Annotated in this window: 114 protein-coding genes, 4 tRNA genes, 1 pseudogene and 1 riboswitch (2 of these 120 only partly in view); of the genes and pseudogenes, 74 read left to right on the plus strand and 45 right to left on the minus strand. The window is 57.7% G+C overall.

Features of this window, described 5'->3' with window-relative positions; genetic code table 11:
* On the minus strand, positions 1 to 1,229 hold the 5' portion of the coding sequence (locus L1065_RS10065) for a pyridoxal-dependent decarboxylase (protein WP_237095347.1). It extends 172 nt beyond the left edge of the window; the window shows 1,229 of its 1,401 coding nt (coding positions 1-1,229); its start codon is at positions 1,227 to 1,229; its stop codon lies beyond the left edge, outside the window.
* A gap of 72 nt (positions 1,230 to 1,301) precedes the next feature.
* On the opposite strand from L1065_RS10065, the gene L1065_RS10070 reads away from it, so the two are divergent.
* Positions 1,302 to 2,087, plus strand: coding sequence for an inositol monophosphatase family protein (locus L1065_RS10070; protein ID WP_237095348.1), 786 nt, complete (start codon positions 1,302 to 1,304; stop codon positions 2,085 to 2,087).
* An 18-nt stretch (positions 2,088 to 2,105) separates the two neighbouring features.
* Here the strand turns inward: L1065_RS10070 and L1065_RS10075 are convergent, their stop codons facing one another.
* The 3 genes from L1065_RS10075 to L1065_RS10085 are packed head-to-tail and all read right to left on the minus strand — an operon-like array spanning position 2,106 to position 6,625.
* Entirely contained in the window at positions 2,106 to 2,492 is a 387-nt protein-coding gene (locus tag L1065_RS10075; protein ID WP_237095349.1) for a GFA family protein, read from the minus strand.
* The gene (locus L1065_RS10080) at positions 2,489 to 3,232 is read right to left on the minus strand and encodes a rhomboid family intramembrane serine protease (protein ID WP_237095350.1); all 744 of its coding nucleotides are present in this window, start codon (positions 3,230 to 3,232) and stop codon (positions 2,489 to 2,491) included. The genes L1065_RS10075 and L1065_RS10080 overlap by 4 nt, the downstream gene beginning before the upstream one ends.
* A gap of 42 nt (positions 3,233 to 3,274) precedes the next feature.
* Positions 3,275 to 6,625, minus strand: a complete 3,351-nt coding sequence (locus L1065_RS10085; protein WP_370641170.1) for an L-glutamate gamma-semialdehyde dehydrogenase — start codon at positions 6,623 to 6,625, stop codon at positions 3,275 to 3,277.
* 108 nt (positions 6,626 to 6,733) lie between these two features.
* On the opposite strand from L1065_RS10085, the gene L1065_RS10090 reads away from it, so the two are divergent.
* The 4 genes from L1065_RS10090 (at position 6,734) to L1065_RS10105 (ending at position 9,279) form a co-directional block, all read left to right on the plus strand.
* Positions 6,734 to 7,204, plus strand: a complete 471-nt coding sequence (locus L1065_RS10090) for an Lrp/AsnC family transcriptional regulator (RefSeq protein WP_237095351.1) — start codon at positions 6,734 to 6,736, stop codon at positions 7,202 to 7,204.
* A 46-nt stretch (positions 7,205 to 7,250) separates the two neighbouring features.
* On the plus strand, positions 7,251 to 7,793 hold the full coding sequence (locus L1065_RS10095) for a hypothetical protein (RefSeq protein WP_237095352.1): 543 nt from the start codon (positions 7,251 to 7,253) through the stop codon (positions 7,791 to 7,793).
* Between the two features lie 55 nt (positions 7,794 to 7,848).
* Positions 7,849 to 7,935 (plus strand) — tRNA-Leu (locus L1065_RS10100).
* Between the two features lie 117 nt (positions 7,936 to 8,052).
* A complete protein-coding gene (locus L1065_RS10105) occupies positions 8,053 to 9,279 on the plus strand; it encodes a DUF2235 domain-containing protein (protein WP_237095353.1) in 1,227 nt (408 codons plus the stop codon).
* A 10-nt stretch (positions 9,280 to 9,289) separates the two neighbouring features.
* On the opposite strand, the gene L1065_RS10110 is transcribed toward L1065_RS10105, so the two are convergent.
* From L1065_RS10110 to L1065_RS10125, 4 genes are all read right to left on the minus strand, one after another.
* Positions 9,290 to 10,108 (minus strand): LysR family transcriptional regulator, encoded by an 819-nt coding sequence (locus tag L1065_RS10110; protein WP_237095354.1) that lies wholly within the window; start codon positions 10,106 to 10,108, stop codon positions 9,290 to 9,292.
* Between the two features lie 229 nt (positions 10,109 to 10,337).
* Positions 10,338 to 12,050 carry a methionine--tRNA ligase gene (metG, locus tag L1065_RS10115; protein ID WP_237095355.1) on the minus strand — a complete coding sequence of 571 codons (1,713 nt, stop codon included), beginning with the start codon at positions 12,048 to 12,050 and terminating at the stop codon, positions 10,338 to 10,340.
* Positions 12,051 to 12,122: 72 nt separating this feature from the next.
* Positions 12,123 to 13,130, minus strand: a complete 1,008-nt coding sequence (locus L1065_RS10120; RefSeq protein WP_237095356.1) for a serine hydrolase — start codon at positions 13,128 to 13,130, stop codon at positions 12,123 to 12,125.
* 35 nt (positions 13,131 to 13,165) lie between these two features.
* Positions 13,166 to 14,398 (minus strand): MFS transporter, encoded by a 1,233-nt coding sequence (locus L1065_RS10125; protein WP_237095357.1) that lies wholly within the window; start codon positions 14,396 to 14,398, stop codon positions 13,166 to 13,168.
* A 94-nt stretch (positions 14,399 to 14,492) separates the two neighbouring features.
* Here L1065_RS10125 and L1065_RS10130 point away from each other — a divergent pair, with 94 nt between their 5' ends.
* The 4 genes from L1065_RS10130 (at position 14,493) to L1065_RS10145 (ending at position 18,460) form a co-directional block, all read left to right on the plus strand.
* On the plus strand, positions 14,493 to 15,536 hold the full coding sequence (locus L1065_RS10130) for an aldo/keto reductase (protein ID WP_237095358.1): 1,044 nt from the start codon (positions 14,493 to 14,495) through the stop codon (positions 15,534 to 15,536).
* A gap of 62 nt (positions 15,537 to 15,598) precedes the next feature.
* Complete coding sequence (locus L1065_RS10135; protein WP_237095359.1) at positions 15,599 to 16,501, plus strand: 3-keto-5-aminohexanoate cleavage protein; 903 nt, start codon at positions 15,599 to 15,601, stop codon at positions 16,499 to 16,501.
* 4 nt (positions 16,502 to 16,505) lie between these two features.
* A complete protein-coding gene (locus tag L1065_RS10140; protein ID WP_237095360.1) occupies positions 16,506 to 16,997 on the plus strand; it encodes a lipocalin family protein in 492 nt (163 codons plus the stop codon).
* Positions 16,997 to 18,460 carry a carnitine 3-dehydrogenase gene (locus L1065_RS10145; protein ID WP_237095361.1) on the plus strand — a complete coding sequence of 488 codons (1,464 nt, stop codon included), beginning with the start codon at positions 16,997 to 16,999 and terminating at the stop codon, positions 18,458 to 18,460. The genes L1065_RS10140 and L1065_RS10145 overlap by 1 nt, the downstream gene beginning before the upstream one ends.
* Here the strand turns inward: L1065_RS10145 and L1065_RS10150 are convergent.
* Complete coding sequence (locus L1065_RS10150; protein WP_237095362.1) at positions 18,457 to 19,314, minus strand: helix-turn-helix domain-containing protein; 858 nt, start codon at positions 19,312 to 19,314, stop codon at positions 18,457 to 18,459. The genes L1065_RS10145 and L1065_RS10150 overlap by 4 nt on opposite strands.
* 236 nt (positions 19,315 to 19,550) lie before the next feature.
* Here L1065_RS10150 and L1065_RS10155 point away from each other — a divergent pair.
* Positions 19,551 to 20,147, plus strand: a pseudogene (locus L1065_RS10155) (fatty acid desaturase); the annotation flags it as partial.
* Between the two features lie 167 nt (positions 20,148 to 20,314).
* On the opposite strand, the gene L1065_RS10160 reads toward L1065_RS10155, so the two are convergent.
* On the minus strand, positions 20,315 to 21,001 hold the full coding sequence (locus L1065_RS10160; protein WP_237095363.1) for an NUDIX hydrolase: 687 nt from the start codon (positions 20,999 to 21,001) through the stop codon (positions 20,315 to 20,317).
* A gap of 9 nt (positions 21,002 to 21,010) precedes the next feature.
* Positions 21,011 to 21,397 carry a DUF983 domain-containing protein gene (locus L1065_RS10165; protein ID WP_237095364.1) on the minus strand — a complete coding sequence of 129 codons (387 nt, stop codon included), beginning with the start codon at positions 21,395 to 21,397 and terminating at the stop codon, positions 21,011 to 21,013.
* A 236-nt stretch (positions 21,398 to 21,633) separates the two neighbouring features.
* Here L1065_RS10165 and L1065_RS10170 point away from each other — a divergent pair, with 236 nt between their 5' ends.
* The 4 genes from L1065_RS10170 (at position 21,634) to L1065_RS10185 (ending at position 23,600) form a co-directional block, all read left to right on the plus strand.
* Positions 21,634 to 22,092: an EF-hand domain-containing protein gene (locus tag L1065_RS10170; RefSeq protein ID WP_237095365.1), complete on the plus strand. Its 459-nt coding sequence runs from the start codon at positions 21,634 to 21,636 to the stop codon at positions 22,090 to 22,092.
* Between the two features lie 63 nt (positions 22,093 to 22,155).
* Positions 22,156 to 22,746, plus strand: a complete 591-nt coding sequence (locus L1065_RS10175; protein ID WP_370641171.1) for an RNA polymerase sigma factor — start codon at positions 22,156 to 22,158, stop codon at positions 22,744 to 22,746.
* Complete coding sequence (locus L1065_RS10180) at positions 22,739 to 23,113, plus strand: hypothetical protein (RefSeq protein ID WP_237095367.1); 375 nt, start codon at positions 22,739 to 22,741, stop codon at positions 23,111 to 23,113. Before L1065_RS10175 ends, L1065_RS10180 begins: the two co-directional genes overlap by 8 nt.
* 1 nt (position 23,114) lies before the next feature.
* Positions 23,115 to 23,600, plus strand: a complete 486-nt coding sequence (locus L1065_RS10185; RefSeq protein WP_237095368.1) for a periplasmic heavy metal sensor — start codon at positions 23,115 to 23,117, stop codon at positions 23,598 to 23,600.
* A gap of 6 nt (positions 23,601 to 23,606) precedes the next feature.
* On the opposite strand, the gene L1065_RS10190 is transcribed toward L1065_RS10185, so the two are convergent.
* Entirely contained in the window at positions 23,607 to 25,007 is a 1,401-nt protein-coding gene (locus L1065_RS10190) for a diguanylate cyclase (RefSeq protein WP_237095369.1), read from the minus strand.
* A gap of 99 nt (positions 25,008 to 25,106) precedes the next feature.
* Here L1065_RS10190 and L1065_RS10195 point away from each other — a divergent pair, with 99 nt between their 5' ends.
* Together L1065_RS10195 and L1065_RS10200 are read left to right on the plus strand one after the other, a co-directional pair.
* The gene (locus L1065_RS10195) at positions 25,107 to 25,388 is read left to right on the plus strand and encodes a DUF3572 domain-containing protein (protein ID WP_237095370.1); all 282 of its coding nucleotides are present in this window, start codon (positions 25,107 to 25,109) and stop codon (positions 25,386 to 25,388) included.
* A complete protein-coding gene (locus tag L1065_RS10200; protein WP_370641172.1) occupies positions 25,379 to 26,077 on the plus strand; it encodes an HAD family hydrolase in 699 nt (232 codons plus the stop codon). Before L1065_RS10195 ends, L1065_RS10200 begins: the two co-directional genes overlap by 10 nt.
* On the opposite strand, the gene L1065_RS10205 is transcribed toward L1065_RS10200, so the two are convergent.
* Entirely contained in the window at positions 26,074 to 26,697 is a 624-nt protein-coding gene (locus L1065_RS10205; RefSeq protein WP_237095371.1) for a LysE family translocator, read from the minus strand. The genes L1065_RS10200 and L1065_RS10205 overlap by 4 nt on opposite strands.
* 179 nt (positions 26,698 to 26,876) lie before the next feature.
* Here L1065_RS10205 and L1065_RS10210 point away from each other — a divergent pair, with 179 nt between their 5' ends.
* From L1065_RS10210 to L1065_RS10225, 4 genes are all read left to right on the plus strand, one after another.
* Positions 26,877 to 28,436 carry a trimethylamine methyltransferase family protein gene (locus tag L1065_RS10210; RefSeq protein ID WP_237095372.1) on the plus strand — a complete coding sequence of 520 codons (1,560 nt, stop codon included), beginning with the start codon at positions 26,877 to 26,879 and terminating at the stop codon, positions 28,434 to 28,436.
* Between the two features lie 165 nt (positions 28,437 to 28,601).
* The gene (locus L1065_RS10215; protein ID WP_237095373.1) at positions 28,602 to 30,338 is read left to right on the plus strand and encodes a DUF4153 domain-containing protein; all 1,737 of its coding nucleotides are present in this window, start codon (positions 28,602 to 28,604) and stop codon (positions 30,336 to 30,338) included.
* A gap of 63 nt (positions 30,339 to 30,401) precedes the next feature.
* Positions 30,402 to 30,989, plus strand: coding sequence for a heme NO-binding domain-containing protein (locus tag L1065_RS10220; RefSeq protein WP_237095374.1), 588 nt, complete (start codon positions 30,402 to 30,404; stop codon positions 30,987 to 30,989).
* Positions 30,986 to 32,074, plus strand: coding sequence for a sensor domain-containing diguanylate cyclase (locus L1065_RS10225; RefSeq protein ID WP_237095375.1), 1,089 nt, complete (start codon positions 30,986 to 30,988; stop codon positions 32,072 to 32,074). Before L1065_RS10220 ends, L1065_RS10225 begins: the two co-directional genes overlap by 4 nt.
* Before the next feature lie 37 nt (positions 32,075 to 32,111).
* Here the strand turns inward: L1065_RS10225 and L1065_RS10230 are convergent.
* The 5 genes from L1065_RS10230 to L1065_RS10250 form a co-directional block, all read right to left on the minus strand.
* Positions 32,112 to 32,186, minus strand: a tRNA-Glu gene (locus L1065_RS10230).
* A gap of 100 nt (positions 32,187 to 32,286) precedes the next feature.
* Positions 32,287 to 34,026: a single-stranded-DNA-specific exonuclease RecJ gene (gene recJ / locus L1065_RS10235; protein ID WP_237095376.1), complete on the minus strand. Its 1,740-nt coding sequence runs from the start codon at positions 34,024 to 34,026 to the stop codon at positions 32,287 to 32,289.
* A complete protein-coding gene (gene glpX / locus L1065_RS10240; protein WP_237095377.1) occupies positions 34,026 to 34,991 on the minus strand; it encodes a class II fructose-bisphosphatase in 966 nt (321 codons plus the stop codon). The genes recJ and glpX overlap by 1 nt, the downstream gene beginning before the upstream one ends.
* Positions 34,992 to 35,009: 18 nt before the next feature.
* Positions 35,010 to 36,305 (minus strand): homoserine dehydrogenase, encoded by a 1,296-nt coding sequence (locus L1065_RS10245; RefSeq protein ID WP_237095378.1) that lies wholly within the window; start codon positions 36,303 to 36,305, stop codon positions 35,010 to 35,012.
* 89 nt (positions 36,306 to 36,394) lie between these two features.
* Positions 36,395 to 36,679, minus strand: a complete 285-nt coding sequence (locus L1065_RS10250; RefSeq protein ID WP_237095379.1) for a hypothetical protein — start codon at positions 36,677 to 36,679, stop codon at positions 36,395 to 36,397.
* 104 nt (positions 36,680 to 36,783) lie between these two features.
* Here L1065_RS10250 and L1065_RS10255 point away from each other — a divergent pair, with 104 nt between their 5' ends.
* Together L1065_RS10255 and L1065_RS10260 are read left to right on the plus strand one after the other, a co-directional pair.
* Positions 36,784 to 37,377 carry a TetR/AcrR family transcriptional regulator gene (locus L1065_RS10255; RefSeq protein WP_237095380.1) on the plus strand — a complete coding sequence of 198 codons (594 nt, stop codon included), beginning with the start codon at positions 36,784 to 36,786 and terminating at the stop codon, positions 37,375 to 37,377.
* A 265-nt stretch (positions 37,378 to 37,642) separates the two neighbouring features.
* Positions 37,643 to 38,587 (plus strand): hypothetical protein, encoded by a 945-nt coding sequence (locus tag L1065_RS10260; RefSeq protein ID WP_237095381.1) that lies wholly within the window; start codon positions 37,643 to 37,645, stop codon positions 38,585 to 38,587.
* 37 nt (positions 38,588 to 38,624) lie between these two features.
* On the opposite strand, the gene L1065_RS10265 is transcribed toward L1065_RS10260, so the two are convergent.
* Positions 38,625 to 39,536, minus strand: a complete 912-nt coding sequence (locus L1065_RS10265) for a pirin family protein (protein WP_237095382.1) — start codon at positions 39,534 to 39,536, stop codon at positions 38,625 to 38,627.
* Between the two features lie 196 nt (positions 39,537 to 39,732).
* Between L1065_RS10265 and L1065_RS10270 the strand changes: the two genes are divergently transcribed.
* Positions 39,733 to 40,230 (plus strand): hypothetical protein, encoded by a 498-nt coding sequence (locus L1065_RS10270; protein WP_237095383.1) that lies wholly within the window; start codon positions 39,733 to 39,735, stop codon positions 40,228 to 40,230.
* A 19-nt stretch (positions 40,231 to 40,249) separates the two neighbouring features.
* Here the strand turns inward: L1065_RS10270 and L1065_RS10275 are convergent, their stop codons facing one another.
* From L1065_RS10275 to L1065_RS10285, 3 genes are read right to left on the minus strand one after another with little or no spacing between them, the layout of a single operon-like run.
* A complete protein-coding gene (locus tag L1065_RS10275; protein ID WP_237095384.1) occupies positions 40,250 to 40,840 on the minus strand; it encodes a TadE/TadG family type IV pilus assembly protein in 591 nt (196 codons plus the stop codon).
* Complete coding sequence (locus L1065_RS10280; RefSeq protein ID WP_237095385.1) at positions 40,840 to 41,382, minus strand: TadE/TadG family type IV pilus assembly protein; 543 nt, start codon at positions 41,380 to 41,382, stop codon at positions 40,840 to 40,842. The genes L1065_RS10275 and L1065_RS10280 overlap by 1 nt, the downstream gene beginning before the upstream one ends.
* Complete coding sequence (locus L1065_RS10285) at positions 41,379 to 43,259, minus strand: Tad domain-containing protein (RefSeq protein ID WP_237095386.1); 1,881 nt, start codon at positions 43,257 to 43,259, stop codon at positions 41,379 to 41,381. Before L1065_RS10285 ends, L1065_RS10280 begins: the two co-directional genes overlap by 4 nt.
* Positions 43,260 to 43,619: 360 nt before the next feature.
* Between L1065_RS10285 and L1065_RS10290 the strand changes: the two genes are divergently transcribed.
* The 11 genes from L1065_RS10290 (at position 43,620) to ribD (ending at position 57,235) form a co-directional block, all read left to right on the plus strand.
* Positions 43,620 to 45,050 (plus strand): Glu/Leu/Phe/Val dehydrogenase, encoded by a 1,431-nt coding sequence (locus L1065_RS10290; RefSeq protein ID WP_237095387.1) that lies wholly within the window; start codon positions 43,620 to 43,622, stop codon positions 45,048 to 45,050.
* Positions 45,051 to 45,237: 187 nt separating this feature from the next.
* The gene (locus L1065_RS10295) at positions 45,238 to 46,491 is read left to right on the plus strand and encodes a sarcosine oxidase subunit beta family protein (protein WP_237095388.1); all 1,254 of its coding nucleotides are present in this window, start codon (positions 45,238 to 45,240) and stop codon (positions 46,489 to 46,491) included.
* Between the two features lie 10 nt (positions 46,492 to 46,501).
* Positions 46,502 to 46,765: a sarcosine oxidase subunit delta gene (locus tag L1065_RS10300; protein WP_237095389.1), complete on the plus strand. Its 264-nt coding sequence runs from the start codon at positions 46,502 to 46,504 to the stop codon at positions 46,763 to 46,765.
* Positions 46,762 to 49,707: a sarcosine oxidase subunit alpha family protein gene (locus L1065_RS10305; protein ID WP_237095390.1), complete on the plus strand. Its 2,946-nt coding sequence runs from the start codon at positions 46,762 to 46,764 to the stop codon at positions 49,705 to 49,707. The genes L1065_RS10300 and L1065_RS10305 overlap by 4 nt, the downstream gene beginning before the upstream one ends.
* Positions 49,700 to 50,254: a sarcosine oxidase subunit gamma gene (locus tag L1065_RS10310; protein WP_237095391.1), complete on the plus strand. Its 555-nt coding sequence runs from the start codon at positions 49,700 to 49,702 to the stop codon at positions 50,252 to 50,254. The genes L1065_RS10305 and L1065_RS10310 overlap by 8 nt, the downstream gene beginning before the upstream one ends.
* An 81-nt stretch (positions 50,255 to 50,335) precedes the next feature.
* A complete protein-coding gene (gene dnaG / locus L1065_RS10315) occupies positions 50,336 to 52,318 on the plus strand; it encodes a DNA primase (RefSeq protein WP_237095392.1) in 1,983 nt (660 codons plus the stop codon).
* A 166-nt stretch (positions 52,319 to 52,484) separates the two neighbouring features.
* Positions 52,485 to 54,461, plus strand: coding sequence for an RNA polymerase sigma factor RpoD (gene rpoD, locus L1065_RS10320; RefSeq protein ID WP_237095393.1), 1,977 nt, complete (start codon positions 52,485 to 52,487; stop codon positions 54,459 to 54,461).
* An 11-nt stretch (positions 54,462 to 54,472) separates the two neighbouring features.
* Complete coding sequence (locus L1065_RS10325) at positions 54,473 to 55,060, plus strand: hypothetical protein (protein WP_237095394.1); 588 nt, start codon at positions 54,473 to 54,475, stop codon at positions 55,058 to 55,060.
* Positions 55,061 to 55,090: 30 nt separating this feature from the next.
* Positions 55,091 to 55,504, plus strand: a complete 414-nt coding sequence (locus tag L1065_RS10330) for a secondary thiamine-phosphate synthase enzyme YjbQ (RefSeq protein ID WP_237095395.1) — start codon at positions 55,091 to 55,093, stop codon at positions 55,502 to 55,504.
* A gap of 196 nt (positions 55,505 to 55,700) precedes the next feature.
* On the plus strand, positions 55,701 to 56,171 hold the full coding sequence (nrdR, locus tag L1065_RS10335; protein ID WP_237095396.1) for a transcriptional regulator NrdR: 471 nt from the start codon (positions 55,701 to 55,703) through the stop codon (positions 56,169 to 56,171).
* A 23-nt stretch (positions 56,172 to 56,194) separates the two neighbouring features.
* A complete protein-coding gene (ribD, locus tag L1065_RS10340) occupies positions 56,195 to 57,235 on the plus strand; it encodes a bifunctional diaminohydroxyphosphoribosylaminopyrimidine deaminase/5-amino-6-(5-phosphoribosylamino)uracil reductase RibD (protein WP_237095700.1) in 1,041 nt (346 codons plus the stop codon).
* Here ribD and L1065_RS10345 read toward each other — a convergent pair.
* The 3 genes from L1065_RS10345 to L1065_RS10355 form a co-directional block, all read right to left on the minus strand.
* A complete protein-coding gene (locus tag L1065_RS10345; RefSeq protein ID WP_237095397.1) occupies positions 57,232 to 59,232 on the minus strand; it encodes a capsular polysaccharide biosynthesis protein in 2,001 nt (666 codons plus the stop codon). The genes ribD and L1065_RS10345 overlap by 4 nt on opposite strands.
* Positions 59,233 to 59,237: 5 nt before the next feature.
* Entirely contained in the window at positions 59,238 to 60,371 is a 1,134-nt protein-coding gene (locus L1065_RS10350) for a polysaccharide biosynthesis/export family protein (RefSeq protein ID WP_237095398.1), read from the minus strand.
* A 107-nt stretch (positions 60,372 to 60,478) separates the two neighbouring features.
* Entirely contained in the window at positions 60,479 to 61,771 is a 1,293-nt protein-coding gene (locus tag L1065_RS10355) for a capsule biosynthesis protein (protein ID WP_237095399.1), read from the minus strand.
* Positions 61,772 to 61,944: 173 nt separating this feature from the next.
* Between L1065_RS10355 and L1065_RS10360 the strand changes: the two genes are divergently transcribed.
* The 4 genes from L1065_RS10360 to nusB are packed head-to-tail and all read left to right on the plus strand — an operon-like array spanning position 61,945 to position 64,663.
* On the plus strand, positions 61,945 to 62,532 hold the full coding sequence (locus tag L1065_RS10360) for a riboflavin synthase (RefSeq protein WP_237095400.1): 588 nt from the start codon (positions 61,945 to 61,947) through the stop codon (positions 62,530 to 62,532).
* On the plus strand, positions 62,532 to 63,668 hold the full coding sequence (gene ribB / locus L1065_RS10365) for a 3,4-dihydroxy-2-butanone-4-phosphate synthase (protein WP_237095401.1): 1,137 nt from the start codon (positions 62,532 to 62,534) through the stop codon (positions 63,666 to 63,668). The genes L1065_RS10360 and ribB overlap by 1 nt, the downstream gene beginning before the upstream one ends.
* Positions 63,669 to 64,199, plus strand: a complete 531-nt coding sequence (locus L1065_RS10370) for a 6,7-dimethyl-8-ribityllumazine synthase (RefSeq protein WP_237095402.1) — start codon at positions 63,669 to 63,671, stop codon at positions 64,197 to 64,199.
* Entirely contained in the window at positions 64,196 to 64,663 is a 468-nt protein-coding gene (gene nusB, locus L1065_RS10375) for a transcription antitermination factor NusB (protein ID WP_237095403.1), read from the plus strand. The genes L1065_RS10370 and nusB overlap by 4 nt, the downstream gene beginning before the upstream one ends.
* Here nusB and L1065_RS10380 read toward each other — a convergent pair.
* A complete protein-coding gene (locus tag L1065_RS10380) occupies positions 64,660 to 65,154 on the minus strand; it encodes an aggregation factor core (protein ID WP_237095404.1) in 495 nt (164 codons plus the stop codon). The genes nusB and L1065_RS10380 overlap by 4 nt on opposite strands.
* Positions 65,155 to 65,266: 112 nt before the next feature.
* Between L1065_RS10380 and L1065_RS10385 the strand changes: the two genes are divergently transcribed.
* The gene (locus L1065_RS10385) at positions 65,267 to 65,587 is read left to right on the plus strand and encodes a hypothetical protein (RefSeq protein WP_237095405.1); all 321 of its coding nucleotides are present in this window, start codon (positions 65,267 to 65,269) and stop codon (positions 65,585 to 65,587) included.
* On the opposite strand, the gene L1065_RS10390 is transcribed toward L1065_RS10385, so the two are convergent.
* Together L1065_RS10390 and L1065_RS10395 are read right to left on the minus strand one after the other, a co-directional pair.
* Complete coding sequence (locus L1065_RS10390; protein WP_237095406.1) at positions 65,584 to 66,327, minus strand: hypothetical protein; 744 nt, start codon at positions 66,325 to 66,327, stop codon at positions 65,584 to 65,586. The two genes, L1065_RS10385 and L1065_RS10390, sit on opposite strands and share 4 nt — an antisense overlap.
* Complete coding sequence (locus L1065_RS10395; RefSeq protein WP_237095407.1) at positions 66,324 to 67,580, minus strand: hypothetical protein; 1,257 nt, start codon at positions 67,578 to 67,580, stop codon at positions 66,324 to 66,326. The genes L1065_RS10390 and L1065_RS10395 overlap by 4 nt, the downstream gene beginning before the upstream one ends.
* A 459-nt stretch (positions 67,581 to 68,039) precedes the next feature.
* Between L1065_RS10395 and L1065_RS10400 the strand changes: the two genes are divergently transcribed.
* From L1065_RS10400 to L1065_RS10410, 3 genes are all read left to right on the plus strand, one after another.
* The gene (locus L1065_RS10400; protein WP_237095408.1) at positions 68,040 to 68,372 is read left to right on the plus strand and encodes a hypothetical protein; all 333 of its coding nucleotides are present in this window, start codon (positions 68,040 to 68,042) and stop codon (positions 68,370 to 68,372) included.
* A 56-nt stretch (positions 68,373 to 68,428) separates the two neighbouring features.
* Positions 68,429 to 68,881, plus strand: coding sequence for an MmcB family DNA repair protein (locus L1065_RS10405; protein WP_237095409.1), 453 nt, complete (start codon positions 68,429 to 68,431; stop codon positions 68,879 to 68,881).
* 73 nt (positions 68,882 to 68,954) lie between these two features.
* Positions 68,955 to 69,101 carry a hypothetical protein gene (locus tag L1065_RS10410; RefSeq protein WP_237095410.1) on the plus strand — a complete coding sequence of 49 codons (147 nt, stop codon included), beginning with the start codon at positions 68,955 to 68,957 and terminating at the stop codon, positions 69,099 to 69,101.
* Here L1065_RS10410 and L1065_RS10415 read toward each other — a convergent pair whose 3' ends face one another.
* The gene (locus L1065_RS10415) at positions 69,102 to 69,287 is read right to left on the minus strand and encodes a DUF6324 family protein (protein ID WP_237095411.1); all 186 of its coding nucleotides are present in this window, start codon (positions 69,285 to 69,287) and stop codon (positions 69,102 to 69,104) included.
* A 118-nt stretch (positions 69,288 to 69,405) separates the two neighbouring features.
* Here L1065_RS10415 and L1065_RS10420 point away from each other — a divergent pair.
* Positions 69,406 to 69,482 (plus strand) — tRNA-His (locus L1065_RS10420).
* Positions 69,483 to 69,495: 13 nt separating this feature from the next.
* Here L1065_RS10420 and L1065_RS10425 read toward each other — a convergent pair.
* Entirely contained in the window at positions 69,496 to 69,792 is a 297-nt protein-coding gene (locus L1065_RS10425) for a DUF6476 family protein (RefSeq protein ID WP_237095412.1), read from the minus strand.
* On the opposite strand from L1065_RS10425, the gene L1065_RS10430 reads away from it, so the two are divergent.
* From L1065_RS10430 to L1065_RS10445, 4 genes are all read left to right on the plus strand, one after another.
* Positions 69,791 to 70,810: an RluA family pseudouridine synthase gene (locus L1065_RS10430; protein WP_370641173.1), complete on the plus strand. Its 1,020-nt coding sequence runs from the start codon at positions 69,791 to 69,793 to the stop codon at positions 70,808 to 70,810. The two genes, L1065_RS10425 and L1065_RS10430, sit on opposite strands and share 2 nt — an antisense overlap.
* A 203-nt stretch (positions 70,811 to 71,013) precedes the next feature.
* Positions 71,014 to 71,910 (plus strand): RNA polymerase sigma factor RpoH, encoded by an 897-nt coding sequence (gene rpoH / locus L1065_RS10435; protein ID WP_237095414.1) that lies wholly within the window; start codon positions 71,014 to 71,016, stop codon positions 71,908 to 71,910.
* Between the two features lie 133 nt (positions 71,911 to 72,043).
* Positions 72,044 to 73,015 carry a Gfo/Idh/MocA family protein gene (locus tag L1065_RS10440; RefSeq protein WP_237095415.1) on the plus strand — a complete coding sequence of 324 codons (972 nt, stop codon included), beginning with the start codon at positions 72,044 to 72,046 and terminating at the stop codon, positions 73,013 to 73,015.
* Positions 73,016 to 73,306, plus strand: coding sequence for a DUF4389 domain-containing protein (locus L1065_RS10445; protein ID WP_237095416.1), 291 nt, complete (start codon positions 73,016 to 73,018; stop codon positions 73,304 to 73,306).
* Positions 73,307 to 73,315: 9 nt separating this feature from the next.
* Here L1065_RS10445 and L1065_RS10450 read toward each other — a convergent pair whose 3' ends face one another.
* The 3 genes from L1065_RS10450 to L1065_RS10460 form a co-directional block, all read right to left on the minus strand.
* Positions 73,316 to 75,100: a M3 family oligoendopeptidase gene (locus L1065_RS10450; RefSeq protein ID WP_237095417.1), complete on the minus strand. Its 1,785-nt coding sequence runs from the start codon at positions 75,098 to 75,100 to the stop codon at positions 73,316 to 73,318.
* A 78-nt stretch (positions 75,101 to 75,178) separates the two neighbouring features.
* On the minus strand, positions 75,179 to 76,768 hold the full coding sequence (locus L1065_RS10455; protein WP_237095418.1) for an ATP-dependent DNA ligase: 1,590 nt from the start codon (positions 76,766 to 76,768) through the stop codon (positions 75,179 to 75,181).
* Entirely contained in the window at positions 76,765 to 77,781 is a 1,017-nt protein-coding gene (locus L1065_RS10460) for a ligase-associated DNA damage response exonuclease (RefSeq protein WP_237095419.1), read from the minus strand. Before L1065_RS10460 ends, L1065_RS10455 begins: the two co-directional genes overlap by 4 nt.
* Positions 77,782 to 77,862: 81 nt before the next feature.
* On the opposite strand from L1065_RS10460, the gene L1065_RS10465 reads away from it, so the two are divergent.
* Both L1065_RS10465 and L1065_RS10470 read left to right on the plus strand, forming a co-directional pair.
* A complete protein-coding gene (locus L1065_RS10465) occupies positions 77,863 to 78,633 on the plus strand; it encodes an HpcH/HpaI aldolase/citrate lyase family protein (protein WP_237095420.1) in 771 nt (256 codons plus the stop codon).
* On the plus strand, positions 78,630 to 79,445 hold the full coding sequence (locus tag L1065_RS10470; RefSeq protein ID WP_237095421.1) for a fumarylacetoacetate hydrolase family protein: 816 nt from the start codon (positions 78,630 to 78,632) through the stop codon (positions 79,443 to 79,445). The genes L1065_RS10465 and L1065_RS10470 overlap by 4 nt, the downstream gene beginning before the upstream one ends.
* On the opposite strand, the gene L1065_RS10475 is transcribed toward L1065_RS10470, so the two are convergent.
* Both L1065_RS10475 and L1065_RS10480 read right to left on the minus strand, forming a co-directional pair.
* Positions 79,442 to 80,374 carry an alpha/beta fold hydrolase gene (locus L1065_RS10475; RefSeq protein ID WP_237095422.1) on the minus strand — a complete coding sequence of 311 codons (933 nt, stop codon included), beginning with the start codon at positions 80,372 to 80,374 and terminating at the stop codon, positions 79,442 to 79,444. The two genes, L1065_RS10470 and L1065_RS10475, sit on opposite strands and share 4 nt — an antisense overlap.
* 5 nt (positions 80,375 to 80,379) lie before the next feature.
* Positions 80,380 to 80,670: an SCP2 sterol-binding domain-containing protein gene (locus L1065_RS10480; RefSeq protein WP_237095423.1), complete on the minus strand. Its 291-nt coding sequence runs from the start codon at positions 80,668 to 80,670 to the stop codon at positions 80,380 to 80,382.
* Positions 80,671 to 80,755: 85 nt separating this feature from the next.
* Here L1065_RS10480 and L1065_RS10485 point away from each other — a divergent pair, with 85 nt between their 5' ends.
* The 5 genes from L1065_RS10485 to L1065_RS10505 all read left to right on the plus strand — a co-directional run bounded on the left by L1065_RS10485 (position 80,756) and on the right by L1065_RS10505 (position 85,599).
* Positions 80,756 to 81,316 (plus strand): tetratricopeptide repeat protein, encoded by a 561-nt coding sequence (locus tag L1065_RS10485; protein WP_237095424.1) that lies wholly within the window; start codon positions 80,756 to 80,758, stop codon positions 81,314 to 81,316.
* Between the two features lie 90 nt (positions 81,317 to 81,406).
* Positions 81,407 to 84,052: a helicase-related protein gene (locus L1065_RS10490; RefSeq protein ID WP_237095701.1), complete on the plus strand. Its 2,646-nt coding sequence runs from the start codon at positions 81,407 to 81,409 to the stop codon at positions 84,050 to 84,052.
* Positions 84,049 to 84,432 carry an RNA-binding S4 domain-containing protein gene (locus L1065_RS10495; protein WP_237095425.1) on the plus strand — a complete coding sequence of 128 codons (384 nt, stop codon included), beginning with the start codon at positions 84,049 to 84,051 and terminating at the stop codon, positions 84,430 to 84,432. The genes L1065_RS10490 and L1065_RS10495 overlap by 4 nt, the downstream gene beginning before the upstream one ends.
* Before the next feature lie 51 nt (positions 84,433 to 84,483).
* Entirely contained in the window at positions 84,484 to 84,822 is a 339-nt protein-coding gene (gene fdxA / locus L1065_RS10500) for a ferredoxin FdxA (RefSeq protein ID WP_237095426.1), read from the plus strand.
* Between the two features lie 258 nt (positions 84,823 to 85,080).
* Positions 85,081 to 85,599, plus strand: coding sequence for a CarD family transcriptional regulator (locus L1065_RS10505; RefSeq protein ID WP_237095427.1), 519 nt, complete (start codon positions 85,081 to 85,083; stop codon positions 85,597 to 85,599).
* Positions 85,600 to 85,689: 90 nt separating this feature from the next.
* On the opposite strand, the gene L1065_RS10510 is transcribed toward L1065_RS10505, so the two are convergent.
* The gene (locus tag L1065_RS10510; RefSeq protein ID WP_237095428.1) at positions 85,690 to 86,442 is read right to left on the minus strand and encodes an adenosylcobinamide-GDP ribazoletransferase; all 753 of its coding nucleotides are present in this window, start codon (positions 86,440 to 86,442) and stop codon (positions 85,690 to 85,692) included.
* Between the two features lie 75 nt (positions 86,443 to 86,517).
* Here L1065_RS10510 and cobT point away from each other — a divergent pair, with 75 nt between their 5' ends.
* Complete coding sequence (gene cobT / locus L1065_RS10515; protein WP_237095429.1) at positions 86,518 to 87,525, plus strand: nicotinate-nucleotide--dimethylbenzimidazole phosphoribosyltransferase; 1,008 nt, start codon at positions 86,518 to 86,520, stop codon at positions 87,523 to 87,525.
* On the opposite strand, the gene L1065_RS10520 is transcribed toward cobT, so the two are convergent.
* Together L1065_RS10520 and L1065_RS10525 are read right to left on the minus strand one after the other, a co-directional pair.
* A complete protein-coding gene (locus tag L1065_RS10520; protein ID WP_237095430.1) occupies positions 87,522 to 89,420 on the minus strand; it encodes a monovalent cation:proton antiporter-2 (CPA2) family protein in 1,899 nt (632 codons plus the stop codon). The two genes, cobT and L1065_RS10520, sit on opposite strands and share 4 nt — an antisense overlap.
* Positions 89,421 to 89,543: 123 nt before the next feature.
* Positions 89,544 to 91,835, minus strand: coding sequence for a hypothetical protein (locus L1065_RS10525; RefSeq protein ID WP_237095431.1), 2,292 nt, complete (start codon positions 91,833 to 91,835; stop codon positions 89,544 to 89,546).
* Between the two features lie 131 nt (positions 91,836 to 91,966).
* Between L1065_RS10525 and L1065_RS10530 the strand changes: the two genes are divergently transcribed.
* Positions 91,967 to 92,653 carry an SIMPL domain-containing protein gene (locus L1065_RS10530; protein ID WP_237095432.1) on the plus strand — a complete coding sequence of 229 codons (687 nt, stop codon included), beginning with the start codon at positions 91,967 to 91,969 and terminating at the stop codon, positions 92,651 to 92,653.
* Position 92,654: 1 nt separating this feature from the next.
* Here the strand turns inward: L1065_RS10530 and L1065_RS10535 are convergent, their stop codons facing one another.
* Positions 92,655 to 93,953 (minus strand): O-acetylhomoserine aminocarboxypropyltransferase/cysteine synthase family protein, encoded by a 1,299-nt coding sequence (locus tag L1065_RS10535; RefSeq protein ID WP_237095433.1) that lies wholly within the window; start codon positions 93,951 to 93,953, stop codon positions 92,655 to 92,657.
* A gap of 68 nt (positions 93,954 to 94,021) precedes the next feature.
* Between L1065_RS10535 and L1065_RS10540 the strand changes: the two genes are divergently transcribed.
* Positions 94,022 to 94,435, plus strand: coding sequence for a VOC family protein (locus L1065_RS10540; protein ID WP_237095434.1), 414 nt, complete (start codon positions 94,022 to 94,024; stop codon positions 94,433 to 94,435).
* Here the strand turns inward: L1065_RS10540 and L1065_RS10545 are convergent.
* Both L1065_RS10545 and L1065_RS10550 read right to left on the minus strand, forming a co-directional pair.
* Entirely contained in the window at positions 94,432 to 96,006 is a 1,575-nt protein-coding gene (locus L1065_RS10545; protein ID WP_237095435.1) for a hypothetical protein, read from the minus strand. The two genes, L1065_RS10540 and L1065_RS10545, sit on opposite strands and share 4 nt — an antisense overlap.
* On the minus strand, positions 96,003 to 97,007 hold the full coding sequence (locus L1065_RS10550; protein WP_237095436.1) for a hypothetical protein: 1,005 nt from the start codon (positions 97,005 to 97,007) through the stop codon (positions 96,003 to 96,005). The genes L1065_RS10545 and L1065_RS10550 overlap by 4 nt, the downstream gene beginning before the upstream one ends.
* Before the next feature lie 115 nt (positions 97,008 to 97,122).
* Positions 97,123 to 97,343, plus strand: a riboswitch (cobalamin riboswitch).
* Between the two features lie 119 nt (positions 97,344 to 97,462).
* Here L1065_RS10550 and L1065_RS10555 point away from each other — a divergent pair.
* Genes L1065_RS10555 through L1065_RS10570 form a run of 4 tightly spaced genes read left to right on the plus strand, consistent with a single transcriptional unit; the run spans position 97,463 to position 100,643 of the window.
* On the plus strand, positions 97,463 to 97,870 hold the full coding sequence (locus tag L1065_RS10555) for a DUF1636 domain-containing protein (protein WP_237095437.1): 408 nt from the start codon (positions 97,463 to 97,465) through the stop codon (positions 97,868 to 97,870).
* On the plus strand, positions 97,867 to 98,667 hold the full coding sequence (locus L1065_RS10560) for an ABC transporter ATP-binding protein (RefSeq protein ID WP_237095438.1): 801 nt from the start codon (positions 97,867 to 97,869) through the stop codon (positions 98,665 to 98,667). The genes L1065_RS10555 and L1065_RS10560 overlap by 4 nt, the downstream gene beginning before the upstream one ends.
* Positions 98,664 to 99,599 carry an ABC transporter substrate-binding protein gene (locus L1065_RS10565; RefSeq protein ID WP_237095439.1) on the plus strand — a complete coding sequence of 312 codons (936 nt, stop codon included), beginning with the start codon at positions 98,664 to 98,666 and terminating at the stop codon, positions 99,597 to 99,599. Before L1065_RS10560 ends, L1065_RS10565 begins: the two co-directional genes overlap by 4 nt.
* A 9-nt stretch (positions 99,600 to 99,608) precedes the next feature.
* Entirely contained in the window at positions 99,609 to 100,643 is a 1,035-nt protein-coding gene (locus L1065_RS10570; RefSeq protein ID WP_237095440.1) for an iron ABC transporter permease, read from the plus strand.
* Positions 100,644 to 100,819: 176 nt separating this feature from the next.
* Here L1065_RS10570 and cueR read toward each other — a convergent pair whose 3' ends face one another.
* Positions 100,820 to 101,203 carry a Cu(I)-responsive transcriptional regulator gene (gene cueR / locus L1065_RS10575; protein WP_237095441.1) on the minus strand — a complete coding sequence of 128 codons (384 nt, stop codon included), beginning with the start codon at positions 101,201 to 101,203 and terminating at the stop codon, positions 100,820 to 100,822.
* Between the two features lie 144 nt (positions 101,204 to 101,347).
* Here cueR and L1065_RS10580 point away from each other — a divergent pair, with 144 nt between their 5' ends.
* The 8 genes from L1065_RS10580 to L1065_RS10615 all read left to right on the plus strand — a co-directional run bounded on the left by L1065_RS10580 (position 101,348) and on the right by L1065_RS10615 (position 106,401).
* A complete protein-coding gene (locus tag L1065_RS10580) occupies positions 101,348 to 101,815 on the plus strand; it encodes a DUF305 domain-containing protein (RefSeq protein WP_237095442.1) in 468 nt (155 codons plus the stop codon).
* Between the two features lie 20 nt (positions 101,816 to 101,835).
* On the plus strand, positions 101,836 to 102,585 hold the full coding sequence (locus L1065_RS10585; protein WP_237095443.1) for a glutaredoxin: 750 nt from the start codon (positions 101,836 to 101,838) through the stop codon (positions 102,583 to 102,585).
* 69 nt (positions 102,586 to 102,654) lie between these two features.
* A complete protein-coding gene (locus tag L1065_RS10590) occupies positions 102,655 to 103,089 on the plus strand; it encodes a cytochrome c (RefSeq protein WP_370641174.1) in 435 nt (144 codons plus the stop codon).
* A gap of 35 nt (positions 103,090 to 103,124) precedes the next feature.
* Complete coding sequence (locus L1065_RS10595; RefSeq protein ID WP_237095444.1) at positions 103,125 to 103,466, plus strand: copper resistance CopC family protein; 342 nt, start codon at positions 103,125 to 103,127, stop codon at positions 103,464 to 103,466.
* A 2-nt stretch (positions 103,467 to 103,468) separates the two neighbouring features.
* Positions 103,469 to 104,260: a copper resistance D family protein gene (locus L1065_RS10600; protein WP_237095445.1), complete on the plus strand. Its 792-nt coding sequence runs from the start codon at positions 103,469 to 103,471 to the stop codon at positions 104,258 to 104,260.
* A gap of 8 nt (positions 104,261 to 104,268) precedes the next feature.
* On the plus strand, positions 104,269 to 105,567 hold the full coding sequence (locus tag L1065_RS10605) for a multicopper oxidase family protein (protein ID WP_237095446.1): 1,299 nt from the start codon (positions 104,269 to 104,271) through the stop codon (positions 105,565 to 105,567).
* The gene (locus L1065_RS10610) at positions 105,564 to 105,989 is read left to right on the plus strand and encodes a c-type cytochrome (RefSeq protein WP_237095447.1); all 426 of its coding nucleotides are present in this window, start codon (positions 105,564 to 105,566) and stop codon (positions 105,987 to 105,989) included. Before L1065_RS10605 ends, L1065_RS10610 begins: the two co-directional genes overlap by 4 nt.
* 106 nt (positions 105,990 to 106,095) lie before the next feature.
* On the plus strand, positions 106,096 to 106,401 hold the full coding sequence (locus L1065_RS10615) for a hypothetical protein (RefSeq protein WP_237095448.1): 306 nt from the start codon (positions 106,096 to 106,098) through the stop codon (positions 106,399 to 106,401).
* Between the two features lie 68 nt (positions 106,402 to 106,469).
* Here the strand turns inward: L1065_RS10615 and L1065_RS10620 are convergent, their stop codons facing one another.
* Positions 106,470 to 107,024: a Crp/Fnr family transcriptional regulator gene (locus L1065_RS10620; RefSeq protein WP_237095449.1), complete on the minus strand. Its 555-nt coding sequence runs from the start codon at positions 107,022 to 107,024 to the stop codon at positions 106,470 to 106,472.
* Between the two features lie 118 nt (positions 107,025 to 107,142).
* Between L1065_RS10620 and L1065_RS10625 the strand changes: the two genes are divergently transcribed.
* Complete coding sequence (locus L1065_RS10625; RefSeq protein WP_237095450.1) at positions 107,143 to 107,664, plus strand: hypothetical protein; 522 nt, start codon at positions 107,143 to 107,145, stop codon at positions 107,662 to 107,664.
* 38 nt (positions 107,665 to 107,702) lie between these two features.
* Here L1065_RS10625 and L1065_RS10630 read toward each other — a convergent pair whose 3' ends face one another.
* Positions 107,703 to 108,119, minus strand: a complete 417-nt coding sequence (locus tag L1065_RS10630; protein ID WP_237095451.1) for a helix-turn-helix domain-containing protein — start codon at positions 108,117 to 108,119, stop codon at positions 107,703 to 107,705.
* 72 nt (positions 108,120 to 108,191) lie between these two features.
* Between L1065_RS10630 and L1065_RS10635 the strand changes: the two genes are divergently transcribed.
* From L1065_RS10635 to L1065_RS10645, 3 genes are read left to right on the plus strand one after another with little or no spacing between them, the layout of a single operon-like run.
* On the plus strand, positions 108,192 to 108,962 hold the full coding sequence (locus tag L1065_RS10635) for a transglutaminase family protein (protein WP_237095452.1): 771 nt from the start codon (positions 108,192 to 108,194) through the stop codon (positions 108,960 to 108,962).
* Positions 108,962 to 109,600: a cation transporter gene (locus L1065_RS10640; protein ID WP_237095453.1), complete on the plus strand. Its 639-nt coding sequence runs from the start codon at positions 108,962 to 108,964 to the stop codon at positions 109,598 to 109,600. The genes L1065_RS10635 and L1065_RS10640 overlap by 1 nt, the downstream gene beginning before the upstream one ends.
* Positions 109,597 to 110,145 carry an isoprenylcysteine carboxylmethyltransferase family protein gene (locus tag L1065_RS10645; protein ID WP_237095454.1) on the plus strand — a complete coding sequence of 183 codons (549 nt, stop codon included), beginning with the start codon at positions 109,597 to 109,599 and terminating at the stop codon, positions 110,143 to 110,145. Before L1065_RS10640 ends, L1065_RS10645 begins: the two co-directional genes overlap by 4 nt.
* 154 nt (positions 110,146 to 110,299) lie before the next feature.
* Here the strand turns inward: L1065_RS10645 and L1065_RS10650 are convergent.
* A tRNA-Tyr gene (locus L1065_RS10650) sits at positions 110,300 to 110,383 on the minus strand.
* A 156-nt stretch (positions 110,384 to 110,539) separates the two neighbouring features.
* Between L1065_RS10650 and rlmB the strand changes: the two genes are divergently transcribed.
* A protein-coding gene (rlmB, locus tag L1065_RS10655; RefSeq protein ID WP_237095455.1) for a 23S rRNA (guanosine(2251)-2'-O)-methyltransferase RlmB crosses the window boundary here: on the plus strand, positions 110,540 to 110,799 show its 5' end (the start). The gene runs 517 nt beyond the window's last position; the window shows 260 of its 777 coding nt (coding positions 1-260); the start codon lies at positions 110,540 to 110,542; its stop codon lies beyond the right edge, outside the window.

The raw sequence follows: 110,799 nt of genomic DNA on the forward strand, positions 1-110,799 counted from the left end.
TCCCCTTTTTTGGGCGTGAACACGCATAGGTTTGAGACCACGGGGGCGGCCAATGTCAGATGGGGCGAGGCGTCGACCAACGCCCCCATAAGGGCCGCTTGCTTGCAGTTGTCGGTGATGACCTGACCGATTTTGGCAGAGCCGTGGGTTTGCAAGGCGGTCCAGAGTTTGAGCGCACGAAATCCGCGGCTGAGCTCTGTGCCGTAGTCGGTGGGCCACCATGTGCCTGCGGCGAGCCCTTCGCGTTGTTGGGTCAGATATTCGGCGCGGTCGGCAAATGTTGCGCGGTGCACGGCGCTTGATCGCATCAGACAGGCCCCGCAATCATACTGCACGCCAAGCCATTTATGCGCATCAAGGGCGATGGAATTGGCCAGTTCCATCCCGTCCGACAGGTGCCGCCACGGGGCCTCGGCAAGGCGGCTCCAATACCCGAAGGCGGCATCGATGTGCAGCCATGTGCCGTGGGTTTGTGCCAGATCCGCAAGGGCGCGGAAGTCGTCATAGGTGCCTGTGTTGACGCTGCCGGCGGTGCCGACAATGGCCAGTGGGTGGATGCCGGCTGCGATGTCGCGGTCTATTTGGGCGGCGAGGGCTTGGGTGTCCATCGCCCCGTTTGTCAGGGCGACGGTTTGCACGCTATCGCTGCCGTGGCCCAGTACCTGCATGGCTTGGCGCATGCAGCTATGGGCGCCTTGGGCCACGTATACGCGCAAGGGGGGCAGCCCTGCGATGCCCGTTTCACGGATGCCCGCCCCAAAGGCCGCAACGCGCGCAGCACTCAGCGCATAGATGGTGGCCTGCGATGTGCCTGTGGTCAGAACGCCGCTTGCGTCCTGTGGCAGACCTGCGGTGGCGCAAAGCCAGCGGATGACCTCTTGTTCGATGCGGATGGCGCCGTGATCGCGCCCGCCGCAATTGCTGTTCATCGCGGCGGCGACCAGTTCAGCGGCCAGCCCCGTGGCCTGTCCTGTGCCGTGCACCCATCCAAAAAACGCAGGGTGCGTGTTGCCTGTGGAGGTTGGCAGGATCGTATCGGTCAAATCCGTTAGCACGTCGCGCGGGCTATCGGTGATCGCGATTGCACGGTCGAAATCATCTGGCACAGGCTGCCAGGGGCGGCTGCGCGCGTCTTGCACATGATCAATGCAGCGGTCCAACGTTGCGTGCAGGGATGCGCGAAATGCATCCCAATCTTCGGGGTCCATACGATGACCTTCGCTGCTCACCTGTCTGCCTCCTTGCGTGATGGCGCGCGGCGTTCTATAGCCGCGCCTTGAACATCCTATAGGAGTCGCGCCATGCAGGGCAGTGCAAATCTGAACGTCATGATCAAAACCGCCCGCAAAGCGGGACGTGGTCTGCTCAAGGACTTTGGAGAGGTCGAAAACCTGCAGGTGTCCACCAAAGGTGCGGGCGATTTTGTCAGCCGCGCGGATCTGCGGGCCGAAGAGGTGATCCGCGAAGAATTGCTGGACGCGCGTCCCACCTATGGGTTTCTTGGCGAAGAGGGTCAGGAGATCGAAGGCAAAGACCCGACGCGCCGCTGGATTGTTGATCCGCTGGATGGCACCACCAATTTTCTGCACGGCTTGCCCCATTGGGCGGTGTCGATTGCGCTGGAACACAAGGGCGAGATTGTTGCGGGTGTGGTCTATGACCCGTCCAAGGACGAATGTTTCTTTGCCGAGAAAGGCCAAGGGGCATGGGTCAATGAAAGCCGTTTGCGCGTGTCGGGGCGCAACCGGATGATCGAAAGCATCTTTGCGACGGGGCTGCCATTTGCGGGCCGCTCTGATCTGCCTGAAACACTTCAAGACCTTGCGCGTCTGCTGCCTGCATGTGCGGGTGTGCGTCGCTTCGGGGCTGCTGCGTTGGATTTGGCTTATGTGGCGGCGGGCCGTTATGACGGGTTCTGGGAACGCCGTTTGAATGCGTGGGATATGGCTGCGGGCCTGATCATCGTGCGCGAAGCAGGTGGCATGATCGAACCGATTGTCAAAGATGGTGATGTGCTGACCGACGGCGAAGTGATTGCTGCAAACTCTGACATCTTTGATCAATTCGCCAAGGTTGTGCGCGGCTAGCGCAGACCTTTGACGGTGTCAGCGATCTGACGGGTGATTGACGCCATCGTGCCACGGCACGGGGTCAATCTCTCGCGGGTTTACCCCTTCAAGCGCGCCGACGTTGACGCCGTATTCGTGGGGGTTCGAGCGGCGTTGGTGGTGCATGTAAATTCCGCAAGTCTTGCAAAAATAGTGTTTCGCGGTCTGGGTGTTGAAGCTGTAGCAGCTCAGGTTGTCGCGCCCTTTTACGACCTCAAGATCTGCCAAAAGGACCGATGCCACCATCGCCCCGCGCCGCCTGCAAAAAGAACAATCGCAGCGGCGTGCATCGCTGAGTGGTGTTGTCAGGGTGACACGCAAGGCGACAGCGCCGCAATGGCAGGTCAGCGTATGATCTTTCAGAACTTGGGATGTGATACTCATTTACGGCGCACCGTTGGCACATTGGTGCGGGCAAAGCGGTATGTTGCTTCGGGGTGGGGGGGGTGCATATCGGTCCGCTGCCAAAAAGCGATGCCGCCACGGCGCAAGAAGTGGGGGATGGTGAAGATCAGCCCGATCACAAAGCCGCCCGCGTGGGCCCAATAGGCCACGCCGCCTCCTGTGGTGGGCGTGGAAAACCCGCCCAAAAGCTGCATGCCAAACCAAAGACCCAACATGATCCAGGCGGGGATCGGGAAAATTTTGAAAATCACGACAAGGATCAGCAGAATGTCCACGCGCGCCTTGGGAAACAGCAAAAGATATCCGCCCATGACACCCGCAATCGCGCCCGAAGCCCCCACGGTGGGCACCCCGCTGCTTGGGTCTGAGATCAGATGGGCCGCCCCCGCAGCCAACCCGCTGGCCAGATAGAAGATGGTAAATCCCAGATGGCCGAATTCGTCTTCCATATTGTCGCCAAATATCCATAAAAACAGCATGTTGCCTGCCAGATGCATGATCCCGCCGTGCAGAAACATCGAGGTGACAAGGGTATAGCTTTGCTCGCCTGCGCTGACACGACCCGGGATCATCGCCCAGTCGCCAAAAAAGGACGAGATCGCGCGCGCATCCGACAGCAACGGCCAGTACATGATGAACACCCCGATGTTCAGGGCGATCAGCGTATAGGTCACATAAGGAATGCGCCCCGAGGGGTTATGGTCACGAATAGGAAACATGGGGGCGACTGTTGCGCCCCCATGCGGTGCCGTCAAGCGGCGTTATTCGGCGGCGATTGCTGCTTGGCCCACTTCGGCAAGCAAGGCCGCATTGCCGCCTGATGCGGTTGTGTCCACACAGATATGGGTTTCCCACATCACGCGCATCAGGTCGGGGGCGGTGGTGATGAGCGGAATGATCGCACCGTCACGCGCGGCCAGTGCCTTGGCATAGCTGCGGGCCTGCGCCGCATCGCCCCAAAAGATCACACCGGAAATGCCTGTCAGTGCACTGAGGGTTGCCGGGGCGATTGTGCCCGTTGCGGCCACGGCTGTGCCGCCAAGGGCCGCAACCGCGTTGACCTGCCGCGTGGTCACTTCGGCGGATGGGCCAAGGCACAAAAGGGGCGCTTTGGGTGCAAGGCTGATCTGATTGCTTTCACCTGTGGGGCCGGGCAAGCCAAAGCTGCGCGACATCGGGTGCGCGGGTTTGGCGGCGGCACTGGTGATGGCCGCGGCAAGTTCGTCAGCGTGCATCGGGCTGTCCCATTGCGCGTCAAACCGCACAGGCGCGCGGTAATGAAAACGGCTCAGGTAATGCGGCCCGCCTGCTTTGGGGCCCGTGCCAGACAGCCCGTGACCGCCAAACGGCTGGCTGCCGACAATCGCGCCGATCTGATTGCGGTTCACGTAGATATTGCCAGCCTTGATGCGGTCCGACACCTCTTGCACGCGGGTGTCGATGCGGGTGTGCAACCCGAACGTCAGCCCGTAGCCTGTCGCATTGATGGCATCGACCACCCTGTTGAGCTCGCGGGATTTGAATTTGGCGATATGCAAAACAGGGCCAAAGATTTCGCGTGTCATCTCGGCAATGCCTGCCACCTCGATCAGGGTAGGGGCGACGAAGGTATCCTCCAGCGGTGCAGGTGTCTGGTGCAGGATTTTGCCATCATTGCCAGCGGCGTTGATATAGGCCTGAATGCTGCTTTGGGCGTCGCGATCAATCACGGGGCCCACATCTGTGGCCGCATCCCATGGATCGCCCACAACCAGTGCATCCATCGCGCCTTTCAGCATCGTCAGGAACCGGTCATAGACGTCTTCTTGCACATAAAGGCACCTAAGGGCCGAACATCGCTGGCCTGCGGATTGGAAAGCAGATTGCACAATATCGCGGATGGCTTGTTCGGGCAGGGCGGTGCTGTCCACGATCATCGCGTTCAGCCCGCCTGTTTCTGCAATCAACGGCGCGCCGGGCGTCATATGATTGGCCATCGCGCGGTTGATACTTTGGGCTGTGGCGGTGGAGCCTGTAAAACACACCCCGTCGATACCTGCATGGCGTGTCAACGCAGCCCCGACCGTGCCACCACCGATGACCAGTTGCAACGCATCGTCGGGCACGCCTGCGCGGTGCATCAAGCTGACGGCAAGCTGCGCAATACGCGGCGTCTGGGGGGCGGGTTTGGCGATGACGGCGTTACCACAGGCCAAGGCCGCCGCGATCTGGCCCGAAAAAATAGCCAGCGGAAAGTTCCACGGCGAGATACAGGCAAACGTGCCAAGGGGGGCCTCTTGGGGGATATTTGCAGCGTAATACCGCAAGAAATCAACGGCTTCACGTAATTCTGCAATCGCGTCGAGTGGTGTCTTTTTGGCCTCTTTGGTCAAAAGGGCAAAAATCTCGCCGTAGTGATCTTCGTAAAGATCAGCCGCCTTGTTCAACACCTGCGCACGGTTTGTCGCGTGCCATGGCGCGGCGCGCGAGACGGCGGCATTGAGCTGTTGTTCATCCGCGTCGGACACGGGCGGCAGGGGCGTTGTGCGATGCGCGGTGCGTGCTGCATCAAGCGTTTTGAACATCGCGCGGTCCATCAGCGAAAACCCTTTGGAGTTCACGCGTTCAGGCTGGAACAGATCAGGCCCTTTGGTCAGATCCAGCGGTGCGTGCGCCTCAAACGGGTCGGCGGCCACCACGTCTGCGGGCACATCCTCATCAACGATCTGGTTTACAAAGCTGGAATTTGCGCCGTTTTCCAGCAAACGTCGCACCAGATATGCCAGCAAATCGCGGTGGGTGCCGACAGGGGCGTAGATGCGGCAGCGCGTCCCGTTGGCCTGAAGCACGCGGTCATGCAGCGCCTCGCCCATGCCATGAAGCCTTTGAAATTCGTAAAGCGCGGGATCAGCCGCCAGATGCAAAATCGCCGCGACCGTATGGGCGTTATGGGTGGCAAACTGCGGATAGATGCGATCGGTCATCGCCAGAAGTTTGCGGGCGTTGGCGATATAGCTGATGTCGGTCGCTGTTTTGGCTGTAAAGACAGGGAAGTGATCAAGCCCTTCGGCTTGGGCCAGCTTCACTTCGGTGTCCCAATAGGCGCCTTTGACCAGCCGCACCATAATGCGGCGATCCTGCGCCTCGGCCAGTGCATAAAGCCAGTCGATCACATGGCCAGCACGTGGGCCATAGGCCTGCACAACCACGCCAAAGCCATCCCATCCCGCAAGGCTTTGATCGGGCAGAACGGCTGCAATCACATCCAATGACAAGGCAAGGCGGTCTTGCTCTTCGGCATCGATATTCAGCCCGATCCCTGCGGCTTTGGCGGCTTGCGCCAGCTCCAACACGCGCGCTGGCAGTTCTGCCAGAACGCGGGTGCGTTGGGTTTCTTCATAGCGTGGGTGCAGCGCGCTGAGTTTGATCGAAATGCCAGGGTTGTCGCGCATGTCACCATGTTTGGCGGCGGCTGCAATCGCCTGAATGGCATCGCGGTAGGCGCGGAAATACGTATCCGCATCCGCCTGCGTCATCGCCGCTTCGCCAAGCATATCATAGGAACAGGTATATCCTTGGGCCTCGCGCTTTTGGGCGCGTTTCATGGCCGCTTTGATGTCTTGGCCCAAGACAAACTGCTGGCCCATCTCGCGCATTGCGCGGGCCACAGCGGTGCGAATGACAGGTTCGCCCAAGCGTTTGACCATACGACGCAGGGTGATCGCAACGCCGCCGCGATCATCCAGCACACGGCCCGTCAGCATAAGCCCCCACGTCGACGCATTCACCAAAGACGAGGCCGATTGCCCCAAATGCGCCCCCCAATCGGACGGGGCAATCTTGTCAGCGATCAACGCATCAATCGTGGCATCGTCAGGCACCCGCAGCAGGGCTTCTGCCAGGCACATCAGGGCCACGCCTTCGTCGGTTGAAAGGCCGTATTCGGCCAGAAAAACCTCCATCAATCCCGGCTCGTCCCCGTCGCGGATGCTTTGCACCAAGGCGGCACCCTTAGCCGCAATAATGCGTCTGTCGTCTTGGGTCAGCTGTGCTGCATGGCGCAGGGTTTCAACCATATGTGCCTCTTGGGGCATCTCGCTTGCAGATGGGATCGGGGGCAGATGTTGGGTCATGGCGCGGTCTCCTCTTTGCCCAGTATAGATCGCGCATGCAGGGAAAACGTCTTGCAATTATTGATATAGCAGTCAAATGTCGCGTAATGCGGCGTGTCGGAGGCTAAAATGCGTTATGATGATTTGGATGGTTTTGATCAGAAAATTCTAAAAACGGTCAGCATGATGGGGCGAATCTCGGTCACGGATCTGGCGGACCGGATTGGCCTGTCCAAATCGCCCACCCAGACCCGTTTGAAGCGACTGGAAGAGCAGGGCTACATCACAGGCTACCGCGCTTTGATTGATCCCATCAGGTTGGGCCTTGATCATGTGGCCTTCGTCGAGGTCAAATTATCCGACACCCGAGAGGGGGCGCTGGAGGCGTTTAACGCAGCGGTTCGTGACGTGCCCGAGATTGAGGAATGTCACCTGATTGCGGGGTCGTTCGACTATCTTCTTAAGGTGCGCACAGGAGATATGAATGCCTACCGCCGCGTGCTGGCCGAACAGATTTCGCCCTTGCCGAATGTGGCCCATACCTCAACCTATGTGGCGATGCAGTCGATCAAGGATGATGGCGTGAACACGGTTTTATAGGTCGTAACGCTTGACCTTTGGGGGATCGCAAACACCTTCAAAGGGCATGAAACATCTTGCCCTATCGCTTTGCCTGTTGGCGACACCCGTAATTGCCGAAACCTGTCCACCTGCACCTGACACATCCGATGTGCGGGCGTCGCTTATGGCGCAGTTGCGTCTGGCCCCTGATGAAGGCCGCGCCCGCGCGTTGAGCAATCAGTTGTGGGAACAATGGCTCAAAGCGCCAGATGCCAAGGCCCAAAGCCTGTTGGACCGTGCGATGGCCCGCCGCGAAAGTTTCGACTACGCCCAGGCCGAAGATGTTCTGGATGATCTGGTGGCCTATTGCCCCGCCTACTCCGAAGGGTGGAACCAACGCGCTTTTGTGCGGTTCTTGCGGCAAAACTTCGATGGCAGCGTCGCAGATATTGACCGCGCTTTGGCCATCACGCCCGAACATTTGGGCGCGATGACGGGCAAAGTGCTGGCGCTGATCCATCTGGGGCGTAACGACGAAGCACAGGTCGTTTTGCGACAGGCCCTTCGGCTTAATCCGTGGCTGTCTGAACGCGCCCTTTTGACCGAACCACTGGGCACCGAACTTTAGCTTTACCTCGCCGCCGCGCTGGCTATGGTGCGCGCACCGCACGAATTGTGCGCGAGCCTGCGTGGTGGAATGGTAGACACAGGGGACTTAAAATCCCTAGGCTTAATAGGCCGTGCCGGTTCGAGTCCGGCCGCAGGTACCATCAAACAATCCCCCTTATAGACGCCAAAAGACTTGGCGAATCCATCAAACACCGCGTTTACTGTGGGTCACTGGCATATTTCGGCCAGAGACCGTTTTTTGTATTTCAGGAATTTTTATGACCAAACAGACATCACATAAACGCATCGCTATTTTTTGCGATGGCACATGGAATTCAACCAGCCGCGACGAGGTCACGAATGTTGTGCTTCTCAGCCAATCGGTCGCGCGCACAGCGCCCGATGGGATCAAGCAGATACCGCTTTATGTTGAAGGCGTCGGGACGGGCCGCGGCTCAACTGGATTTGCGCAGGCGCTGGATAAACTGGGGGGCGGGGCATTTGGTTGGGGGCTGGAAAACAACCTGAAATCGGCTTTTTCGCAGCTGGCCCTGATTTATGAACCCGGTGATCAGATTTACATTTTCGGCTTTTCACGCGGGGCCTATACCGCCCGCTCCCTTGCCGGTCTGATCCGTTCTGTCGGCATACCGTCGGGGGCAAAATTGCGCGACATCGACAAGGCGATGGCGTTTTACCGTGATCGCACGGGACGCGGGCATCCCAAATCCGACGCCAGCCGCGCCTTTCGCGCTGATTTTTCCGAACACGTTGTGACGGGGCGGGAAGAAAACGAATGGCGTCGCAAAAACGGATTTGCCGAAGGCCATTTGCTCAAGATCGACTATCTGGGGGTTTGGGATACGGTCGGGGCGCTTGGCCTGCCATCGCATTATGGCGCAATCTCGAACCTGTTTAACAATAAATACGGTTTCCACGATATGGAGTTGTCGTCGATGATCGCGTCGGCCCGTCATGCGGTGGCGATTGACGAGCGGCGAAAAGCCTATCCGCCAAGCCTTTGGGACAACCTTGATCTGATGAACGACGAGGTCTCGTTCGAGGGGGCGGCTGACAACCGCCCCTACCAGCAAATCTGGTTTCCGGGCGTGCATGGTGCGGTTGGTGGCGGCGGGCCGGAAAAGCGACTGTCCAACATCACTTTGGAATGGGTGGCCGATGGCGCGATTGCCCAAGGCCTTGCGTTTATGGAAGGCGTGCTGGCCGATCTGGTGGCACACCAAGACCCGATGGCGCCGTTGGATAACGCAAAAGTGGGGTTTTTGACGCGTCTGATGCGCCGATCTTCGAAAGACCGCGAAATGGAAATCATCGCCAACCGCCGCGACGATGAGGGCAATGAGCTGCGTGTCACCTTACCACCCGCCCTTAAGGATGTGTCAGAGGCGGCCCGCGCAAGGTGGGTGGCCACGCGCCTTGCGGGCCCTGCTTATGCGCCCCAAACCCTGTCGCCGCTTCAGGCAGATCTGGACGGGTTGACCTAGCAACACTCGTTTATGCGCGCAGCACATCTGCAATTTGCGTGAGTGCGGCGCGAATGGGCGGGTCGTGGCGTGTGTCGCGGTGGCTGACCAGCCATTGCACATGGGTCAGCGCCTGAATGGGATCCGATAGCCGCAGAAGGCCGGCGGTGGCGTCGCCGATAAACATAGGCAAGACCACCCGCCCTTTGCCAGCCTGGGCCAGATCAACACAAAGACGCGCATCGCTTGTGGTGCAGGTTATCTCCGCACCATGTGTTTTGTGAAGCCAACGTTGTGACGGACCCGCGGTGTCGGGATCAGATGGGCCGATAAACCCTGCCACCTGGGCATCGCGTCCATAGATTGCATAGCGCACCGTCCCCATTTTTTGACGCGCCAGCCACGGGTGTTCTGGCGAGGCTGCGCGAATGCCGATGTCCGCTTCGCGTCGCGCCAGATCAAGCGATGCCGTGGTTGGCACGAACGCGGGGTGCCACGCGTCCGAGGGTGGCAGAGATCGTGCCAGATGTGCTGCGGTCCAATCGCCTGCCGTTATACGCACGACGGGCGTGCGTTGCGTGTTGGCGCACCACTGTAAAACGCGGTGGCGGATATCCTGCAGGCCGCGCAATTCGTGTTCAAGGGCGCGGCCCTCTTCGGTCAGGGTCATGCCTTGGGCACCCCTGACGAATAATGCGCGTTGCAACCGGCTTTCCAACTGTCGCATGCGGCGTGACACCGTCGGCACAGGGCTGCCGGCCCGCGTTGCCCCGCGTGTCAGGCTGCCCGTTTCTGCAACGGCCAGAAAAAGTGACAGATCATCAAGGCTGATTTCATTTTTGAAAGTCATGTTGCAAGGATCATGGCTGATGGCCGCGAAATCAATCCTTTATTTCATGGGGTGTTCCGCAAACAGCTTTCAGGATTGAAAACATGTATCACATTACACCCATGGCACTTCCCCGCACCAAACAGCTACCCCAAACCGAGGCGGACCACTTTGAGCGGCTTGTGCGCAGCCATCAAAAATGGGCGCGTCGCCGCGCTTGGCTGCGATTTCGGGCCAAAGTGTTGGGGCGTCAGTCGCGTGTTCCTGCGAACCGTTCGGACCATTCGGCAACTTGGTCATCTGTGATCTTGGCAAACAGCACCTCTGGCACGTTAAAGCCGTGACCTTCGGGCAGGGCCGTAAGGGCTGTGCGGATGTCGGTGGGCCATTGTGTGTCCAGCGTGTTCATATCCGACAAGATCCGCGCAGAGGCCGTGGGGATGAACGGGGCAGACAAGACCGCGTAAATGCGGATCAGGTTCAGGGCCAAACGGATTTGGGCAGCCGCCTGATCGGGGTCGGTCTTGAAGGTCGACCAAGGTGCGACTGTCTGCAAATACTCGTTGCCCGCCGCCCAGATCGCGCGCAGCTCGGCGGCGGATTTGCGCACCTCCATCGCCTCCATATGGGCGTTATAGGCCTCAAGACGCGTTTGCAATTCGGCGATCAACGCGTCCTCAGACGCGCCCCATGTGCCGCCCTTGGGGATGTCGGGGCTGAACTTGGAGTTACAGAATTTCGTCACACGGCTGATGAAATTGCCAAGCACATCGGCAAGGTCTTTGTTCACGCCTGCCTGAAATCCGTCCCACGTGAATTCGGCGTCACTGCTTTCGGGGCAGTTGGACAAAAGCCACCAGCGCCAATAATCGGCCGGCAGGATTTCAAGGGCCTGGTCCATGAACACACCGCGCCCGCGCGAGGTGCTGAACTGGCCGCCGTCATAATTGAGGTAGTTGAAGGATTTGATGTAATCGACCAGCTTCCACGGCTCGTTTGATCCCATGATTGTCGCAGGGAAAGACAGGGTGTGGAAGGGCACGTTGTCTTTGCCCATGAACTGGGTGTAGCGCACATCATCTGCGCCTTTGTCCATGCGCCACCAGCGTTCCCAATCGTCGCCTTTGCCCGCGTCAACCCATTCGCCCGCACAAGCGATATATTCGATGGGTGCATCGAACCAGACATAGAAAACCTTGCCCTCAAATCCGGGCCAGTCCGCATCGCCGCGTTTGACGGGCACGCCCCAATCCAGATCACGTGTGATGCCACGGTCTTGCAGCCCGTCGCCATCATGCAGCCACTTCTTGGCGATCGAGGTGGTCAGGATCGGCCAGTCGGATTTCGATTGAATCCAGTCGTCCAAACGGTCGCGCATCTGGCTTTGTTTAAGAAAAAGATGCCGTGTTTCGCGTACTTCCAGATCGGTGCTGCCGGAAATCGTAGACCGTGGGTTGATCAGTTCTGTGGGGTCCAGCTGGATCGTGCAGTTGTCACATTGATCACCGCGGGCATCTTCGTAGCCGCAGTTGGGGCAGGTGCCCTCAACATAGCGATCAGGCAAAAACCGCCCGTCCGCTTGCGAATAGATCTGTTCGGTCACCACCTCGTCAATCAGCCCTTCATCGGCCAAACGCCCCGCAAAATGCTGTGTCAGTTTTCGGTTTTGCTCGGAGGAGGACCGCCCGAAATGATCAAATGACAGGCCAAATCCTTTGGCGATTTCGTTCTGGATGGCCCACATCTCGGCGCAATATTCGTCGACGGGCTTGCCCGCTTTGGCCGCGGCCAACTCGGCCGGGGTGCCATGTTCGTCCGTGGCACATAAAAACAGCACCTCGTGGCCGCGCGCACGCTGGAACCGCGCAAACAGATCGGCGGGAAGCTGACTGCCCACAAGGTTGCCCAAGTGTTTGATCCCGTTGATATAAGGGATGGCCGAAGTGATAAGGTGACGCGCCATGGGAAGGGTTCCTTGGAAAGCAATGCAATAGGCAGTTTGGCCCCGTTTAACGCCAGTCTGGCGTTTGTTCAATCAGCGCAAATGGGCCTGCAACACTTGTATCAAATCAAGAACGGTGCGCACGGGCACATTGCCCTGCCACGTCACGGCCACGGCGGCCCCTGACGGCGCAACCACAAAGACCGATCCATGGCGCAAAGCGGGATCTGGATGGTTCCATTCACCGCCATGCGAAATCCAGCCAGCCTGAGGGCCAACACCACTAAAGACGCCCAAGCCGTAGCCTGTGCGCTTCTCAAACGGGTAGGCGTTTGGGTTTTTGACCCATGGGCGGTTGGGCCCGAACCAATGAGAGGCGAATTTGGCATAGTCAATCACCGACATCGACCATCCGCCAAAGCTTTGGGTGGCGGCGAAAGTGCCCGACACAGATGCGCCTGTCACACCGGCTGGCCGCAAAATGGTTGCGCCGCAGTGATTGGCATAGGGCTTGTTGGCGATGCCTTCAATCACCTCGCCCAAAACGGCGTAATTGGCGTTGGAGTACACAAACCCGCGGCGCTTGGTTTGGTTGTCCGCACGCTCAAGCGCGGCCTTTGCAAGCCGTTTCTGGGTGAATTGGTCCAGCGATACCACGCTTCCGTTGCCCTGATCCATCTTGGTTTTGAGGCCCGTTTGATGCGTTGCGAAATCCGCAAGGGTCAGGGCTTTTGTGTTCGGCGTCGGCGACAGGTTTCGCCGCGCCAACGGGGCCGACATCGACCCAAGCGTGCTGTTCCAGCTAAAGGGGCTATTGGCCAAGGTGCTGTTCAGGCACATGGCTGTAACGGCCTTGGACAGACTGGCGGTGGGGTAGGCCCGCGTGGCGGATCGTCCCTTGTCGATTTGGCGCAGGGTGCGGCCGTCTTTCACCATGCCAAGCGTGGCTTGTTTGATGCCCGACCGCGCCATCCAGGCGGTCAGATCAGCCTCAAGCGACTGGGTCGGCACAGATTGCGGTTGCGGCGCGCAGGCCGACAGAAGGGCAAAAAGCGCAACGGCTGCAAAGGCACGACGGGGGAAGCGGAATTTTAATATCATGCCTGACTGTGACCTTATTGGGCGGTCGGGCCAAGTCATTTCTGGCGTCTGTCGCGGTCTTTGCGAAGCAAACGACCGATGATGAAGGATGTGCGCGGCGCATAAACATAAGGTGTGCGGTCCTCCATCGTGGGGCGCGCGCGCATGCGGCTCAGCCCGTAGATAATCAGCAAAAGATGCCCGCCCGCGATAAACGCAAACATGGCAGGCGGGCCAAAGATTTCGATCAGATTGGCCGTAAGAAGTGGTGCGGCAATTGCCCCGCAGGCGTAAAAGAACATCAGCGCAGCAGACAGTTCCACGCGTTCGTCAGAGGTTGCAAAGTCATGGGCGTGGGCGGCTGAAATCGAATAGATCGGAAAGCTGGTAAACCCGAATAAAACCGCGCTGGCCATCACAGCCTGCGTGCCGCCCCCTGCGATCAAAACGGTCACCCCGCAACTGGCCATGGCCGCCAGTGAAAACCAGATCAACACCCAACGGCGGTCAAATTTATCGGCCAGCCAGCCTGCGGGCAGCTGCGAAATGGCGCCCCCCAAAACGAAAGCGGCCAGAAAGGTTCCGATTTGCGCGGCCGATAGTCCAACCTCGATCCCGTAGATCGGGCCCACCATCCGAAACGACGCGGCAGACAGGGCCGCCACAATCACCCCTGCGGCGGCCAAAGGGGATTTCCGCGCCGCCAAAATTGGGCGCAGGCGCGGGGCAGATGGCGTTTTCGGCGGGCTTGATTTGGTCAGTGTTAACGGAAGCAAGGATGCGCAACACAGCAGCGTCAGGATATTGTAGGCGACGTAAACCTCGACGCTGGCCAGCGCCCCGATCATAAATTGCGCGGCAAGCGAGGCGCTGATGTCGGCCATGCGGTAGGTTCCCATCGCACGGCCCCGTGTTTCATTGCTGACTTTTGCTTGTAGCCATGCCTCGATCACCGTGTAGCATCCGGCCACGCAAATGCCCGACCCAACCCGCAACATCGCCCAAGCGTAAGGCGTCTGGATCAACGTATGCCCGATCAGCCCAATCGCCCCCAGTGCCGTAAAACAGGCAAACGCACGGCTGTGTCCCACATTGCCCATCAGGCGTGGCGCCCACCAGCAGCCGATGAAAAACCCGATGAAATGGGCCGATCCAAGCAGGCCCACCTGGCCGCGGGTAAAGCCGCTTTCCAACCCCACCAAGGCATCCAGCGGGCCAACCCCGCCCGATGACAGCTGCAACAGGACAACTGACAGAAAAAGCGCCGCAAAGGAGATCATCATCCGCATAGCTCAGCCATGTTGGCCCAATGACACGACCGCTTGTGGTTTTCCGACAAAGCCTGTCGTAAAAGGGGCAAAAGACACAACAGGACAGACGATCATGCAATTCAAAACGCTCGGCTCCTCGGGGCTTTCCGTCAGCACTTTATGTTTGGGAACAATGACATATGGGGTGCAGACACCGCAAGACGATGCCTTTGCGCAAATGGACATGGCCGTTGCCGCGGGTATCAACTTTTTTGACACCGCCGAGATGTATCCCGTCAATCCGATCACGCCGGAAACCCAAGGAGACAGCGAACGCATCGTAGGTGCGTGGTTCAAACGTTCGGGCAAGCGCCGCGATGTGATCTTGGCCACCAAACACTCGGGCAACGGCGTGTCCCATGTCCGTGACGGGGCCGATATTTCCAGCGCCAGCGTGCGGTCTGCCGTCGAAGGATCACTCAAACGGTTGGGCACGGACTATATTGATCTTTACCAGCTGCATTGGCCCAATCGCGGAAGCTATATGTTCCGCCAAAACTGGACCTATGACCCGTCACACCAAGACAAGCAGGCCACCTTGCAGCATATGGCCGACACCCTTGGCGCGCTTCAGGCCGAGGTTGATCGCGGTACGATCCGCCACTTTGGCCTGTCCAATGAAAGCGCGTGGGGCACCACCAAATGGTGCGATGTGGCCACGGGCGTCGGCGGGCCGCGCGTTGTGTCAATCCAGAACGAATACTCCTTGCTCTGTCGTCTCTATGATACCGATCTGGCAGAGGTTTCGGTGAATGAAGTCGTCGCACTTATTCCGTTTTCACCGCTGGCGGCGGGGCTTTTGACGGGCAAATACCAAAACGGGGCAATCCCCAAGGGCAGCCGCATGGACATCAATGGCACCTTGGGCGGACGCAAGACCGACCGCGCCTTCCAAGCCGTCGCGGCCTATCAAAAGGTCGCACAGGACCACGGGCTGGATCTGGCCCATATGGCATTGGCATGGTCGGTGCAGCGCCCGTTTGTCGCCTCTTCGATCTTCGGGGCCACCACGGTCGAACAGCTTGCGCATCTGCTCAAATGCGCTGATCTGGTGCTGGACCAAGAGGTGCTGGACGCGATCGATGCCGCCCACCATGCGCATCCGATGCCATACTAAACGCTTGCACCACTGAGCAAAATCGCGTTCCCCTTCAATCGTTGTGATTTGGGAGGACCGCGATGCCACTGCAGATGAACCGCGAGGTGTTTATCACCTGCGCCGTCACCGGCTCGGGCGCCACCCAAGACCGCAGCCCCCATGTGCCGCGCTCTCCTCGCCAGATTGCCGATAGCGCCATTGCCGCCGCAAAGGCAGGTGCGGCGGTGGTGCATTGCCATGTGCGTGATCCCGAAACAGGCGCGCCAAGCCGTAAGCTGGAGTATTACAAACAGGTCACAGATCTGATCCGTGCCGCCGATGTCGATGTGGTCTTGAACCTGACCGCAGGCATGGGCGGCGATATTGTCTTTGGCGGGCCTGACCAACCGCTACCGATGGTCGGTGGCACCGATATGATCGGGGCGGCAGAACGGGTCGAACATATCGCCGCTTGCCTGCCCGAGATTTGCACGCTGGATTGCGGCACGATGAATTTTGCCGAAGCCGACTACGTCATGACCAACACCCCCGGCATGCTGCAAGCCATGGGCAAGCGCATCACCGAACTTGGGGTGAAGCCCGAGATCGAGGCCTTTGACACAGGCCATCTTTGGTATGCCAAACAACTGGTGTCGGATGGTATTTTGGAAGCTGACGCGCTTGTTCAGCTGTGCATGGGGGTGCCGTGGGGCGCGCCTGACGATCTCAATACGTTTATGGCGATGGTCAACAATGTGCCGTCCGAATGGACGTTTTCGGCGTTCAGTCTGGGACGCAATCAGATGGCCTATGTGGCCGCTGCCGTGCTGGCAGGCGGCAATGTGCGCGTCGGGTTGGAAGACAATCTTTGGCTTGGCAAAGGGGAACTTGCGACCAACGCGCAGCTCGTGGAACGTGCGGTGGGTATTATCGAGAATATGGGCGCTCGCGTCATTGGCCCCGACGAGGTGCGACGCAAATTGCGACTGACAAAGCAGGGGTGAGCAGGTGGCGGCATTGACAAGCTTCAAAGGATGGACCCTCGCGCTGGCCGTGGGGATGTTTGCGCAGGCCTGCACACCGCCGCCACAACGCCCCTTTGACCCAGTGGATGTGCCATTTCGCAACCCAACCGCCCAGATCGCCAGTCAGTCCGATGTGACGCTGGACCGTCTGACGGGGACATGGCGCGTCACTCAACGCTTTGACGGTGGGCTATCGCAAGGCTTGCAAACCGTGATTTTTGACGCGAACGGCATCGCAGTGGATGGCACGCGCATTCCGCTGCGCTATCTGGGCGAAGGGCGGTTCGAGGGCGAAGCATTCAGCCTGTGGGTCCACTGGATGGACATCGACAGCCGCACGGCCGTAATCGGATCGCCCGATGGCGATTTCGGCTGGATCATGGAACGCGGTGCAGCCTCTGCCGACCGCACTAGGGCGGCGCGCGAGATCCTGCAATGGTATGGGTATGATACCAGCCGCTTGAAAGGTGTATAATGCAACAAACAGCGGCGATTATCGGGGGCGGTGTGATCGGTGGCGGATGGGCTGCGCGGTTCTTACTGGCGGGCTGGCATGTTCGTGTGTTCGATCCCGATCCGGACGCCCAACGCAAGATTGGCGAGGTGCTTGAAAACGCCCGCCGCAGCTTGCCGGGGCTGTCCGATACGGCGCTGCCAGCCGAAGGGCGGTTGAGCTTTCATAGCACCATGTCTGATGCGGTTGACGGCGCGATCTGGATTCAGGAAAGCGTCCCCGAACGGTTGGATCTCAAACGCAAGGTCTATCAAACGCTGCAACACCATTGCGCGGCAGATGCAATCATCGGTTCCTCGACCAGCGGGTTCAAACCAAGCGATTTACAAGGCTGCGCCACGCGCCCCGAACAGATTGTGGTCTGTCATCCCTTCAATCCCGTCTATCTTTTGCCCTTGGTCGAGGTGGTGATGGGGCAGGCAGATGCGCTAGAGCCGCGTATTGACGCCATCCTGCGCCAGTTGGGGATGCGCCCGCTCTTTATCCGCCGCGAGATTGACGCCCATATCGCCGATCGCTTGCTGGAAGCGGTCTGGCGCGAGGCGCTTTGGCTGGTCAATGACGGCATCGCCACAACACAAGATATAGACGAGGCGATCCGCCTTGGCTTTGGTCTGCGTTGGGCGCAAATGGGCCTGTTTGAAACCTACCGCATCGCAGGGGGTGAAGCGGGGATGGTGCATTTTCTGGCGCAATTCGGCCCCGCTTTGGAATGGCCCTGGACCAAATTGATGGATGTGCCAGAGCTGACAGATGCGCTTGTTGCGCGCATCGCCAGCCAGTCAGATGCGCAATCGGGCACCCATTCCATTCGCGCATTGGAACGCATCCGTGACGACAATCTTGTGGGCATCCTACGTGTCCTCAAAGCCAATGATTGGGGCGCTGGTGCGGTCTTGAACAGGCATGATAACCACTTGGACGAAGGCGAAATCCCAAGCGATATGAAGGGGATAGCCGATCTTGCGCGCCCTGTGAAAACGCTGCGCCGCGCGGTCCCGCTGGATTGGACCGATTACAACGGCCATATGAACGAAGCGCGGTATTTGCAGGCTTTTGGCGATGCGACGGACCGTCTGATGCTGATCATCGGCTGTACGCCCGACTATATCCGCGCAGGCGGCAGCTACTTCACCGCCGAGACCCACATCCGTCATCTCAACGAGGTGCACGCCGGCACGCAAATCCATATCGAAACGCAGGTTCTGGCAGGTGCGGGCAAAAAGATGCACCTGTTTCACCGCATGTTTGACGGCACCCGCGTGCTGGCCACCGCAGAGCATATGTTGATCCACGTCAGTCTTGAAACACGCCGCGCCAGTGATCCCGCACCGCAGATTGCCGATGCCTTGGCCCGCCTTGTGCATGCGCATGGGCCGCTGCCGCGCCCCGAAGGGGCAGGCGCTGCCATCGGCCTGCGTTAAAGCGGCGATCGTAACTGGGTGATCAGCGCGGGAAAGTCGTGGCTTGAAAATTCAGCCCTGCGGATCAACCCGTCAAAATGCGTGGTAATCGCACTCACGCGGTCGGTGTCCCGAAACGCCAGATAGTTGGACCCCAGATAGATCACCGCCAACAGCGGGCCGAAGATCGTGATCGGCGCTGAATAGAGTTTTCGCGCATCAAACAGATAAACCCGCAGCGCAGGATAAAGCTGGTCATGCAGCGCAAGCAGGTGCTCCAACTGCGCACGGCGCAACGCAACGGGCACATCACGGTAATAGCCCTCGGCCTGCGCGAACGCCCTTATATCATGGATGGGCAAAGCTATTTCGTAGTCGGATTTCGCGCTGCGCATCCAGTTCAACCTATCCTTGGACGCACCGATGGCCTGTTTGGGCGAGCGGCCAAGCGATGCTTTGTATTCCCATTCCAAAAGCGCCTCGGTCTTTAACATATCGGGCAGGCCCGCAGGCACATGGCGGATTTTGTAGCCCGCGGCTTCCTGATGCCATGCGAATATCTGTTCATCGACCAAAGTGCGTGGTGCTGCCGTTATCTGCGTGGCGGCTGATAGCAAATCCGCAGCCCGTTCGGGGCGGTCCGACAACCCAAGCAACCAATCGGCAGACACGCCAAGCGCATTGGCACATTCGGCCACCACATGGGCGTTCGGCATGCGTGGACCGTCATCGCGCAGCAGCTGCGAAATGGTCGAACGATCCACCCCAATGGTGCGGGCCAATCCGCTTTGTGTGGCGCCTGCCAGCTGCATTGCCGCGGCCAGACGATCCCGAAGCAGCTGCGCACGATCCCGCTTGTCGTAAATATCCTGCATATAGTGACAAATATCACGCCTGTAGAAATTTGTGAACTATTTCCAAAATTCTCAACAGGCCGTCTTTATTCGATAATCGCGCTGACCCTCTCAGGCAGGCAGCACCCGTGCAAACCAGACACTTCACCAAAATCACCGTCGAATGGCCCACCGCCCTTTTGCTCTGTGCCACTTACGCAGTTTGGCTTACTGGCCTGTCTCTTGCCTCCAGCAGCCTTTGGCTTGCAGTCGCGCTTGTGGCCTTGGCGATTGTTCAACACGCGTCCTTGCAGCATGAGGTTATTCACGGCCATCCAACTTCCTGCCAAACCCTGAACGAAGCTCTTGTTTTGCCGTCCCTTATTCTCTTGGTGCCATATGGGCGTTTTCGTGACACGCATCTGGCGCACCACCTTGACGCAAATCTGACAGACCCCTTTGACGACCCCGAAAGCAACTATCTGGACCCCGGCGATTGGGCGCGTCTTGGCCCTCTGCATCAGATGATCTTGCGGCTGAACAACACGCTTGCAGGGCGCATGGTGCTTGGGCCAATCCTTGGAACGGCCGCATTTCTGAGGGCAGACTGGGGGCTGCGCAGCGCCCGGCCTGTGCAACGTGCGTGGCGGATACATCTGGTCTCCGCGTCGCTTGTGCTTGGGGCCGTGATGCTGTCACCAATGCCGCTTTGGGCCTATTTTTGTGCCATTTACACCGCCATGGCGATTTTACGTATTCGCACCTTTTTGGAACATCAAGCGCATGAAAAATCACGCGCCCGCACCGTCATCATCGAAGATCGCGGCCCCTTGGCGCTTTTGTTTCTCAACAACAATTACCATGTTGTTCACCACATGCACCCCAATGTGCCGTGGTATCATCTGCCAGCGGTCTTTCGCGCCAGAAAAGATCACTACCTTGCCTGCAATGAAGGCTATTGGTTTGCCAGCTACGTTTGCGTTTTCAAATCATTTTTCTGGCGCATCAAAGACCCTGTGGCGCATCCGCTGTGGCGGCGCCACTACGCCGATGGCGCGGTGCCGCCCAACCGTAGAAACAGGCTTTCTTCGTCGTTGTTTTTGAAAAACGGCACGGAGGCGGGCGGCGCAAAGGATCCGATATTGGCCGCAACTTCGGCCAGCACGACTTCGGTGATAAAGGGCAAATCCAACGCACGGGCCTCGGGCAGGGCAACCCAGTGAAGGTGCGAAAGCTCATCGCAGGCGGCCGAGAAATCATCAAGATCACCGACCACAGCCTGCGCGTTTACCAAAAAGAACCGCGCATCAAACCGCCGCGGACGACCGGGCGGCGTGATGGCCCGAAACACATAACTTAGGGGGCTGGCGTCGGGAACGCAGCCGCGTTCGGCAAAGCCCGCCCAATCCTTTGGCGCATCGGCCCAATGACCGCGCTGGCCCAAGATCAGGCCGGTTTCTTCCCAAAGCTCACGGATCGCGGCGGCCGCAAGCGCGTTTGGGTCAAGCGCACTTTGATCCATCAAACGGTTGTGCGTGAGCGTATCAATCGGGCGGGCCAGCGGAATACGTGCATCCTCTGCATCGACCGCGCCGCCGGGAAACACAAATTTCGAAGGCATAAAGGCTGCTTTCGCGCCCCTTTGCCCCATCAAGATACGCGGTGTGGTGTCCACATCGCGCACAAGGATCACAGTTGCCGCATCGCGGATGGGAACGTCTTGGGACATATGCGTTGATCAGGCCTGTTTGAAACCATGCATGTATTTGGCCCATTGTACCGCGATGACAACGCCTTTCAAGCGCGGCAAAAGATAGAGCGACAGGGCCACGCATCCTATCGAAAACGTGGTTGCCAGAACCAGCGGATCAGGCCGCCAATGGACAAAGGCCACATGCAGCAGCGGTGCCATCAGGTGCCCCACGATCAAAATGGTCAGATAGGCCGGCCCGTCATCGGCACGATGCCCCGACAGATCCTGACCGCAATTCATGCAGTTGGGTTCCACTTTCAAAAAACTCGCAAACAAACGCCCTGTGCCACAGCGTGGACAGCGGCAGCGCCATCCTCGCTTTAACGCAGGTTTCATCGCGCGCTCTTCGACAACGTCGAGCGTATCTTTCATGGTTTTGTCCTTCGCTTCCCTGCGTCCACCCTAGGGGGAAAACGCTTGATATCCCATTGCCCATCGGGTCACGCGGCGCGATGTCGCGGCGTGAAAACACATACAAAAAAGGGAATTCAACCTTTTTTGCCCCAATCGCGACGGAAACCGCAGCGCCTCGCGTTTGAAGATATGAACGGGCCGCAGAGGCACGAGAGCAAACGCCGCCCGTCACCAAAGAAAGTTGGAGAATGAAAATGATAAAGACCCCTATGATGATCCTGACCGCAGGCGTGATTGCTGTTGGTTTCTCGGTAACTGTAGCAGACGCAAAGGGCGGCCCCGACCGCGGACCGCGCGCCAGTTTTGAAACACTGGATGCCGATGGCAACGGCCAGATTACCCAAGCTGAACTGACAGCCCACCGCGCAGCGGCCTTCGCCGAACGTGATACAAACGGCGACGGGCAACTGACGGTCGAAGAGATCGTGAAAGCCGCCGATGATCGTCAGGCCAAACGCGCCGAACGGATGATCGACCGTCTGGACAGCAATGATGACGGCGCCGTGAGTGCCGAAGAAATGGCCGCATTCGAACCGCGCCGCGGCGGAATGATGCGCTTGGACGCAAATGACGACGGGCAAATCTCGAAGGCCGAGTTTGAGGATGCCAAGGGCAAAATGGGCAAGCGCGGCAAAAACCGCGACGCACAATAAAGCACCACGGGGTGGGGGCGGGCTTGCGTCTGTCTCCACCGCACTCTAGCCCTTTGGCCTAAGATGACCCACATGCCCCTTGATGCTTTGTCAGATATGACCGACGACGATGTGCTGGCGCTTTACAGCGCGGGGGATGCGCGTGCGGCACAGGTGTTGACGATGCGCTTTGCACCCAAAGCCTTGGGCCAAGCAACCCGGCTGTTGGGCGATGCATCCGAGGCCCAGGATGTGGCCCAGGACGCGATGATGCGGTTGTTTCGTCAGGCCCCCGATTGGCGGAGGGGCGAGGCAAAGGTGGGCACATGGCTTTACCGCGTGGTGGCCAATCTGTGCACCGACCGTTTGCGCAAGCGCGGGGGCGGCGTGGCATTGGACGAGATCGCCGAACCGCTTGATCCATCGGCAAGTGTGCCAGACCAGATGCAGGCCAGCGCCCGCGCCGCCGCGCTGCGTGCGGCCTTGGCAGAATTGCCTGAACGCCAACGCCTTGCCGTCAGCCTGCGCCATCTGGAAGGGCTGAGCAATCCGCAGATCGCGGATATCATGCAGGTCGGCGTGGAAGCCGTAGAAAGCCTTGTGGCACGGGGAAAACGTGCGCTTGCAAGTCGGTTATTGGACCGCAAAGATGCGTTAGGATTTGAAAATGACTAAGCCAGAAACATCACAACACGATCCGCTTGATCCGTTCTTCGACGCCGCCAAGCGCAGCCCGCAGATTGATCTGGCCGATGAAGCCGCCTTTTTGCAAAACGTGCTGGCGCAGGCCCAAGCGATGCAGCCCACATTGGGTGCCGCGGATGTCGCGCCGCCAAAGTGGTGGCAGCGTTTGGCCGCCCCGATGGGGGGCTTGGGTGCGCTGTCGGGTCTTGCAGCCGCCGCTGTCACGGGCGTGATGATCGGGATCACCAGCCCCGATTTGGCGGCAGGTCTGTCGGCTTCGGATTTGATGGCCTTCGATGCGCAAACCATTGATTTAGAATATGAAATGGGGCTGACCGCCTTGTTTGAGGAGAACTGATATGGCGCTTGATCCCATTCCCGACGCACGCGGCAAAAGCTGGCTCAAGGTGGTGCTGGTCGTCTCTTTGGCGTTGAACCTGTTGGTTGTCGGCGTGATCGCCGGTGGGGCCATCGCAGGCCGCAAAGGCGATGACCCGCGTGCCGATCGCCGCACAGAGGCGCCAAGCGGGTTCATGGCGATCACCCGCGCTTTGCCCAAACAAGACCGCCGTGCCATCGGTCAACAGCTGCGAAGCTTGCGCCAGCAAGACACCCGCGACCCGCAGACCCGCGCCAGACGCGACGCGCAGATTGCAGCATGGGTTGGCCTGTTAGAGGCCGATGTCTTTGATCTGGAAACGGCGCGTGGTCTTGCCTCTGATCAGGTGGCCGCGGCACAAACCCGTCGCGCGCGCGCACAAGATGTGGCGCTGGACTACATCGCCCAAATGCCGCCAGAGGCGCGTCAGGCTGTGGCAGATCGGTTGAAAGACCGGAGCCGCTAATGGCCCTCATGCCGCATCGCGCGACACCATGACCTGATTGCGGCCATCGGCCTTGGCGCGGATCAAGGCATTATCGGCCAGCTGCAACACATGGCTGATGTCATCCACCGCGCTTTGCGCACCACCCCCCATGGCCAGCCCCAGGCTGATGCTGACGTTGATGCGCAAATCAGGCTCGTGCGGGGTGGGGGATGGCACGCGGATCGGTGTGTTCCACACCACTTTGCGCAACCGTTGGGCGGCCGCCTTGGCTTGATGCAAACTGGTGGCAGGCATCGCAATCAAAAATTCTTCGCCCCCCATCCGTGCAATCAGATCGACACCGCGCAGATTATCTTGCAGCCGTTTGGCCACTTCAACCAACACCGCATCACCTGCGGGGTGTCCATAGGTGTCATTCACCAGTTTGAAGCGGTCCAGATCGATCATCATCACCGCATAGGCCCGTCCGCTTTTTTGGGCGGCGGCCGACATCTGATCCAGATGGGGCATCGCATAGCGGCGGTTGAACAGTCCTGTCAAAGGGTCGGTGACTGCGGCTTGCAACCCGTCGCGCACGCGGCTGCGCAGGCGTTCGGCCACATGTTTGCGTTCGGCCTGCCTTGTGATGCGCAGGGTCAATTCGCGCGGCGAGGTGTCGTGATAGACAAGCTCATCTGCCCCCAGATCAAGCGCCATGCTGATTTGCGCGGTGTTGTCACGGTCCAGCATGGCAACAATCGGGATGTGGCGTGTGGACCGTGCGCTGCGCAATTCGGTGATGATCGACAGGTCGGTGGCCGCGCCGCCCCGTTGGATGGGCACGACAAAGACATCGGCGTCCGATTTGATCAGATCGGTCCAGTCCGCTGCGTGAAAATCATGGCACTGCACCGCAAGGGATTTGGAGCTGCGCAGTGATGCGCACCAGTCATCGGTTGATGTGCTGCCTTCCATCACCACCCAGATGTTTGGACGGCTGACAAAGCCTGCGGTGTCTTCGGCAAAGCCAAGGGCGCGGTTGGTCGTCTCGCGCAGGCGCAATTCAAAATCGCTGGCACTGGCGCGCAGGGTGCGTCTGACATGGGCCAAAAGCTGATGTTCGGGCAGGCCGCGCGACAGCACATCTTGGGCACCCGCATGCAGGCAGGCCATGCGTTCGGCCTCTGTGATCGTGTCGCCAAGCACAAGAATGGGGGTGTCTTGCGTGTCTTGGCGCTGGCGCAACTGCACGCACAGATCGGGCGCTGAATCTTCGCCCACGCCAAGCGACATCAGGATCATATCAGGCCGCGTGGTTTTGAGCTTTTGCACGGCATCTTGCGCACAGCTTGCCAGATCAACATGAAAATGCGCCGCCGAAAGGCGCACTTTCATCACAATCCGATTGGTTGCAACTTGATCAATGATCAGAATGCGGCCACTCATGCCAGACAGAGTCCTTTTAGCGTTTCGTTAAGGACATCTTGCGCTGCTATTGGTTAAGAAACCTTTACCATAACCGATCCCATAGGAGGCTTTCCGCCGATGATCTCTGCTGATGCTGCCGAAACCCTTGGAATCAAGGCCCTTGCATGGGTGATTGGCGACGAAGAGCTGTTGCCCGTTTTTATGGGGGCCAGCGGTGTCAGTGCCGATGACCTGCGTGCTAATGCAGGTGATCCGCAGTTTCTGGGTTCGGTTCTTGAATTTATCTTGATGGATGATGCCTGGGTCATTCGATTTGCCGAAGAGGCAGCGATCAAGCCCGAGTTGGTGATGCAGGCACGCATGGCCCTACCGGGTGGGGAGCAAGTGCATTGGACCTGAGCCACATCAAAGGCATCGTCTTTGACAAAGACGGCACATTGTTTGACTTCAACGCAACATGGGCCACGTGGGCGCAGACCTTTTTGGTGGACCTCGCACAGGGCGATCGGGCGCAGGCGGCGGCCTTGGGCCAAGCGATTGGCTTTGATATGGCGTCAGGTGCGTTTGATGCGGCCAGTGTCGCCATCGCTGGCACGCCCACACAGATTGCCCGTGCCCTCGCGCCGCATATGGGCGGGCTGAGCGTGGCGGATCTGGCCACGCGGATGAACACCGCCGCGGCCAATGCACCCCAAGCCGAGGTCACACCGCTGATCCCGTTTTTGACGGGGCTTAAAGGGCGTGGGTTGAAACTGGGGGTTGCGACCAACGATGGCGACCGCCCCGCGCGGGCCCATCTGGACAAAGCGCGTATCCTGTCGGCCTTCGATTTCGTGGCAGGCAGTGACAGCGGCTATGGGGCCAAGCCCGACGCAGGGCAGTTGCAGGCCTTTTGCAAAGCGGTTGGGCTTGCGCCGGAGGATTGTTTGATGGTGGGCGACAGCACCCATGATCTGGCCGCAGGGCGCAGCGCGGGGATGACGACATGCGGTGTGCTGACAGGATTGGCCGCACGGGATGTGCTGGCCCCGATGGCGGATTTGGTCTTGGACAGTATCGCGGTTTTGCCGGGCGCTCTGGACGGTTAAGACGCTGCGATCCTCGCGGTCAGAATCTTGAGGCCCGCCGCACCGAAGCCCAGTGCAAACGCCCCTTCAAACCAGCAGCGCAAGCGCAGGTAAATGCGCGTCATCGGGGCGGATGAAAAGACAATGGCATAGGCGTGAAACACAATCAGACTTTGCACGGCCACAGCACCAATCACAATCACCAGCGTGGCAGGGCTTGTGTCAGATGGCATGCCGATTGAATACAGCGCGCCGAAAAAGAGGATCGCCTTGGGGTTTGTCAGATGCAGCGCCAACCCTTTTGCAAAAAGGGTGCGTGGTTTGCCCGAGACCGATTTTGGCGCGATGGTTTTGGGGTGCAGGGCGGACCGCGCCGGTTTGAACGCCAGCCACATCAGATAGGCCGCCCTGCAATACCGCAGGAATTCAAACAGCCACGCGTTTGCCAGCATCACCGCCCCCAAACCTAAAGCCGCCGAGACCGACCAGATCAACGACCCTGTTGTGATGCCCGAGGCCAAAGCCACTCCCGCGCGGCGTCCGTTGGTCATCGATGTGCCAGCAAGCGCCAATGTGGCGGGCCCGGGGCTGACAGATGCGACAAAGGCGGCCAGCAAGATAAGAGGCAGGTTGATGTCCAATGGTGCGGTGTCCGTGCGTTTGGTGTGATGGGGCGAGCGTGTGCGTGCGGTGGCGTCCTGTCAACGCTCTGCCCCATGCGGTGCGTTTGGCTAAAGCGACATCAAATGTCGGATATCGGCAATCGCAGCCTGCGCGGCCCGCGTTTCATAGGGATGACGCATCAGGAAAGGGCAAAGAGATGGCTGACGGAACTCCACGCAGAAAACGCGGTGGCGGGCGCGCAGGAAATGCAGCGCGGCGCGGTGGGGCTTTGATCGATCAGATGCCGTTCAAACAACCCTACATCAGCGATCCCGCCGTTGAGCCATTGGGCCAAGAGGGGATCGAGGCGATCCACAATGGTGCAATGACCATCCTTGAGGAGATCGGGATCGAAATCCTGAATGCCGAGGCGCTTGAGATCTACCGCCAAGCTGGCTGCATAATCGATGGCGAGAACGTGCGCATGGGCCGCGACTGGGTGATGGAGATGGTTGGCAAAGCGCCCGAAAGCTGGACGATTACGCCGCGCAATCCTGACCGCAAAATCACCATTGGCGGCAACTTCATGGCGTTCGGCAATGTGTCGTCGCCGCCCAGTTACTGGGATATGGAAATTGGCAAAAAGGTGACTGGCACGCGCGAACAATGCGCAAACCTGCTCAAGCTGACGCAATATTTCAACTGTATCCACTTTGCGGGCGGCTACCCCGTCGAGCCGCAAGACAGCCATGCCTCGGTGCGCCATCTGGATGTGCTTTTTGACAAGCTGACCCTGACCGACAAAGCGCCCCATGCCTATTCGCTTGGGGCCGAACGGGTTGAGGATGTCATGGAGATGGTGCGCATCGCCGCGGGCCTGACCCACGGCGAATTTGACGCGACCCCGCGGATGTATACCAACATTAACTCAACCTCGCCGCTGAAACACGACATCCCGATGCTGGACGGCTGGATGCGGCTTGCGCGGCGCGGCCAGGGCCTTGTGGTCACGCCCTTTACACTTGCAGGCGCCATGGCACCCGTGACGATGGCAGGGGCGGTGGCGCAGTCTTTGGCAGAAGGGTTAAGCGCCATTGCGCTGGCGCAATACATTAACCCCGGCGTGGCCTGTGCGATTGGCACATTTACCAGCAATGTCGATATGAAAACCGGCGCGCCTGCCTTTGGCACGCCAGAATATATGCGTGCCACCCAGATGACAGGCCAGCTTGCGCGGTTTTACAAATTGCCTATGCGTGCCAGCGGCGTGTGCGCGGCCAATGTGCCTGACGGTCAAGCGATGTGGGAAACTTCCAATAGCTTGTGGTCGGCGGTGCAGGCCAAGGCCAGCATGGTCTATCACGCGGCGGGCTGGCTGGAAGGCGGGCTGATCGCGAGCCCCGAAAAATTCATTATGGATTGCGAGGTTTTGCAGCATATCCAGCGATATCTTGAGCCTGTGATCACAGACACCAGCCCCGAAAGCATTGCGGTTGAAGCTGTGCGGGACGTGGGGCCGAACGGCCATTTCTTTGGAATTGAGCATACACAAAAACGGTATGAAACGGCCTTTTATTCTCCGTTCCTGTCTGATTGGACAAATTACGAGGGATGGGAGTTGAAAGGCGGCACATGGACGGCAGAACGCGCCCATAAGATGTTCAAGCAGATCATCCATGAATTCGAAGCTCCGCCGCTCGACCCTGCTATCCGCGAAGAATTGCAAAGCTTTGTGGAGCGCCGCAAATCCGAAGGGGGCGCGCCGACCGATTTCTGAGCGGTGCCAGATTTTTCAGGAAAAATCTGGGCCTGCGGCGCGGATATTTAGAAACAAAAGAAGATCAGGGTATCGCCTTCACAAACTGGGGGTATTCCTGACCTTTGGCTTGTCCCCAACCATGTTTACCTGTCAGCTATGCGTAGCGATTTAAAGGGTGGGGCCATGGCCGATAATCAGACAAGCACACGGATTTTCCTTTCTGTTTTTGGAGCAACCTCGGGCGCTGCGCTTTGGGGGTTGGGCGAATTGGCCGATAGAGTTGATCCCGGGCGGGTGTGGCTGGCACTGTTTACATTTGTGTTGGTCGGGGCTGCATCTGTTTTGTTGCTTGCAGGCCCGCTTGGCCGCCGTCAGGGGCTTTTCGGGGGGGCTGCGCTTGGACTTGCTGTGGCCGCTTTGATGAGTGCGGGCGCATTGCGGTTTGAAGGCATCGATGGCTTCTTGCGCGACGCGCATCCGTTCTTTGCAATTTTTGGCATCACGCTGATCGCTTTGCCGTTTGTGATTACCACGCTGCGCGAGGACGAGGTGTGGACCGACTATGACGCGCTTTTCACGCATGCGTGGCAATTGGTCGTGCGTGCCATTGTGGCCTTTGCGTTTTTGGGCGCGGTCTGGCTTTTGATGCTGTTGTCGAGTGCGGTGCTTGAGATTGTCGGTATCGAGATACTCAAAAGGCTGATGCGCCAGGATGCCTTTGGCTTTACGCTGTCGGGTGGGGTTTTGGGCCTAGGTGCAGCTATTCTTTACGAATTGCGTGACACCATCCGCCCTGCGCTGGTGTTGCGATTGCTGCGGGTCATGCTGCCGCCTGTTTTGGTGGTGGCTGTGCTTTTCCTGTTCGGGGTTGTGGCGCAGATGAACGGGCCGCTGAGGGGGCTGTTCGGGGCGCTGTCGCCTTCGGCCGTTTTGATGATGCTTGGCTTTGTCGCCGCGTCCTTGGTGACAACGGCGATTGATACCAAGGACGAACGCGGTGTGCAGGGCATGGGAATGCTGTGGATGGCCCGTGCCATGGCGCTGATCCTGCCTGTGCTGGCAGGGGTTGCCTTTTACGGCGTGACGGTGCGCGTGGGCGCCTTCGGCTGGACGCCTGACAGGCTGGTGGCGATCACCATTGCGGCGTTGCTTTTGGGTTATGGGCTTGTCTATGCCGCCGCTTTGCTGCGCGGAACGGGCTGGCGCGCGGGGGTGCGGCAGGGCAATGTGACAATGGCGTTGGTGGTTCTTGGGGTCACGGCATTGTGGTTTACCCCTGTTTTGAACCCGCAAAACATCAGCACAAAGAGCCAGATCGCACGGTTTGACGCCGGTAAGACCGAGATAACCGAGATGCCGTTTTTCGAGATGGCGCAACGATGGGGTAAGCCTGGTGTGCGCGGCTTGGCGCGGCTGGAAGCCAGCGGTGATGCTGCGGTGATCGAGCGGATCGCCTTGGCACGTCAGGCGCAAACGCGGTTCCAGGCCAAAGCAGCTGTCACCACGACGCAGCGCGCGGAATATGAAGGTGTGATTATGGAAAACGCCATTGTGCATGGCCTGGAGGGCGCGTTGCCCGATGGGTTTTTGGCGTCGATGAATGATCGGCGTCTGGAGCAATTTGCCAAGGGCTGCATCCCGTTGGCCACAGAAGGATGTGCCGTGATCGTTGCGCAAACAGAGCAAGCGGGGCAGGTGGTATTTATGTTCCTGCGCTACGGTGATAACGCGCGGTTTATCAGTGCGTTCACACGCTCTGACGGAGGTTGGCAACGCATCAGAACTCAGCAGCTTTCACGCCAGAATGCGGCGACCCTGGCCTTGGACTGGGCCCCGATCGCGCAAGGCACATTCCGCGTCGGCCCTGCGCGCGGCTCGGTTCTGGACGTAGACGGTTGGCAGTTTTTTCCCAACAATTAGAACTATCAGGGTTTTCTTAAGACTTGGGCGGCTACTGTCGCCGACAGGTTTTAGGGGATGCCGATGCACGGCTTGATCAACAGATCCATCGAATGTTTCTTGCGCGATACCTATGGGCAGGCCGCGTGGGATGATGTCGCGCGGCGTGCGGCGCTGCCCGTTCAGGGGTTTGAGGCGATGTTGGCCTATGAGGATGCGCTGACCTTTGACATGCTGGATGCAGCGTCAGGTCTTTTGGGGCGCGGCAGGGCTGATTTGCTGGAGGATTTTGGCACCTATCTGGTTGCGCACCCTCGGGTCGAAGCCCTGCGGCGGCTGTTGCGATTTGGCGGCGAAACCTTTCGCGATTTCCTGCATTCTCTGGATGATTTGCCCGATCGTGCGCGGCTGGCTGTGCCTGATCTTGGACTGCCGCATCTGGAACTGCGCGATATCTCAACGGACCGGTTTTCGCTCAGGGTGCGTGGGGATCACGCCAGTATGGGCGCTGTGTTTGTGGGGATTTTGCGGGCGATGGCCGATGACTATGGCGCTTTGGTTTTTCTGGAGGCCAGCGCGGTCAGCCAGACGGTCGAAGACATTGCGATTACACTTCTTGAAGATCGTTTTGCGCGTGGGCGTGATTTTGATCTGTCGCAGGCCGCGCCATGACGGTGCAGCGCCGGGTAGAGCAAAGGGGCGAGGCCAAGGCAGACCCCGGTTTGCAAGACCCCGATTGGACGCGCGCGGTTTTCGACCGTCTGATGCCGATGCATCTGCTGGTCTGTGCAACTGGCCATATTTTGCATACGGGTCCGACCTTGCAAAAGATCTTGCCTGAAGGCTCGCTGGTGGGGCAAAGGTTTCTTGAGGTTTTTCGCGTTTTGCGCCCCTCCAACGTCCAGGCGATCGCGCCGCTGATGATGGCCGATGGCATGAAGCTGCATCTGAGCCTACGCCGTGACGCCAAAACAGCCTTTAAGGGAGTGGCTGTCGCCGATCAGAACCGCGGCCTGATCACGATAAACCTGTCGTTCGGCATTGGAATCGTCGATGCGGTCAGGCGGTTTAATCTGACGGGGGCCGATTTTGCGCCCAACGATCTGACCATCGAAATGCTTTATTTGATTGAAGCAAAATCAGCCGCGATGGAGGAATCACGCCAGCTGAACACGCGCTTGCAGACGGCGATGATCGCCGCCGAGGAAAGAGCATTTACCGATGGGCTGACCGGATTGAAAAACCGCCGCGCGATGGACCATCTGTTGACGCAGGCCGCGGCCGATGATGCACCTTTTGCCGTGATGAACATCGATCTGGATTTTTTCAAATCGGTGAATGATACCTTGGGCCACGCCGCAGGGGATCATGTTTTGATCCGCGTGGCCGAGATTTTGAACGCGACCCTGCGCGAAGCCGATCACATCGCACGCGTCGGCGGGGATGAGTTTATGGTGATCCTGACGGATGCAACCAAGCCTTCGCATATGTTGCAGACCGCGAAAAAGCTGATCGCGCAAATCGAGACGCCCATTCCCTATGGTGATCAGATGTGTCGCATCTCGGCCAGTATCGGTATCGCGGTCAGCGGGGATTATGCGGATCCTGCGCCTGACACGATGAGCCATGATGCAGATGTCGCGCTCTATGCGTCCAAACGACGGGGGCGTGCGCAAGCCACGCTTTATACCGCAGAGCTTGGGGATATGACGGAAAACAGCGCCACAGTGCGCCCAACGCGTCGCGACGGCGATTGACCCAATGACATGTAATTTTCAAATCGGGGGGGGAAAGTGGCAGCCCGTAGGGGAATCGAACCCCTCTTTCCAGGTTGAAAACCTGGCGTCCTAACCGATAGACGAACGGGCCACTCGTGGTCGTGAGCCGCTAGATAGGCAAACTGCCCCATAAGGGCAAGACTCTTTTTTGCGGTTTTTGGAAAAATCGTCGGAAGTTTATGGCCTGTGCCTCAGGCCGGTGCAGCATCCTCTAGACGCAGCTGCACAGACTGCCGCCCGCCCCATGTGTTTAGCTCAAGGCGACCTGCCAAATGGAAGCGCGCGCCATCATGGTTTAGCAAGGCGTGGCCCATCGGTGTTTCCATCGCACCAAAGCAGATCGCATCGATTTTCTGGCCCAAACCGTCCCCGAAACTCAGCTTCAGATGGCTTTCGCCGACTTTTTTGGCAAAGCCGATCTGGCAATCACAAAAGGCAAATCGCGGGGCAGGGGCGCCTGCGCCGAACGGACCCGCCGCATCCAGCAGGGCAATCAATTCAAGTGTCGCGGCCCCTGGCATCAACATGCCTTCCAGCTTCAGATCCGCAGGTCCCAGTTTGGCCGCCCCCTGTTTGTCCAGCAATTCGGTCAGCCGGGCCATCGCGGGTTCAAGTTGGTCGCGTGTCAGCGACAACCCCGCTGCCATCTTGTGGCCGCCGCCTTTGGTCAGCAGCCCTTCGGCGGCCAGCTTTTGGATGGAGGCACCCAAATCCACGCCGCTCACGCTGCGCCCTGATCCTTTGCCGTCGTCCCCGTCCAGCCCGATCACAATGGCAGGGCGGTTGAACTGTTCTTTGAGACGGCTGGCCACAATGCCCACGACGCCTGCGTGCCACCCTTCGCCAGCGGCCCAGACCAGCGCGGCATCCGTGCCACGCGCTTGGGCTTGTTGCGTGGCCGCTTCACGCACCGCGGCTTCGACCTCGCGGCGTTCTGTGTTCAGCACATCTAGCCGTTCGGCAAGGGCGGCGGCTTCATTTGGATCATCGGTGGCCAAAAGACGCGCGCCCAGATCCGCCGCCCCGATCCGCCCGCCTGCGTTCACGCGCGGGCCAAGTACAAACCCCAGATGGTAGGACGCAGGTGCGGTGTCCAGTTTGGCCACATCCGACAGCGCCACAAGCCCTGCGCGACGGCGCTGGCCCATGACCTTGAGGCCCTGACGCACCAGCGCGCGATTTACCCCGATCAACGGGGCCACATCTGCAACCGTTGCCAGCGCAACAAGGTCCAAAAGGCCAAGCAGATCGGGGGTCGGCCCGCCTGCGGCACGGGACTGGCGGTTGGCTTCGACCAGCATCAAAAAGACGACCGCCGCGGCACAAAGATGGGCAAGATCGCCGCTTTCGTCCTGACGGTTTGGATTAACGACCGAATGGGCAGGGGGCAGCGTTTCGCCGCCCAAGTGGTGGTCCAGCACGATCACATCTGCGGCTTTGGCTGCGGCCAGCGCGTCATGGCTGAGCGTGCCGCAATCCACACAGATGATCAGATCATGGCCTGTCGCCAGATCGCGCATCGCAGGGGCGTTGGGGCCATAGCCTTCGTCGATGCGGTCTGGAATGTAGAGTGTGGCAGACAGGCCCACGGCGCGCAGCCAATGGATCAGCAGCGCAGACGAGGCCCCTCCATCCACATCGTAATCGCCAAAAATGGCGATGCGTTGGCGCGATGACACGGCCTGCAAAAAGCGTGTCGCGGCCTGTTCCATATCGCGCAGGCTGCGTGGGTCGGGCAGCAAGTCGCGCAGCTGCGGTTCAAGATAGGCAGCAGCCCCGTCCGGGGTGACCCCTTGGCGCACGAGCACATTGCACAGCACCTCGGGCAGATCGGTTTGTTGGGCCATGGCGGCGGCCAGACGCTCGGCTTCGGGTGCAGGCCCAACCCATTTGCGCCCGTTCAACGAGTGTTCGACCCCCAGAAATGCCATTACTTGGTGGGGTTGCGATAGCTCATGCGACGGACCGAGCCTGTCTTGGAGCGCATCAGGATCGTTTCGGTTGTCAGGTAGCCCACCTCGCGCTGGATGCCCGACACGACCGATCCATCGGTCACACCTGTCGCGGCAAAAATTACATCCTGAGTGACCATTTCGTCGCGGGTGTAGATGCGATCCAGATCGGTGATGCCTGCTTTGGCCGCGCGGCCTTTTTCATCATCGTTGCGGAACAACAGGCGGCCATACATTTGCCCGCCCATGCATTTCAACGCGGATGCGGCCAGCACACCTTCGGGCGCACCGCCTTGGCCCATATACATGTCGATGCCCGTTTTTGCGGCCTCGGCACAGTGGATCACGCCAGCCACATCACCGTCGGTGATCAGGCGCACGGCGGCCCCTGTGCTGCGGATATCTTCGATCATCTGTTCGTGGCGGGGGCGGGCCAGCACGCAAACGGTAATGTCGCGCGCGTCACCCCCCTTGGCCTTGGCCAGCGCCTGCACCCGTTCGGACGGGGACATCTCCATGGTGACCACGTCCTGCGCATAGCCCGGGCCAATGGCCAGCTTGTCCATATAGGTGTCAGGCGCGTGCAGCATCGAGCCGCGCGGCCCCATCGCAATGACGGTCAGCGCGTTTGGCATATCAAGGGCCGTGAGCGTTGTGCCTTCCAGCGGATCAAGGGCGATGTCCACGCCCGGGCCATTGCCGCTGCCCACTTCTTCGCCGATGTAGAGCATGGGGGCTTCGTCGCGTTCGCCCTCACCAATAACCACCACACCTGCGATATCCAGTTTGTTCAGCTCTTCGCGCATGGCGTTCACGGCCGCTTGGTCGGCGGCTTTTTCATCGCCGCGGCCAATCCAGTCGGCACTTGCGATGGCAGCTTGTTCAGACACACGGGCCAGACCAAGAGAAAGCATACGGTCATAAAAATCAGGGGTCTTGGTCATATCAGGGTCTTTTCTCAGTTAAATGTTTTCAATGCGAATGGCGACGGGGGCGCCATCCAGAACACCCGTTTTGTCAAAGGCCGCCATGGCCGCGTCCAGCGTGGTGCGTGTGGTTTTATGGGTCACAATAAGCACAGGGGCGCTGTTTTCGGAGTGATCATATTGGCGCATCCGATCAATGCTGATGCCTTCGTTGCCCAAAACCGTCGCAATTTTGGCCAGCGCGCCCGGTTTGTCAGCCAGATGCAGACGCAGGTAGTAGGGCGCAGGCGTGGCGGCTTGGGCAGGGGGGGCGGCTTGCAGGGTGGTGGCGGGCTGACCGAATGTTGACAACCGCGTGCCGCGTGCAATTTCGATCACGTCCGACATGACGGCAGAGGCGGTTGGTCCTTCGCCCGCACCCGGGCCGCGCAGCACGATCTGATCAACGCTATCGCCTTCCAGCACTACCATATTGGTGCCGCCTTCCAGCTGACCAAGCGGCGAGTCGGCAGGCACAAGGCAGGGCGTCATTCGTTGTTCAAGGCCGCGCCCTGTCATCTGGGCCACACCAAGAAGTTTGATGCGAAAGCCCATGTCTGCGGCGCGGTGGATATCATCGATGCTGATGCGCTGGATACCTTCAAGGGCGACACCGTCGAAATTGACCTGCGTGCCAAAAGCGATTGACGCCAGCAAGGCCAGCTTGTGGCCTGCATCAATACCGCCCACGTCCAAATTGGGATCGGCTTCCAGATACCCAAGCTTGTCGGCTTCTTCAAACAAGGCGTTATAGCCTTGGCCGGTGGCTTCCATGCGGGTCAGGATATAGTTGCAGGTGCCGTTCATGACGCCCATCACGCGGGTGATTTCATTGCCGGCCAGCCCTTCGGTCAGGGATTTGACAACGGGGATACCGCCGGCCACTGCGGCCTCAAACCGGATGACGCGCCCTGCGGTTTCTGCGGCCAGTGCAAGCGGTTGGCCGTGCAGGGCCAGCATCGCTTTGTTGGCGGTGACCACATCTTTGCCGCTGGCAATCGCGGCTTCGGTGGCGTCCTTGGCGGGGCCGTCGCTGCCGCCCATCAATTCGACGAAAATGTCGATGTCGTCACGTTTGGCAAGGGCGACAGGATCATCTTCCCACGCGTAGTCAGACAGGTTTACGCCGCGATCCTTGTCTTTTGATCTGGCCGAAACCGCGGTGATGACCAGCGGGCGGCCTGTGCGCGCTTGCAAAAGGGCTGCGTGCTTGCGGATGATCTTGACCACGCCGATGCCTACGGTCCCCAGACCAGCGATACCAAGACGAAGGGGGGCGGGGGATGAGGACATAAGCAGCAGGCTCCGTAAGGGATTTGGCCCCTGTTACCCTAGCGTTGCGGCACGTGCAACGCGCGGCAGTACGCGATTGCGCTAACGGATTAGCTGCGTTGCACACCGCGGGCCATGCGCGCGCGTGTTGCCCTATCTATGATCGGTCCGCGCAGCCCTGTAGCGCGTGCATTCAGGCGGGCCAGCCGTGCGTCCAGATTGGGAATGGTTTGCGGCGTGACAGAGCTGGTGTTTGCCGTTTCAAGCAACCCATCAAGGCTGACAATCGCTGGAAAATCGCCATCCTGCGCCGTTGCGCTGACCACATTGTCCAACTCGGGAAACTGGGTGCAGGCCAAAAGGGCGCAAAGGGGCAATGTCTGGATCAAACGCATTGGCCTTTGATGGAAGGGATCGCGACAGCGTGCAAGGGCAAAGAAGGGCAAAGAGATGTCATTTGCGGGATTGCGCTGAACGGCTGTTCAATTAAGCTGGCCAGATGGCACGAAAGCAAGGTTCCCATTCCGAGATCACAGGCCCCAAGGTGCGCCAAGCCGCTTTGCAGCTGTTTGCGCGGTTTGGCTATGCGGCTGTGTCGATGCGCCAGATCGCGGGAGAGGTCGGGGTGCAGGCGGGCGCGCTTTATAATTACACCGCAGACAAGCAAAGCCTGCTGTTTGACCTGATGCGCGAGCATATGGAGGCGCTTTTGGCGGCGCGCAAGGAGGCGGTGATCGCAGGGGATGCGCTTGCGCAGCTTGAGGCATTCACGCGGTTTCACATTGCGTATCACCTGGAACGGCCCGAGTTGGTATTCATCAGCTATATGGAATTGCGCAATCTGGAGCCCGAAAACTTTGCTGCGATTGAACGGCTGCGCAAAGCCTATGAGGACGAGTTGGAAACGATTTTGCAACGCGGTGCGCACGCGGGCGTGTTTGTTCTGGGCGACACCAAGATTGCGACGCTTGCGTTGATTGCGATGCTGACGGGGGTGAGCGGTTGGTACCGCAAAGACGGACGCCTGCCCGCAAGTGAGGTTGCGGATCAGTATTGGGATCTGGTGCGTAAATCCGTGGGCGTGGTGGGCTAAAGCGCCACCTTACCTATGATATGTGGGGGATGCTGATGCGTGATCTTTGGCAAAAAAGCGGGCCCGCTTGAAAAGGGTTGTGCAGGGGTGTCAGGCCTGCGGGGTTGGGTGGACGTCCAGAGATGAAAATAGGGACGTCCTGTTAACATTGTGTGAACGCACCGAACGCAGGCAAGCGACCGGCACAAAGATACCCTGATTTGGCCTAAAATCTTCGCGGTCGTTTTGCGATACCGTCGTCACCCATTTGGATTTCGAAGAGATCATGCGACTTTTTTTGAGCATCTTTTGCGGCCTGTTCCTTTTGCTCGCTGGCTATTTTCAGTTTGTTCACGTGCCCAAGGCGGAACGGATCGTCAACGCAATCCACAGATCTTTTGCACAGTCCAATCAGTTTACGGATCGAGCGGTTTTGAATGCGTTGGCGGCACTTGGGCCCCATGCAACCGTGGCCATTGCACATGGATTGATCGATGCGCAGTCCCCCGAGGAGCGGTTTGTTTTCACCGTACTCTTGCGTGAAAGTCTGCGTGTTAACTTTGATCCAATGCTTTCGGAGCAAACAGCCAACCGTGCGCTTCCGCGCGCTTTGGTGCGGGCCATGCAAGACGTCTATGCGCAAAGCCACGCGTGGCAGACTCAAAGGTTGATTTATGGGACTGCAGGCGTGTTCGGCGACCGCATTGCGCCGCTGATGCCAGGTATCGTTACTGGACTGGCAAAAACACAAGATGCCGAAAAGCGCCGCAAGATAACAAGGTCTTTTGGGTGGCTGAACGACACAGCAAAGGACGAACTGGGCCGGATGTTGTCGACCCAGTCGGATCCTGTGTTGATCGCGACAACGCTCGACATTCTGGGGGCGTCACGTGCCATTTCGGGCAAGGATATCGAGCGGATTGTACCGTTTCTAACGTGGCCTGATGAGGGGGTACGCCTTGCTGGCTTGAAGGCGCTTCGCCGCGCCGATGTCGGGTGGGATATGATTGGCCCAGGCGTGCTGGACACTGCGGCCTATGCAACCACGGATGCGCTGCGCACGGCTGCTGCGCAGGCGATGGCGGGGCCGCGTGATAAGCATATTGCGCAACTGGTGGATATTTGGATGCGTATGGACACCGACGAGGGGCGCATCAGTGTCGAGCAGGAGCTGGCGCAGTTTCATGTGCTTGGGCGCGAGGCGCTGGAGCGTGCGCAGGGGCTACGCTAGGGCGTAAGGTGGATCGAGATCCACCTTACTTTTCAAATCAATGCGCGGGCTTGATGAACGTCCCATTGCGCAGGTCGCGCATGGCCTGCATCAACTCCTCTTGCGTGTTCATCACGATAGGGCCGTGCCACGCGACGGGTTCTTCGATGGGTGCGCCTGAAATGAGCAGAAAGCGCACGCCGTCTTCGCCCGCCTGAACCGTGACCTCGTCGCCTGTGCCAAAGCGGATCAGGGTGCGGTCGCCCGACAGATCGCGGATGTTGACCTCTTCGCCCATCACCTCTTTTTCCAGCAAGATGCCTTGGGGGGCAGAGGCGTCGGCAAAGGCGGCGCCCCCTTCGAACACATAGGCAAAAGCGCGGCGATAGGTGTCTATCCGAAACGTTTTGCGCACGCCTGCGGGAATGAACACATCAAGATATTGCGGGTCGGCAGCGATGCCATCAACGGGACCACGCTTGCCCCAGAATTCGCCGACGATCACCTTAACGCGGGTGCCATCGTCGTCGATCACTTCCGGGATGTCGGCGCTTGTGACGTCTTGGTATCGCGGGGCAGTCATCTTTTGGCTTGAGGGCAGATTGCCCCACAACTGAAAGCCGTGCATCTGGCCGCGCGCGTTTCCGTGCGGCATTTCCTGATGCAAAATGCCGCTGCCGGCGGTCATCCATTGCACGTCGCCTGCGCCAAGTGTGCCTGTGTTGCCAAGGCTGTCGCCATGATCGACGGTGCCGTTGAGCACATAGGTGATGGTCTCGATGCCGCGGTGGGGGTGCCACGGGAAGCCTTTTTCGAAGTCTTCCGGCCGCTCGTTGCGGAAATCATCAAACAGAAGAAAAGGATCAAGCTCGCTTGGGTCCTGAAAGCCGAAGGCGCGGTGCAGTTTGACGCCTGCGCCTTCCATGTGGGGTTGCGCGGCGCGTTGTTCGAGAACGGGGCGGATAGACATGGGATTATCCTTTCATTGCGGGGTTGGCCATGGACATAGGCCGCAATGTGACTTCACACAACGGGCCGGTTCGCGCGGGTTGCGTGCAGATTTGCACAGATGTATCGCGATGCTGCCTGCCGCTTGGCGCGACCTGCTAGACCTTATCGACCTTGCAAGATAGGGGATGGTGAAGCGCCAAGGAAGGACCCTTCAGATGTTAGAACATATTCCCGAAGATGGGGTGATCGCCCGTGTCCAAGCCAGTCCTGGGCGGCGGATTTTTGGCTGCGGGGCGATTGTGGCCTTGGGCATGCTGTTGGTTTTGCTGGCCTTCACCCAAGGGGAGACGGGATTTGGGTATCGCATCTTCTTGATGGGCTGTGGGGTGATGTTTTTGACGCTTGGCAGCGTGATGTGGCGTGCAACGCAAATCGTGATCGAACTGACAGAACATGAGCTGCGTGACAGCACGGGCGTTGTTCTGGCGCCTCTGGATAACATCAACAAGGTCGAGCGTGGGGTCTTTGCCTTCAAGCCGTCAAACGGGTTTTTGGTGCGTCTGAAAGACAGCGCCCCGCGCGGATGGCGCCCGGGTTTGTGGTGGCGGGCTGGCAAGATGATTGGCGTTGGCGGTGTTACACCATCGGGCGAGGGTAAATTTATGGCCGAAGCCTTGGCCTTTTTGCTGGCGCAACGGGACAATCAGACATGATGGTGTGTCGCGCAAACCGCTAGCGGCAGCCCGCTTTCCATTTACAGCCAACCCCTTTGTCCGCGGCGATGCGTGAGCGTGTGAACGCACGGGTGCGCAGCCAGATGTTGTTGGTGATGCCTGCGTTAAACAGCGGCTTATAGCCCACCGTGGCCTCAACCATGATCATCTTGTCGCCTGGTTTGATCGGCGGCAGGTTGGGGATTTTGTTGACCGAGTTATTGCTGTGACGGCCAGCCCCCCCGCGTGCGACAGACCAGTTGCGACGATAGTCGTCTTTGTTTTTGCGATAGAAAATCTGCGTCACGTTGAGTTTATGGTCCGCCCCATTGGGCGTCATGTATTTTTGCGTCTGGTGAAGCGAATTGATGTATTCCGTTGTCAGCGTGCTTTGTTCGCGGCTCAGGATATCGGCGACCACATAAGCCGCTTTGGTGTTCTGCGCTTGGGTGCGGAACGCTTCAAAATATACAAACATCGCCATGATGCACCAAAACAGCAGCGGTGCCGCAAAGACGGTTTCAACGGACAGCGTGCCGCCCGTGTCGTCCGAAAAACGCTTGGCGCGGTCTTTTAGCCTTGAAAGGGACGGAAGTGTTATGCGTGGCATTAGAACGGCTCCGTAACGTAGGATGTGATGGTGTAAAGCTTGTATTCACCTGTTTGCGTGCGCGGCAGATAGGGGGCCAGCGCAAGGTTTGGCAGGATCGGCGGCTGCAACACGCAAACGCGCAAGAACATCAACTGGTTTTCGCCCCCCGGGAAGAAATCCCCCTGCGGATTAAGCGGTTTGGGTTCGTCGTGGCATTGGGGTTCCCCAAGCTCCAGCTTTTGGCGCGGATCGCGGATTACCATTTGCAGTTTGAGGGAATCTTCGCATTTGTGCAGCATGCCCGCGCCATCGCAGATCATCGTTTTAAGCTGCGAATATGTGGGCGGCGAAAAGGTGTTGAGCCGGATTTGACGCACTGATAGATCAAGCGCGCGTTCCAGCATGGCCTGTCGTGCTTGCATAAGCCCTGATTCAATTCCCGCAAAAAACAGGAAGTAAAAGATGGGGTACAAAATCACGAACTCGATCGAGGACACACCGTCCTCACGGCGCCAGAAGCGCTTGACCGAGCTTGTGATTTTGGCAACAGCCGTGATCATTGTGTCAGCCTCAACTGATTGATTTGATTGGCAATCGCCTGAAAAGCGGTGCCGATTTCCTCACCGTTTACATCGAAGTAGTAGCCATCCGATGTGGCGCAGTCTTTCATCGCCTTTTCGCCGTCGCTTTCAGCTTCAAAACCGATGGCGTAGATCACCACATGCTTTTTGCGGGCCTCTTCGCAGATATTGGACAAGCGTGTGTCGGCGCGCGTGGAATTGACAGACGTAATCTGCGCACCGCTTCCACCGCTGTCGTGGTCCCACAACATCCATTCGTAAGGGGAGTCACCTGAACGCCAGTTGCCGTTGTTTGTCAGCGCATCATCCCAAAAGAAATGTGCCGCGTCGTAAAGGGAAAAACGATCCAGCAGGGTGATCCAGTCCAGCTGTTTCATAACAACACCACTGCCCGCATCTTCATGATACCAACGGTCGTCATTATTGGTCCAAGGGCTGCCGGGACGGAACCAACGATAATCTTCATCGTTCTCGGGGATTTTGACCAGATACCGGTCATACCATCTCAGTTTGCGACCAATATCGCTGTCGTAGGTATCAAAGCGCACGGCCCATTCAGCGTCAGAAAATTCCCAGACATCGGTTTTGTCGTTTGTGAAATCGATGTAGGGGTATTGGTCGGGCTCTGGCAAAGAGCGCTGCGATGTGTTGCGCCCGTCGGTCATCAACACGATAACTTTAAGGGTTTCGTCTTGTGGATCCGTGCTGGTGATCGGGTCCCAGTAGTCTGCGGGACGCCCTGCAACCGCCGAGGGCAAAGCAGGCGTTTTCGACAAGGCGGTGATGGCAGGTTCAAAAGCAGGGTCGAGTGCTGCAACCCCCCATTTCATACCGACGTCGATTGCCGTGTTTCCGCGCGCGATCATCCCGTTAAGATGTGTCTTGAGCACCTGTGGGTCTGTTTGGTGCAACAGGATTTCGGTGCGATAGCCTTCCTCGCATTCGCGGTCCCAATCATCGGGGCGCGAGAAATTGTTGTCGCTTGGCGCATAGTGCGGCTTGCGTGCAAGGGGTGTTCCCGCCGATGTGGCTGTCTTTGCCTGGATTGCTGTTGTCAGGAAGTCGCTATCCTTGAAATCGATACAGGTTGCCAAGTCGTGTTCCGTGTTCACCTGACTAAGGCCGGGCGGGTTTGTTTCTTGCGTCAGCATTTTCACGCCACCGTCGGCGTTCAATTGGTCCAGAAGGTCAGCACCTGCGTGGACTGTTTGATAATACGGCACGATCGAGAGCGAGGTCAGACCGATGGCACCCGGTTCATTGACAACGACTTCGTCAATGAATTCGCGTGCGGCTTTCTTAAGCTCGTACATTTTCGAGTTACCCGATTGTGACGGGTCGCCCATAGATCCCGACACGTCGAGCACCAGAGAGATTTCAATATCGGTGATACGTTCTTCGGCTGCACCTGTTGCAGGGGCCGTCAGGTAGCCGATCCCAAGCCAGTGCATGAACAATGTATCAACCGCAACATTTGCAGAAGCGCGCACATTACGGAAGTTCAGACCTTGTTTTGTGTTCAGGCTCACGATCACTTCGGCGTCGTCTGGTCCAAGAGCGGGCTGGACCACATCGTTTTTGGTGTAATTCACGCGGACGGATTCAAAACCGGCGGCTTTGAAGTGGCCTTCCATGATCACAGCGGCATCAAGACCTTGTTCCAGGTCGGCGGCGGCCAAAACAGCGCCGTCAATGGTGTATTGCAGTCGGGTGCGTTTTTCTTCGGTGATGATAACATCCACAGCGATACCGCCGATCATAATCATCACGGCAACAGCATAAAGACTGAAGATAATGAGAGCACCATCTTCCTCGCGGCGGAAGCGGCGTGTGGCCTCGCGCCATCTTTGGTTCATCTGTGCAATGCGCGTTTCAAAAAACATCATATTCCTATACCCCTGCTGATCCTGACAAAGGACGTGGGTCTCCGAGGTCGTTTGTGATTGAAGAATGCGACGGGAATGGGGCTGGAACTTGGGCATTTGTGTGGTGGATTGTTCGCATGTCACGGTATCCATGCTTAACAAATGATTAATTGTTTCAATTCCGGCGACAAAAGCGGGGCTTTCGCCCGTTTCGGCAAATCGTTTCAGGCGAAAGATGTGATTGGCCTATCGGCGCAAATAGAAGTGGAAAATTAAGCAATTTCTGCGCAGGCTGATCCCGAGCGGGCGCCTGAGCGTCCCGCACGAATAGACAAGACAGGGAGATCCATGATGGCACGATCCAAAGAGCCGAGCTTTCGCGAAAGCGTTGATTTGATGTTCAACCGCGCCGTGGCCTTGATGGATTTGCCACCGGGCTTGGAAGAAAAGATCAGGGTGTGCAACGCAACCTATACCGTGCGTTTCGGCGTGCGGTTGCGCGGTCAGATCCAGACCTTCACAGGGTATCGCAGCGTACATTCCGAACATATGGAGCCTGTGAAGGGCGGTATCCGTTTCTCTTTGGGCGTTAACCAAGATGAGGTGGAGGCGCTGGCCGCGCTCATGACCTATAAATGCGCTTTGGTAGAGGCGCCTTTCGGCGGATCAAAAGGCGGGCTGTGCGTGGACCCGCGCGAGTATGACGCCCACGAGATGGAGCAGATCACCCGCCGATTTGCCTATGAGCTGATCAAGCGCGACCTGATCCATCCGTCGCAAAACGTGCCTGCCCCTGACATGGGCACAGGCGAGCGTGAGATGGCGTGGATCGCCGATCAGTATGCGCGCATGAACACCACCGACATCAACGCGCGGGCCTGTGTGACGGGCAAACCTTTGAATGCGGGCGGTATTTCGGGCCGCGTCGAGGCCACGGGGCGCGGCGTGCAATATGCGCTGCGCGAGTTTTTCCGCGATGCGCGTGACATGCAAAAGGCAGGCGTCACGGGGTCTTTGGATGGCAAGCGGGTGGTTGTGCAGGGTCTGGGCAATGTGGGCTATCATGCGGCCAAGTTTCTGGCCCAAGAGGACGGTGCCAAGATCATCGGGATCATCGAACATGATGGGGCGCTTTTTGACGAGAACGGTCTGGATGTGGATGCGGTGCGCCATTGGATTGTTGGGCATGGCGGCGTTGCGGGCTATCCCAAAGCGGCCCATCATGCCGATGGCAGCGCGGTGCTTGAGGCCGATTGCGATATCTTGATCCCTGCGGCGCTGGAGGGCGTGATCCATATGGAAAACGCCCCGCGCATCAAAGCGCCGCTGATTATTGAAGCAGCAAACGGGCCGATTACCGCAGGGGCCGACGATATTTTGCGTGCGAAAGGCACGGTCATTATTCCCGATATGTATGCCAATGCCGGCGGGGTGACGGTATCATATTTCGAATGGGTCAAAAACCTGAGCCATATCCGCTTTGGCCGCATGCAGCGCCGTCAGGAAGAGGCGCGCCACCAGCTGATTGTGGATGAGTTGGAGCGGTTGAGTAAGCACCTGGGCGATCAGTGGTCGATGACGCCTGACTTCAAGCAGAAGTATCTGCGCGGCGCGGATGAGTTGGAATTGGTGCGATCGGGGCTCGATGACACGATGCGCATCGCCTATCAGGCGATGCGCGATGTTTGGCACGGCCGTGATGATGTAGAGGATTTGCGCACGGCCGCCTATCTGGTGAGTATTGATAAGGTGGCCAAGAGCTATCAGGCCAAGGGGCTTTGACCAAACTGTGCGGGCAGGCCCGCCCTTGGTATTTCGGGTGGGGGCGCTGCCCCCACACCCCCGAGGTATTTGCGGCAACAATGAAGTTAGCATGATCTGTGTCGCGGGTTGACGGTTGTGTGTCGAAAAGCGTCTTTTGCTGGTGCCAGTGCCTGTCTAAGGTGAGGGGAGCACTCAGGGGATTTGCATGCGATTTTCAGGATTAAAGGTCCTTGCCCAAGGGCTGACTGGCAACAAAGGCTGGACGCCCCATTGGCGTGATCCTGCGCCCAAAGATGAATATGACATCGTCATTATTGGCGGGGGCGGCCATGGGTTGTCGACGGCGTATTATCTGGCGAAAAACCATGGGATGACCAATATCGCCGTTCTGGAAAAGGGCTATATCGGGGGCGGCAATGTGGGGCGCAATACCACCATTGTGCGTGCCAATTATTTCTTGCCGGGCAATTCGGAGTTCTATTCCCATTCGCTCAAGCTGTGGGAAACGATGGAGCAGGATCTGAACTACAACGCGATGCACAGTCAGCGCGGCTTGATCAATCTGTTTCATTCCGATGGGCAGCGTGACGCCTTTGCGCGGCGCGGCAATGCGATGATCAACCAAGGCGATGATGCGGAGCTTTTGGACCGCGAAGGCGTGCGCAGGCATCTGCCATATCTGGATTTCGACAATCTGCGCTTCCCCGTTTATGGCGGCTTGCTGCATCGCCGTGGTGGCACGGCGCGCCACGATGCGGTGGCTTGGGGCTATGCACGCGGGGCCGATCAGCGCGGCGTCGATCTGATCCAGAATTGCGAGGTCACGGGCATTGATATTGAGGGCGGTATAGTCAAAGGCGTGCAGACCACACGCGGGGCGATCAAGGCCAAGAAAGTGGGTGTGGTTGTTGCAGGCAGGTCAGGGCAGGTGGCGGCCATGGCGGGCATGCGTTTGCCGATTGAAAGCCATGTGTTGCAGGCCTTTGTGTCAGAGGGGCTGAAGCCGTGCATTGATCATGTGGTCAGCTTCGGGATGGGCCATTTTTACATCAGCCAGTCTGACAAAGGCGGCCTTGTTTTTGGGGGCGATCTGGATTTTTATGCCAGCTACGCCAGTCGCGGCAACCTGCCGATGAAAGAGCATGTGATGGATGCGGCCATGACGCTGATGCCGATGATCGGCAAGGCGCGGGTGCTGCGATCATGGGGCGGGATTATGGATATGACCCCCGATGGATCGCCCATCATCGACAAGACGCATATCGATGGGCTCTATATTGATTGCGGGTGGTGTTACGGCGGGTTCAAGGCTGTGCCCGGGTCGGGCTATTCCTTTGCGCATTTGATGGCCACCGACCAGCACCACGAACCTGCCGCAAAGTTCCGCCTTGACCGTTTCCGCACAGGGCGCGGTTTGATGGATGAAGAGGGCACAGGCTCTCAGCACAACTTACACTAAGGACGCTGCGATGAGATTACCTTGCCCCATCTGTGGAGACCGCGACCGCCGCGAGTTTTATTATATGGGTGACGCGGTGGCATTGCACCGCCCGGCACCTGATGCGGGAGAGGACGCGTGGGACGACTATCTTCATCTGCGCGACAATCCTTGCGGACGCACCCGCGATCTGTGGATGCATGAGGCGGGGTGTTCGGCGTGGATCGTGGTCGAACGCGATACCGCGACCCACGAAGTGTTCGGTGCAACACTGGCGCGGAAGGTGAAGCGATGAGGGTCGATGGCAAAGGCTTTGTGAACCGCGCCAAGGCGGTATCATTCAGCTTTGATGGCAAGACCTATCAGGGCTTTGAAGGCGACACGCTGGCCTCTGCGTTGCTGGCCAATGATGTGCGGCTTGTGGCGCGGTCGTTCAAATACCACCGCCCGCGCGGGATATTGACGGCCGGGTCTGAGGAGCCCAACGCGTTGGTGACCATCGGGCAGGGCGCGCAGGCAGAGCCGAATATGCGGGCCACTGTGCAGGAGATTTACGACGGGCTGGTGGCCAAACCGCAGAATGCGTGGCCTTCGCTGGCCTTTGACGCGATGGGGATCAACGACTGGTTTGCGCCGTTCCTGAGTGCGGGGTTCTATTACAAAACCTTCATGTGGCCGCGCAAATTCTGGGAAGGCCTCTATGAGCCGATCATACGCAATGCCGCGGGGCTTGGGGCGCTAAGCGGCCAGACAAACCCTGACCGTTACGAGAAAGCCTTTGCCCATTGCGACGTGCTGGTGATTGGCGCGGGGCCTGCGGGTTTGATGGCGGCGCTGACGGCGGCGCGCGCGGGCGCTTTGGTCATTCTGGCGGATGAGACACCGCAGATGGGCGGGCGGCTTTTGGCCGAAACCCACGAGGTCGGTGGCAAGGCATGTCATGCCTGGGCCGCTGATATGGTGGCCGAATTGCAGGGGATGGATAATGTGCGCCTGATGACGCGCACCACGGTGACAGGCGCCTATGATCAGGGCACTTTCGGTGCGCTTGAGAAAGTGGGTCATCATATAGCGGACCGCGACGATGATCTGCCGCTGGAGTGTTTCTGGCGGATCACGGCAAAACGCGCGGTGATGTGTTCGGGCGCTTTGGAGCGGCCAATTGCCTTCCCGATGAACGACCGCCCCGGCATTATGACGGCAGGTGCCGTGCGCACCTATCTGAACCGATATGGTGTGGCTGCTGGCAAGAAGGTGGCGATCTTTGGCAACAATGACGATGCGCATCGCACGGCGCGCGATCTGGCCGCTTCGGGCGTTGAGATCAGCGCCTATATCGACAGCCGTGAGGGTGTCGCGCTGGACGGCGACTTCCCTGTCTATGCGGGGTGTCAGGTTACAGGGACCGAAGGACGTTTGGGCCTTGAGAACATCACTGTGCGCAAAGGGACGACCGACCTTATGGTCAGCGCGGATTGCCTTGCCATGTCGGGCGGCTGGAATCCGTCGGTGCATTTGATGTGCCACATGAACGGGCGACCCAAATGGGATGAGGCGATCCAGTCGTTTGTGCCTGTGGACGGGATGATCCCGGGTATGGTTGCGGCGGGCTCGGCCAAAGGTGTGATGGACACAGGCGGGTGCTTACGCAGCGGGGCGCAGGCGGCGATCGAGGCACTTGGCGCGATAGGTCTTGACGCGCAGATGCCGGATATTCCGCAGGCTGAAGATGATGCCTACGTCATTTCACCGCTTTGGATGGTAGATTTGGGTGGCAAGGCCAAACACCGTGCGTGGCTGGATTTCCAGAATGATGTGACAACCAAGGATATCAAGCTGGCCGCGCAGGAGAATTTCAAAAGCGTTGAGCATATGAAGCGCTACACCACCCAAGGGATGGCGACCGATCAGGGCAAGAATTCCAATGTGGCGGCTTTGGCGATTTTGGCCGATGCCACGGGGCGCACGATCCCCGAGACCGGCACAACCACATTCCGTCCGCCCTATGCCCCTGTGTCCATTGCATCGATGGGGGCGGGCAGTCAGGGCAAAGGCTTTGCGCCCGAACGGTTCACGACATCGCATCTGGCCACGCTTCAGCGCCGCGCCCCGATGATCGAGGCGGGCCTGTGGTATCGCCCTTCGTATTTCCCGCAAGCGGGCGAGACCACGTGGCGCGAAAGCTGTGACCGCGAAGTGAATATGGTGCGCAGCACTGTGGGCGTCTGCGACGTCAGCACGCTTGGCAAGATCGACATTCAGGGGCCAGACGCCGCCGCGTTTCTTGATTTTGTCTATGCCAACACGTTCAGCACACTGAAAATCGGCAAGGTGCGTTATGGGTTGATGCTGCGCGAGGATGGCCATGTCATGGACGACGGCACCACTGCGCGGATGGGCGAAAATCACTATGTGATGACAACGACCACAGCTGCGGCAGGGCAGGTGATGAAGCATCTTGAGTTTGTGGCCCAATGCCTGAAACCAGAGATGGATGTGCGCTTTATCTCGGTCACCGAGCAATGGGCGCAGTTTGCTGTGGCGGGGCCAAAGGCGCGTGATCTGCTAAACCTTGTGCTGGACGCGGCCATTGATGACGAAACGATGCCCTATATGTCCTGTGCGGATGTGCAGGTCGCGGGCGTGGGGGGGCGGCTGTTCCGCATCTCGTTTTCAGGCGAACACGCCTATGAGGTGGCGGTGCCTGCGCGATACGGTGACAGCCTGTTCCGCCTGCTGTGCGCGCAAGCCGAGGCGATGGATGGCGGCCCCTATGGCATGGAAGCGCTGAATGTGCTGCGCATTGAAAAGGGCTTTATCACCCATGCCGAAATCCACGGGCGCGTGACTGCATTCGACATTGGGTTTGACCGTATGGTGAGCCGCAAAAAAGACTGCGTGGGCCAGACCATGTCCGGCCGTGAGGGGCTGCACGGCGATTATCGCGAACAGTTGGTGGGCTTGAAACCGCTGAACGGACAGCAAGCCTTATTGGCAGGGGCGCATGTGTTCGACGTCGCAGACGAGGCTGTGCGCGTGAATGATCGTGGATACATCACATCCGTGGGGTATTCACCGACACTTGGCAGCTATCTGGGGCTTGGCTTTGTCCAAAATGGGCGTGCGCGTCACGGTGAGCGGGTCAAAATGGTGGATCATCTGCGCAAAGCCGAGGTGATTTGCGAGATTTGCGATCCGGTTTTCTTTGATCCTGAAGGAGGGCGCTTGCGTGGTTAAACTGGTTGCACAAACGCCGTGTCACGGGCTTCTTCCGATCTCACTTGGCGATATATCGCTAACAGAAGTCACCCCACAGGCGATTTTCAGTTACGCGCCTTTTGCGGGTCAAACGCGCGGCGCGTCAGAAGCGTTGAAAACCCATCACGGTGTTGCGATGCCGCGTCCGGGGCGCGTTGCAACAAAAGAAGATGTCACCGCAATGTGGTTTGGGCAGGATCAGGTTTTGGTGTTGGGCGCACGCGCAGACGCGGGGCTTGCGACCTTCGGTGCTGTGACCGATCAGTCCGATGCTTGGGCCATTGTTGAGCTGCACGGCGCGGCCACCCTTGATATATTGGCGCGTCTGACACCCGTTGACGTTGCGGCGATGCGCACAAACGATACCGCGCGCAGTTTGATCCAGCATATGAGCGCGTCGCTGACACGGCTGGCAGAGGATCGCTTTCAGCTTGTTGTCATGCGTTCGATGGCGCGCACACTTGTGCATGATCTGACCATGGCGGCCACGGGGCTGGCGGCGCGGCAGAAGATTATTCAAGAATAATCTTCGCGCGAGAAGAGTTTTCGCGAAAACTCTTCTTGGCGTCTCTCGACTCTCTGGTGGGTAGGCTTGATATTAGCTGGCATGAGTTTGCCACCCAACTTTCTTGATGAACTGCGCAACCGCCTGTCCATTGCTGATGTGGTGGGGCGCAAGGTCATGTGGGATCAGCGCAAATCCAACCAAGCCAAGGGTGACATGTGGGCGCCATGCCCGTTCCACCATGAAAAAACCGCCAGCTTCCATGTGGATGATCGCAAGGGTTATTACTATTGTTTTGGCTGCCACGCCAAAGGGGATGCGCTGAGTTTCGTACGCGAGACAGAGAATGTCAGTTTCATGGAAGCGGTCGAAATTCTTGCGGGTGAGGCCGGCATGCAGATGCCCGCGCGCGATCCCAAGGCGGCCGAAAAAGCAGATCGTGCGACCAAGCTGGTCGAAGTGATGGAAATGGCCGTTCAGTATTTCCGCCTGCAACTGAAAACGTCCGTTGCAGGCGAGGCCCGCACCTATTTGCAAGGGCGCGGTTTGAGCGAGGCTGCGCTGGAGCGGTGGGAGATCGGGTTTGCGCCTGACGCGTGGCAGGGGCTTTGGGACCATCTGACAGCCAAAAACGTACCAGCCGATATGATCCTTGCGGCAGGGTTGGCCAAGCCATCACAAAAGGGCGGCAAGCCCTACGATACGTTTCGCGGACGCATCATTTTTCCGATCCGCGATGCACGTGGGCGTGCGATTGCTTTTGGGGGCCGCGCGATGGACCCCAATGACAATGCCAAGTACCTCAACTCTCCCGAGACAGAGTTGTTCGACAAGGGCCGCAACCTCTACAATCACAAACCTGCACGCGAGGCGGCGGGCAAAGGGCAACCTCTGATCGTGGCCGAAGGCTATATGGATGTGATCGCCTTGTCGGAGGCGGGGTTCACCGCCGCTGTCGCGCCGCTTGGCACTGCTGTGACCGACAACCAGCTTGCACTCCTATGGCGGATCCATCCCGAACCCATCATTGCGTTGGATGGGGACACGGCTGGTCTGCGCGCGGCAATGCGATTGATTGATCTGACCTTGCCATTGCTGGAAGCGGGCAAGTCGCTGCGCTTTGCGATCATGCCCGAAGGTCAGGACCCCGACGATTTGCTGCGTGCCCAAGGACCTGCTGCGGTGCAGGCTGTATTGGACAAAGCGATGCCGATGGTCGATTTGCTGTGGCGGCGCGAAACGGAAGGGCAGAATTTTGATAGCCCCGAACGCAAGGCCGCGCTGGACAAACAGTTGCGCGACAAGATCACCCTTATCAAAGACCCTTCCGTGCGCAGCCACTACGGGCAGGCCATCAAAGACCTGCGCTGGCAGTTGTTTCGGGCCAAGCCTGCGGGCAGTGATGCGGGGCGGGGGCGTTCTGCGAACCGCAAGTGGAACGCGCCCGAAGGGTCAATGTCGACGACAAAGTCGTCCTTTTTGGTCAGTGCAGAACACGCCTCCCAGGACTATCTGCGCGAGGCCGTCATTCTGGCGGTGCTGCTGCGCAACCCCACGGCCTTGCCCGAATTTGAGGACCGGTTGGAACGTCTCGATTGCCTTGATCCTGATCACCGTGCGCTACAATCGGCGCTGTTGCGGCACATGGAGGCCGCACCTGACATGCTTTTTGAAACCGTCGAGCAAGATGTCGGTGCATCGGTGCTTGAAAAGCTGATGGGCCAGCCCCACGTAGCAATCACCCCGCCAGTGCGCAGGCCTGGCGATAGCGAGCTTGCCTCGCTGTGTTTGGCCGAAGAATTTGCAAAGCTTGCGGCACGGCGCGGTCACGCCCGCGAAATCACGGAAGTCATGCAGGATATGGCAGACCGTGCGGATGAAAACCTGACGTGGCGCCTGCGCGAGGCGGCTGAGGGTCTGAATGGTGCGGCGGCGGTGGATACAGACGACAGCGCCGATTATGACGTAGGTCCCAACGGTGCCAAAATGAAACGCGATGAACGGAGCGCTTTTGACCAGCTTATTGACCAGATCAGCTACGGAAAGACAGGCAAACCTGACGGCGCCTCGGACGAACAAGGCTAAGACCTGTGGCGCACTCGCGTCATATTCGCCCTCAATACAACGAATCACTCTGGCGCTCTGGCCGAATCACTCTAGGTATAGGATGATTCGTACTTAATTTATGCGAATCAGTCAGGGTTCGCCCCGAAACGCCACGCCGCACCCCTTCTCGCCAAAGGAGACCTCCATGGCCAAAGATACCGACGACCGCAAGAACGCCGATCAGGAAAACGCCCACAGCTTGGACATGTCGCAAGCCGCGGTGAAAAAGATGATCGGGGAGGCACGGGAACGGGGCTACATCACCTACGACCAGCTTAACCAAGTGTTGCCGCCCGAGCAGGTGAGTTCCGAACAAATCGAAGACGTCATGTCGATGCTGTCAGAAATGGGCATCAACATCATTGAAGATGATGAGGCCGAAGAAGAAGAGGCCAAAGGCGGCACAGATATCGTGACCAAAGAGGGCGCCCGCGAGGTTGCGGTTGCGGGTCAGGAAACCGAAAAACTGGATCGCACGGATGATCCAGTGCGCATGTATCTGCGCGAAATGGGCAGCGTTGAATTGCTCAGCCGTGAAGGTGAAATTGCGATTGCCAAGCGCATTGAGGCGGGTCGCAACACCATGATTGCGGGCCTTTGTGAAAGCCCGCTGACCTTTCAGGCGATCACCATTTGGCGTGACGAACTTCTGGGCGAAGACATTCTGCTGCGCGACGTGATCGACCTTGAAACCACCTTTGGCGACCAGATGGCCGAGGAAGAGGAAGAGCCCGTTGTGCCCGCGGCTGGTGTGGCCGCACCAGAGGCCAAAAAAGAAGAACAGCAGGAATTGGATGCGGACGGCAATCCAATTCAGGTCGATGATGATGACGACGAAGATGAACAGGCCAATCTGTCGCTTGCCGCGATGGAAGCTGCACTCAAGCCACGCGTTCTGGAAACATTGGAAGTCATTGCGCGGGACTACACCAAGCTTTCTGATATGCAGGATCAACGGATGTCTGCGACATTGAACGAAGATGGTTCGTTTAGTGAAAAAGATGAAAAGAAATACCAGAAGCTGCGCTCTGAAATTGTTGAATTGGTGAATGAGCTTCATTTGCACAACAACCGTATCGAAGCCCTGATTGACCAGCTTTACGGTATCAACCGCCGTATCATGTCGATCGACTCCGCGATGGTGAAACTTGCAGACCAAGCCCGCATCAACCGCCGGGACTTTATTGATGCCTACCGCGGGCGTGAGCTGGACCCCAACTGGCTGACCGATATGGGAGAAAAGCCCGGTCGCGGTTGGCAAGCGCTGATCGAAAAGTCGACAGGCAAGATCGAGGACTTGCGCGCAGATATGGCGCAGGTCGGTCAATATGTCGGCCTTGATATCTCGGAATTCCGCCGCATCGTCCAACAGGTGCAAAAAGGCGAAAAAGAAGCGCGTCAGGCCAAGAAAGAAATGGTCGAAGCGAACCTGCGCCTGGTTATCTCGATTGCCAAAAAATACACCAACCGTGGTCTGCAATTCCTTGATCTTATTCAGGAAGGCAACATCGGCTTGATGAAGGCGGTTGATAAGTTCGAATACCGTCGCGGCTATAAGTTTTCGACCTACGCCACATGGTGGATCCGTCAGGCAATAACCCGCTCGATTGCGGATCAGGCGCGCACCATCCGTATTCCTGTGCATATGATCGAGACGATCAACAAACTGGTGCGCACAGGTCGCCAGATGTTGCATGAGATTGGTCGCGAACCCACACCAGAGGAATTGGCTGAAAAGCTGCAAATGCCGCTGGAAAAAGTGCGCAAGGTGATGAAGATCGCCAAAGAGCCAATCAGCCTTGAAACACCCATCGGTGACGAGGAAGACAGCCAGCTTGGTGATTTCATTGAGGACAAAAACGCGATCCTGCCACTGGACAGCGCCATTCAGGAAAACCTCAAGGAAACCACAACCCGTGTGCTCTCATCGCTGACGCCGCGCGAAGAGCGCGTGCTGCGGATGCGCTTTGGCATCGGTATGAACACCGATCACACGCTTGAAGAAGTGGGCCAGCAGTTCAGCGTGACCCGCGAACGTATCCGTCAGATCGAAGCCAAGGCACTGCGTAAGTTGAAGCACCCAAGCCGCAGCCGAAAATTGCGCAGTTTCCTTGACCAATAGGCCAAAGGCACATGCTCTTAAAGCGTATTGCCGCATTTGGGGCGGCGACCTTTTGGGCGATATTTCTCGCGTGGTTGACTGCGGTTTTGCTGTCGTTGGCGGGGCGCGATATCGGTGCGCATTTCATTGCATCCCCCCAGTGGGGGCAGACCGCATTTCCTTACGCCATCTGGTTTGGCATCTGCGTGGGGCTGCTCTTCGCCGTAGCTCTCGTCCTCACACGCGCTAAAAATCCCAAACTCAAGGACGCATCACCGACGAAGGTAGGGCTTTATGCCGTTCTGGTCGGCGGCTGCTTCTTTCTGCTCTCCTATGCCACGGTTATCCTGACAATCCCCATGGCACATGCCAAATTGGTCTCGGAGGACGTGCACCATACATATGTGATCAAGGTTGTTATTGGTCATGATCCCAGGCGCTCAAGAGGGTGTTATAGGCGGACGCAGATCGATGATATGCCAGGCTTTATTGACTATCTTTGTAGCCGTCCCGAAGGGTTCAGCCAGATCGCCAAACCCGGAGATGTCGTCTTGGTCGCGGGCAAAGGCTCGGCACTTGGGGTCTATTATGACGCCTTCAACCTACGCGAACAGCAATGACATGACAGCTTGCATTGGGTGGCCACAGAAATGAACACAACCTTTTCGATCAAAACGCATGGCCAGGGTCTGTATGACTTTACGGATCAGGTCAGAACATGGCTCGCGCAACGCACAGATGCGCACCAGCTGACACTTTTCATCCAGCACACGTCTGCCAGCCTACTAATTCAGGAAAATGCAGACCCCGAAGTGCGCACGGATCTCGCCAATTTCTTCAAACGTCTTGTGCCGCCCACGACGGACCCAAACATGGCGTATCTGACCCACACCTATGAAGGGCCTGACGATATGCCTGCCCACATCAAGGCTGCCCTGTTGCCTGTCAGCCTGACCATTCCGATCATTGATGGGCGGCTTGCGCTTGGCACTTGGCAGGGCATTTACCTCTTTGAACACCGTGATGCGCCGCACACCCGAAAGATCATCGCCCAAGTGATCTGACCTTCATTGTTGGAAAAATACCTCGGGGGTGCGGGGGCTGGCCCCCGCGGCGCGACCGTAACGACGGCTTTGATTGTCACTAGATGCAGCAGGGTGAAAAAACCATCTACCCAAATCTGGCGAATGGTTCTATACCTGTGGATAAGTGGGGCAAAGACCCCCAAGAGGCAGATCAAAAAGAAAAGGGGCATGGCCAATGCGCTGTCCATTTTGCGGAAATGTAGACACTCAAGTCAAAGATTCACGTCCTGCCGAGGACCATGTGGCAATCCGGCGTCGTCGGTTCTGCCCGGCCTGTGGCGGACGGTTTACCACTTATGAACGCGTCCAGTTGCGTGATTTGGTCGTGATCAAATCGAACGGCCGGCGCGAGGATTTTGACCGCGACAAACTTGAACGCTCGGTCCGCATCAGCCTGCAGAAACGCCCTGTCGAGCCTGAGCGCATTGATCAAATGATCAGCGGCATTGTGCGGCGCCTTGAAAGCATGGGCGAAACAGATATCGGCTCCAAGCAGATCGGTGAAATTGTCATGGAAGCACTCGCGCGGATTGATACGGTTGCCTATGTGCGGTTTGCCAGTGTGTACAAAAACTTCCAAGCGGCGGACGATTTTGACAAATTTGTCTCCGAGCTGCGCCCTAACGTCGGCCCCGACGAGGAGTGACCACCCCCTCTCATGAGACGTTCATGCGCCACGCGCTGTCCTTGGGGCGGCGCGGGCAGGGACGTGTCTGGCCAAATCCTGCTGTCGGTTGCGTCATCGTAAATGACGGGCGGATCGTCGGGCGCGGCTGGACGCAGCCGGGGGGCAGACCCCATGCAGAGACGGTCGCACTGGCCCAAGCAGGCGACCGGGCCAAAGGGGCCACGGCCTATGTCACGCTTGAGCCTTGCGTCCACCACGGACAAACACCCCCCTGCACACAGGCGTTGATCGCAGCGCAGGTGGCATGTGTCGTCAGTGCGCTTCAGGATGATGATCCGCGCGTGAATGGCAAAGGGTTTCAGCAGCTTGCCGCGGCGGGGATCGAGGTGGTCACCGGTGTGTGTGCCGACACTGCCGCGCAGGACCACGCTGGCTTTTTTCTGCGACTGAATGAACAGCGCCCCTTTGTGACGCTGAAGCTGGCCAGTAGTTTTGATGGCCGCATCGCAACGGTGACAGGGGACAGCCAATGGATTACGGGGCCGCAGGCCCGCCGCGCGGTGCATGCCCTGCGTCTGTCCCATGACGCGGTGATGGTCGGCGGCGCGACCGTGCGTGCGGATGATCCAAGCCTGACCGTGCGCGATTTGGGTGCGGTGGCGCAGCCCACACGGATCGTGGTGGGACAGGCGGCCCGTGTGCCCGCAGACGCGCAGTTGGTGCGTACCGCCAGACAGACGCCCACTTGGGTTTTGCATCAGGATGATTTCGCGCCGATGGCGGATACGGGCGTCATGTCATGTCGCTACACAGGTGATTTGCGGGCGGCTATGGCTGTATTGGCCCAAAAAGGCATCACACGTGTCTTTTGTGAAGGGGGCGGCAGCTTGGCCGCGTCTTTGCTGGCCGAAGGGTTGGTCGATGAGCTGATAGGATTTACCGCCGGCGCAGTGATCGGAAGCGATGGGCTGCCGTCACTGGCAACGATGGGGGTTGCGGCGTTGTCAGATGCCCCCCGTTTTGCGTTGGTAGACACACAGGTCGTTGGTGGTGATGTCATGCACCGGTGGCGCAGATCCTAACGCCAAAGATGGGCGTAGCTGGCAAAAATGCCTTGGGCCTTGGCCAGCAGCCGTAAGGGCCGCCCGACTTTGCCCGTGGCGCCTTGTGACAATCGGTCAACAATCACTTCCACGGGGGCGGGCTGCTGCGTAAGCGGATCAAAGTAGCGTGGATAATCAATAAGTGCCGCGTGGGTCAGCTGATCAAGGCTCGGGCGGGCAAATCGCCGGTCGGGTGTTTCACTTAGATCATGGGTCAAACCCCATCCCGCATAGAACGGCACACCAAGACATGTGACGCGCACGTCGCGCAAAAGCGCCTCAAACCCCAAAAGCGATGTGATCGTCCAGACGTCCTGCACATGATCCAGAAGGGTCAGGGCGTCTGCATGATGTGCAATCACATCGGCGCAGGCCAGCACCTCATCGGGGACATCGCCGCTACGTAGGCCTGCCTCTACGTCGGGGTGGGGTTTGTAAATGATCACCGCCTTGGGATTGGCTGTGCGTGCCGCGCGCAATAGATCGGCATTGGTGCGCACGGCGCCGGCGCCTTTCTTGATCGAGGCGTCATCCTCAACCTGCCCGGGCACAAGGATGCGGTGGCCCTTTGGCAAAGCGGGCATTTCGCCCGTCAGGTTGTATTTCGACAGGTGGTTTTTGATTAACGCGCCGCGCAGGTCTTCGGCGCGGCGCAGCGCACCGTTTTCCAAGTCTATGCTTCGGTTGATCCAGTATTCCATACGGCTGTCGCGGGTGGGATCATAGTAAATTCCCAGATCGTCACAGACCAGTGACATCGGCGGGATCAATTCCGCCCCAAGCCCGCGCGACCGTAAAAAGCCGTCCTCAACTCGGACAGCATCCGTATCGCGCCCTGCCTTGCTGGCCCAGATCATCGCTTTGCGTCCATCACTGGCGGGTTTGTCGAAGGTCATCTTGCGGTATGCGCCAAACACCTTTTGCAATGTGCTGCGCTTCCAAAGGCGCATGCCTTGTGCGCTCCATCCCGTGTGATCTTCGCGCCATGCGCGTGTCCGCGCCTCTAATGCGCCAACCGCCCCTTCAAAATTCGTCAGACAGTCGCGGTATGGATCATACCAAGTGGGCGCAACAATCATCGCAGCGGCAAAAAGCTGTGCGCGGCTCAGGTTGCGTTGGCGACGGTCGATCGGGGCGCGGTCATCGGTCAAACCCCATCCTGCGTAAAAGGGTTGGCCGTAAAGGATGGGTTTGTGGCCTGCCATAATCGCTTCAAACCCCATTTGGCTGGAGACCGCATAGACTTTGGTGGCCCCTTCCAAAAGGGAATGGGGGCTGATGGCATCGTCGACCAAGGTGATCGTGTCTGTCGCATCATCCTTTGTGAAATGACCCGCGCGGTGGCCTTGTACCGTTTCGGGGTGGGTTTTGATCAAGATGCGTGCGCGCGGGTTTTCCAATCGCGCGTCGAGCAGCATTTCGCGGAAGCTATCGGAAATTGCGCCGCCATAGGTGATACTTGCATCGCCCTTGGTCTGGTCGATCACCAGCACATATCCCGGTTCGGGGGCAGGGGTGTCTGGATCAAAAGCATTGTATTTCGACAAATGCATGCGCCGCAGCCGTTTGATCCCGTCGCGTGCGCGATCCAACAGGGCAGTGTCATCCAAGGGGTCATGTCTAAGAATATGTTCAAGCCGCGATGGGGTGGTGCTGTCAAAATGCACGCCCATGTCATCAATCAGCAAACCCAACGGGGGCTCTCCGTCCCGTCCGGGCAGGACCGAACGTAAAAACGCATCTTCCATGCGCACAATGGGCGCATCTTGGTGAGCGGCGACCTTTTCGCCGCGCGGACTGGTTGGACTGCGCCCCCAAACGCCCACCGTGTCCGATGGATCTTTGGGCAGTCCGATGCGGATGTCGAAGCCTGAAAGTTCAAGGATGCGGCGGATGCGCTTTTGCGTCAGAAACCCGCCATTGTAGACGAAAAGCCGCCGTGGGGCGGACCCATCGGCGGCCTTGTTTTCGCTCATTGCCTTTAGTTACCTGCCAGCGTGTTCAGGGTGTCCACGCTGTTCAAAGAGCCTGTGATCGCGGCCAGGGTTTTGTTCCACTGAACGTAGGGCGCTTCGGTCACATATACCGTATCTTGGTCACGGATCGCAAAATCACGGGCCAAGAACATCCCGTTTGGTTCCGTCAGATCCAGCACATAGGCCACGCGCTGTGCGCCTACCAAATCGGTGCGGCCAAGCACGTTGTTTGCAATCTCGGCAGGTTCGTTGCGGAACACAAAGACGCCCGTTGGATCGGCCAGATTTGTGTTCAGACCGCCCACCTGCGCAAGCGCTTCGATGGCCGAGATGGACTGCGATTCAAATTCAACGCGGTTTTGCGCACCCGTGGCGCCCAGAATTGTATAGGCCCGCGTGTCCTGTTCGACCAAAATGCGATCACCGCCGCGCAATGCGATGTCAAACCGTGGATCGCGATAGAGGTCCTTGAACCAGACTTTTGCCTGATGCTGGCCGCGAATGACGGTGATTTGTGCGACTTCGGCCTCCAGTCCAACACCACCCGCCTGCGCGAGCATGGCCGCCAGTGTGCGCGTGGGCCGTTCGATCGGATAGACGCCTTGGGCCCCCACTGCGCCGACGATCGAAACGGTTGATCCGTCACCGGCGATGCGGCGCACTTGCACCTGTGGGTCTGGGGTCTGGTCGTTCAGGCGTGTCGTGATCAGGCGGCGCAGGGCCTCGGGGCTTTTGCCCGCGGCCTTCAACGTGCCTGCGTAAGGCACAAAGATGTTGCCGTTGCCGTCAACCTGCACTTCTTCCAGCACGGTTGCGTTTTGCCCCTGACCGGCCAGAAGGCCATCATCGACGTTTTCCCAAATCGTCAAACCAAGAACATCGCCCGGGCGGATCACGTCAGAGCCCACGATGCCTGCATTCAAAAAGGCGTCCGAGAACCCCAAAGCAGGGGTTACGCTGGCCGCGCGGGTCACGCGGTCGTTGACCACAACGATAAATGCATCGCCTTCGCGTTGCACCGATCCTGCAAAAATCTCGCGTTTGTTTGGGCCAACACGGGGCAAGCCGCATGACGCAACGAATGTCACAAGGGTCAAAAGGGCGACGCCCTTTGCCCAACGAGAGCCATTGATTTTCACTGCTCTGGTCCTTTCGACCTTATAGAAACTGCCTCAGACTTTTTGTCTTATTTTGGTATAGAGTACTGGATTCCAACGCAAAAAGGAAGCCATAGGTCTTGTGTCTGTCAGTTGACGACACGCAACTGTTGCCTTGGTGCCGCTTTCCCTGACTTGAGCGCGTCATAGGGATCTTGCTCAAAAAGCATCATATCTGCCACCTGCCGAAGCAGCTGTTTGCGCCCGCCCGACGAATAAAAACCGCCTGGAATTTGTGACGTCTCCAGCAGAAAACGGCGGTAGTCGCGATAGGCGCGTTTGTCGGGGCGCGTGGGGAGGCTGAAAAACTCTGGCAGGGGTTGCGTGCTGACAAACTGCGGTTTGTTATAGACCGCTTTGCCAAACACCTTCAGCGGGATGCCGCGCCACAAGACCTGTTGCGCGGCCGTGGAGTTGACGGTCACTGCCGACCGGGCGTGGTCCAAAAGCTGTGCCAGCTTGCCGCCGCGCACATAGTGAACACGACCTTCGACCGACAGTTCAGCGGCCAAGGATTTGATGATTTTGCGCACAGGCGATTTGCCGTTCTCTAGAGGGTGGGCCTTGATTACCAAGTGGTGATGGGAAGGGGCACCCGCGGCGAAGCCTTCGACGACGATGCGCAAAAACTCTTCCATCTTGGTGAAGGGGGAATGCATTTGAAAACTGGCATCATGTTCAAGCTGCAACAGCGCGATGTGGTAGGGGTAGCCGCCATTTTTGATGCGGAAGGTTGACCACACGCGGTCGGCCCAGAAATACGGCATCCCGATCAGGCGACGCAGATAGAGGTAAAATTCCTTAGTGACAGGTAATTCGCGGTGGCGTCGCATGTTGCGGTAGTGCCCGTTTCGAAACATCACAAACCAATGATAAAGCGCGCCGTAAAAGACGTGCTGGCGCATATCACCCCAGTGCGATGGGGCTTCTGGCATTTCCAGATCCGCGCCCGCCAGCGCCTTTTCCATCTGCTTGAGCGTCATCTTCATCAACCGCGAATTGCCGTTTGATCCGCCACGTTCATAAGTGACCCAATAGGGGCGCAGATACCCTTCTTCAAACACATGAACTGTAAGGCCTAAGTCATTGGCAACACTGATGGCTTCGGCATGAACAGGGCGGGTATCGCCATAAAGCACGATATCGGTGATGCCTTTGTCGGCGACAATTTTGCGCAAATGATCGGGCCAGTCTTCGGGGCTGCCACGATGCGCGATATAGCTTTGAGAGGTGAACCAGAACGCGCGATCCCCCGCGTTGAAACCCGCGCGCCACACATCGGCCCCTGCTGCGCGCAGCATTTTGCCCAAGCGCCAAAAGAAGGGTCCATGCGGCCCTTGCAGAAATAAAAATCGCCGGTTTTCGCCTGTAATGCGTGTCATCTGACAGTCTGCTTTTTCCAACAAGGCCTTGGATACCCTGCTTTGGTTAACTTATGCTTTATTCCTTTGGCGAAATTAAGGCGATAGTTTCGTCGCGTTTCCCCCTTACGCTCGCCCTTGCCGTGGCGTGCGGTGCGGGTTAGGTCGTTAGTCCAAGACATAAGGGGAACCAGATGTTTACAGGCATTATCACCGATGTGGGCCATGTGTCCGAACTGGACCAGCGCGGCGACCTGCGTGCGCGGATCACATGTGGCTATGATATGAACGGGGTTGATATGGGCGCCTCGATCGCATGTGATGGCGTTTGCCTCACTGTGGTCGGCAAAGGGGATGACTGGTTTGACGTAGATGTCAGCGCCGAAACGGTCAGCAAAACCAACCTGACCGCATGGGTGCAGGGCAAACGCCTGAACCTTGAACGCGCTTTGAAGGTAGGTGACGAGCTTGGAGGGCATATTGTCAGCGGCCATGTGGACGGTGTGGCCCAGATTGTTGCGATGAACGATGAAGGCGACAGCACCCGTGTGACGCTGGAAGCGCCCGATGCCTTGGCCAAGTTCATCGCGCCGAAAGGATCGGTTTCGCTGAACGGCACATCGCTCACGGTCAATGAGGTGGATGGCAACCGCTTTGGTATCAACTTCATCCCGCACACCAAAACTGTCACCACATGGGGCGACGCAGCCGTGGGCGACGCGGTGAACCTCGAGATTGATACACTGGCGCGTTATGTGGCCCGATTGCAGGAGTGGGGCTGATGAGCGCCGAAAAACAGTTTGAAACGCCCGGTCCCGTCGAGGCCGACTACAGCGACGCGATCAGCCCCATCGAAGAGATTATCGATGATGCCCGCAACGGTCGGATGTTCATTCTGGTAGACCACGAGGACCGCGAAAACGAAGGCGATCTGGTGATCCCTGCCCAGATGGCTACGCCGGATGCGATCAACTTTATGGCCACGCACGGACGCGGGCTGATCTGTCTGACATTGCCATCGGAGCGTATTGATGCCCTTGGCTTGCCGCTGATGGCCACGCAAAATTCCAGCCGCCACGAGACAGCCTTTACGGTCAGTATCGAGGCGCGCGAGGGCGTCACCACAGGGATTTCCGCCGCTGACCGCGCACGCACGGTGGCCGTGGCCATCGACAGCAGCGCCACAGCCGCAGACATCGCCACACCTGGCCATGTGTTTCCGCTGCGCGCGCGCGACGGCGGTGTGCTGGTCCGCGCAGGCCATACAGAGGCGGCAGTGGATGTCTCGCGCCTTGCGGGGCTGAACCCATCTGGCGTGATTTGCGAGATCATGAAAGACGACGGTGAAATGGCGCGCCTGCCTGATCTGGTCGCCTTTGCACAGCTGCATGGGCTGAAAATCGGCACCATCAGCGACCTGATCAAATACCGCCGCCGCCATGACAATCTGGTGCGTGTCCGCTCGACCGATACGATCACATCCGAATTCGGTGGCGAATGGGAAATGCGGATTTACACCGATGAAACCCAAGGTGCTGAACATATCGTGCTGATCAAGGGCGATATTTCGGGCAACGATCCTGTGATGGTGCGGATGCATGCGATGGATCCGATGCTGGATGTTCTGGGGGTTGGCCCCAAAGGGCGGACCAATGAATTTGGTGACGCGATGCAGCTGATTGCCGATCACGGGCGCGGTGCCCTGGTGCTGTTGCGGGATCTGACCATGAAGCTGGAGCCAGACGCAGATGCCAGCCCGCAGACGCTGCGGCAATACGGGTTGGGCGCACAAATTCTGTCGTCGCTCGGGCTGTCGAAAATTGTGCTGCTGACCAATTCGCCCAAACCCAAAGTCGTCGGCCTTGATGCTTACGGGCTTGAAATCACAGGTACTCAGAAAATCTCGGAGATTGGATAAATGGCAGGCGCATCGCATTACATCATGGACCGTCCGACGTTTGATCAGGCGCCGAAAATCCTGATTGTCGTTTCGCCATATTACAAAGACATTGCGGACAATCTTGTTGCTGGCGCGCGGGCCGAGATCGAGGCATGCGGTGGCACCCATGAGGTGATCAACGTGCCCGGTGCGTTAGAGATCCCGACGGCCATCGGTATCGCCGAACGCATGAGCAATTTTGACGGCTACGTTGCCCTTGGCTGCGTGGTGCGCGGCGAGACCACACATTACGAGACCGTGTGTAACGACAGCTCTCGCGCGATTCAGCTTTTGGGCTTGCAGGGGCTTTGCATCGGCAACGGCATCCTGACGGTCGAAAACCGCAAGCAGGCCGAAGTGCGTGCCGATGTCGCGGATCAAAATAAAGGCGGCGGGGCGGCGGCTGCTGCCTTGCACCTGATTGCAATCGCTCGTAAGTGGGGCCGCGCTGACAAAGGGGTCGGCTTTACCAAGGACATCCTGCTTGCAGGTGGCACGAACACTGTATGACGCTGTCGAATAACCAAAAACGTAAAATGAAATCTGCCGCACGGCTTTATGCGGTGCAGGCTTTGTTTCAGATGGAGCACTCTTCGCTGACGGTGGATGCTGTCGCCCGCGAGTTCGAAGACCACCGCTTTGGTGCGGTCTATGAAGGCGATGAGATGCAGGAAGGCGATGTCGATCTGTTTCGTCTTTTGACCGAAGAGGCCGTGAGCCGCCAGAACCCGATCGACCAGATGACCGACCGCGCATTGGTGGCAAAATGGCCCATCGCGCGCATCGATCCGACACTGCGTGCCTTGTTTCGTGCCGCCGGCGCAGAGCTTTTGGCATCCGACACACCCCCGCGCGTGGTGATCAAAGAGTTTGTGGACGTGGCAGGCGCGTTCTTTCCAGACGGAAAAGAGCCGCGTTTTGTCAATGGCGTGCTGGATCACATGGCACGCGAGGCCAAGCCCGACGCGTTTTAGGCAGCGCAGGCAATCGGCAAAACGGCGCGCCCCGTTTCATCAAACATCGCGGATTGGCCATTCATGGTGATACGTGCGCCCGCAATCTCGCTACCTGTCACGATGATCTGGCCGCGATCACTGTTGCCCAAGGTATCATCTACATCAATGGTAAACGAAAGCGCCGCATCCTGCGCCAACGCAGACAGCGCAAGCGTGATCTGCGTGTCCCCGTCGCGCACCTGCGGAACTTTTGACAACGCGCTTTGGCCGCTTACAAATTCCAACGGTTGAAACACCTCTACACCCACGCCTGTGCTCGTGGTGTCAAAGATCAGACCCGCGGCACTGCCTGCCAAATCGATCATAAGGTCTGAATTGGTCACACTACAATCTGTGCTGATTTCAAATCGATCCTTTGGTGCGCCTTCGACAAAGAGCACAGCCACATCTGCGGCGCTTGGTTGTGCGGCGATCAAAGAAAGAACAGCGACAGAAAGAATGAATTTCATGGAATTTGCCTTTGGTTCGTTAATACGCAGGTAGCCTGCCCAACACGTCAGACAATGGGGGGGCTGGTCAAAGCCGTGCTTTGCCCTAGGTATCTTTGCAAGGAGCGCACATATGACCGACCGTAGCCCAGTGACCATCTATCTCATCCAAAATGTGATCGGGTTTGCGATTTCTGCCGTTTTCGTAGCCATCTTGCTTTACACGGATACGCTTGGGCTTTGGTCGATGATCCAACGGTCTGGCGATGGGTGGCTTGCGGTTTTCATTCTGTGGTTCTTCAACGGCGCCCTTTTCGGCGCGGTGCAATTTGGCGTGCATGTTATGTTGATGGCCGGAACCGAGCGCGAGGATAAAGGCGGCAGAGGCGGCGGCACACCTGAATTGGCGCGTGTCCCTGTCACGCACAGATCGTCTGCGCGCGGGCGGCGCTAGTTTGTGACAACGCGGTAGCGTTCCAGTTCTTCTGGCACCAAAACATAGATGGCATCTGGGGGCGTGGCCAGCGCGTGCCGCATGACCAGCGGATCTATCCCCATGTCGTCCAGATATCCCATGACCTCGGCCTGACCGCGTTGAATATCACTGACGGCCATCCATGCGGGCAAAATGGTATCTTCGCCAAAGTAGTGTTGATGCACACCAAGCGCGCCATCCACAACGCGGGTGGTGCCCGCCATGAAAATATAAGGGCAGGCCGAAAAACAAACAGCGTTTTCAACGATTTGCGTATCAAAGCTGCGGCCGCGAACCATACGCCCGATGGCCAAGGCATCGCGCACAGAACCACCGGGCGAATGCAGTGTGATCAGATCGGGAAGATCGCCATTTTCGGCCAGATATTCGGCAAAGCGATCTGCATCGCCCGACGTGATGTCACCCGTCAGCCGCAAGGTATCATCCACAACATCGAAGGTCAGCCGTGATGGCATAGGCCCAGGGTTGGGCCCCTGATAGGGGTTGGTCGGCACGTCAGAGGGGCGATAGCGCCGGGTCTGATCTCCCGGTGCGACAGGTTGGGTCAGGGCTGGTGCGCGTGTTGTGCCCGTAAACAGCTGCGGCAGGCCGACAGACAGATCAGCCGCAACCAAAAGCGCACCAATGCCAAGTTGTGCGACAAACAGGCCGCGCAGCACCCGTGCGGGGCGAAAACGGTCTGGTTTGGCATCACTCATTTGGGGCGAGCGGGGCTAGGGGGCTGCATGGATGCAGGCACGTCGTCGAGCTCATGGGCGACACGAAGCGCCATGCGCAGCTCTGCCACGGTCATTGTGTCGTCGAGCCGCTTGCCCCGCCGTCCCGCGCGCAATGCGGCGTGCACGACGGACAAAATAAGGACAAGCACGGCAGGCAGCAGGTCAATCGCGATTGCACCCGCCCAGGACGGCACGAAATTGCCCGCATATCGGATCACGGCATCCGCGCTGGAAATGGGGGTGTATTCCACCTCTGGCGCGGAAGGCAGGGCCATGACTTCGGCGGATGCGTCTTGCAGCGTGATGGCCCGTTGGCCCACGACTTGCAGGACGGAATCGATTGTGCGGGCTTGATTGACTTGGCCTGCTTGGGTGCTGCCATCCAGTTCTGGCAGGACCACAGAGTCGGCAAGGTCTTGGGCCGCGCGGTTCACAAGCGGTGCTACCGACAGTTGACGCATCTGGGTGATGAGGCCCGCAAGACGCACCGCGTCTTCGGAAAATTCGACCGATCGCGCCTCAACAGGGCCTTGTTCGACGGTCAGTGCGCGCATGCGCGATAAGATAGCGTTGCCTTCGGCAAAGGCGGCTTCAATCGGGGCAGTTTGCGCCGCAATCTGTGCCTCAAGGGCGGCCAGTTCCTCGGCCTTTTGGGTCAACACGCGAAACACAGCGCCGCGCCCGACAAGGCCTGACAAAGTGCCAGCGGCTTCTTGTTCGGACAAATCGGCAAAGGATTGGCGCACACGGGCGACATCGCGTTCCAGCGCCTGCGCGGTGACGGCGTTTTCATGGGTGCGCTCAAGCGCGGTCTGATAGTCCTGAACAGTGCGGGCAAGGTGCTGTTCAACGGCAGCCGATCCTGCAAGGGCGGCTGCATTCAGCCAGGATGACATCGCCACAATTGCCAATGATCCCAAGAGCATAGCAAGGATAAGCCCCGTACGTGCAGCCGCTGTGCGCACGGCGGGCAACAGGCGCATGAGATAGGACCAGAACACAAAAATGCCCACAGACACAGCGATGGAATAGGCCAGGGCGGCAAAGGTCGATAGCGCGCCTGTGCTGTCCAAAAGTGACGACACGCCAAGGTAGGTGTAGATGCCCGAGGCCACGGCCAAGACGCCCAGAGCGGTGCCGGTGATGGTATCAAGCCAGCCAAGATGTCCTTCAAGTTCAGCGACATAAGCGGGATTTTGGATCGGCGTCTCGCCTGCGGGGTGGTCGGTCATTTGGTGTCCTTTGCAGGCGGTATGTGGCGGGCCCGCAGCGACCGTAGGGGCTTTTGTTCCCGAGGACCTGAATATACAGGTGGGCGTCAGGTAACTGGACCAGGGTCCAGACAGAGCCAACTCCCTCGGAGTTGCTTAAGGCCACTGGAATCTAGCCCCTGTTCACGAGAAGAGCAGCACCCGCCACGCCAATAGGTATGGCTGGCACGGGCATAAGGCAAGGGGGCGGCGCTGCCTGTTTTGGCCAAAATCAGGCGTATGGCCTAGCGTCTGCTACCCGTATGGCAATGCGTCAGACAGTTTGCGGTTTTTGATCGGCCCTAGGGCTGCGCGATTAGACCGCGTTCGAGCACTGGACTGGGCTATAATTCGCAAGGATGCGGGCTGCGGTGAATTGGCCCTAGGAGGCATGCAAAGCTTGGGCCTATGCTAAAGCCCAACAGGAAAGTGAGTCGCCCCATGCCGCAATTGATCCGTGTTTATATCCAGCAATGCCTGATCGGGTTTGGAATTTCTGCCGTTTTCGTTGCGTTGCTATTGGCGTTTGACGTCAAGGGCCTTTGGACGCTGATTTCGAACTCGCCCGACGGTGTTTTGGCCGTGATCATGCTGTTCATGATGAACGGTATCGTTTTTGCGGGGGTGCAGTTTGGTATTCACATCATGCTGATGGCGGGCAAGGATGAAGATGATCATGACCGCGATGGGCGCGGGCCGCTTATCCCGATCGCGCTGCCTGTGAGATCCAAGTCTGACACGCCGTTGGACCGTGCGATGAAACGCAACGCTTAACGGCAGCTGCGCCTAACAGACTTGTTTTTTGTTTACGTTTTGTTCACAATGACAAAATGCCTGAGGATCTTATTCCATCTCTGCAACCTGGCCAGATTCTGGCGCGCGGCGTGTGTCGTCACCTGCTGAGCCATGATTTTGTAACAGTCGAAGAACTGGTGCCAACGCGTGGCTTGCGTGTTGATGTGATGGCGCTTGGCCCCAAGGGTGAAATTTGGATCATCGAATGCAAGTCCAGCCGCGCGGATTTTCAGGGCGATGCAAAATGGCAAGGTTATCTGGAGTGGTGTGACAGGTATTTCTGGGCCGTTGATGACGGGTTCCCGACGGATTTGTTGCCGCACGATACAGGCCTGATGATCGCCGATCGCTATGATGCGGAGATCGTTCGAATGGCGCCTGAGGCCAAGCTGGCACCGGCGCGGCGAAAGGTGATGGTCCAGAAATTTGCGCGCCATGCAGCGCGGCGTGCACAGCTGGCACGTGATCCCAATTGTGGTACGCATTGATAACGGTATTTACGCCCGCTGGCAGCGGTCGCGCCACCCGGGGGTTTTGCACCCCCGGACCCCCGCAAGGTATTTGCGCAACAATGAAGCACTTGGGTATGATCTTGCCGGCAAGTGGAACATCAGCCAGAACAAGTCCGAGGATGACCGTGCAGGTGTCGCCGAAGGGCTTTTGGCGCAAGGGGATGCGGCGCTTTCGCGGTTGGGTCAGCGGCGCTGATTACTTCAGCAGATCGGCGGCTTTGGCGGCGGCCATGATTTCTTCTGCGATTTCGGCAGCTTCTTCGGGCGTGAAGTCCATCGGGATTTCGATACCTGTGGCTTCTACAAAAATGCGCACCATGCCTTGATCGGTCGGTCCGATTTGCAGGTTTGCTTCGATGTCGCTTTCGCTGTTGATGCCCATTTGTGACCGTCCTTCGCCCATGTCTGTCCCGCGATGTAGCGTGGGTCTGTGTTTTTCGCAAGCGATGGGCAAATCGGGGCTTGCAAAAGCCAGAGGGCTTTCGTATTTCGCGGTCTAGGCCGCCTTAGCTCAGTTGGTTAGAGCGCTGGTTTGTGGTACCAGAGGTCGATGGTTCGAACCCATCAGGCGGTACCATTTTCATGGTCATCTATTCCAGTGGTATGCTTTGCGTCAAAGCCGATGTTGCGCGGTCATACACAAGAATTTCCCCGTTTTGCGTGACGATCAGCCAGTGATCGGCGGTTTGTGTAAAGGCCGTCGCCTGCACGCCACCCGGTAAACGCAAGGTTTCCGGCAAGATCATCGCCGGTTGGTTCAACCGCATGACCATCAGCCCCACGATCAACAGCACACCCCCTATCATTGTCGCGGTCAGCACGGTAACGAGAACGCGAAGAAACCGCAGGTTTGCGGGTTCAGCCATTTCTGGGGGATTGGGGTCCATGTCGGTCCTTACGTTTGAGATTGCGGAAGATCCGCCTGCGCGTCTTGATAAGGCTTTGGCGCGTGATGTGCCAGTGCAAGCGTCGCTGTCGCGCTCGCGGCTTGGCAAGTTGATTGAAGCGGGTGCTGTGGCCATTGATGGGGCGGTCGTGACCGACCAGAAGGCCAAGGTGGCGGCGGGTGCTGTGGTGCTCGTAACACTGCCAGAGGCCTCTGAAAGCCATATGTTGGCGGAAGATATCGCGCTGGATGTCGTCTATGAGGACGACGACCTGATTGTGGTGAACAAGCCTGTGGGCATGGTGGTGCACCCCGCCCCTGGCACGCCGTCGGGCACGCTTGTGAATGCCTTGATGCACCATTGCGGCGACAGCCTGTCAGGGGTGGGGGGCGAGAAACGCCCCGGTGTGGTGCACCGCATCGACAAGGATACCAGCGGTTTGCTGGTGGCGGCCAAGACAGATGCCGCCCATCACGGTCTGGCGGCCCAGTTTGAGGCGCATACGGTCGAACGCTATTACCGCGCGTTGTGCTACGGTGTGCCTGACGGCAATGATCCACGGCTGCGCGGGATCAGGGGCGTGAGTTTTGAGCCCGGCAATATCCTGAAGCTGCAAACGCATTTGGCCCGGCACAAACATGATCGCCAACGCCAAGCGGTCTTGTTTGACGGCGGGCGCCATGCGGTGACGCGGGCCCGACTGGTCGAGCGGTTTGGCCAGCCCGAGGTGATCGCGCTGATCGAATGCTGGCTGGAAACGGGCCGCACCCACCAGATCAGGGTGCATATGGCCCATGCGGGGCATGGGTTGATTGGTGATCCGATCTATGGGGGCAAGCGCAAATTGCCCGCCAAGGCGCTGTCAGAGGGCGCGATTGCGGCTGTTCAGGGCTTTGACAGGCAGGCGCTTCATGCCGCGGTGTTGGGCTTTGAGCATCCTGTGAGCGGCGAGATGATGCGCTTTGAGGCGCCTTTGCCGCGCGATATGCTGGATTTGATCGAGGCTTTGCGCGGGTAGCCGCCATCTGATCTGTGATTGAAACATAGGTCGCATGTGTGTGAGCGCACTGACATAGACCTTTCGGAAGTCACATCGGCATCCTAACTTCAGCTCAACGATTGAAGGGCGCGGCTCTTGTAAGGCGGCTTTTCAACACCCATATCTATGTTAACGCGGTTTACATAAAGCCGTAAGACATCTCCAAAAAGGGGGCATCTCACATGAGTAACTACAAAAATCTACCAGCACCCACACCCGAAGGCGGGTTGAACCGCTATATGCAGGAAATTCGCAAGTTTCCGATGCTGGAACCTGAAGAAGAATACATGTTGGCCAAACGCTATCTGGATCACGACGATACCGGTGCGGCCCATAAAATGGTGACATCGCACCTGCGATTGGCGGCCAAGATCGCCATGGGATACCGCGGCTACGGTCTGCCGCAAGCCGAGGTGATTTCGGAGGCGAATGTTGGATTGATGCAAGCCGTAAAGCGCTTTGATCCTGAAAAAGGTTTCCGTCTGGCGACCTATGCGATGTGGTGGATCCGTGCCAGCATTCAGGAATATATCCTGCGCTCATGGAGCCTTGTGAAACTGGGCACCACATCGGCCCAAAAGAAACTGTTTTTCAACCTGCGCAAGGCGAAGAATAAAATTGGTGCGCTGGAAGACGGCGATTTGCGCCCCGAACACGTGGAGCGGATTGCAACGGACCTGAATGTGTCCGAGCAAGAGGTCATCAATATGAACCGTCGCCTTGCAGGCGGTGACGCCAGCCTGAACGCGATGGTCGGCAGCGATGGCGACAGCGCGATGCAGTGGCAGGACTGGCTGGAGGATGAAGACGCAACGCAGGCCGAGGACTACGCCGAAAAAGACGAGCTGGATGCGCGCCGCGAAATGCTGGCCGCAGCGATGAGCGTTTTGAATGACCGTGAGAAAGATATTCTCACGCAGCGGCGCTTGGCGGACAAACCTGTTACCCTGGAAGAGCTGAGCGGACAGTATGATGTGAGCCGTGAGCGTATCCGTCAGATCGAGGTGCGGGCGTTTGAAAAGCTGCAAGACCAGATGCGCAAGCTGGCTGCTGAGAAGGGCATGCTTGCAACGGCGTAAGCTGATCTGTCGTTTTGAATTTTTTGTCCCCGTCGGAGCCTCCGGCGGGGATATTTTTTGAACAAAAGAAGATTGGTGTATGTTCTCTTATTCGGGCGGGTTAACCTTAATGCAAAGTTAAGGGAGCTGTCGCATGGATCATGTCAGGTGGGGGATTTTGGGGGCGTCTCGGTTCGCGCTTAGTGATATGGGGCCCGCGCTTCATGCCGCAGACGGCGGAGATCTTGTTGCGGTGGCGTCGCGCTGTGGACAAAAGGCCCAAGCCTTCAAGACGATTAGCCCGCATTTGGACCTGTTTGACAGTTATGAGGCGCTGGTCGGAAGTGACAGGGTTGATGCGATATACATTCCTTTGCCCAATGCGCTGCATGTTGAGTGGACCTTGAAGGCGCTTGAAGCGGGCAAACATGTGTTGTGTGAAAAGCCCATGGCGATGGCTGCGTCTGATTTTGATCGTTTGATCGCGGCGCGTGACAAAAGCGGTTTGCTTGCCGCGGAAGCCTATATGCCCGTGCATCATCCGCAATGGGCGCGTGTTCACGCTCTTTTGGCCCAAGGTCAGATCGGTAAGCTGATGCATATTGAGGCGCGGTTTACCTTTTTTAACGATGATAAGGGCGACATTCGCAATCAGGCCGCTTTGGGGGGCGGGGCTTTGCGTGATATTGGGGTCTATGTGATCGGGACCGCGCGTTTTGCAACAGGGCTGGAGCCGACAGATATTGGCGCGCGCCTGCGGGTAGAGGACGGGTTTGATACTTTTGCCGATATGCAGGCACGATTTGGGGACGCGACCTATTCGGCTTATGTCAGCACGCGGATGTTGCGCGATCAGGGGATATTGTTTCATGGCACTGAAGGTGTGATCAGCCTGCAGGCGCCTTACAACGGTGGCGTGCATAAAGAAGCGCAAATCGAGATTACCACAGCGTCGGGTGAACTGCGCATTGAACGCTTTCCGACAGTGCGGCAGTATGATCTGCAGGTTGCGGCGTTTAACCGTTGTGTTTTAACGAACGCCCCATTTGCCTGTCCGCTAGAGTTTTCACGCGGCACACAAGAGATGATTGATGCCGTTCTGCAGACCGGTGAAAGGATTGATTAGATGGATGATGACGGATTTGAGCTGAACACCCCTGCCGAGGGCAAGGTGGAAGAAAACATGGGCATGCGGCTGATCTGGATGGTTGTGATCTGGATCATGATCAACTTTGCCCAAACGATCCTTGGGTTTGTTACGATCGTTCAGTTTGTGATCATGTTGGTCAATGGCCGTGAGCCGAACCCGCGTATTGCGGATTTCGGCACCGATCTGGGGATTTGGGTGGCCAAGGCTGCACGGTATATGACAGCCGCGTCAGAGGTGAAGCCCTGGCCCTGGACAGAGTTGGATTAGCCCTGATCGCTATTCGGCTTCCAGCGCTTCCAACTCGTCGATCATACCGCTGATCATCGACAGGCCCTTGTCCCAAAAGGCAGGATCGGAGGCATCAAGACCGAAGGGGGCCAGCAATTCCTTGTGGTGTTTTGAGCCACCTGCGCGCAGCATGTCGAAGTATTTTTCCTGAAAATCCGCGTCGCCTTCTTCGTAGACGGCATAAAGCGCATTTACGAGACCATCGCCGAATGCATAGGCGTAGACGTAAAAGGGCGAGTGCACGAAGTGCGGGATGTAGGCCCAGAATGTCTCGTAGCCCTCTTGAAATTCGAACACGGGGCCAAGGCTTTCGGCCTGAACGGACATCCAAAGCGCGTTGATGTCATCGGGTGTCAATTCGCCCTCGGCGCGGGCGGCGTGCAGCTTACATTCAAAGTCGTAAAAGGCGATCTGGCGGACAACCGTGTTGATCATATCCTCGACCTTGCCGGCCAGCATGGTTTTACGCTCTTCTTTGGTTTTCGCGCCGTCCAGCAATTTGCGGAAAGTCAGCATCTCCCCAAAGACGGAGGCTGTTTCGGCCAGTGTCAGCGGAGTTGAGGACAGCAATTCACCCTGCTGCGCGGCCAGCACTTGGTGCACGCCGTGGCCAAGCTCGTGTGCCAGTGTCATCACATCGCGCGGTTTGCCCAGATAGTTCAGCATGACGTAAGGGTGGACCGTGGTGACGGTGGGGTGGGCAAATGCGCCGGGCGCCTTGCCTGGTTTGACGGCGGCGTCGATCCAGCCTTTGGTAAAAAACGGCTCGGCCAGATCGGCCATGCGCGGATCAAAGCTGGCATATGCATCCATCACGGTTTGCTGTGCTTCGTCCCAATGGACCAGCTTGGGGTCGTCTTGGGGCAGGGGCGCGTTGCGATCCCATGTCTGCATCTTGTCTAGCCCGAGCCATTTGGCCTTGAGCGCGTAGTAACGATGGCTCAGCTTGGGGTAGGCGGCGACAACTGCGTTGCGCAGGGCCTCAACCACCTCGGGCTCAACATGGTTGCTGAGGTGGCGGCCCGTTTGGGGCGTGGGCATGCCGCGCCATTTGTCTTCGATGGACTTTTCTTTGGCCAGCGTATTGTGGACGCGGGCAAAGGTGCGGATGTTTTTGTCAAACACCTCGGCCAGTGCGTGAGATGCGGCTTCGCGCTTGCTGCGGTCCTGGTCGGTCAGCAGGTTGAGCGTGCCTTCGATGTTGAGCGCTTCGCCGTCCACCTCAAATTCCAGCCCTGCAATGGTTTCATCAAACAGGCGGTTCCATGCGGCGGCGCCAACGGTGGATTGATCATGAAGAAACTTTTCCAGCTCGTCAGACAGCTGATAGGGCTTCATCGCGCGCATGCGGTCAAACACGGGTTTATAGCGGGCCAGATCTGCATTTTGCGTCAAAAGCTGTGAAAGATGCGCCTCGTCCAGACGATTGAATTCCAGCCCGTAAAATACCAGCGGTGTGGTGTAGTTGGTGATCGCATCTTGTGCATTCGACATGAATTGCGCGCGTTCGGAATCGGTGGTGTTTTGATAATATCGCAACCCCGCAAACGACATGATACGCCCTGCGATCACATCAATCGCTTCATAGCGTTGCACGGCCTCCAGCATCTGGTCGGCGCTTAGATCGGCCATTTTGCCTTCGTAGTCGCTGGCAAAGCTGGCGCAGGCCTGTTCCAGCCACGCCATATCTTGTTTAAGCTTATCGCTGTCTTCACTCGCATAAAGATCGGTGAGGTCCCATTCGGGCAGGGTGCCAAGGTCTGTGTCGAGCATTGTGAATTCCTTTATCCGTTAGGCTTAACCTATGGGGGACATGCGGGGGTTGAAAGGGGCGAATGCCAGTATTTTGCTCTAGCCGTATTGGGCCAGCATCTGTTTGAGATCATCCAGTGTATTGGCCTCTTGCAGGGGTTTGTCATGACGCCAGCGCGACATGCGCGGAAAGCGCAGCGCCACGCCTGATTTGTGACGCGGACTTTCTTGTATTCCCTCAAAGGCAATTTCAAAGACATGTTCCGGGGAGACTTGGCGCACAGGGCCAAATCGCTGAATGGTGTTCTTTTTGACCCAAGCTGTGATCTTGCGAAACTCGGCATCGGTGAGCCCTGAATAGGCTTTGGTAAAGGGCACCAGATCATTGCCGTTCCACACCGCAAATGTGTAGTCGGTAAACAGGTTTGCACGCCGCCCGTGACCTGCTTGGGCGTAAATCATCACGGCGTCAATGGTCAGCGGATCGACCTTCCATTTCCACCAATCGCCTTTTTTGCGTCCCGCCAGATAGGGGCTATCAAGCCGTTTAAGCATCAGCCCCTCGGCATGGTTTTCGCGGGAGACATCACGCAGCGATGCGGCATGATCCCACGACGCAGGCGCGAGGTTTTCCGACAGCTTGATGGGGGCATCGGCAGGACAGGAAGCCACAATAGTTTCAAGGGCTTCGCGCCTGAACTTCAAGTCTTTTTCCCGAATGTCGATGCCGTCTAATTCCAAAAGATCATAGGCATGCAGGATGACCGGAGCCTCGGCCAAGAGTTTCTTTGGCACCGTCTTGCGGCCAAGCCGTTTCTGCAGGGCGTTAAAGGGCAAGGGCGCATCATCTTTCCATGCCAAAACCTCGCCGTCGATGACGGTGCCTTGGGGCATGAAATCGGCAAGTCGATGCAGTTCGGGGAACCGGTCTGTCATCAGGTCTTCGCCCCGCGACCAAAGATGAAACTGGCCTTCGCGCAGGATCATCTGGCCGCGAATTCCATCCCACTTATATTCAATATTCCAATGGGTTATGGCGCCAAGCTCATCCAAATTTTCCATCTGGTAAGCCAGATAAAACGGATAGGGCCGTGACAGATCGGCCATGGGATCATCCGTTAGGATCAGCGCCTCAAAACTGGTTGTTTCGGGCGTCCATTGCCCCATCAGTTTGTGGGTCAGCGCTGCTTCATCCTGATCGGTGGCACGGGCCAGGGCACGGGTCATCAGCTTGGTCGAGACACCGACCCTGAAACCGCCGGTGATCAGTTTGTTGAACAAGAACCGTTCCGTCGTGGAAAGCCTGTCCCACACGGCAAGAACGGTCTCTTTTTTCTCGCCCTCTTCCATGCTGCGAAGGGATTTAGTAACGTCGATCCAATGGGTTAGAGTTTGATCTTCATGCGATTTGGCAGGCGGCAAAACCAAGGCTATGGTTTCTGCCAGATCGCCCACGATCGGGTAACATTCCTCGAAAAGCCAAAGGGGAATACCTGCGACCTCGGCCGCCCATTCGCGCAGCAGCGTTGTGGTGACAGACCTTTTGGGGCGCCGCCCCGAAAACAAGGCGATGCACCACAATTTGTCCGTATCGGAGGCTGTCTGAAAATACGCTGTCAGCGCGGCCGTCTTGACGGTTGTTTTGGTGGTTTGGTCCATCGCGGTGAAAAGCGTTACAAAATCCTTCATTGCGCCGCGCCGTCCTCGGATGCGGCGTCGAGTGTTTCGCCTTCATATTCGGTGCTGACCACATGCGCGTCATATCCCTGGTCGCGCAGCCATCTTGTGAATTGGCTGGTGTAGCCGTGGGTGACAAAGACCCGTTCGGCCCCTGTCGCGCGGATTGCATCGTTAAGCCCTTGCCAATCAGCATGATCGGACAGCACAAAGCCGCGGTCTGCTGCACGGCGGCGGCGGACCCCGCGCATGGCCATCCATCCGCTGGCGAAGGCGGTGGATTGCGGCCCGAACCTTTTGGACCATCCGCCAAAGCCCGAAGGTGGGCAGACGATCAAGGCACCGGGATGGTCTTTGGGGTTCAGATCAGCATTCACACGTATTGTCTGTGGCAGTTCGAGACCTTGGGCGCGCAACACTTCGTTTGTATTTTCAACGGCGCCGTGGGTCAAAATGGGGCCGATGGTTTGGTCAATCGCTGTTAGCAGCCTTTGGGCCTTGCCCAAGGCATATGCGCCCAAAACAGAAGCGCGGCCATCCGCGGCATTGGCGGCCCACCACGTGTTGATCTGATCTGCAACCGCGTCTTGTGGCGTCCATTTGAAAACGGGCAGGCCAAAGGTGCTTTCGGTGATGAAGGCGTGGCAGCGCACAGGTTCAAAGGGTTCGGAAAACCCGTCGTCGGTGGTTTTGTAATCGCCCGATGCGACCCAAATCTGGCCTTTGACCTCAACCCTGATTTGCGCAGAGCCGGGCACGTGACCCGCAGGGTGATAGCTTACCTTGGCGCCGCCAATTTGCATCGTATCGCCGTAGTCGATTGTATCGAGGGTAATGTCGCCCAGACGATGGCGCATCACAGGGGCCGCCGCTTTGGTCGCAAGGTAGCGTTGATGGCCCCACCGCGCATGATCGGCATGGCCGTGGGTGATCAGCGCGCGTTCAACAGGCCGCCAGGGGTCGATATAAAAATCGCCGGCGGGACAGTAAATGCCGCGATCGGTAAAGGTTAAGACATCTGCCATGGTTGGTTAACCTAGAGCACCTTGCGAAGGTTGCCATTTGCGTATTTGGTCAGACACAGAAAAACTGGGAGAGGGCAAATTATGGGCATTGCGGATTTCAAAGAACGGATGCTGTCGGGCGCACCGCTGGCGGGCACATTTATGAAAACGCCCAGTCACGAGGTGGTCGAGGTTCTGGCGAAATCGGGACTGGATTTTATCTGCCTTGATGCAGAACACGCCCCCTTTGACCGCGCCCGAATGGATGCGTGTATGGCCATTGGCCGCGCACTTGATTTTCCGCTGTTGGTGCGTGTGGAAGACAGCAGCCCGCGTGCGGTGTTACAAGCCTTGGACATGGGCGCCGTTGGCATTGTCTGCCCGCATGTGGACAGCGTTGAAAAGGCCCAAGAGGTGGCACGCGCGGCGCACTTCGGGTTGGGCGGACGCGGTTATGCGGGATCGACCCGTTGGGCCGGTTTTGCAACCAGATCAATGCCTTGCGTGATGGACCAGGACGCGCAGACGATCGTGATTGCGCAAATCGAAGAACCGGCCGGTGTGGACGCGGCCCAAGACATTGCCGCTGTTGATGGCATCGACGGGCTGTTCATCGGTCCTGCGGATTTATCGGTCGGCTATGGCTATGACCATCAGGCGAGCGACGAACTGACGGCCGCTTTGGCGCATGTCGGACAAGCGGCCAAGGCGCAGGGCAAAGCCTATATGTCATGGGTGCCGAATGCCCAGAAAGCGCAGGAGTGGTCGGCCTATGGGATGAGCATGTTTTTCATTGGATCAGAACACGCGTGGATGCTGAACGGGGCGCGCGCTGATGCTGCGGGTGTTCACGAGATCGGGGGTGATGCATGAGGTTTGTTCGCTTCGGAGACGCACGCGCGGAACGGTTTGGGGCCTTGGATACGGATGATGCGCTGCGCGACATTTCGGGCCACGCACAGGTAAACGCCGATCTGAAAAGGGTTAAGCCAGCCGACATCTCAGTCGCCGCCAAGGTCGCGGATGCGCCGCGTCTGGGGTGCCCTGTTTTGAACGTGGGCAAGATCATTTGCATTGGATTGAACTATCGCAGCCACGCAGTGGAGGCTGGTATGCCTGTGCCTGAAGAGCCGATTGTGTTCATGAAAGCGACCTCTGCGATATGTGGGCCGAATGACCCGCTGGAGTTGCCGCGCGGATCTGCCAAAACGGATTGGGAGGTCGAACTTGGCGTGGTGATTGGCAGCCATGCAAAATATGTAGATGAGGCTGATGCGCTGGCCCATGTTGCGGGATATGTCACCTGCAATGACGTGTCAGAACGCGCGTTTCAGATTGAGCGCGGTGGCCAATGGACCAAAGGCAAAAGCTGCGACAGTTTTGCGCCAATCGGACCGTGGTTTGTGCCTGCCAACCAGATCGCCGATCCCCAGAACCTTGCGTTGCGCGCCTGGGTGAATGGGGACATCGTTCAGGATGGCAACACCAGCGATATGATTTTCACCGTTGCCCAGATCATCAGCTATCTTAGCCAGATGATGTCGCTACACCCCGGGGATGTGATCATGACAGGCACGCCCCCCGGCGTCGGCATGGGCATGACGCCGCCGCGGTATCTGGGCAAAGGCGATATTGTCGAGGTTGAGGTCGAAGGGCTTGGCCGCCAGAGACAGGTTGTGGTCTAGCCGTTCGCATCAAAGAGGTCAGCGCAGGCCGAAAGATAACCTTCGCGCGTTGTCGCGACCTCCATCATCAGCTCGTGTTCGCAATTGGTAAACACCTTCAGTTCACCATTTGGCCAGCGGGCCATGCGGTCATGCACGCGGGCAGGGTCCACGATGCGTTCATTGTCGCCCAAGCCGCACAGCGTTGGCACATCGGGCGATTTCTTGGCCGCAAGGCTGCGCATTTCGATCAGCGCTTCGTTCAGCCAATGCATCGTTGGCCCGCCAAGGGCCAGATCGGGTTGGTCGATTAGATGTTGGCGCATGTAGTCCACCATGTCTTTGTCGCGTGACAGGGTGTTGTCCTCAAAGGGGGCGACCATGATGTAGGGATCGGGCTTGGTGCCCGGGGCGTAGAGATCTGCAAACTGCAAGGGCCGCGCGATTGTGGTCAGCCCCCATGCAATCGGGCGCAGCGCTGGCGACATCAGGATGCCCCACATCGGCGCCGAAAAGGCAGCTGCGTTGACGTCCAGTTCTTCCATAAGCGCGCGCAGCCCGATACAGCCGCCCATCGAATGACCGATCATATAGTAGGGGCGGGGCAGGCCCAAATCGGTTGCGGCTTCGACCATTGCCAAAACATCGCGTTGATAGTCGCTGAATTTCTCGACGTGACCTTTGTTGCGGTCATCCAACAGACGGTCTGCAAGGCCCTGACCGCGCCAGTCGATTGTGATTGTGCCATACCCCCGCGCCAGAAGGCTTCGTGCTGCGCGACCATATTTTTCGACATATTCAGTGCGACCGGGAAACAGCAGAACCGTGCCGCGCGCACCTTTCTGCCAATGCGCAATGCGCAGGCGCACCCCGTCGTCAGCCGTGATCCAATAGGCGGCCCCTGCATCGGGGCCGTCTGCGGCTGCGCTGTCGAAAGGGGCGTTCTGCATGCGGGTTAGCCGAGGACCGAGGACAGGGCCATCGCTTTGCCCATGTCGCCATCAACCGACAGTTTGCCTGTCATAAATGCGGCGGTGGGGTTCATTTCACCGTCCAGGATGGCTTTGAAGGTGTCGGTGCTGGCGGTCAGTGTAACGTCTGCATCTTCATCGCCTGCGCGCGCGCCATCGCCATCAATCATGATCGCGCCTTCATCTTCGACCACAAATTTGGCCACGCCAGAAAACCCGCCATCGCCCATTTTTTCGTTCAGGGCTGCCACTGCTGTATCGATAACGTCGCTCATATTTCTCACGCTCCTTCATATGTGATGGCTGCAGATCAAATCGCCTCTCGCAAATCTGCGCAGCCGCGCTACACTCACATTTGTGATGAAACAAACCAAGCGCAACCATCTTTCTATTGTGACGTGGGGTCTTTTGGCAGTGGGGATTTCCTTACCCGCGCTGGCCCAAGACACCGTGCCGCCCACCGCGTTGGAGCGTTTGCGCAACAGCACGCCTGAAACCTACGCAGTGATAGAGCGCGAACTGATGAACGAATGGTCCCGTTCTGGCAGCCCTGCGATGGATTTGTTGCTGCAACGTGGCCGCGATGCTTTGGAAACGGGTGCATTTGAAGAAGCGATTGATCATTTCACCGCACTGACAGATCACGCGCCCGAATTTGCCGAAGGATACAACGGGCGGGCCACGGCCTATTTTCGCAAAGGGCTTTTTGGTCCTGCGCTGGATGACATTCGCCGGGCGCTGGTGCTTAATCCCAACCACTATCAGGCGATGATCGGCTTTGGCATTATTCTTGAAGAAACGGGGCAGAAACGGGCAGCACTTGAGGCCTACCGCAAGGCGGCCTCTATACATCCCCACCGCGAGGACGTAGCAACAGCGATAGAGCGGTTGGAGCCTGCAGTGGCGGGCCAAGCTCTCTGACCATTGGTGTGATGTAGGGGAAACGCAGTGACGATAACTGCGGTCTTGGGGCCGACCAACACGGGCAAAACCCACTATGCGATTGAACGGATGCTGGCCCATAAGACGGGGGTGATCGGGCTGCCGTTGCGCCTGCTGGCCCGCGAGGTCTATGACCGCATTGTTGCCATTCGTGGCCCCTCGGTTGTGGCCCTTGTCACGGGCGAGGAACGGATTGTCCCACCCCGCGCGGCCTATTGGGTATGCACGGTCGAGGCGATGCCCGATGGTATGGGCTGCGATTTTCTTGCGATTGACGAAATCCAGCTTTGCGCCGATCTGGACCGCGGGCATGTGTTTACCGACCGTCTTTTGCATGCGCGCGGGCTGCATGAAACGCTGTTTTTGGGGGCCGAAACCATGCGCCCCGCGATTGCAGCACTTGTGCCCAAAGCACAATTTCTCAAACGTGAACGATTTAGCACGCTGACCTATACAGGTTCGAAAAAGATAAGCCGTTTGCAGCCACGCACGGCGATTGTCGGGTTTTCGGTTGATAATGTGTATGCCATCGCAGAGCTGTTGCGCCGTCAAAAGGGTGGTGCTGCTGTGGTGATGGGCGCGTTGTCGCCGCGCACCCGCAATGCGCAGGTGGATATGTATCAAAATGGCGAGGTCGATTTTCTGGTGGCGACAGATGCCATCGGCATGGGGCTGAACCTTGATATCAATCACGTTGCCTTTTCCAGTCTGACCAAATTCGACGGCCGTCGCATGCGGCCTTTGCAGCCCAATGAATTGGCCCAGATCGCGGGGCGCGCCGGACGGCATATGAACAACGGCACCTTTGGGGTGACGGGCGAGGCAGGGCCAATCCATGAAGAAGTCGTCACCTCGATTTGCGACAGTCGGTTTATCCCGGTGCGCAAACTTCAATGGCGCAATTCGGCGCTACAGATGGGCACAGTGGATGCCCTGTTGCGCAGTCTGCAAGACCAGACCAGCAACGAATGGTTGACCCGCGTGCGCGACAGCGATGATCTGATCGCGCTGAAAACGCTGGCCGAGGATGCCGAAGTGCGTGCGCGTGCGTCCAATGGCGCGTCGGTCAAACTTTTGTGGGATGTGTGCCGCATCCCCGATTTCAGGGGTATATCCGCGGCTGAACACGCCAGTTTGTTGATGCAAATATACACCTTTTTACACCAATCGGGCCGGATTTCCGCCGACTGGATGGCGCGGCAGGTCAAACGCACCGATAGGGTGGAGGGCGATATCGACACGCTGTCGAAACGTCTGGCCTACATCCGCACGTGGACATATGTCGCGCAGCGCAGCGGTTGGCTGGACGATATGGACCATTGGCGCGGGGAAACCCGTGCTGTAGAAGACCGCCTGTCAGATGCTCTGCACGAGCGTTTGACCCAAAGATTTGTTGATCGCCGTACATCTGTTTTGTTGCGGCGATTGAAGCAGAAGGAGGCCCTTGTGGCTGAGATTAACGACGCTGGTGAGATCACCGTAGAAGGCCAACTGATTGGCAAAATCGAAGGCTTCCGCTTTCAGCAAGACGCAAGTGCCACGCCCGATGAGGCCAAAACGCTGCGTGCGGCGGCTTTGCAGGTTCTGGCGCCTGAATTTCATTTGCGGGCCGATCGGTTTTACAATGCGCCCGACACCGAGATTGATTTCACCGAACAAGGTGGCCTGATGTGGGGTACTTTTGCGGTTGGCAAACTTGTGACGGGCAGTGATGCGCTCAAGCCGCAGGTGCAAGCCTTTGTGGACGAAGAAGCAGGCGCCGATGTTGCCGCCAAAGTCCAACGCCGGTTGCAGCACTTTATTGATCGCAAAATCACGACGCTGTTTGAACCGCTTGAAAACCTGAAAAACGACGATGCGTTGCAAGGGCTGGCCAAGGGCTTTGCATTCCGCATGGTGGAAAACATGGGCGTGATCCCGCGCGGTGACGTAGCGGGCGAGGTCAAGGACCTTGATCAGGACGCGCGCGGTGCGCTGCGCAAACATGGCATCCGTTTTGGCCAGTTCACCATCTTCATGCCGCTTTTGCTGAAACCTGCGCCGACGCGTTTGCGTTTGGTGCTGTGGTCACTGGCGCAGAACCTGCAAGAGTTTCCAGAAAGCCCCCCCGCTGGTCTGGTCACAGTGCCTGCTGCCAAAGGCAATCCGCAAGGCTACCATACAATGGCGGGCTACCGCGCTGCGGGTGAACGCGCGATCCGGATTGATATGCTGGAACGCCTTGCCGATATGCTGCGCGGCCAAGACACGCGGGCCGGTTTTGAAGCCAACCCCGATATGCTGTCGATCACGGGCATGACGCTTGAGCAGTTCGCAGATCTGATGCAAGGCCTTGGATACAAGGCGGAAAAAGGCGAGCGTGTGAAGGTAAAAGCCCCCGCCGAGCCTGCGAAAGACGCAACCACTGATGCGGGCGAGGCACAGGCCGAAGAAGCCCCTGTTGCGCCAACAGACACGGCAGTGCCCGATGCCCAAGAAGATGCCGCGCCAGAAATGGAAGTGTTTTATACCTTTGCGTGGGCGCCCCGTGGCGGCAACCGCGGCAGTGGCAAGCCCCGACCCCAAGGCGACAAGCCGCGCAAAAAGGGCGGTAAACCGCAAGGCAAAGGTGGCAACAAGGCGCAGAAATTCAGCGCAAAACCTGCCCGCAAGGAAAAAGCCATTGATCCTGACAACCCGTTTGCAGCTGCCCTGATGGGTCTCAAGAAGGATTGAGCGATCAGATCCAAAGCCAACGGCTGGACAAATGGCTCTGGCATGCGCGGTTTTTTAAAACCCGCACTTTGGCGGGTCGTGTGATCAGTGAAGGCAAGGTGCGGGTGGACGGGACCATCGTCTCCAAACCCTCTCGCGCAGTTAGAGCCGGTATGGTCCTGACGTTCACGCAGGCCAAAGAGGTGCGTGTTGTGTGCATCGAAGGTATTGGTGACAGACGTGGCCCCGCACCAGAGGCGCAGGCGCTTTACACCGATCTGACGCCGCCCAAACCGCCCAAAGACCCTGCGAAAATTGCGCCGCGCCCTGTTTACGAAGGGGGTGGGCGGCCGACAAAAAAGCAAAGGCGACAATTGGACCGCTTTGATGGTCTTGAATGATCCGCTGCCCTGATTTAGCTAGGCGATAACTTCACATCCTGGACCGCTTTTATGACCTATATCGTCACTGACAACTGCATTGCTTGCAAATACACCGACTGTGTTGAAGTCTGCCCCGTTGATTGCTTTTACGAAGGCGAAAACATGCTGGTCATTCATCCGGACGAATGCATCGACTGTGGTGTTTGTGAGCCTGAGTGCCCCGCTGATGCGATCCGCCCCGATACAGAGCCTGACATGGAAAAATGGGTTGAGTTCAACCGCAAGTATTCCGAAGCCTGGCCTGTGATCATCACCAAAAAAGATCAGCTTCCCGAAGCCGAAGAGCGCGATGGTGAAGAAGGCAAACTGGAGAAATACTTTAGTGAAGCCCCAGGCGAAGGCGGATAAGCGATTCGCCTGCTTACCTAAGGTAAGTGTGCCAAATCCTTTGTTTTTATGTCGAATCGTTCCAAGCGGTCGCCTTTCGGGCGGCCCTTTTTTGTGGTATGGTAATCCCACATCAGAGCCGCCCGCTTTGGTTCCGCCATCAGGTGATGGGTATGAAACGCTGCCGTTTCTTGGGACATCTGGACAGGGATGACGCTTCGCCAAACAGGTTTCGGCGAGGGGTTATTTTTTGGCGCGGCACGAAAGGAAAGAATGAAGATGAGTAAGGCGAAGAAGCTGGATTTCAGCCCGAATGAATTTGTTGTTTATCCCGCACATGGTGTTGGAAAAATCGTTTCGGTCGAAGAACAAGAGGTTGCAGGCATGACGCTTGAGCTTTTTGTGATTGCGTTTGAAAAAGACAAGATGACATTGCGGGTGCCAACCAACAAAGCGGTTGATGTGGGCATGCGCAGCCTGTCCACAGGTGACGAGATCAGCCACGCAATGAAAATCCTCAAAGGCAAGGCCAAAGTCAAACGCGCGATGTGGTCACGCCGCGCACAGGAATATGAGCAAAAGATCAATTCCGGCGATCTGATCGCGATTGCAGAGGTGGTCCGCGATTTGCACCGCAACGACGACCAGCGCGAGCAAAGCTACTCTGAACGGCAGCTTTATGAGGCGGCCCTTGAACGACTGACCCGCGAAGTGGCCGCTGTGAGCGGTGAGGACGAAGGCGAAGCAGGCTCCAAGATTGAAGCCGTTTTGAACAGTCGGGCACCTGCTGCTGCATAGGATTGATGACGCTGTAAAACGGAAAGGCGGGCCAAGGCCCGCCTTTTTGCATGTTTGGGTGGGGGCCAGCCCCCACACCCCCGAGGTATTTCAAGCAACAATGAAGATCAAAAGGGCCACTTCGATCAGTTGTTGCGTGGCGCCCAATGTGTCACCTGTCTGACCGTTGATTTTGTTTTTTGCCAAGAGAATGCAGCCCAGTGAGATGATCACCATCACTGCAATTGCGACGGGTGTTAGCATGAAAGACGCCAAAGCGCCGATGGCCAGCGCGACCAGTGTTGCGTTGCGTTCGGGGCGGCCGACCTGATGGGACAGGCCCGATGACCGGGCATTTTGCACGCTATGCATGATGGTTGGAAGCGTGGCCCGGCTGATTGCGCCGATGGCTGCAAGTGTGAGGATCGGGTTTACGTCGGGCAAGAGACTGCCCAATGCGAGCCACCGAAGGCCAACGGAAAGGACAAGGGCCAACACGCCATATGTGCCGATTTGGCTGTCTTTCATGATCGCCAGGCGGCGTTCCACGGTATATCCGCCCCAAAACCCATCTGCGCAATCGGCCAATCCGTCCTCGTGCAGCGCGCCTGTGATGAGGATTGCAGCGCCAAGAGTGAGCCCCGCGCTGATCATCGCGGGAAGGCCGAGCCACAGACATAGCCATGCCACGCCACCCGCCAACGCACCGATGATCGCTCCTGCAACAGGGTAGGCCCAAGCACTTGCCGCGCTGCGCGCCATTGCGTGATCGGCATCAACGCGCACAGGCAAGCGGCTGAGCAATCCCAGACTTGCGGGGATATCGCGCAGATCAATCAGCGGCATGTCGGATTTATTGGTCATTGCGGCTCATGTGCTGCGTTGCTCTTGGGTCACGAATGGGTAAACAGAAGTCGAACGATTAGCAACGAGGTCCCCATGACGCAGTTTTCTTCCCTTTCCGATATTCGCCAAGCCTTGGCGGCGATGCCAATGGCTGATGAGAAGGCGCTTGATGCGGCGCGTGCGCGTAACGGACAGTTGACGAAACCGCCTGGCGCCTTGGGGCGTTTGGAGGATCTGGCGTGTTGGTATGCCAGTTGGCGGGGGCAGGCCGCACCCGTTCTGGCGGCACCGCAGGTTTTGATTTTTGCGGGCAATCACGGGGTCACAGCACAGGGCGTTTCCGCTTTTCCTGCCGAGGTCACGGTGCAAATGGTTGCAAATTTTGAACATGGCGGTGCGGCGATCAATCAACTGTCCAAGGCATTTGGGGCGCAAATGACGGTTCATCCGCTTGATTTGGATACCCCGACCGCAGATTTCACCACGGGGCCTGCAATGAGTGAGGCAGAGGTTGTTACCGCGTTTCAAACGGGATGGGACGCGGTGGACCCATTGTCCGATCTGGTGGTGACGGGAGAGATGGGCATCGGCAATACGACATCAGCCGCCGCGATTTGCGCGGCCCTTTTGGGCGGAGATCCTGGCGATTGGACTGGGCGCGGCACGGGCGTGGATGACGACGGGCTGGCGTTGAAAACCCGTGTGGTGGCACAAGGGTTGGCTGCCAATGAAAGCCGTGATCCACTGCAGGTCCTGCGCTGTTTGGGCGGGCGCGAGCTTGCGGGGATGTGCGGTGCGATCGCGCGCGCACGCGCCGAACGGATCCCCGTTATCTTGGATGGCTTTATTTGTAGCGCTGCGGCCTTGTGTCTTGAGACAGCGGAAAAAGGCACGTTGGATCACTGTGTGGCAGGGCATCTGTCGGCAGAGGGTGCACATGAAGCCTTGCTTGATGCCTTGGGTAAATCGCCGTTGTTGTCGCTCGGGCTGCGCTTGGGCGAAGGATCGGGGGCGGCTTTGGCCATAGGTGTGTTAAAAGGCGCAATCGCATGCCATTCGGGTATGGCGACATTTGCGCAAGCAGGGGTCGCAGAGGGCTAGGTATCAGGAGTTTTGCCCGCAATCGCTGCGTCTTCATCGGCGTCCAGTGATTGAACGAGGGCTGTCTCGAAATCCTTGTTCAATTCGCGGGCGCGTTCAATATAAGCCTTGTTTTTGGTGATGGGAATGTTGGGATCCCACAGTTCCGCCAATTCGCGCATCGCGCGCCGATCAAGTTTGAAGAACGTATGTTCCGTTTCTGCGGCTTCAAAATCGGTGAGCCCCATGTTTTCCAGAACGTATCGGCCTGCGCGAAGCGAGCTGTCGAACATCTCGCGCACGATGTCATCCGCGCCCGCCTGATAGAGCGCATAGGTTTGCACGCGGTCGCGGGCGCGCGCGATGATGTGAAGATCAGGGCGTTCTTTTCGCGCGTATGTCACCAACTTGATTGCGGCGTCTTTGTCGTCCAGCGCGACCACCAAGACCTGGGCCGAAGATAGCCCCGCAGCATGCAGCATATCGGGGCGGGTTGGATCGCCAAAAAAGCCCCTGAACCCGAAGGTGCGCATCAGTTCTACGGTTTTGAGGTTGTTGTCTATTACAACGGTTTTGAAGCCTGCCATCTGAACCAGGCGGTTGATGACTTGGCCAAATCGCCCGATCCCGGCAATGATGATGTGGGCGGCTTCATCTTGGTCAATGGTGTCATGGGGTGTGGTGTCGGCCTCTTCCATCCGGTGTTGCAACAGATCATAGGCGATAAACAACAGCGGTGTGATCAGCATGGACAGCGCCACGATCAGCAGCAGCCGATCCGCAAGAAAGGGTGGTAAGACATTTGTTTGCAACGAAAAGCTGATCAGGACAAAGCCGAATTCGCCAGCCTGCGCCAGCCCAAGTGTGAACAGCCATTGATCGCGCCCTTTAAGGTGAAAGAGCCGTCCCAAGAGATAAAGAACGGCGCCCTTGATCAGCATCACGGCAAGGGTAAGACCGATGATGGACAAAGGAGATTTGAAGAGCGTCGCAAAGTCGATGCCCGCGCCGACGGTAATAAAGAAAAGCCCCAAAAGCAGTCCCTTGAAGGGTTCAAGATCACTTTCGAGTTCGTGGCGAAATTCCGAGTTTGCCAAGACAACGCCTGCCAGAAACGTGCCCAAAGCGGGCGAAAGTCCGACCAGCCCCATCAATACGGCTGTGCCCACGACCATCAAAAGGGCCAGCGCGGTATACATCTCGCGCAGGCGCGCATGGTGGATATAGCGAAACACGGGACGGGTCAGATAGATGCCCGCCAGAACAACAGCGACCATCGCACCGATGGTCACAAGGGTCACGCCCCATCCCGGCAGCCCATCGACAAGCGACATGGCGTGATGGCCGTGATCGTCGTCTTTGCCAAGGTTCATCGATCCATCGGGATTAAGCTGTGGTAACAGGGGCATTGCCAATAGGGGCAAAAAGGCCAGCATCGGGATCACTGCGATGTCTTGTGTCAGCAAGACCGAGAAGGTTGACCGTCCACCGCCCGTCTGCATCAGGCCCTTTTCGGCCAAGGTTTGCAGCACAATCGCAGTAGATGACAGGGCGAAGATCAACCCAATGGCCAGAGCGATTGTCCACGGTTGCCCAAGCGCCATTGCACCACCCATGATAAGAAGCGTGGTCACGCTCACTTGCAAGCCGCCCAGACCAATCAAACGGTCCCGCATGTCCCAAAGCGCACGGGGCTCAAGCTCTAGCCCGATCAGAAACAGCATCATCACAACGCCGAATTCCGCAAAGTGTTTAAGGTCTTCTGTCTCCGAGCCGACCAAGCCGAACAAGGGTCCAATCACGATACCCGCCAAAAGATATCCAAGCACAGAGCCAAGCCCCAGACGCGCCGCAAGAGGCACCGCAATGACCGCCGCCCCAAGATAGATCGTGGCTTGAAAGAGGAAACTTTCCATTTAGGGGCCTTTGGGGATGAGTGCTATGACTGGCGCGGGCAGCGCGGTGAGTATGTCATGTGGTAGCGGACGTGCCTAGGTCTGTTTGCCCGCGAAATCACGTTTCGCGTGCATTTCGGCAGGTTAGCTGCTTGGGACTTTCAGGCGGATGGTTTCGCCGCGTTTGACGTAGCGCAATTCTGACTGGTTGATCGCAGCGACGCGGCCACCGTCCACGCGGTCTCCGACCTTAACCCGCACGTAACGTCCGTTTTTCAAGCGCACCAGCGCACGGCGCGAACTTGTTTTGCCGTACACGCCAATCAGGTTGATGCGCCGCAGGTTGATTTCATTTTTCAGCGTGGCATTGCGCGCGACCGACGACGGGGTTGTGCCTGATGGCCGCACAGTGCGAGGGGCAACAGATGCCACAGCACGCCCGCTATCGGCAGGGGCGGCTTGCTCTTTTTGGCGGGCGACACGGCGGTCAAAATTACGGGGGCGGGGCTTTGGCGTGATCGAACGCGCAACCGCTTGGGCTGTGCCTTGTGGCTTGGGCGCAGGTGCCGTGGTCTCGGGCACATCTGCGGGCTTTGGATCGATGGGGACAAGCGACGGGTTGTTTGCGGGCGGCGCAACAGCCGCCACGGTGGGTTCGGGCGCAGGGTCTGGGGCGGGTGCGGGCACAAGGCCACTGGGGCGCAGCTGAGGCCGCAAGGCCGCCAGCTCTGAACGCGAATAGCCGCCCAAGACCTGCCGTTCGTTGGTATCGACCAGATTGCCGGGCCGCGCCTTTGGCCGCAAAGCTGCCAAGGCCGGGTCAACTTCGGGTTCTGGTGCCTCTGGCTGAACGGTGCGGACGGGCGGGACAACGGGTGGTTTGCCGGCAAAAACCGTGATGCCGTCCGGGCTGAGCGTGCCTTCGGGCGAGGGGGCCACCATCCCGTCCTCGCCCAGAACAAAGGCTTGGCCTGCGGCAGTCGGATTGCTCAGACGTCCCGGCAGATCATCACTCAGCAATCGGCGCACAGAGGGTAGGGCAACTGCATCGGAAATCCCCACCATTGGATCAAGGGACGCCACGTATAGGCTATCCAGCTCGGACGCGCCCGGGATAAGCTGCGGAGATGGCGCACGCTGCCAAATGCCCGTGTCGGCATAAGCCTGTCGCGCATCTTGCAAAGACATGGATGGCACGCGGGCAGGCGGGTCGGACCGTTGAGGGCGCAACGGCAAGGCTTGCAATGTTGCTTCAACGGGCTGCGTGCTTGGAAGGCCGGGTTCGCTGACCGCATCAGTGAGTTCTTCACTGCTAGGGACAGCGAACGCGGGGTCACTTGGATCAAGACCTTCTTGGCTGGCGATTTCGGTGTCGGACGTCCACAGGCGGCTCAAGCTGGCGCTGTCCCAACCGCCTGCGATCAAAGCCACAATCAACAAAAACGCCAGCAAAACGCCTGTCAGAATAAGCGCAAGATAGCGCGATGCCCCACCGCGTGGTTTGGCAGCCAGCGGCACATCGGATTTTTTGGTTGCCATGGGTGTGGGCGCAGGCGTTTGCGCTGCGGCGTCAGGCAGGCCTGTGACGGGTGCTGCGCGTGTCGCAGCGGGGGGGTCTTGCGTGCCAAGCGGTGGTGTGGCCGCAACAGGTTGGGGGGTGCCTCGTGATGCGCCACCCAAGGTTGGGGTTTGCGCGGTTTCGCCGCGATCCGTGGCAATCGGTACGGCCACGGGAGCGGCCAATTTCGGCTCTAGATTTTCGTCCAGCGCAACCGTGCGTTTCGTGGCAAAGGCTACATTTTGCGCGCTGTCTGCGTCGCCTTCTGTGCTTTCATCGGACGCGGCTTGCGCGGTCTGTGCAAGATAGTCGTTCAATGGCCCTGCGATAGGCAATATCTGCGCATCCCGCGACACGGTTTCGCCCTTGTCCAAAAGGGAGGCCGCCGCTGCGGCGGTGCCAAAAAACGGCTCGGCTGTGCCATCAGTGTTGAGGAATGTCCCGTCATCTGGAGTTGCGACAAAGCTGACGGGGTTCAGACCGTTTTCTGCAGCAAACCCTTCGGCTTCGCCCAGAGTTTCAAGCGCAACCGCCGCGATATAGGTTTTGTCTGCCGTGCTTGCCCAATCTATTGCCAATTCATCGAGCATGTAAGGCGTTTGGCCTTCCATCGCGGCATTGACAGCAGCAAGCTGTTCGCTTTTGGACCCCTTAACCACAGGAATGGTGATATATTTGATTTGATCGTTTGGGATGATCAGTTTGGCGCGAAAAGGCGCATCAGTGGCTTTTTCGACGCTCTGGATCAATGGGGTGAGCGCCGCGCCCAGATCAGCGCTATCAAGGGGTACTTTTCCAGCTGTATACCATGCATCAGCCGTTCGGGCGTGCACGCTGATCCCTTCAACCGATAAACCGACTAACGCGTTGGGTTTCATATTTTGCCCTGCTCACACTGCTGCTTTTTCCAATATTTACTATGTCTGCCGCCCAAGGGAAAGAAAAAGCCAAGGAATGGGCGGCGGTTTGCGTCATAACCTGTAGAAAGTGTCAAAAAGGAGTGGTCCATATGCGGATGCTATGCGCGTTTAGTTTCATTTTTGTTATCCTTGCGAACGGTGTTTGGGCGCAAAGCGATCAGCGGTTCATGACAATCGAAGGCGTCGGCGTTGTCCAAGCAGTGCCCGATATGGCCGTGATCCAGCTTGGGGTGACCACACAGGCGCCCACGGCAGAAGCCGCGCTTGCACAGGCATCTGCCAAGATGCAGGCCGCGATGGACAGTTTGGCGTCATTGGACGTGGCCCGCGTGGACATGCAAACAAGCGATCTTTCGCTTTCGCCCATTTTTGACCGACAGCAAACGCGCGAGAATGCCCCGACAATCATTGGATATCAGACGGGCAACCGGCTGTCTGTCACTGTGCGTGATCTGGATAATCTAGGCGCGATCCTCGATGCGGTCGCGCGCGACGGGCTCAACCAGTTTTGGGGGCTCCAATTTTCATTGGCAGAGCCGCGCGCTGCAACAGATGACGCGCGCAAATTGGCGGTCGCCGATGCCCGTGCAAAGGCCGAGCTTTACGCGCAGGCGGCGGGCGTGACCCTTGGGGCATTAACCAATTTGGCGGAAGGTGGCGGCCAAGCGGCGCCAATGATGGTGCAGATGGAGGCGGCCCGCAGTGCGGTGCCAGTTGCCGAAGGGCAGGTCAGCCAAACCGCGCGGGTTCGCCTGACCTATGAGATTGTGGACTGAATTATGCAGTGGCTTTGGCCAGAGCCTGATCCAGATCGGCGATGATGTCATCGGCGTCTTCCAGACCGATGGAGACGCGCACGACCTCGGGGGCGGCGCCTGCTGCTTTTTGTTGTTCGGCCGTCAGTTGGCGGTGGGTGGTGCTGGCCGAATGGATGATCAGCGACCGTGCATCGCCGAGGTTGGCGACGTGGCTGAAAATCTCAAGATTATCAACGAGCTTCACACATGCCTCATAGCCGCCTTTGACAGCAAAGGTGAACAAGGATGACGCACCGCGTGGGCAGATCTTTTCCACCAAATGGTTGTAGGGCGAGGACTTGAGGCCCGCATAGGTCACGTAGTCGATACGCGGATCGTTCTCCAGCCAGTTGGCCACTTTGACCGCGTTTTCAACATGACGGTCCATGCGCAGCGAAAGCGTTTCGATGCCCATCAACGTGTAATGCGCGGCTTGTGGGTTCATGGTCATGCCCAGATCACGCAGGCCGATGGCGATGCCGTGGAAGGTAAAGGCAAGCGGGCCAAAGGTTTCTGCAAACTTCAGGCCGTGATAGGCGGGTTCGGGTTGCGACAGCGACGGGAATTTGTCGTTGGCGGCCCAATCGAACTTACCGCTGTCCACAACGCACCCCCCCGTGACCGAGCCGTTGCCGGTCAGGTATTTCGTGGTCGAGTGAACGACCAGTGTTGCGCCGTGTTCAATCGGGCGACACAGGTAGGGGGTGGCGGTGGTGTTATCGACGATCAGCGGGATGCCCGCGGCGTCAGACACAGCCGAAATGGCATCAAGATCAGTGATGTGGCCACCTGGGTTGGCCACGGCTTCGCAGAACACCGCGCGGGTGTCGTCGTCGATGGCGTCTGCCACGGCCTTCGGATCGTCGAAGTCCACGAATTTGGCCGACCAGCCGAAGCGTTTGATCGTCTGGCTGAACTGGGTGACCGTGCCGCCGTAAAGCCGCGTGGAGACAACGACGTTCTTGCCCGGCGTCATCAGCGGGAACAGCGCCATGATCTGGGCCGCGTGCCCCGATGAACAGCATACCGCACCTGCGCCGCCTTCCAGTGTCGCGATGCGTTCTTGCAACACGGCCACGGTGGGATTGGTCAGTCGCGAATAGATGTAGCCGACTTCTTGCAGGTTGAACAATGCCGCTGCATGGTCTGCATCGCGGAACACATAAGCGGTGCTTTGGTAAATCGGTGTATTGCGCGCACCTGTTGCAGGGTCGGGGCGGGCACCTGCGTGAATTTGCAACGTGTCAAAGCCATAGGTTGGGCCATTTTGATCGGTCATCGTGGTCTCTCCTTTACGTTGGAGCAACGCTTATGGCAGAACCCTGTTAGGCTCAAGTGGAGGACCCGATGCCACATCCGTTTCATCTGGCGATAAATGTTCATGATCTTGATGAGACCCGTGCGTTTTACGGCGGCGTTTTGGGGTGCACCGAAGGGCGCAGCACCGAAACTTGGGTTGATTTTGATATGTTCGGGCATCAGCTGAGCTTTCATCTGGGACCTGTTATGAAAACCCAAGCCACCGGAAAGGTCGGTGCGCATCTGGTGCCGATGCCGCATTTCGGGTTGGTGTTGCCTTTAGAGGATTGGACGGCGCTTGCCGGACGATTGGAAGAGCATCAGACAGATTTCATCTTGTCACCGCAGGTGCGGTTTAAGGGCGAGCCCGGGGAGCAATGGACGATGTTTTTCCGCGACCCCAGTGGAAACCCCATCGAGGTGAAGGGGTATGCGCAGATGGACGGTGTTTTTGCCACTTAGGTTTTCGGGCAGGTCCGGTGATATAGAAACAGCTTGATCGGGCGCTTTTCGATCACAGGGGACCACATGCCTGCATGTGCCTCGCGTGGGCGGTCATGCCATTCAAGGGCATAGCAGGCCTCAAATTCTGGCAATTCGTTCAGTTGATAATCCATGCGGAAGATCGGCAGCTCACTTGGCAGGCCCGTGGCCGTGCCGAAGATGATAATGTCGGGTTCGCGCGACAATACATAAGCCGCATCGCCCTTGGCATGGCCGGGGATGGCCATTGCCTCGCTCATGGCACCGACGGCATCTGACTTGGCGATATGCGGGTCATTTAGCCCAAGAGTGTCGATATAGGTGTGGTGCGTTGCAAAATACGGGGTGGCGCCTGCTGTGGCGACCGCAATCAGTTTTGGGGCAGGTTCGGTGGTGTTCAAATGATCGCCCATGATGGCCCCAAGGGCCGCAGCGGGGTCGACGTATTCGGCGGGACGGATGGCCGAAACAACCACGCCAATGATCAAAAGGGCCGCAGCAAACCCCACGCGCATGTTGGGGGCCAGCTGTGCAAGGACCGCTGCCGTTGACATGACAAGAAGGGGTGTCAGAGGCACCAGAAACCGCGCGTTGGGCATGTGATCACCGCCCGACCAAAGCACATAGACAAGGACCAAGGCGGCCACAGTCAAGCACGCCTTGAAGATGCGCCGCGCGTTTTGATCGCCCACCCCCGAGCGGTTCAAAAGACCGATCGCCAAAAGCCAGAGCGCAGGCAGCACCACAAGGCACATGCCAAGATAGGTGATCCCGCTGCTAAGCCGTTCGGCGGTATTCACACCGACTTTCGCGTAAAACGTCAAAGGCAAAAGCTCGCCGTAGACTTGCAAGCGGATGATGACATGGGTGATCAACACCAAGGCCGATACCGTGCCTATCGCAACGAAATGGGCGATGCGGCGTGCAGGGGAGACGGGCGCGAAGGCAAGAATTGCAAACCCCAGGCCCAGATTTGCAATCAGCGTGTCGGGGCGTGTCAGATACCCAAGGGCGAAAAATGCAGATGCCAGAAATGACAGCCACAAAGCATCGCGGCCCATCAATATCTGTTTGGCGCAAAGATATGCGGCGGCGGTAAAAACGGCCACCAACACGGCCTCTAGCCCGCCGAAAATCCAACAGATGACAGGCACCGAGACGACAGATGACATCGCCGCCATCCGTGCGCCCATGCGCAAGTGAAACCCGTCTGTCAGGGCCCACGCCAGCGGGAGGAGGACCGCAAAAGCGATCCAGTTGATGACTTGGGCCGCAAGCATGGGGTCCAGCCCGAAACGGATCAGCGCGGCGGACAACAAAACATGCAAAAGGTTGGTGTAGCCTTCCGTCATCTCGCCCAAATTCCAGGCCAATTCGCCGTGCAGGGCCAGGTTTCGGGCATATCGCAAGGAAATCAACGCATCATCGTGGAAGAAGGCCGCCATTTTCCATGTGGCAATGCCGAAAATCAGAACCAGAAGGAACAAAGCCGCCAGATCGAAGGTTCGGCTGAACCCGATAAGGCGGGGGGCGTCGGGCTGCCCGCTCATCGCATCCAATACCCTTCGCGTTTGAGCGCGTTGCGGATGGCTTGTTCGCGGCGTGGCAAATCGTTTTGATCAAAAAGGGCACGCGCTTTGTGGCCGCGTTTTTGATAGATCATCCGTTTCATCGGATCATACTGTTTGAGGATCTTTTTGATCTTGTTTGGTTCGCTCACGCGTTCAAGCACCTCAACCACCGCATCGCTTTCGCGCGCATAGAGCAGCGGCAGAAGGCGGTAGTGACAGGTGATTTCGCCGTCCAAAAGGCCTTGTGGAAGTGCATCGCGCCTGCCGCCAAACGAATGGATGACAAGGGGCAATGCAACTTGGTCAAGCCATGGGTTTAATTCTTGCAAGACCAGTTCTTCTGGGCGGTCATCGCGTATCGCAAGCGCATATTCCAAGAACCGTGCGCCGAATTGCTTTGGGCATTTGTAGTAAAAAAAGCCTGCGTTAAAATAGAGGTGGCGTTTCCAGTATTCCTCTGGTTGTCCCAGATCGAGGCTGCTTTCATAGTCCAGCCCGAACTTGTCATAAAGCGACTTCCATGTGGCGGCATAGCCCGGCCAATACAATTCCTCTTTTGGCCATGTCCCACTGACACGCGTGCTGGCGGATGGAACGTCAAAATCAAACGGTACGCGCGTCAGATCACCTGTGACCAACGTATCGGTATCAAAAAAGACAAAGGGTTCGCCGTCTGGCAGCACGCTTAGGCCTTCGATCTTGTTTCCGTATGGGTAGGCTTGACCGAAGTGTTTGGTCTCAAAGGGCACGATCTGGGCACCAAGCTCGATCAAAGCTTGGCGCACGGGACCGTCAGGGATGCGCGGGTCGCCGTTCCACAGCGGCCCGTTTTGCGGCTCGGCCACAAACAGTTGTCCCGACCAGTCGGGTGAATTGGCGCGTAAAGAGGCCGCAAACAAAACAGCCTCATACATCAAGCGGCCGTTTTGCCCGACGATCATAATATTGAAGTTTGTAGTGCCTGTGTTGCCCTGCGCCATTTGCCTGATCTTTCGAGCTGCTGCGCCTTACGTTATACGCGCTGACACGCGAATGTCATGGGACAATATGCACAATCTGCACCGCGGCTTCGAACTTGACCCCTTCGGCCTTTTCAATCACACAAACTGCGATGGTTCCCACACGCCGAATATGCGTTTGGGATGAAAAGGGAATACGGTGAGGAAGAGCCACTTCGCGCCAAATCCGTAGCTGCCCCCGCAACTGTGAGCGGTGAGTGACCCCGATAGATACCACTGGACCCGATCGGGTTTGGGAAGGTTCGGGCAAACTTTGATCCGCAAGTCAGGAGACCTGCCATCTCGCGGCATGAAACTGCCGTTGTTTTAACTTTAGCCAGACGGGGGGTCTGGAAGGAAGGCCATGATGGACAGGCACGCCCCTTGTGTCTGCATCATGTCTGACTTTTCGCCCCGCCCGTATCGCGGAGGGCGATATGGACACCGATACCAAGCACCGAATTGCGGTTTGCACCTCGTGCAAGCACAAAGGCACACAGATTGGACCGGGTCATGCATTGATCGACACGTTGCGCAGTGCTTTGCGTGCGCATGGCGACCCTGCCGTGCAGTCTTTTGAGGTGTCTGCCGTTGCCTGCATGGCGGGCTGTGACCGGCCTTGTGCAGTGGCTTATCATGCGACGGGTAAGGCCAGTTATTTGTTTGGTGATCTGGACCCCGAGACAGACATCCCAGATATGGTGCGCTTTGCCGGTGATTACGCGGCTATGGATGATGGCTGGTGCGCCTCTGTCGATCGTCCGGGCAAATTGCGGACGTCGACGATTGCGCGCATTCCAACCCTGCTGTTTGACGCCCAATCGAAAAAGGTCAAAGCGTCATGACCGCCGCGGCGCTCTCTGTCCAAGGCGCAAGTTGGGCTGCCAAAACGTCGGAGGACGTGATTTTGCATCCAACGTCTTTTCAGGTCGAAGCAGGACATGTTTTGGGCGTTGTGGGACCAAACGGTGCGGGTAAGTCGACGTTGCTTCGTTTGCTGTACCGGTTCCAAAAACCGACATCTGGATCCATCCGTGTGGATGGCGTGGATATCTGGGATATGCCCGCACGGGCCGTTGCCTGCCAGATCGCGGCTGTTTTGCAAGAACAGGCCTCTGCCTTTGGCTTGTCTGTGCGCGAGATTGTCCGCTTGGGCCGAACGCCTTATCGCGCGGGCTTGGGCAATACCCGCGGGGCAGGGCAAGGCATTGTTGACGACGTGCTGCGCAAGTTGGACCTGCAAGATCTGGCAGCGCGCGATTTTGCGACCCTGTCGGGCGGTGAAAAACAGCGGGTGATGATCGCGCGCGCCTTGGCGCAAGAGCCGAAAATCCTTGTGTTGGACGAACCGACCAACCACCTTGACGTGCGCCATCAGCTTGAGGTCATCTCTCTGATCCGCGATCTGGATGTGACAATCGTTGTCTCGCTTCATGATCTTAATGTGGCCAGTGGCATCTGCGATGATGTCTTGGTGCTGGACGGTGGCCACCCGCAAGGCTTTGGCCCGCCCCACACCGTATTGACCGATGCTTTGGTGTCAAAAACATTCCGCGTCGATGCACAACGCGAACATCTTGCGCCAAGTGGCACATCCCATTTTTCCTTCAATCTTCCAACGGATCGAGACCAACGCCTATGAAACACGTCGCTTTCACGCTTTCTTTTCTTGCCATGGCAGGCCCTGCATTTGCCCAAACCACGGTACAAAGCTGCGACCGTGAGGTGACTTTTGAACGCCCGCCCCAATCAGCCGTTTCAAATGATGTGAACCTGACCGAAATGATGCTGGTTCTGGGGCTTGCGGACCGGATGGTTGGCTACACAGGCATTTCGGGGTGGAAAACGCTGGACGAAGATATGACGATGGGCGTGGAACAACTGCCCGAACTGTCGGCCAAATACCCGTCCAAAGAGGTGCTGATCGGTGCGGACGCCGATTTCTTCTTTGCGGGGTGGAATTACGGTATGAAAGTGGGGGGGGAGGTCACGCCCGAAACGCTGGCGCCCTTTGGGATCAAGGTCTATGAGCTGACAGAAAGCTGTATCCATATCGGCCAAAAGGCTGCGGCATCGATGGAGGATATGTATAACGATCTGCGCAATCTGGGGGCCATTTTTGATGTGTCCGCGCGTGCCGAACGCCTGATCGATGGCTACAAGGCCGAGCTGTCTGAGTTTTTGGCGCAACAGCCTGCCTTGCAAACCGCGCCGCGTGTTTTCGTCTATGACAGCGGCGAAGATGTGCCTTTTACCGCAGGACGATATGCGATGCCCAACGCGTTGATCGAAGCGGCGGGCGGGACAAACATCATGAATGATTTTGAAAAAAGTTGGGCCACCGTCGGATGGGAAGCTGTGGTCGAGCGCAACCCGGAGGTCATCGTGATCGTGAACTACGGGGAGGTCACAGCCGATCAAAAGCGGGCATTCATGATGAACAATCCCGCTTTTTCCCAGATCGACGCAGTGAAAAACGACAGGTTTGTTGTGCTTGAATATGTTGAGGCCACACCCGGTCCGCGCAATATCAAAGCGGTAAAAACGCTCGCCGCTGCTTTGCGTGACAGGTAAGGGCGGGGGATGACACCTTCGCAAAAGACAGGACCAAACGTTTGGCGCACGGCCAGCCTTGGCTTGGTTGGGCTGGTTTTGTCCATGTCATTTGCGGTGAGTGTGGGGGCGATCCATATCCCGATGGAGACTGTTTGGGGTGTGTTGATCAATAAGGCCGCGCCAAACGCCATCGCGCCTGATTGGTCAGCAGGGCGCGAAGCGATCGTTTGGGACATTCGTCTGCCCCGTGCGATTTTAGCCGCGCTTGTAGGGGCAGGGCTGGCCATGGTGGGTGCAAGTCTGCAAGCGGTCACACGTAACCCACTGGCCGACCCTCATCTGCTTGGGATTTCGGCCGGTGGCGCGTTTGGTGCCATTCTTGCTTTGTTGCACACAGGGCTTTTTATCGGGCTTTTGACAGTGCCCTTGATGGCGTTTCTGGGGTCGCTCGGCGCGACTCTGATCGTCTTGGCTGTGTCGCAGTTTGCGTCTGCCAGCAGCGCAGATCGTTTGGTTCTGGCGGGGGTGGCGGTGTCGTTCATCGTTATGTCTGCCGCGAATGTCCTGATCTTTCTGGGCGATCCGCGCGCCACGCATACGGTTGTGTTCTGGATGCTTGGCGGGCTTGGGTTAGCACAATGGGATCAGCTCATTTACCCCGCAACTGTACTGGTGTTTTGTGGCGCATACCTTTGGTTTCAATCGGGCATGCTGAACGCCATGACCGTCGGCGATGAAACCGCAACAACGCTTGGTATTCCAGTGGCGCGGTTCCGTCTGACCGTGTTCGTCATCGGCGCCTTGATCACGGGGGTGATGGTCGCCTTTTCGGGCATCATCGGCTTTGTGGGCCTGATGATCCCGCATATCGTGCGTTTGCTGATTGGGGGCGATTACCGCCGACTGATCCCTATGTCTGCGCTCTGCGGCGCGATTTTTCTGGTCTGGGCGGACATTATTGCCCGCACCATCATGGCACCCGATGATATGCCCATCGGGATTGTCACAGGGCTGATCGGTGGCCTGTTCTTTGTGTGGTTGTTACGAAAACGGATCACCTAGTCCGGCGAACTTTGCTGCGAAAATAGCAATCATGGTGAAGTGGTGGGCGACCCTGGAATCCAGACTGATGCAAACTGTTGTAAGAGAATAATGTATATTTATCAGTTGTTTGAGTTGTTCGTGATACGCAGTCAGATCTTACCGGTGTGCAGAATTACCTTGGATTGCTCTGTCCGTTACCCAAGATAGTCGATGATCGGGCAATCGGGGCGGTGGTCGCCTCGGCATGATTTCACCAGGTGGGCCAGTTCGTCATGCAGTGACTGAAGCTCACGCTGTTTCTCTTCGATCTGCTCTAGCCTTGCCGACGCGATCTTCTTTACCTCTGCACTGTTTCGGTCCTGGTCCTGGTAGAGGTCCAGCAATTCACGGCATTCCTCGATTGTGAAGCCGAAAGCCCGTGAACGGCGGACAAAGGCCAATTTGCGAACGGCAGCGTCATCGTAACTTCGGTAGCCTACCTCTGTGCGAGAGGGTGCTTCGACCAACCCGATGTCGGCGTAGTAACGGACGGTCTTGACGGGCAAGCCTGCGGCCTTTGATGCGGCTGAAATATTCATATGCAAACTCCTTGGCCTTCTAGTTACTGGAAAGATTAAGTCAGATGCAAGAGATGAGAATTTGGGTAGCGACGGTCCATTTTTTTGGAACCCTCCTGCGCTGGAAGGTTGTTTTCCTCATGAACAATTAGATGGAGACCCAAAATGCAGACCAATACACACACCTCATTCTACGGACGCTTCTTCGCGATGGTGGGCACCTCAACCGCAATCATGTTCGGTCTGATGTATCTGAACACATACGCACTAGGACACGTATTCTTTCGTGAAACCCGCTTTTACATGACGTTTGTGATGGGTGCTGTGATGGCCGTTGTGATGTTGACATTCATGTTGGGGATGTATCGCAACACAACCGTCAACGTTGTGATCTACGCAGGGTCAGCGTTGGTGTTCGCGGTGGCCCTCTGGCTCGTTCGATCACAGGAAACCGTGCAGGACGTAAGCTGGATGAAGGCGATGATCCCGCACCATTCCATTGCAATCCTCACCAGTGAGCGGGCGGAAATTTCCGACCCTCGTGTGCAGGAACTGGCGACTTCGATCATCGAAGCACAGCGCCGTGAGATCGACGAGATGACAGCCCTGATCGCTGACCTTGAACAACAGTAATACCGACAACGGAGACCGCTATGCCCAAAGATACCAATACAAAAACCGCCACCCTTTACCGAATGGTGATGGATAATCACACGTGCCCATACGGATTGAAGTCCAAGGACCTGCTGGAACGGCAGGATTACACCGTTGATGACATCCACCTAACCACGAGGGAGCAGACGGACGCATTCAAAGAGGAGCATGGGGTGCAGACAACTCCCCAGACCTTCGTCGGCGATGAACGGATTGGCGGCTACGACGATCTTGAGGTGTATTTCGGCAAGGCTGACCCCAATGCAGATGGCACGACATACCAACCTGTGATCGCATTGTTCTCGGTCGGTGCGTTGATGGCTATCGCGCTGACCTGGCTGGTCTATGGCACGGTGTTCACAGGGCGCACGGTCGAGTGGTTCATCGCGATTTCTATGGTCCTGCTGGGTCTGCAAAAGCTTCAGGATGTCGAGAAGTTTTCAACGATGTTCTTGAACTATGACCTGCGGGCGCAGCGGTGGGTGCGGTATGGCTACGTCTACCCCTTCGTTGAGACAGGGGCGGGCCTGCTGATGATGGCTGGTGTTCTGACGTGGTTGTCGGCACCTGCGGCGCTTTTCGTTGCGGGAATCGGTGCGGTGAGTGTGTTCAAGGCGGTCTACATCGACAAACGTGAACTCAAATGTGCCTGCGTCGGCGGTGACAGCAACGTGCCATTAGGGTTCGTATCCCTGACAGAGAATCTGATGATGATCGTGATGGCCATCTGGATGCTCTCGAAGCTGTGATGCAAAACCGTGTTGACCCTCCATCTGCTGGAAGGATTACACCGACAAAAACGATGTGAGGAGGCAGTGATGGATCGGATGGTTTTGGTTGGATTGGCGGGGGTCGTCGCGGTCGCGGTCTTTGTGTTGGTGTCGGAACAGAGCGACCCGACCAATGACCTTGCATCTGCTGATGGGCAAGGTGGTGCGCTGGTTGAAATTGCCATGCCAGCGGAACTCTCGGCCAACGCCCAAATTGGGCAAACCGCCTATGAGGCCAAGTGTGCAGCCTGCCACGGGGTCAATGCGGTCGGTCAAGATGGCGTTGCTCCACCTTTGGTGCATATCATCTATGAGCCGAGCCACCATGGTGATGAAGCCTTTCAGCGGGCAGTTGCAATGGGGGTTCGGGGTCATCACTGGCCGTTTGGCAACATGCCCGCTGTTGAGGGGCTGACACGCGGTGATGTCGCTATGATCGTCGCCTACATCCGCGAATTGCAACAAGCCAACGGGATCAACTAACCCACAGTTTTACAAGAAAGAGATTTGAACGAATGATGAAAAGTATACTCCTTGCTGGATTGGTCGCGTCCTGGGCCACAAGTGCACTGGCGCACTCTCCCTTGGACAGCACGACGCCTGCGAACGAAGCTGTGGTCACACAGATGCCGACGGAGGTTCTGCTGGATTTCAAGGGTGACATCCGTTTGGCACGGGTGTCGATTATCCACGCAGACACGCACAGCATGGACATGGATTTGGGTGAGCAGACCGCTTTTACCCAGGAGTTCACGTTACCGATGCATGACATGGGCCCTGGCGAATACGTGATTGAATGGCGTGGTCTTGGTGATGACGGTCATGCCATGAATGGGACCTTCAGTTTTGTAGTAAAGTAGCCTTGCCTGATGCTTTTGGACTGGCGGCAGCCATAGTCAAATTCGCGCTCTACCTTGGTTCGCTGACCGCTGCTGGCACAATATTCGCGACTATCCTGGTTCAGCTAGATCGAACACGTGGCCTTGCAATCGGCTTCGCGGCCTTGGGGCTGGCCGCAGCCACACTCGATTTTTCGTTGCGCGGGGCCAACCTTACGGGTGACATCAGCGGGATGATCGACCGCGACATGTTGGGACTGCTGTGGAGCACACCTGTTGGAACCGCCTTCCTACTACGCCTCGTGGGAATTGGGCTGATTGTAGTTGGACTGTTCATGGAACGCATCGGGTTCTGGGCGTCTGTTTTGGGCGGGCTCATGGCGCTGTGGTCCCTCAACCAAGTCGGGCATGTGTCTGCACGTGAGGACGTTCTCCTCAGTGCTGCACTGACTGTGCACCTATTGGCAGTGGCGCTCTGGAACCGGGTGCTGACCCCGCTGAAACGCTTGGGGCTGCACTCTCGTGATCATAGATATGCGGCTCAAGTGGGACATCGGTTTGGTGTCGTGGCCGGCGTCACTGTGCCAGTTCTGATCCTCCTTGGCGTCTACATGGGTTACCAACTTGTAGGTTCGGTCACAGCCCTTTTGGGTTTGGCCGTCGCGAACAAGCTGAAGTTCATACCCGCTTTACGCCAAGGGGATGCCACAGCCGCAAGGCATCTTTCCAATTCTATAACCGTGGAATGGGCGATCATCCTAGCCGTGCTGGCTGTGACTGCCGTTCTCACGACCAACCTGACTTTGCCATCATGAGGCTTCATATGAACAGACGACACTTCTTGGCCACTGCATCGGCTACTGCACTTTTGCCGATACCTTCATTCGCCGCACAGAATACGTTGCGACTAAAAGCTGAGGCCGTGACGCAGCAAATCCTTCCCCAAGGAGACGGAGCAACATCCATGCTTGGGTTCAACGGGTCCATGCCGGGCCCTGAACTGCGGGTGAGGCGCGGTGAACGGGTGAGTATCGAGGTTGAAAACGGTCTTAAAGAAGGCACGGCGGTACATTGGCACGGCATCAGATTAGAAAACCAGATGGATGGGGTTCCCATGTTAACCCAAGATTTGATCAATCCTGCGGATACCAAAACCTACAGTTTTGTTCCGCCCGACGCTGGCACTTACTGGTATCACTCGCACTACATTTCACATGAACAGGTCGCACGGGGCATGATGGGGCCGTTAATCGTCGAGGATGACCTGCCGCCCGATGTAGATCGCGACATCACGGTGCTTATGTCAGACTGGCGACTGCAAGAAGATGGTGCTTTGTCGGACGAGTTCACGGACATGCATAGCGTCGCCCATGGTGGCTATATGGGCAACTTTGCCCGCGCATTCCTATCCCAAAATGAGGTGAAAGCGAATGATCGCGTTAGGTTGCGGCTTATCAATGGGGCCACGAACCGCATCTTCCCTATCGCCATCAGCGGCGTGAATGGATCAATCGTGGCCTTGGACGGGATGGCCTTGGCGCAGCCGCGATCTATGGAAGAGATCGTTCTCGCGCCAGCACAGCGGGCTGACCTGATCGTAGACGTGAGCGGTCCAGTTGGCTTTAACATGATGACCCGCCAAGGCCCGTATCGATTGGCGGACCTTGCAGTCGTCGGCACAAATGCGGATCGGGTCGCAAGCCCCATTCCTGCGTTGTCACAGCCTGATCTGCCAGCCCCAAGTGAGCCAACTCAACATCTGACGCTGACAATGATGGGCGGGGCCATGGGTGGCCGCCACGGGGGTGATAACATCTGGGCATTCAACAACGTTTCGGATTTGCAGCCCGACCCATTTGGGTCCTTCCAGCGCGGTGAAACAGTGCGGATTACGATGGTCAACGATACGTCCTTCCCGCACGGCATTCACTTACACGGTCACCATTTCTTTGAGGTAGATGGCAGTGGCGCATTGGGTGACATACGTGACACGACACTCGTGAATGCGGGTGAGAGCCGCGATATCATCTGCGTCTTCGACAATCCTGGACGCTGGTTGTTGCATTGTCACATGCTTAGCCATGCAGTTGGTGGAATGCGCACCTGGGTGACGGTCGCATGAGACGTTTTCTTCCCTTTTTGCTGATTACGGCGTCGCCTGCGATTTCGGATCACAACTGGGATCATCGCGACATCGATGCGGGCAGGACTCTATATGCGGATCAGTGTGCTGCCTGTCATGGTGCAAACCTCGAGGGCCAGCCCGATTGGCGAACCGCAGGGCCCGACGGTGTGCTGCCAGCGCCGCCACATGATGGCTCAGGCCACACTTGGCATCACGATGACCAACTGCTGTTCGACTACACAAAGTATGGTGGCGAGGTCACATTGGAGGCCATGGGGATTGCGGACTTCAACAGCGGTATGCCTGGATTTGAAGACACCCTGACGGACGACGAGATATGGGATATCCTCGCCTACATCAGATCAACATGGACCGACCGCGAACGTGAGGTCCAGGCCAGTCGCAACCCAGAGCACTGATGTCAGGCGCTGCAATTTTACTAAATTGGACCAGCCCATCGGTGTCTGTTTGGACATCAGGTGCGGGATCATGTGTGTGCCATAAGTAACTTCGGTGGGACTATTCGTGAACCAGTTACCTGACACCCACCAGCACATCCTGGCCAGACACACGATCCCTGTGTGCAGCATCATCGGCCTCGGCTCACTTGCCATGCACATCTTCCTGCTACAGGACGTTTCACATGTCGTCGCAGCTATTCTTTTGGCCACCATAGTTGGGGTCTATATTGGCTTTGCAGCGAATGATGGGCGGATGTCACACATAGTGGTCGAGGCGACCGTGGCTTGTCTCTTTGCAGCCTTCGCGACTTGGGCGTTGATCACGGCCCCATTGCTTTTGCCATTGGGTTATATTGCCCATGCTGGCTGAGATTTCCTACATCACACCCCACTGTTCAATGTGAAGATGCCGAAATGGTATGTACCTGCCTGTGTGATTTACGAAGTCGTCGTTGGTGTCGGCTTATGGCTCATCTGGTGGCTGTGACAGGGCATACTGACCACGCCCTGTTCGGACCTACGTCCATCATCACACAAGGCCCTGAGGGCGCGGTAACAAGCCTCATGGGTGAGGGTTATGCGGGTCGCCAACTCCGTCACCGTTGCATCGAAATATCCAGCTTGCACAGCCGCCATGACCCGATCCTTGGCCGATGCAATGGCCAGCAGTTCAATATGCGCCCGATAGTGTTGAACTTGTATGGCCAGTAACCTGGTGAACCCTTCAGAGAAATCTGGAGTGGGCTTCATAGCGGCAAAGATATCACTCTTGGCGATTTTGATGACGCTGCCACTTTCACTGCAAAGCGCATCGCAGTGATACACCGCCGAAAAGACAGACGCTTCGGCGAACAATCCGCCCGCGATAGCCCTGTGGAGGGTCATCACGTTTCCGTCTGGCCCCGTTCGTTGCAGCGTCACACAGCCAGAAACAACGCGGTATATACCTGAAGCGGGTTCGTTCTGACGAAAGAGCACATCACCCTTGATCATCCGTTGGATGCAGCGGGCCCTCGCAGGCAGATAGGAAAACGGATCATTCGACATATGATTCAAATCACATGTGATAGTATGCGCTAGGGGTAGCCTGATCTAGAAAAAGGCGTATCTCATGAAACCAATTCTCGTCACAGTGTCACTCATCTTGGTCGCGACCAGCGCCATCGCACAACATTCGCATCAGTCCACTGCGCCTGCCGAGACAGGCCAAGCGCAATTCGCAGCGATAGCCGAGATCGTGACCATGTTGCGTCACGATCCTGACACGGATTGGTCCAGTGTGGATATCGCAGCCTTGCGTGATCATCTGGTCGATATGGATAACGTAACCTCCATGGCATCGGTAGAAGTGATTGAAGATGGCTCAACCGTGACCTTCATAGTCACTGGTGAAGCAGAGGTTGCAGGGTCGATCCAACGCATGGTCTTAGCTCACAGCCCGATGTTAGCGCAGTCGGCAGGGTGGTCTGTGTCGGCAACGCCCGAGGACGATGGGGCATCAATGACAGTGCAGGTCCAATCGGAGCAAGAGTTGGATCAGGTTTTGGGTCTGGGCTTCTTTGGGTTGATGACTATTGGAGCCCATCACCAGCAACATCACTTCATGATTGCAACAGGTCGGTCGCCGCACTGATTGGATTGTTCATCACGGATTTCAGCGAATAGACAATTTCAGTGATCTGTGCGGCAGTGCTTATGGTCGGCTAGTGATGCCAAAACATAGCACTGTCCGGACACCCCGTCTCCATCACATCCGTCAGAAATACGGATCAGTTCCGCCTCCAGGGCTGACAGCCTCCGTAGCTTTTCTTGGACATCGGCCAGTTGATGTTTGGCGATTGCACTGGCGTCCGCACAAGACCGATCAGGGTGCTGTTGAAGGTCTATGAGGGCGGTGATCGCTTCTATGGAGAAGCCGAGGTCACGGGCATGTTTGATAAAGCCAAGTCGTTCAACCCCGTCCTGGTCGTAGCGGCGTTGATTGCCATCGGTTCGCCCTGCCGACGCCAATACCCCCACCTGTTCATAGTAGCGGATTGTCGGAACCTTGACGCCAGTCGCCTTTGAAAGTTGCCCGATTGAATACATGAGAATAACCTCTTGAACCTCTAGTGACTAGAGGTTGTAGATAGGATGGGACACAGAGAAAAGGTGATTCGTATGTCCCGTGATCCACTGCTTAAAGAGACCGCACTCCTCGATTACTCCGATGCCCATATCCAAGCCCTGATAGCCCAACGCGGCTGGAGAGACTTGGCACCTGGTGACCGAGCACAAGCCGCATATCAATTCGTCAAAGATGAAATCACGTTCGGGTATAACCGCGATGATAACCTGCCAGCGTCAGCGGTCCTTCTGGATGGCTACGGTCAGTGCAACACCAAGACGACGTTGTTGATGGCATTGTTTCGCGCATTGGACATCAAATGCCAATTCCACGGGTTCACGATCCATAAGTCATTACAACGCGGAATCGTCCCAGAGCTTGTCTATCCACTTGCACCAAACGACATCCTGCATTCATGGGTCGAAGCCTATGTTGAGGATGAGTGGTTGACCCTGGAGGGGTTCATTCTGGATGCTCCTGTCCTGTCTGCGTTAAAGGCCGCATACCCTGATAGCCAAAGCCTCTGCGCATATGGCGTCGGCACGGAGGCGCTCCATGCCGACGCCACCGAATGGACAGGCGGGGACACCTTCATACAGAAGACTGGAATCAATCAGGACTTTGGGACCTTCCCGTCACCCGATGCATTCTATGCTGTGCATCGGCAACTGCGTGGTCTGAAGGGCGTATTATATCGCAGCTTCGTCAGGCACTGGATGAATGCCCGCGTCAGGCGCATCCGCCAAGGGATCGTTCCAGACATACCAGAGACTTCATTCACAGATGCCACCCTTTGCCACCCAGATCAAAAGGAGGCATTGTAATGACTGGATGCTGTGGACACGACGCCAAGTTCGAGGGTGTATCTGCTGATTACAAACGACGCCTTTGGATTGTCATCGCGTTGAACGCCGCGATGTTCATCGTCGAGATGACCGCAGGCCACTATGCCAAATCTCAGGCCCTACAAGCGGATGCATTGGACTTCCTGGGCGATGCATTAACCTATGGAATCTCGCTGGCTGTGATCGGGGCCTCTATAAGGGTGCGAACGACTGCTGCACTGGCCAAAGGCGTCAGTCTGCTGCTGATGGGATTATGGGTCTTCGGGTCAACCCTCTACCGAGTGTTTTATGTTGGTGTGCCAGAGGCAGAGATCATGGGCGTCGTGGGTGCGTTGGCGCTGGCTACGAACCTGATAAGTGTCCTCTTGCTGGTCAGCTACAAGGACGGTGATGCCAATGTCAGGTCCGTTTGGCTCTGCTCACGTAACGATGCCATCGGGAACGTCGCGGTTATGTTTGCGGCATTGGGCGTTTGGGGAACATCGACAGGGTGGCCAGACCTCATTGTGGCGGCAATCATGGCAACACTGTTTTTGTCCTCCGCCTACCAGATCGTGCGTCAGGCGCTTCAGGAACGACAAGGCGCAGAGCCACACGTCCATGGTGAAGCACGATGATACCGTTGCTGACCGCGTTAGGGCTATTGATCGCGTTTACGACATTGGTTGCCATCGGCTGGTCGGTCGCCAAGCCAGGACGAAGCCTCTGGCCTCCTCAACGCTATACCGCTGCAACCCCGTTCATCATATGGATTCCAACTTTCAGCCTCTTCGGCATCATCATCGCCCTGGGCGTTCTTGAATGGGGCACCATTGGCATTCCTTTTGCTGTGAGGTTTCTGCTTGGTGTTCCGTTGATCGTAATGGGCAATCTGGGGGTGTGGCTTGAGGTGTCAAAGTTCGGCATCGACCAGACGGGAGGCGCACCAGGCTCACTGCGGACACAGGGGCTGTATCGCTATTCCCGAAACCCGCAATACGTGTCGGACATCATGATCGTAGTGGGCTGGCTCATCCTTTGTGCCTCGCCAAGTGCCATGCTCGTTGGCAGTGCAGCAATTACCGTGCTGATCGCGGCCCCATTCTCGGAAGAGAAGTGGTTGGTCAGCCAGTATGGTGACGACTACCTTGCTTACATGGGGCGGGTTAGGCGGTTTCTTTAGGGTTGGTTGTGTTTCTCATAAATGTTCGATCTTGAGGTAGGGAACCTTCACTTCATCAGTCATTGTATCGAAATCACGTCTGTTTTTATCGAGTATGGGCGGCGTAAAGTGCTCAATAGCACAGAACAGCCAAAAAACAGTATGATAGGAAGGATGGTGGGCGACCCTGGAATCGAACCAGGCGTGCGTCTCCGCGAGGGAGTTACAGTCCCCTGCCACACCTTGCGGCCTGTCGCCCACTGGCGGGCGGGATACCCCCCGTTGCGCGGTGCGTCAATATCGAAAAGAGGGATTATGGGGCCAATGGCACAATTTCATTCTTTTTGCTCAAAAGAACCCGACTGGTTTTTTACACGCCAAGCCGATAGGGGTCACGCAAAGCGGAGATATCACGATGAAAAAGCCAAAGTGGGTTGTCAAAAAAGAGCAAGACAAACGCGCCGCCGCCAATGAAACGGTTTGGCTGTTCGGCCTGCATGCGGTGCGCGATGCACTTTTGAATCCGCGGCGCGTCAAACAACGGCTGGTGTTGACCCGCAATGCCGCAGACCGTCTAGGCGATGCGGTCGGTCATTTCGAAGGCACACCCGAGATTTGTGATCCGCGCAAATTTGCCGCCCCCCTAGACCCGCAATCTGTGCACCAAGGTGCCGC

It is taken from the genome of Nereida sp. MMG025, assembly GCF_021654165.1.
Classification (GTDB): Bacteria; Pseudomonadota; Alphaproteobacteria; order Rhodobacterales; family Rhodobacteraceae; genus Nereida.

Coding starts and splice junctions, on each gene's coding strand:
- ribB (WP_237095401.1), top strand. CDS start 62,532: ATGAGCGCCGAAAAACAGTTTGAAACGCCCGGTCCCGTCGAGGCCGAC.
- L1065_RS10555 (WP_237095437.1), top strand. CDS start 97,463: ATGGACACCGATACCAAGCACCGAATTGCGGTTTGCACCTCGTGCAAG.
- L1065_RS10400 (WP_237095408.1), top strand. CDS start 68,040: ATGCCGCAATTGATCCGTGTTTATATCCAGCAATGCCTGATCGGGTTT.
- L1065_RS10300 (WP_237095389.1), top strand. CDS start 46,502: ATGAGATTACCTTGCCCCATCTGTGGAGACCGCGACCGCCGCGAGTTT.
- L1065_RS10635 (WP_237095452.1), top strand. CDS start 108,192: ATGTCCCGTGATCCACTGCTTAAAGAGACCGCACTCCTCGATTACTCC.
- L1065_RS10590 (WP_370641174.1), top strand. CDS start 102,655: ATGGATCGGATGGTTTTGGTTGGATTGGCGGGGGTCGTCGCGGTCGCG.
- L1065_RS10260 (WP_237095381.1), top strand. CDS start 37,643: ATGCGACTTTTTTTGAGCATCTTTTGCGGCCTGTTCCTTTTGCTCGCT.
- L1065_RS10210 (WP_237095372.1), top strand. CDS start 26,877: ATGGCTGACGGAACTCCACGCAGAAAACGCGGTGGCGGGCGCGCAGGA.
- L1065_RS10090 (WP_237095351.1), top strand. CDS start 6,734: ATGCGTTATGATGATTTGGATGGTTTTGATCAGAAAATTCTAAAAACG.
- L1065_RS10195 (WP_237095370.1), top strand. CDS start 25,107: ATGATCTCTGCTGATGCTGCCGAAACCCTTGGAATCAAGGCCCTTGCA.
- L1065_RS10165 (WP_237095364.1), bottom strand. CDS start 21,397: ATGAAAGATACGCTCGACGTTGTCGAAGAGCGCGCGATGAAACCTGCG.
- L1065_RS10345 (WP_237095397.1), bottom strand. CDS start 59,232: ATGAGCGAAAACAAGGCCGCCGATGGGTCCGCCCCACGGCGGCTTTTC.
- L1065_RS10475 (WP_237095422.1), bottom strand. CDS start 80,374: ATGCAGAACGCCCCTTTCGACAGCGCAGCCGCAGACGGCCCCGATGCA.
- L1065_RS10545 (WP_237095435.1), bottom strand. CDS start 96,006: ATGAGCGGGCAGCCCGACGCCCCCCGCCTTATCGGGTTCAGCCGAACC.
- L1065_RS10440 (WP_237095415.1), top strand. CDS start 72,044: ATGGATCATGTCAGGTGGGGGATTTTGGGGGCGTCTCGGTTCGCGCTT.
- L1065_RS10415 (WP_237095411.1), bottom strand. CDS start 69,287: ATGGGCATCAACAGCGAAAGCGACATCGAAGCAAACCTGCAAATCGGA.
- L1065_RS10445 (WP_237095416.1), top strand. CDS start 73,016: ATGGATGATGACGGATTTGAGCTGAACACCCCTGCCGAGGGCAAGGTG.
- L1065_RS10370 (WP_237095402.1), top strand. CDS start 63,669: ATGGCAGGCGCATCGCATTACATCATGGACCGTCCGACGTTTGATCAG.
- L1065_RS10105 (WP_237095353.1), top strand. CDS start 8,053: ATGACCAAACAGACATCACATAAACGCATCGCTATTTTTTGCGATGGC.
- L1065_RS10390 (WP_237095406.1), bottom strand. CDS start 66,327: ATGAGTGATGCCAAACCAGACCGTTTTCGCCCCGCACGGGTGCTGCGC.
- L1065_RS10070 (WP_237095348.1), top strand. CDS start 1,302: ATGCAGGGCAGTGCAAATCTGAACGTCATGATCAAAACCGCCCGCAAA.
- rpoD (WP_237095393.1), top strand. CDS start 52,485: ATGGCCAAAGATACCGACGACCGCAAGAACGCCGATCAGGAAAACGCC.
- cueR (WP_237095441.1), bottom strand. CDS start 101,203: ATGAATATTTCAGCCGCATCAAAGGCCGCAGGCTTGCCCGTCAAGACC.
- nrdR (WP_237095396.1), top strand. CDS start 55,701: ATGCGCTGTCCATTTTGCGGAAATGTAGACACTCAAGTCAAAGATTCA.
- metG (WP_237095355.1), bottom strand. CDS start 12,050: ATGGCGCGTCACCTTATCACTTCGGCCATCCCTTATATCAACGGGATC.
- rpoH (WP_237095414.1), top strand. CDS start 71,014: ATGAGTAACTACAAAAATCTACCAGCACCCACACCCGAAGGCGGGTTG.
- L1065_RS10270 (WP_237095383.1), top strand. CDS start 39,733: ATGTTAGAACATATTCCCGAAGATGGGGTGATCGCCCGTGTCCAAGCC.
- L1065_RS10570 (WP_237095440.1), top strand. CDS start 99,609: ATGACACCTTCGCAAAAGACAGGACCAAACGTTTGGCGCACGGCCAGC.
- L1065_RS10250 (WP_237095379.1), bottom strand. CDS start 36,679: ATGCGTTTGATCCAGACATTGCCCCTTTGCGCCCTTTTGGCCTGCACC.
- L1065_RS10620 (WP_237095449.1), bottom strand. CDS start 107,024: ATGATCAAGGGTGATGTGCTCTTTCGTCAGAACGAACCCGCTTCAGGT.
- L1065_RS10325 (WP_237095394.1), top strand. CDS start 54,473: ATGCTCTTAAAGCGTATTGCCGCATTTGGGGCGGCGACCTTTTGGGCG.
- L1065_RS10290 (WP_237095387.1), top strand. CDS start 43,620: ATGGCACGATCCAAAGAGCCGAGCTTTCGCGAAAGCGTTGATTTGATG.
- L1065_RS10580 (WP_237095442.1), top strand. CDS start 101,348: ATGCAGACCAATACACACACCTCATTCTACGGACGCTTCTTCGCGATG.
- L1065_RS10465 (WP_237095420.1), top strand. CDS start 77,863: ATGGGCATTGCGGATTTCAAAGAACGGATGCTGTCGGGCGCACCGCTG.
- L1065_RS10460 (WP_237095419.1), bottom strand. CDS start 77,781: ATGGCAGATGTCTTAACCTTTACCGATCGCGGCATTTACTGTCCCGCC.
- L1065_RS10525 (WP_237095431.1), bottom strand. CDS start 91,835: ATGAAACCCAACGCGTTAGTCGGTTTATCGGTTGAAGGGATCAGCGTG.
- recJ (WP_237095376.1), bottom strand. CDS start 34,026: ATGGCATTTCTGGGGGTCGAACACTCGTTGAACGGGCGCAAATGGGTT.
- L1065_RS10520 (WP_237095430.1), bottom strand. CDS start 89,420: ATGGAAAGTTTCCTCTTTCAAGCCACGATCTATCTTGGGGCGGCGGTC.
- L1065_RS10330 (WP_237095395.1), top strand. CDS start 55,091: ATGAACACAACCTTTTCGATCAAAACGCATGGCCAGGGTCTGTATGAC.
- L1065_RS10160 (WP_237095363.1), bottom strand. CDS start 21,001: ATGTCCCAAGACGTTCCCATCCGCGATGCGGCAACTGTGATCCTTGTG.
- L1065_RS10180 (WP_237095367.1), top strand. CDS start 22,739: ATGACTAAGCCAGAAACATCACAACACGATCCGCTTGATCCGTTCTTC.
- L1065_RS10510 (WP_237095428.1), bottom strand. CDS start 86,442: ATGACCAATAAATCCGACATGCCGCTGATTGATCTGCGCGATATCCCC.
- L1065_RS10215 (WP_237095373.1), top strand. CDS start 28,602: ATGGCCGATAATCAGACAAGCACACGGATTTTCCTTTCTGTTTTTGGA.
- L1065_RS10565 (WP_237095439.1), top strand. CDS start 98,664: ATGAAACACGTCGCTTTCACGCTTTCTTTTCTTGCCATGGCAGGCCCT.
- L1065_RS10285 (WP_237095386.1), bottom strand. CDS start 43,259: ATGAACCAAAGATGGCGCGAGGCCACACGCCGCTTCCGCCGCGAGGAA.
- L1065_RS10385 (WP_237095405.1), top strand. CDS start 65,267: ATGACCGACCGTAGCCCAGTGACCATCTATCTCATCCAAAATGTGATC.
- L1065_RS10190 (WP_237095369.1), bottom strand. CDS start 25,007: ATGAGTGGCCGCATTCTGATCATTGATCAAGTTGCAACCAATCGGATT.
- L1065_RS10360 (WP_237095400.1), top strand. CDS start 61,945: ATGTTTACAGGCATTATCACCGATGTGGGCCATGTGTCCGAACTGGAC.
- L1065_RS10305 (WP_237095390.1), top strand. CDS start 46,762: ATGAGGGTCGATGGCAAAGGCTTTGTGAACCGCGCCAAGGCGGTATCA.
- L1065_RS10130 (WP_237095358.1), top strand. CDS start 14,493: ATGCAATTCAAAACGCTCGGCTCCTCGGGGCTTTCCGTCAGCACTTTA.
- L1065_RS10425 (WP_237095412.1), bottom strand. CDS start 69,792: ATGGACCCCAATCCCCCAGAAATGGCTGAACCCGCAAACCTGCGGTTT.
- L1065_RS10355 (WP_237095399.1), bottom strand. CDS start 61,771: ATGACACGCATTACAGGCGAAAACCGGCGATTTTTATTTCTGCAAGGG.
- dnaG (WP_237095392.1), top strand. CDS start 50,336: ATGAGTTTGCCACCCAACTTTCTTGATGAACTGCGCAACCGCCTGTCC.
- L1065_RS10550 (WP_237095436.1), bottom strand. CDS start 97,007: ATGGCGCAGGGCAACACAGGCACTACAAACTTCAATATTATGATCGTC.
- L1065_RS10640 (WP_237095453.1), top strand. CDS start 108,962: ATGACTGGATGCTGTGGACACGACGCCAAGTTCGAGGGTGTATCTGCT.
- L1065_RS10595 (WP_237095444.1), top strand. CDS start 103,125: ATGAAAAGTATACTCCTTGCTGGATTGGTCGCGTCCTGGGCCACAAGT.
- L1065_RS10380 (WP_237095404.1), bottom strand. CDS start 65,154: ATGAAATTCATTCTTTCTGTCGCTGTTCTTTCTTTGATCGCCGCACAA.
- L1065_RS10220 (WP_237095374.1), top strand. CDS start 30,402: ATGCACGGCTTGATCAACAGATCCATCGAATGTTTCTTGCGCGATACC.
- fdxA (WP_237095426.1), top strand. CDS start 84,484: ATGACCTATATCGTCACTGACAACTGCATTGCTTGCAAATACACCGAC.
- L1065_RS10490 (WP_237095701.1), top strand. CDS start 81,407: ATGCTGGCCCATAAGACGGGGGTGATCGGGCTGCCGTTGCGCCTGCTG.
- L1065_RS10535 (WP_237095433.1), bottom strand. CDS start 93,953: ATGACCGATCAAAATGGCCCAACCTATGGCTTTGACACGTTGCAAATT.
- L1065_RS10170 (WP_237095365.1), top strand. CDS start 21,634: ATGATAAAGACCCCTATGATGATCCTGACCGCAGGCGTGATTGCTGTT.
- ribD (WP_237095700.1), top strand. CDS start 56,195: ATGCGCCACGCGCTGTCCTTGGGGCGGCGCGGGCAGGGACGTGTCTGG.
- L1065_RS10540 (WP_237095434.1), top strand. CDS start 94,022: ATGCCACATCCGTTTCATCTGGCGATAAATGTTCATGATCTTGATGAG.
- L1065_RS10275 (WP_237095384.1), bottom strand. CDS start 40,840: ATGCCACGCATAACACTTCCGTCCCTTTCAAGGCTAAAAGACCGCGCC.
- glpX (WP_237095377.1), bottom strand. CDS start 34,991: ATGACCAAGACCCCTGATTTTTATGACCGTATGCTTTCTCTTGGTCTG.
- L1065_RS10145 (WP_237095361.1), top strand. CDS start 16,997: ATGCAACAAACAGCGGCGATTATCGGGGGCGGTGTGATCGGTGGCGGA.
- L1065_RS10405 (WP_237095409.1), top strand. CDS start 68,429: ATGCCTGAGGATCTTATTCCATCTCTGCAACCTGGCCAGATTCTGGCG.
- L1065_RS10150 (WP_237095362.1), bottom strand. CDS start 19,314: ATGCAGGATATTTACGACAAGCGGGATCGTGCGCAGCTGCTTCGGGAT.
- L1065_RS10075 (WP_237095349.1), bottom strand. CDS start 2,492: ATGAGTATCACATCCCAAGTTCTGAAAGATCATACGCTGACCTGCCAT.
- L1065_RS10480 (WP_237095423.1), bottom strand. CDS start 80,670: ATGAGCGACGTTATCGATACAGCAGTGGCAGCCCTGAACGAAAAAATG.
- L1065_RS10450 (WP_237095417.1), bottom strand. CDS start 75,100: ATGCTCGACACAGACCTTGGCACCCTGCCCGAATGGGACCTCACCGAT.
- L1065_RS10085 (WP_370641170.1), bottom strand. CDS start 6,625: ATGACCCAACATCTGCCCCCGATCCCATCTGCAAGCGAGATGCCCCAA.
- L1065_RS10175 (WP_370641171.1), top strand. CDS start 22,156: ATGACCCACATGCCCCTTGATGCTTTGTCAGATATGACCGACGACGAT.
- L1065_RS10455 (WP_237095418.1), bottom strand. CDS start 76,768: ATGAAGGATTTTGTAACGCTTTTCACCGCGATGGACCAAACCACCAAA.
- L1065_RS10185 (WP_237095368.1), top strand. CDS start 23,115: ATGGCGCTTGATCCCATTCCCGACGCACGCGGCAAAAGCTGGCTCAAG.
- L1065_RS10645 (WP_237095454.1), top strand. CDS start 109,597: ATGATACCGTTGCTGACCGCGTTAGGGCTATTGATCGCGTTTACGACA.
- L1065_RS10255 (WP_237095380.1), top strand. CDS start 36,784: ATGGCACGAAAGCAAGGTTCCCATTCCGAGATCACAGGCCCCAAGGTG.
- L1065_RS10125 (WP_237095357.1), bottom strand. CDS start 14,398: ATGCGGATGATGATCTCCTTTGCGGCGCTTTTTCTGTCAGTTGTCCTG.
- L1065_RS10135 (WP_237095359.1), top strand. CDS start 15,599: ATGCCACTGCAGATGAACCGCGAGGTGTTTATCACCTGCGCCGTCACC.
- L1065_RS10225 (WP_237095375.1), top strand. CDS start 30,986: ATGACGGTGCAGCGCCGGGTAGAGCAAAGGGGCGAGGCCAAGGCAGAC.
- L1065_RS10530 (WP_237095432.1), top strand. CDS start 91,967: ATGCGGATGCTATGCGCGTTTAGTTTCATTTTTGTTATCCTTGCGAAC.
- L1065_RS10430 (WP_370641173.1), top strand. CDS start 69,791: ATGTCGGTCCTTACGTTTGAGATTGCGGAAGATCCGCCTGCGCGTCTT.
- L1065_RS10485 (WP_237095424.1), top strand. CDS start 80,756: ATGAAACAAACCAAGCGCAACCATCTTTCTATTGTGACGTGGGGTCTT.
- L1065_RS10245 (WP_237095378.1), bottom strand. CDS start 36,305: ATGTCCTCATCCCCCGCCCCCCTTCGTCTTGGTATCGCTGGTCTGGGG.
- cobT (WP_237095429.1), top strand. CDS start 86,518: ATGACGCAGTTTTCTTCCCTTTCCGATATTCGCCAAGCCTTGGCGGCG.
- L1065_RS10080 (WP_237095350.1), bottom strand. CDS start 3,232: ATGTTTCCTATTCGTGACCATAACCCCTCGGGGCGCATTCCTTATGTG.
- L1065_RS10625 (WP_237095450.1), top strand. CDS start 107,143: ATGAAACCAATTCTCGTCACAGTGTCACTCATCTTGGTCGCGACCAGC.
- L1065_RS10295 (WP_237095388.1), top strand. CDS start 45,238: ATGCGATTTTCAGGATTAAAGGTCCTTGCCCAAGGGCTGACTGGCAAC.
- L1065_RS10560 (WP_237095438.1), top strand. CDS start 97,867: ATGACCGCCGCGGCGCTCTCTGTCCAAGGCGCAAGTTGGGCTGCCAAA.
- L1065_RS10095 (WP_237095352.1), top strand. CDS start 7,251: ATGAAACATCTTGCCCTATCGCTTTGCCTGTTGGCGACACCCGTAATT.
- L1065_RS10470 (WP_237095421.1), top strand. CDS start 78,630: ATGAGGTTTGTTCGCTTCGGAGACGCACGCGCGGAACGGTTTGGGGCC.
- L1065_RS10585 (WP_237095443.1), top strand. CDS start 101,836: ATGCCCAAAGATACCAATACAAAAACCGCCACCCTTTACCGAATGGTG.
- L1065_RS10120 (WP_237095356.1), bottom strand. CDS start 13,130: ATGATATTAAAATTCCGCTTCCCCCGTCGTGCCTTTGCAGCCGTTGCG.
- L1065_RS10630 (WP_237095451.1), bottom strand. CDS start 108,119: ATGTATTCAATCGGGCAACTTTCAAAGGCGACTGGCGTCAAGGTTCCG.
- L1065_RS10110 (WP_237095354.1), bottom strand. CDS start 10,108: ATGACTTTCAAAAATGAAATCAGCCTTGATGATCTGTCACTTTTTCTG.
- L1065_RS10280 (WP_237095385.1), bottom strand. CDS start 41,382: ATGATCACGGCTGTTGCCAAAATCACAAGCTCGGTCAAGCGCTTCTGG.
- L1065_RS10605 (WP_237095446.1), top strand. CDS start 104,269: ATGAACAGACGACACTTCTTGGCCACTGCATCGGCTACTGCACTTTTG.
- L1065_RS10395 (WP_237095407.1), bottom strand. CDS start 67,580: ATGACCGACCACCCCGCAGGCGAGACGCCGATCCAAAATCCCGCTTAT.
- L1065_RS10265 (WP_237095382.1), bottom strand. CDS start 39,536: ATGTCTATCCGCCCCGTTCTCGAACAACGCGCCGCGCAACCCCACATG.
- L1065_RS10505 (WP_237095427.1), top strand. CDS start 85,081: ATGAGTAAGGCGAAGAAGCTGGATTTCAGCCCGAATGAATTTGTTGTT.
- nusB (WP_237095403.1), top strand. CDS start 64,196: ATGACGCTGTCGAATAACCAAAAACGTAAAATGAAATCTGCCGCACGG.
- L1065_RS10610 (WP_237095447.1), top strand. CDS start 105,564: ATGAGACGTTTTCTTCCCTTTTTGCTGATTACGGCGTCGCCTGCGATT.